Source organism: Streptomyces sp. NPDC093598, from assembly GCF_044764825.1.
Classification (GTDB): domain Bacteria; phylum Actinomycetota; class Actinomycetes; order Streptomycetales; family Streptomycetaceae; genus Streptomyces.
The window spans coordinates 1-113,492 of the sequence record NZ_JBIWIV010000006.1; the positions used below are offsets into that span (position 1 = coordinate 1).

98 protein-coding genes, 1 tRNA gene, 1 pseudogene and 1 riboswitch are annotated in these 113,492 nt (G+C 71.6%); of the genes and pseudogenes, 37 read left to right on the forward strand and 63 right to left on the reverse strand.

All coding sequences use genetic code 11. The features are described 5' to 3' along the window. Positions 1–340 precede the first annotated feature (340 nt). Positions 341–1,348 (reverse strand): stage II sporulation protein M, encoded by a 1,008-nt coding sequence (locus tag ACIRDU_RS20025; RefSeq protein WP_403581264.1) that lies wholly within the window; start codon positions 1,346–1,348, stop codon positions 341–343. Positions 1,349–1,476: 128 nt separating this feature from the next. Between ACIRDU_RS20025 and ACIRDU_RS20030 the strand changes: the two genes are divergently transcribed. Further along, positions 1,477–2,442, forward strand: a complete 966-nt coding sequence (locus ACIRDU_RS20030) for an RDD family protein (RefSeq protein ID WP_403581266.1) — start codon at positions 1,477–1,479, stop codon at positions 2,440–2,442. 37 nt (positions 2,443–2,479) lie between these two features. On the opposite strand, the gene ACIRDU_RS20035 is transcribed toward ACIRDU_RS20030, so the two are convergent. From ACIRDU_RS20035 to ACIRDU_RS20075, 9 genes and pseudogenes are all read right to left on the reverse strand, one after another. Further along, positions 2,480–3,091, reverse strand: coding sequence for a hypothetical protein (locus ACIRDU_RS20035; RefSeq protein ID WP_403581267.1), 612 nt, complete (start codon positions 3,089–3,091; stop codon positions 2,480–2,482). Between the two features lie 132 nt (positions 3,092–3,223). After that, positions 3,224–4,678: an adenosylhomocysteinase gene (gene ahcY, locus ACIRDU_RS20040; RefSeq protein ID WP_403581268.1), complete on the reverse strand. Its 1,455-nt coding sequence runs from the start codon at positions 4,676–4,678 to the stop codon at positions 3,224–3,226. Positions 4,679–5,060: 382 nt separating this feature from the next. Beyond that, the gene (locus ACIRDU_RS20045) at positions 5,061–6,041 is read right to left on the reverse strand and encodes a cation diffusion facilitator family transporter (protein ID WP_403581270.1); all 981 of its coding nucleotides are present in this window, start codon (positions 6,039–6,041) and stop codon (positions 5,061–5,063) included. Between the two features lie 153 nt (positions 6,042–6,194). Next, positions 6,195–7,346 carry a mannose-6-phosphate isomerase, class I gene (gene manA / locus ACIRDU_RS20050; RefSeq protein ID WP_403581272.1) on the reverse strand — a complete coding sequence of 384 codons (1,152 nt, stop codon included), beginning with the start codon at positions 7,344–7,346 and terminating at the stop codon, positions 6,195–6,197. A gap of 56 nt (positions 7,347–7,402) precedes the next feature. Then, positions 7,403–8,530 carry an SIS domain-containing protein gene (locus tag ACIRDU_RS20055; RefSeq protein WP_403581273.1) on the reverse strand — a complete coding sequence of 376 codons (1,128 nt, stop codon included), beginning with the start codon at positions 8,528–8,530 and terminating at the stop codon, positions 7,403–7,405. A gap of 112 nt (positions 8,531–8,642) precedes the next feature. Beyond that, complete coding sequence (locus ACIRDU_RS20060) at positions 8,643–8,813, reverse strand: Trm112 family protein (RefSeq protein ID WP_403581274.1); 171 nt, start codon at positions 8,811–8,813, stop codon at positions 8,643–8,645. A 70-nt stretch (positions 8,814–8,883) separates the two neighbouring features. Then, the gene (locus ACIRDU_RS20065) at positions 8,884–10,248 is read right to left on the reverse strand and encodes a phosphomannomutase/phosphoglucomutase (RefSeq protein WP_403581276.1); all 1,365 of its coding nucleotides are present in this window, start codon (positions 10,246–10,248) and stop codon (positions 8,884–8,886) included. A 104-nt stretch (positions 10,249–10,352) separates the two neighbouring features. After that, positions 10,353–10,722, reverse strand: a pseudogene (locus tag ACIRDU_RS20070) (hypothetical protein); the annotation flags it as partial. 107 nt (positions 10,723–10,829) lie between these two features. Beyond that, positions 10,830–11,252, reverse strand: a complete 423-nt coding sequence (locus tag ACIRDU_RS20075; RefSeq protein ID WP_403581278.1) for a DUF3499 domain-containing protein — start codon at positions 11,250–11,252, stop codon at positions 10,830–10,832. 294 nt (positions 11,253–11,546) lie between these two features. On the opposite strand from ACIRDU_RS20075, the gene ACIRDU_RS20080 reads away from it, so the two are divergent. Next, on the forward strand, positions 11,547–12,002 hold the full coding sequence (locus ACIRDU_RS20080; RefSeq protein ID WP_403581280.1) for a metallopeptidase family protein: 456 nt from the start codon (positions 11,547–11,549) through the stop codon (positions 12,000–12,002). 20 nt (positions 12,003–12,022) lie between these two features. Here the strand turns inward: ACIRDU_RS20080 and ACIRDU_RS20085 are convergent, their stop codons facing one another. The 3 genes from ACIRDU_RS20085 to ACIRDU_RS20095 all read right to left on the reverse strand — a co-directional run bounded on the left by ACIRDU_RS20085 (position 12,023) and on the right by ACIRDU_RS20095 (position 17,704). Continuing rightward, positions 12,023–13,555 (reverse strand): DUF5719 family protein, encoded by a 1,533-nt coding sequence (locus ACIRDU_RS20085; protein ID WP_403581282.1) that lies wholly within the window; start codon positions 13,553–13,555, stop codon positions 12,023–12,025. Continuing rightward, entirely contained in the window at positions 13,552–17,226 is a 3,675-nt protein-coding gene (locus ACIRDU_RS20090) for a glycosyltransferase (protein ID WP_403581284.1), read from the reverse strand. The genes ACIRDU_RS20085 and ACIRDU_RS20090 overlap by 4 nt, the downstream gene beginning before the upstream one ends. 214 nt (positions 17,227–17,440) lie before the next feature. Next, positions 17,441–17,704, reverse strand: coding sequence for a WhiB family transcriptional regulator (locus ACIRDU_RS20095; protein ID WP_010034659.1), 264 nt, complete (start codon positions 17,702–17,704; stop codon positions 17,441–17,443). A gap of 658 nt (positions 17,705–18,362) precedes the next feature. On the opposite strand from ACIRDU_RS20095, the gene ACIRDU_RS20100 reads away from it, so the two are divergent. The 4 genes from ACIRDU_RS20100 to ACIRDU_RS20115 all read left to right on the forward strand — a co-directional run bounded on the left by ACIRDU_RS20100 (position 18,363) and on the right by ACIRDU_RS20115 (position 22,326). Beyond that, positions 18,363–18,869, forward strand: coding sequence for a cysteine dioxygenase (locus ACIRDU_RS20100; RefSeq protein WP_403581286.1), 507 nt, complete (start codon positions 18,363–18,365; stop codon positions 18,867–18,869). Between the two features lie 73 nt (positions 18,870–18,942). After that, entirely contained in the window at positions 18,943–19,902 is a 960-nt protein-coding gene (cofD, locus tag ACIRDU_RS20105) for a 2-phospho-L-lactate transferase (protein ID WP_403581287.1), read from the forward strand. Then, positions 19,899–21,230, forward strand: a complete 1,332-nt coding sequence (locus ACIRDU_RS20110; protein WP_403581289.1) for a coenzyme F420-0:L-glutamate ligase — start codon at positions 19,899–19,901, stop codon at positions 21,228–21,230. The genes cofD and ACIRDU_RS20110 overlap by 4 nt, the downstream gene beginning before the upstream one ends. Before the next feature lie 61 nt (positions 21,231–21,291). Beyond that, a complete protein-coding gene (locus tag ACIRDU_RS20115; RefSeq protein ID WP_403581291.1) occupies positions 21,292–22,326 on the forward strand; it encodes a DNA-3-methyladenine glycosylase family protein in 1,035 nt (344 codons plus the stop codon). A gap of 391 nt (positions 22,327–22,717) precedes the next feature. Here ACIRDU_RS20115 and ACIRDU_RS20120 read toward each other — a convergent pair whose 3' ends face one another. Next, positions 22,718–23,800, reverse strand: a complete 1,083-nt coding sequence (locus ACIRDU_RS20120) for a sugar phosphate nucleotidyltransferase (RefSeq protein WP_403581292.1) — start codon at positions 23,798–23,800, stop codon at positions 22,718–22,720. Positions 23,801–23,931: 131 nt separating this feature from the next. After that, positions 23,932–25,344 (reverse strand): N-acetylmuramoyl-L-alanine amidase, encoded by a 1,413-nt coding sequence (locus tag ACIRDU_RS20125; RefSeq protein ID WP_403581294.1) that lies wholly within the window; start codon positions 25,342–25,344, stop codon positions 23,932–23,934. Positions 25,345–25,492: 148 nt separating this feature from the next. On the opposite strand from ACIRDU_RS20125, the gene ACIRDU_RS20130 reads away from it, so the two are divergent. The 5 genes from ACIRDU_RS20130 (at position 25,493) to ACIRDU_RS20150 (ending at position 33,472) form a co-directional block, all read left to right on the forward strand. Further along, positions 25,493–26,266 carry a TIGR03089 family protein gene (locus ACIRDU_RS20130; RefSeq protein WP_403581295.1) on the forward strand — a complete coding sequence of 258 codons (774 nt, stop codon included), beginning with the start codon at positions 25,493–25,495 and terminating at the stop codon, positions 26,264–26,266. A 115-nt stretch (positions 26,267–26,381) separates the two neighbouring features. Further along, positions 26,382–27,596, forward strand: a complete 1,215-nt coding sequence (locus tag ACIRDU_RS20135) for an LCP family protein (protein WP_403581296.1) — start codon at positions 26,382–26,384, stop codon at positions 27,594–27,596. Between the two features lie 240 nt (positions 27,597–27,836). After that, entirely contained in the window at positions 27,837–29,597 is a 1,761-nt protein-coding gene (locus ACIRDU_RS20140) for an LCP family protein (RefSeq protein ID WP_403581298.1), read from the forward strand. Between the two features lie 233 nt (positions 29,598–29,830). Beyond that, entirely contained in the window at positions 29,831–31,585 is a 1,755-nt protein-coding gene (locus ACIRDU_RS20145; RefSeq protein WP_403581299.1) for an LCP family protein, read from the forward strand. Between the two features lie 228 nt (positions 31,586–31,813). Then, positions 31,814–33,472, forward strand: coding sequence for an LCP family protein (locus ACIRDU_RS20150; RefSeq protein ID WP_403581300.1), 1,659 nt, complete (start codon positions 31,814–31,816; stop codon positions 33,470–33,472). Positions 33,473–33,545: 73 nt separating this feature from the next. Here ACIRDU_RS20150 and ACIRDU_RS20155 read toward each other — a convergent pair whose 3' ends face one another. From ACIRDU_RS20155 to ACIRDU_RS20165, 3 genes are read right to left on the reverse strand one after another with little or no spacing between them, the layout of a single operon-like run. After that, positions 33,546–34,823 carry an ABC transporter permease gene (locus ACIRDU_RS20155; RefSeq protein ID WP_403581302.1) on the reverse strand — a complete coding sequence of 426 codons (1,278 nt, stop codon included), beginning with the start codon at positions 34,821–34,823 and terminating at the stop codon, positions 33,546–33,548. Then, positions 34,823–35,518, reverse strand: coding sequence for an ABC transporter ATP-binding protein (locus ACIRDU_RS20160; RefSeq protein ID WP_403581304.1), 696 nt, complete (start codon positions 35,516–35,518; stop codon positions 34,823–34,825). The genes ACIRDU_RS20155 and ACIRDU_RS20160 overlap by 1 nt, the downstream gene beginning before the upstream one ends. Beyond that, entirely contained in the window at positions 35,515–36,885 is a 1,371-nt protein-coding gene (locus tag ACIRDU_RS20165) for a peptidoglycan-binding protein (protein ID WP_403581305.1), read from the reverse strand. Before ACIRDU_RS20165 ends, ACIRDU_RS20160 begins: the two co-directional genes overlap by 4 nt. Positions 36,886–37,162: 277 nt before the next feature. Here ACIRDU_RS20165 and ACIRDU_RS20170 point away from each other — a divergent pair, with 277 nt between their 5' ends. From ACIRDU_RS20170 to ACIRDU_RS20185, 4 genes are read left to right on the forward strand one after another with little or no spacing between them, the layout of a single operon-like run. Then, a complete protein-coding gene (locus ACIRDU_RS20170; protein ID WP_403581307.1) occupies positions 37,163–37,564 on the forward strand; it encodes a hypothetical protein in 402 nt (133 codons plus the stop codon). A 15-nt stretch (positions 37,565–37,579) separates the two neighbouring features. After that, complete coding sequence (locus tag ACIRDU_RS20175; RefSeq protein ID WP_403581309.1) at positions 37,580–38,533, forward strand: hypothetical protein; 954 nt, start codon at positions 37,580–37,582, stop codon at positions 38,531–38,533. 17 nt (positions 38,534–38,550) lie between these two features. Next, positions 38,551–39,432, forward strand: coding sequence for a hypothetical protein (locus ACIRDU_RS20180; RefSeq protein ID WP_403581311.1), 882 nt, complete (start codon positions 38,551–38,553; stop codon positions 39,430–39,432). Between the two features lie 49 nt (positions 39,433–39,481). Then, a complete protein-coding gene (locus ACIRDU_RS20185; RefSeq protein WP_403581313.1) occupies positions 39,482–39,901 on the forward strand; it encodes a hypothetical protein in 420 nt (139 codons plus the stop codon). Between the two features lie 86 nt (positions 39,902–39,987). Here ACIRDU_RS20185 and ACIRDU_RS20190 read toward each other — a convergent pair whose 3' ends face one another. After that, positions 39,988–41,025 carry a glycosyltransferase family 2 protein gene (locus tag ACIRDU_RS20190; RefSeq protein WP_403581314.1) on the reverse strand — a complete coding sequence of 346 codons (1,038 nt, stop codon included), beginning with the start codon at positions 41,023–41,025 and terminating at the stop codon, positions 39,988–39,990. Between the two features lie 127 nt (positions 41,026–41,152). Between ACIRDU_RS20190 and ACIRDU_RS20195 the strand changes: the two genes are divergently transcribed. Continuing rightward, positions 41,153–42,634, forward strand: a complete 1,482-nt coding sequence (locus tag ACIRDU_RS20195) for an LCP family protein (protein ID WP_403581315.1) — start codon at positions 41,153–41,155, stop codon at positions 42,632–42,634. Positions 42,635–42,728: 94 nt separating this feature from the next. Here the strand turns inward: ACIRDU_RS20195 and ACIRDU_RS20200 are convergent, their stop codons facing one another. Then, the gene (locus tag ACIRDU_RS20200) at positions 42,729–43,313 is read right to left on the reverse strand and encodes an acyl-CoA thioesterase (RefSeq protein ID WP_403581316.1); all 585 of its coding nucleotides are present in this window, start codon (positions 43,311–43,313) and stop codon (positions 42,729–42,731) included. 92 nt (positions 43,314–43,405) lie between these two features. Here ACIRDU_RS20200 and ACIRDU_RS20205 point away from each other — a divergent pair, with 92 nt between their 5' ends. Then, positions 43,406–44,707, forward strand: coding sequence for an LCP family protein (locus tag ACIRDU_RS20205; protein WP_403581318.1), 1,302 nt, complete (start codon positions 43,406–43,408; stop codon positions 44,705–44,707). A 73-nt stretch (positions 44,708–44,780) separates the two neighbouring features. On the opposite strand, the gene ACIRDU_RS20210 is transcribed toward ACIRDU_RS20205, so the two are convergent. Then, the gene (locus ACIRDU_RS20210; protein ID WP_403581319.1) at positions 44,781–45,146 is read right to left on the reverse strand and encodes a four-helix bundle copper-binding protein; all 366 of its coding nucleotides are present in this window, start codon (positions 45,144–45,146) and stop codon (positions 44,781–44,783) included. 258 nt (positions 45,147–45,404) lie between these two features. On the opposite strand from ACIRDU_RS20210, the gene ACIRDU_RS20215 reads away from it, so the two are divergent. Then, positions 45,405–46,598: a phosphatidylserine/phosphatidylglycerophosphate/cardiolipin synthase family protein gene (locus ACIRDU_RS20215; protein ID WP_403581749.1), complete on the forward strand. Its 1,194-nt coding sequence runs from the start codon at positions 45,405–45,407 to the stop codon at positions 46,596–46,598. Between the two features lie 40 nt (positions 46,599–46,638). On the opposite strand, the gene ACIRDU_RS20220 is transcribed toward ACIRDU_RS20215, so the two are convergent. Next, on the reverse strand, positions 46,639–47,805 hold the full coding sequence (locus ACIRDU_RS20220) for an acyl-CoA dehydrogenase (protein ID WP_403581320.1): 1,167 nt from the start codon (positions 47,803–47,805) through the stop codon (positions 46,639–46,641). A gap of 178 nt (positions 47,806–47,983) precedes the next feature. On the opposite strand from ACIRDU_RS20220, the gene ACIRDU_RS20225 reads away from it, so the two are divergent. After that, positions 47,984–49,327 (forward strand): UDP-glucose dehydrogenase family protein, encoded by a 1,344-nt coding sequence (locus tag ACIRDU_RS20225; protein WP_403581321.1) that lies wholly within the window; start codon positions 47,984–47,986, stop codon positions 49,325–49,327. Positions 49,328–49,431: 104 nt separating this feature from the next. Here the strand turns inward: ACIRDU_RS20225 and ACIRDU_RS20230 are convergent, their stop codons facing one another. After that, entirely contained in the window at positions 49,432–49,938 is a 507-nt protein-coding gene (locus tag ACIRDU_RS20230; RefSeq protein WP_403581323.1) for a CGNR zinc finger domain-containing protein, read from the reverse strand. 116 nt (positions 49,939–50,054) lie between these two features. On the opposite strand from ACIRDU_RS20230, the gene ACIRDU_RS20235 reads away from it, so the two are divergent. Both ACIRDU_RS20235 and ACIRDU_RS20240 read left to right on the forward strand, forming a co-directional pair. Then, a complete protein-coding gene (locus ACIRDU_RS20235; protein ID WP_403581325.1) occupies positions 50,055–50,426 on the forward strand; it encodes a VOC family protein in 372 nt (123 codons plus the stop codon). Positions 50,427–50,440: 14 nt separating this feature from the next. Then, on the forward strand, positions 50,441–50,833 hold the full coding sequence (locus tag ACIRDU_RS20240; protein ID WP_403581326.1) for a VOC family protein: 393 nt from the start codon (positions 50,441–50,443) through the stop codon (positions 50,831–50,833). Positions 50,834–50,855: 22 nt separating this feature from the next. Here the strand turns inward: ACIRDU_RS20240 and ACIRDU_RS20245 are convergent, their stop codons facing one another. The 4 genes from ACIRDU_RS20245 to ACIRDU_RS20260 form a co-directional block, all read right to left on the reverse strand. Next, positions 50,856–51,992 carry a dipeptidase gene (locus ACIRDU_RS20245; protein ID WP_403581327.1) on the reverse strand — a complete coding sequence of 379 codons (1,137 nt, stop codon included), beginning with the start codon at positions 51,990–51,992 and terminating at the stop codon, positions 50,856–50,858. Positions 51,993–52,181: 189 nt separating this feature from the next. After that, positions 52,182–53,369, reverse strand: coding sequence for a dipeptidase (locus tag ACIRDU_RS20250; RefSeq protein ID WP_403581329.1), 1,188 nt, complete (start codon positions 53,367–53,369; stop codon positions 52,182–52,184). A gap of 5 nt (positions 53,370–53,374) precedes the next feature. Then, the gene (purE, locus tag ACIRDU_RS20255; RefSeq protein WP_403581331.1) at positions 53,375–53,902 is read right to left on the reverse strand and encodes a 5-(carboxyamino)imidazole ribonucleotide mutase; all 528 of its coding nucleotides are present in this window, start codon (positions 53,900–53,902) and stop codon (positions 53,375–53,377) included. After that, complete coding sequence (locus tag ACIRDU_RS20260) at positions 53,899–55,038, reverse strand: 5-(carboxyamino)imidazole ribonucleotide synthase (protein WP_403581333.1); 1,140 nt, start codon at positions 55,036–55,038, stop codon at positions 53,899–53,901. Before ACIRDU_RS20260 ends, purE begins: the two co-directional genes overlap by 4 nt. Before the next feature lie 163 nt (positions 55,039–55,201). Between ACIRDU_RS20260 and ACIRDU_RS20265 the strand changes: the two genes are divergently transcribed. Next, a complete protein-coding gene (locus tag ACIRDU_RS20265; protein ID WP_403581335.1) occupies positions 55,202–55,708 on the forward strand; it encodes a GtrA family protein in 507 nt (168 codons plus the stop codon). Positions 55,709–56,018: 310 nt separating this feature from the next. Here ACIRDU_RS20265 and ACIRDU_RS20270 read toward each other — a convergent pair whose 3' ends face one another. Together ACIRDU_RS20270 and ACIRDU_RS20275 are read right to left on the reverse strand one after the other, a co-directional pair. After that, positions 56,019–57,296: an ATP-binding protein gene (locus ACIRDU_RS20270; protein ID WP_403581337.1), complete on the reverse strand. Its 1,278-nt coding sequence runs from the start codon at positions 57,294–57,296 to the stop codon at positions 56,019–56,021. A 28-nt stretch (positions 57,297–57,324) separates the two neighbouring features. Further along, positions 57,325–58,002: a response regulator transcription factor gene (locus tag ACIRDU_RS20275; RefSeq protein ID WP_403581338.1), complete on the reverse strand. Its 678-nt coding sequence runs from the start codon at positions 58,000–58,002 to the stop codon at positions 57,325–57,327. Between the two features lie 514 nt (positions 58,003–58,516). Here ACIRDU_RS20275 and ACIRDU_RS20280 point away from each other — a divergent pair. Continuing rightward, positions 58,517–60,022: an oligopeptide:H+ symporter gene (locus ACIRDU_RS20280; RefSeq protein ID WP_403581339.1), complete on the forward strand. Its 1,506-nt coding sequence runs from the start codon at positions 58,517–58,519 to the stop codon at positions 60,020–60,022. A 58-nt stretch (positions 60,023–60,080) separates the two neighbouring features. Here ACIRDU_RS20280 and ACIRDU_RS20285 read toward each other — a convergent pair whose 3' ends face one another. The 4 genes from ACIRDU_RS20285 to ACIRDU_RS20300 form a co-directional block, all read right to left on the reverse strand. Further along, positions 60,081–61,091 carry a hypothetical protein gene (locus ACIRDU_RS20285; RefSeq protein ID WP_403581341.1) on the reverse strand — a complete coding sequence of 337 codons (1,011 nt, stop codon included), beginning with the start codon at positions 61,089–61,091 and terminating at the stop codon, positions 60,081–60,083. Positions 61,092–61,149: 58 nt separating this feature from the next. After that, a complete protein-coding gene (locus tag ACIRDU_RS20290; protein ID WP_403581343.1) occupies positions 61,150–61,851 on the reverse strand; it encodes an LPXTG cell wall anchor domain-containing protein in 702 nt (233 codons plus the stop codon). 289 nt (positions 61,852–62,140) lie between these two features. After that, positions 62,141–62,692 (reverse strand): ATP-binding protein, encoded by a 552-nt coding sequence (locus ACIRDU_RS20295; protein ID WP_403581345.1) that lies wholly within the window; start codon positions 62,690–62,692, stop codon positions 62,141–62,143. Positions 62,693–62,935: 243 nt separating this feature from the next. Then, positions 62,936–63,313, reverse strand: coding sequence for an STAS domain-containing protein (locus ACIRDU_RS20300; RefSeq protein WP_031102780.1), 378 nt, complete (start codon positions 63,311–63,313; stop codon positions 62,936–62,938). A gap of 239 nt (positions 63,314–63,552) precedes the next feature. On the opposite strand from ACIRDU_RS20300, the gene ACIRDU_RS20305 reads away from it, so the two are divergent. After that, the gene (locus tag ACIRDU_RS20305; protein ID WP_403581346.1) at positions 63,553–64,479 is read left to right on the forward strand and encodes an RNA polymerase sigma factor SigF; all 927 of its coding nucleotides are present in this window, start codon (positions 63,553–63,555) and stop codon (positions 64,477–64,479) included. Between the two features lie 213 nt (positions 64,480–64,692). Here ACIRDU_RS20305 and hutI read toward each other — a convergent pair whose 3' ends face one another. Genes hutI through hutU form a run of 4 tightly spaced genes read right to left on the reverse strand, consistent with a single transcriptional unit; the run spans position 64,693 to position 70,206 of the window. Further along, entirely contained in the window at positions 64,693–65,988 is a 1,296-nt protein-coding gene (hutI, locus tag ACIRDU_RS20310; RefSeq protein ID WP_403581348.1) for an imidazolonepropionase, read from the reverse strand. Beyond that, complete coding sequence (locus tag ACIRDU_RS20315) at positions 65,985–67,337, reverse strand: formimidoylglutamate deiminase (RefSeq protein ID WP_403581350.1); 1,353 nt, start codon at positions 67,335–67,337, stop codon at positions 65,985–65,987. The genes hutI and ACIRDU_RS20315 overlap by 4 nt, the downstream gene beginning before the upstream one ends. Further along, positions 67,328–68,545: an allantoate amidohydrolase gene (locus ACIRDU_RS20320; RefSeq protein ID WP_403581352.1), complete on the reverse strand. Its 1,218-nt coding sequence runs from the start codon at positions 68,543–68,545 to the stop codon at positions 67,328–67,330. Before ACIRDU_RS20320 ends, ACIRDU_RS20315 begins: the two co-directional genes overlap by 10 nt. Then, complete coding sequence (gene hutU, locus ACIRDU_RS20325; protein ID WP_403581353.1) at positions 68,542–70,206, reverse strand: urocanate hydratase; 1,665 nt, start codon at positions 70,204–70,206, stop codon at positions 68,542–68,544. Before hutU ends, ACIRDU_RS20320 begins: the two co-directional genes overlap by 4 nt. A 129-nt stretch (positions 70,207–70,335) precedes the next feature. Here hutU and ACIRDU_RS20330 point away from each other — a divergent pair, with 129 nt between their 5' ends. Further along, on the forward strand, positions 70,336–71,709 hold the full coding sequence (locus ACIRDU_RS20330) for a diaminopimelate decarboxylase (RefSeq protein WP_403581355.1): 1,374 nt from the start codon (positions 70,336–70,338) through the stop codon (positions 71,707–71,709). A gap of 87 nt (positions 71,710–71,796) precedes the next feature. Here ACIRDU_RS20330 and ACIRDU_RS20335 read toward each other — a convergent pair whose 3' ends face one another. Next, on the reverse strand, positions 71,797–72,381 hold the full coding sequence (locus tag ACIRDU_RS20335) for a hypothetical protein (RefSeq protein WP_403581356.1): 585 nt from the start codon (positions 72,379–72,381) through the stop codon (positions 71,797–71,799). A gap of 90 nt (positions 72,382–72,471) precedes the next feature. Further along, positions 72,472–73,314, reverse strand: coding sequence for a MurR/RpiR family transcriptional regulator (locus tag ACIRDU_RS20340; protein ID WP_403581357.1), 843 nt, complete (start codon positions 73,312–73,314; stop codon positions 72,472–72,474). 174 nt (positions 73,315–73,488) lie between these two features. Here ACIRDU_RS20340 and ACIRDU_RS20345 point away from each other — a divergent pair, with 174 nt between their 5' ends. Further along, the gene (locus ACIRDU_RS20345) at positions 73,489–73,914 is read left to right on the forward strand and encodes a hypothetical protein (protein WP_403581750.1); all 426 of its coding nucleotides are present in this window, start codon (positions 73,489–73,491) and stop codon (positions 73,912–73,914) included. An 11-nt stretch (positions 73,915–73,925) separates the two neighbouring features. Here the strand turns inward: ACIRDU_RS20345 and ACIRDU_RS20350 are convergent, their stop codons facing one another. Further along, entirely contained in the window at positions 73,926–74,687 is a 762-nt protein-coding gene (locus tag ACIRDU_RS20350; protein WP_403581359.1) for an SDR family oxidoreductase, read from the reverse strand. Between the two features lie 145 nt (positions 74,688–74,832). On the opposite strand from ACIRDU_RS20350, the gene ACIRDU_RS20355 reads away from it, so the two are divergent. Further along, positions 74,833–75,684, forward strand: coding sequence for a helix-turn-helix transcriptional regulator (locus tag ACIRDU_RS20355; protein WP_403581361.1), 852 nt, complete (start codon positions 74,833–74,835; stop codon positions 75,682–75,684). A 337-nt stretch (positions 75,685–76,021) separates the two neighbouring features. Here ACIRDU_RS20355 and ACIRDU_RS20360 read toward each other — a convergent pair whose 3' ends face one another. After that, a complete protein-coding gene (locus tag ACIRDU_RS20360) occupies positions 76,022–77,410 on the reverse strand; it encodes a cystathionine beta-synthase (RefSeq protein ID WP_403581363.1) in 1,389 nt (462 codons plus the stop codon). A gap of 156 nt (positions 77,411–77,566) precedes the next feature. On the opposite strand from ACIRDU_RS20360, the gene ACIRDU_RS20365 reads away from it, so the two are divergent. From ACIRDU_RS20365 to ACIRDU_RS20375, 3 genes are all read left to right on the forward strand, one after another. Continuing rightward, positions 77,567–78,592 (forward strand): SGNH/GDSL hydrolase family protein, encoded by a 1,026-nt coding sequence (locus ACIRDU_RS20365; RefSeq protein WP_403581364.1) that lies wholly within the window; start codon positions 77,567–77,569, stop codon positions 78,590–78,592. A 126-nt stretch (positions 78,593–78,718) separates the two neighbouring features. Next, positions 78,719–79,936 (forward strand): acetyl-CoA C-acetyltransferase, encoded by a 1,218-nt coding sequence (locus ACIRDU_RS20370; protein WP_403581366.1) that lies wholly within the window; start codon positions 78,719–78,721, stop codon positions 79,934–79,936. A gap of 273 nt (positions 79,937–80,209) precedes the next feature. After that, complete coding sequence (locus tag ACIRDU_RS20375) at positions 80,210–80,992, forward strand: hypothetical protein (RefSeq protein WP_403581368.1); 783 nt, start codon at positions 80,210–80,212, stop codon at positions 80,990–80,992. A gap of 108 nt (positions 80,993–81,100) precedes the next feature. On the opposite strand, the gene ACIRDU_RS20380 is transcribed toward ACIRDU_RS20375, so the two are convergent. After that, positions 81,101–81,406, reverse strand: coding sequence for a hypothetical protein (locus ACIRDU_RS20380; protein WP_403581370.1), 306 nt, complete (start codon positions 81,404–81,406; stop codon positions 81,101–81,103). Between the two features lie 101 nt (positions 81,407–81,507). On the opposite strand from ACIRDU_RS20380, the gene ACIRDU_RS20385 reads away from it, so the two are divergent. Beyond that, positions 81,508–81,738, forward strand: coding sequence for a DUF4287 domain-containing protein (locus ACIRDU_RS20385; protein WP_403581372.1), 231 nt, complete (start codon positions 81,508–81,510; stop codon positions 81,736–81,738). 74 nt (positions 81,739–81,812) lie between these two features. Here ACIRDU_RS20385 and ACIRDU_RS20390 read toward each other — a convergent pair whose 3' ends face one another. The 3 genes from ACIRDU_RS20390 to ACIRDU_RS20400 all read right to left on the reverse strand — a co-directional run bounded on the left by ACIRDU_RS20390 (position 81,813) and on the right by ACIRDU_RS20400 (position 84,273). Then, positions 81,813–82,721 (reverse strand): Bax inhibitor-1/YccA family protein, encoded by a 909-nt coding sequence (locus tag ACIRDU_RS20390; protein ID WP_403581374.1) that lies wholly within the window; start codon positions 82,719–82,721, stop codon positions 81,813–81,815. Between the two features lie 158 nt (positions 82,722–82,879). Continuing rightward, positions 82,880–84,055: a 4-hydroxybenzoate 3-monooxygenase gene (locus ACIRDU_RS20395; RefSeq protein WP_403581376.1), complete on the reverse strand. Its 1,176-nt coding sequence runs from the start codon at positions 84,053–84,055 to the stop codon at positions 82,880–82,882. Between the two features lie 131 nt (positions 84,056–84,186). After that, positions 84,187–84,273: transfer RNA gene (locus ACIRDU_RS20400), tRNA-Leu, on the reverse strand. Between the two features lie 417 nt (positions 84,274–84,690). Between ACIRDU_RS20400 and ACIRDU_RS20405 the strand changes: the two genes are divergently transcribed. Together ACIRDU_RS20405 and ACIRDU_RS20410 are read left to right on the forward strand one after the other, a co-directional pair. Next, positions 84,691–85,461, forward strand: a complete 771-nt coding sequence (locus ACIRDU_RS20405; RefSeq protein ID WP_403581378.1) for an ABC transporter ATP-binding protein — start codon at positions 84,691–84,693, stop codon at positions 85,459–85,461. A gap of 38 nt (positions 85,462–85,499) precedes the next feature. Next, a complete protein-coding gene (locus tag ACIRDU_RS20410; RefSeq protein ID WP_403581379.1) occupies positions 85,500–88,028 on the forward strand; it encodes an ABC transporter permease in 2,529 nt (842 codons plus the stop codon). Between the two features lie 53 nt (positions 88,029–88,081). Here the strand turns inward: ACIRDU_RS20410 and ACIRDU_RS20415 are convergent, their stop codons facing one another. The 16 genes from ACIRDU_RS20415 to ACIRDU_RS20490 all read right to left on the reverse strand — a co-directional run bounded on the left by ACIRDU_RS20415 (position 88,082) and on the right by ACIRDU_RS20490 (position 106,152). Then, positions 88,082–89,374, reverse strand: coding sequence for a class I SAM-dependent methyltransferase (locus ACIRDU_RS20415; protein ID WP_403581380.1), 1,293 nt, complete (start codon positions 89,372–89,374; stop codon positions 88,082–88,084). A 208-nt stretch (positions 89,375–89,582) separates the two neighbouring features. Beyond that, positions 89,583–90,971: an NAD(P)/FAD-dependent oxidoreductase gene (locus tag ACIRDU_RS20420; RefSeq protein ID WP_403581381.1), complete on the reverse strand. Its 1,389-nt coding sequence runs from the start codon at positions 90,969–90,971 to the stop codon at positions 89,583–89,585. A gap of 431 nt (positions 90,972–91,402) precedes the next feature. Further along, positions 91,403–92,344, reverse strand: coding sequence for an exopolyphosphatase (locus tag ACIRDU_RS20425; protein ID WP_403581382.1), 942 nt, complete (start codon positions 92,342–92,344; stop codon positions 91,403–91,405). After that, positions 92,341–92,871, reverse strand: coding sequence for a DUF501 domain-containing protein (locus ACIRDU_RS20430; RefSeq protein ID WP_403581384.1), 531 nt, complete (start codon positions 92,869–92,871; stop codon positions 92,341–92,343). The genes ACIRDU_RS20425 and ACIRDU_RS20430 overlap by 4 nt, the downstream gene beginning before the upstream one ends. 47 nt (positions 92,872–92,918) lie before the next feature. Continuing rightward, positions 92,919–93,395, reverse strand: a complete 477-nt coding sequence (locus ACIRDU_RS20435) for a septum formation initiator family protein (protein ID WP_403581386.1) — start codon at positions 93,393–93,395, stop codon at positions 92,919–92,921. 101 nt (positions 93,396–93,496) lie between these two features. Then, positions 93,497–94,777, reverse strand: coding sequence for a phosphopyruvate hydratase (eno, locus tag ACIRDU_RS20440; RefSeq protein WP_128092713.1), 1,281 nt, complete (start codon positions 94,775–94,777; stop codon positions 93,497–93,499). A 280-nt stretch (positions 94,778–95,057) separates the two neighbouring features. After that, positions 95,058–95,762 carry a transglycosylase family protein gene (locus ACIRDU_RS20445; protein ID WP_403581388.1) on the reverse strand — a complete coding sequence of 235 codons (705 nt, stop codon included), beginning with the start codon at positions 95,760–95,762 and terminating at the stop codon, positions 95,058–95,060. Positions 95,763–95,766: 4 nt separating this feature from the next. After that, positions 95,767–95,933: riboswitch (cyclic di-AMP (ydaO/yuaA leader) on the reverse strand. A gap of 228 nt (positions 95,934–96,161) precedes the next feature. After that, complete coding sequence (locus tag ACIRDU_RS20450; RefSeq protein WP_403581391.1) at positions 96,162–97,139, reverse strand: transglycosylase family protein; 978 nt, start codon at positions 97,137–97,139, stop codon at positions 96,162–96,164. 124 nt (positions 97,140–97,263) lie between these two features. Next, positions 97,264–98,547, reverse strand: a complete 1,284-nt coding sequence (locus ACIRDU_RS20455) for a cytochrome P450 (RefSeq protein WP_403581393.1) — start codon at positions 98,545–98,547, stop codon at positions 97,264–97,266. 259 nt (positions 98,548–98,806) lie between these two features. After that, positions 98,807–99,826 carry a nucleoside triphosphate pyrophosphohydrolase gene (locus ACIRDU_RS20460; protein WP_403581395.1) on the reverse strand — a complete coding sequence of 340 codons (1,020 nt, stop codon included), beginning with the start codon at positions 99,824–99,826 and terminating at the stop codon, positions 98,807–98,809. 69 nt (positions 99,827–99,895) lie between these two features. Further along, entirely contained in the window at positions 99,896–100,543 is a 648-nt protein-coding gene (locus ACIRDU_RS20465) for a SurA N-terminal domain-containing protein (RefSeq protein ID WP_403581396.1), read from the reverse strand. A 190-nt stretch (positions 100,544–100,733) separates the two neighbouring features. After that, entirely contained in the window at positions 100,734–102,230 is a 1,497-nt protein-coding gene (locus ACIRDU_RS20470) for a protein kinase (protein ID WP_403581752.1), read from the reverse strand. Positions 102,231–102,268: 38 nt separating this feature from the next. Beyond that, the gene (locus ACIRDU_RS20475) at positions 102,269–102,910 is read right to left on the reverse strand and encodes a hypothetical protein (RefSeq protein ID WP_403581398.1); all 642 of its coding nucleotides are present in this window, start codon (positions 102,908–102,910) and stop codon (positions 102,269–102,271) included. A gap of 185 nt (positions 102,911–103,095) precedes the next feature. Beyond that, complete coding sequence (locus tag ACIRDU_RS20480) at positions 103,096–103,839, reverse strand: N-acetyltransferase (RefSeq protein ID WP_403581400.1); 744 nt, start codon at positions 103,837–103,839, stop codon at positions 103,096–103,098. Positions 103,840–103,879: 40 nt separating this feature from the next. Beyond that, positions 103,880–105,250 carry an MFS transporter gene (locus ACIRDU_RS20485; RefSeq protein ID WP_403581402.1) on the reverse strand — a complete coding sequence of 457 codons (1,371 nt, stop codon included), beginning with the start codon at positions 105,248–105,250 and terminating at the stop codon, positions 103,880–103,882. A gap of 125 nt (positions 105,251–105,375) precedes the next feature. Further along, the gene (locus ACIRDU_RS20490) at positions 105,376–106,152 is read right to left on the reverse strand and encodes an HNH endonuclease family protein (RefSeq protein ID WP_403581404.1); all 777 of its coding nucleotides are present in this window, start codon (positions 106,150–106,152) and stop codon (positions 105,376–105,378) included. A 161-nt stretch (positions 106,153–106,313) separates the two neighbouring features. On the opposite strand from ACIRDU_RS20490, the gene ACIRDU_RS20495 reads away from it, so the two are divergent. Continuing rightward, the gene (locus tag ACIRDU_RS20495) at positions 106,314–106,499 is read left to right on the forward strand and encodes an antitoxin (protein WP_403581406.1); all 186 of its coding nucleotides are present in this window, start codon (positions 106,314–106,316) and stop codon (positions 106,497–106,499) included. Positions 106,500–106,586: 87 nt separating this feature from the next. On the opposite strand, the gene ACIRDU_RS20500 is transcribed toward ACIRDU_RS20495, so the two are convergent. Then, complete coding sequence (locus tag ACIRDU_RS20500; protein ID WP_403581754.1) at positions 106,587–107,423, reverse strand: hypothetical protein; 837 nt, start codon at positions 107,421–107,423, stop codon at positions 106,587–106,589. 212 nt (positions 107,424–107,635) lie between these two features. Between ACIRDU_RS20500 and ACIRDU_RS20505 the strand changes: the two genes are divergently transcribed. From ACIRDU_RS20505 to ACIRDU_RS20515, 3 genes are all read left to right on the forward strand, one after another. Next, positions 107,636–108,238: a TetR/AcrR family transcriptional regulator gene (locus ACIRDU_RS20505; RefSeq protein ID WP_403581408.1), complete on the forward strand. Its 603-nt coding sequence runs from the start codon at positions 107,636–107,638 to the stop codon at positions 108,236–108,238. Positions 108,239–108,327: 89 nt separating this feature from the next. After that, the gene (locus ACIRDU_RS20510) at positions 108,328–109,113 is read left to right on the forward strand and encodes an SDR family NAD(P)-dependent oxidoreductase (protein ID WP_403581409.1); all 786 of its coding nucleotides are present in this window, start codon (positions 108,328–108,330) and stop codon (positions 109,111–109,113) included. Positions 109,114–109,139: 26 nt separating this feature from the next. After that, on the forward strand, positions 109,140–109,511 hold the full coding sequence (locus ACIRDU_RS20515; protein WP_403581756.1) for a MerR family transcriptional regulator: 372 nt from the start codon (positions 109,140–109,142) through the stop codon (positions 109,509–109,511). Positions 109,512–109,534: 23 nt separating this feature from the next. Here the strand turns inward: ACIRDU_RS20515 and mfd are convergent, their stop codons facing one another. Further along, positions 109,535–113,068 (reverse strand): transcription-repair coupling factor, encoded by a 3,534-nt coding sequence (gene mfd, locus ACIRDU_RS20520; RefSeq protein ID WP_403581411.1) that lies wholly within the window; start codon positions 113,066–113,068, stop codon positions 109,535–109,537. Between the last annotated feature and the right edge of the window lie 424 nt (positions 113,069–113,492).

Below are 113,492 nucleotides of genomic sequence, written 5' to 3' on the forward strand. Positions count from 1 at the left end.
TGCGTTTCCGACTCTATCAGATCTTTTCTCGACCCGATTTCCTCGGTGCTTTCCAGGTTTCCGCTTTCGCGTTTCCCTTTCCGGCGGTTCCGACTTTATCAGAAGATTCGGGCCGGACTGACCGGCCGCTCATTTCCGATTCATCGGGAGTGGCTTCAATGAAATCAGCGTTTCAAGAAGCAGACAGATGTTCACTGTGGCCGGTCTGGGACTAGAGCCCATCTCCAGGCAACTGTTCTAATCTACCTCCCCGCACTCGCCGTGTCAACGGCTCCTGTGGGGCGAAGAGGAGACTAGCAGCTGAACGGAGGTGGTCGCACATCCGGCGGTCACGGAACGATCAGGCGGCTGTGGGGACGGTCGCGCTGCGTTCCGCCGCCTCGACGTCGCCGGTCTCTCCCGCCCGGGCGGCACGGCCACCCAGGACGTAGACGTAGGCCAGGAAGGCCACTTCCGCGGCGACCCCGATGCTGATGCGGGCCCAGGTGGGGAGTCCGGACGGGGTGACGAAGCCTTCGATGGCGCCGGAGACGAACAGGACGAGGGCGAGGCCTATGGCCATGCCTATGGCGGCTCGGCCCTCTTCCGCGAGAGCTGTGCGTCGCGTGCGGGGGCCGGGGTCGATGAGGGTCCAGCCCAGGCGCAGGCCGGTGCCTGCCGCGACGAAGACGGCGGTCAGTTCGAGGAGGCCGTGCGGGAGGACCAGGCCGAGGAACGTGTCGAGGCGGCCGGCCGAGGACATCAGCCCGACGCCGATGCCGAGGTTGAGCATGTTCTGGAAGAGGATCCAGATGACCGGGAGTCCCAGGAAGACTCCCAGGATCAGGCACAGGGCGGCGGCCCAGGCATTGTTCGTCCAGACCTGGGCGGCGAAGCTGGCGGCCGGGTGGCTGGAGTAGTACGTCTCGTATTGGCCGCCGGGGCGGGTGAGCTCGCGAAGTTCGCCTGGGGCCGCGATCGAGGCCTGTACATCGGGGTGGGTGCCGATCCACCAGCCGAGGAGAGCCGCGACGACCGTGGACAGGAGCGCCGTGGGTACCCACCAGTGCCGTGACTTGTAGACGGCGGCGGGGAAGCCGTGGGCGAGGAAGCGGGTGACGTCGCGCCAGGAGGCGCGTCGGGTGCCTGTCACGGCACTACGCGCGCGTGCCACGAGCTGACTGAGCCGGCCGGTCAGCTGTGGGTCGGGAGCGCTGGACTGGATCAGGGAGAGGTGCGTCGCGGTGCGCTGGTAGAGGGCGACGAGTTCGTCGGCTTCGGCTCCGTTGAGACGGCGCTGGCGACGGAGCAGGGCTTCGAGGCGGTCCCACTCCGCTCGGTGGGCGGAGACGAAGACGTCGAGGTCCATCGGTGTGCCTGCTCCTCGGCTGGTCGTCGGCAGCTCGTCGTGGATCAGCTTGTCGTACTACGGTGCGATGCGCCCTCAGCTTGGCAGACTGGCCCTGTCGGGGGCAGGGCAGGGGAAGGACGGCGGGCGTGAGTGAGCTGGTGACGGGCGAGGCTGTGGCGTTGGAGCTGCGCCCCGCGAGACTGCCCAGCAGGGCGCTGGCCGTGCTGCTCGATCTGGTGGCGGCCATGGCGGTCTACGTCGCGGTGACCATCGCGCTGGTCGTTTCCACGGCCTCTCTCGACGAGGCGGCGCAGACGGCGCTGTCGATCGCGGCGTTCGTTCTCGTGTTGGTGGGCGGGCCGATCGCGGTGGAGACGCTCAGTCACGGGCGTTCGCTCGGGAAAATGGCGTGCGGGCTGCGTGTGGTGCGGGACGACGGGGGTCCGATCCGGTTCCGGCATGCGCTGGTGAGGGGCTTGATCGGTGTGATCGAGATCCTCATGACCTTCGGGACCGTCGCCTGCATCGCGTCGTTCGTGTCGGCGCGTGGGCGGCGGCTGGGTGATGTGTTCGCGGGGACCCTTGTCGTGCGGGAGCGGATCCCGGTCGCCCGGACCGGTTTCGTGCCGCCTCCGCCGCCCTGGCTGTCGGGGCGGTTCTCGGGGCTCGATCTGTCCGCGGTGCCCGACGGGTTGTGGCTCGCCGTCCGGCAGTATCTGACGCGCATGCAGCAGCTGGATCCGCAGGTGGGCTGGTCGATGGCGGAGCGGCTGGCGTCGGATCTGGCGGAGCGTACGGGGGCTCCGGTGCCGCAGGGTGTGCCGCCGGCGGCGTATCTGGCGGCGGTCGTGCAGGAACGGCAGGCGCGGGAGGCCCGGCGGGCTTTCGGGAGCGATGCGGCCCGGTCGGCCACGTCCGCCGCGGCTCCGGTGACGAGCGGCCCGGTGGATACGGGCGAGGCACCGGCTGCGCCCCGACCGGCGGTGCACAGGCAGCCGGAGCCCCGCCCGCAGGAGGCTGCCTCCGAGCCGTCCGGCGGGGAACGTCCCGCGAAGTCACCTGAGGTTTCGGCGAGCGAGCGGCCCAGCACCGGGTTCGCGCCGCCGGCGTAGGTGCGGGTGCTGCCTGCCGCTCAGGGCGGTTGCCTGCTCAGGGGAACACCGAAGGCGGCGATTCCAGGTCTTCGAGCTCGATGCCGGGCGCCGCGAGCACCACGTCGCCGGCGAGGTGCACGGTGTGCTGCTCGCCCGTGTCCAGGGCTGTGACCTGGTATTCGTCCACGGTCAGGGGGCCGTTGTCAGTGGCGTGTGCTTCGCTTCTCAGCAAGGTCCAGGACTGGTCCACGGTGCGGGGGGCCAGGACCGGGTCCGTGAAGGCGACAAGGCGTACGCGGGTGGCCGCGGAGGGGGTGAGGCGCAGGAGACGGGCGGTGGCGACGAGGAATGCCGGGGACGTGCCGGTGAAGGCGTGGGCGCGCACATTGCCTTCGGTGGCCTCGGTTCCGGTGGGGTCGGTGCGGACCCAGGTGACGCCGTCGAGGGCGGCGCCTCGGACCTGCCAGGCGGCGGCGTGGAGTTCGAGGCGGATGGGACGGCCGAGTTCGTCGAGGGTGAGGTCGACGGAGCCGTGGTGACCGCCCGAGGGGGTGGTGAGCTGGGAGACGTAGCGCCAGCCGGAGGGGCCGGGGGCGCACTGGAAGTGCTCTTCTGCGAGGGGGGTGTGATCGTGCGGATCGTGATGCGAATAGCGGCCGCGGGGCATGGGGGTCCTGGGTCTTGACGGGCGGGCCGGTCGCCGGCCGGTCGAACGGGGCAGGCCCCCGGCACGGGGGTGCGGGGGCCTGCCTCGGAGATCTGACCGGCAGCGAACTGGCCGGCAGCGGTGCCGCTCGGCTCAGTAGCGGTAGTGGTCCGGCTTGAACGGGCCCTCGACCTGGACGCCGATGTACTCGGCCTGCTCGGGGCGCAGCGTCGTCAGCTTCACGCCGAGCGCGTCGAGGTGGAGGCGGGCGACCTTCTCGTCGAGGTGCTTGGGCAGCACGTAGACGCCGGTCGGGTACTCGTCGGGCTTGGTGAACAGCTCGATCTGGGCCAGGGTCTGGTCCGCGAAGGAGTTGGACATCACGAACGACGGGTGGCCGGTGGCGTTGCCCAGGTTCAGCAGGCGGCCCTCGGACAGGATGATGATCACCTTGCCGTCGGGGAAGGTCCAGGTGTGGACCTGCGGCTTGACCTCGTCCTTGACGATGCCGGGGATCTTGGCGAGGCCGGCCATGTCGATCTCGTTGTCGAAGTGGCCGATGTTGCCGACGATGGCCTGGTGCTTCATCTTGGCCATGTCCGAGGCCATGATGATGTCCTTGTTGCCGGTCGTGGTGATGAAGATGTCGGCCTTGTCGACGACCTCGTCGAGGGTCGTGACCTGGAAGCCGTCCATCGCGGCCTGGAGGGCGCAGATCGGGTCGATCTCGGTGACGATCACGCGGGCGCCCTGTCCGCGCAGGGACTCCGCGCAGCCCTTGCCCACGTCGCCGTAACCGAAGACGACCGCGGTCTTGCCGCCGATGAGGACGTCGGTGGCGCGGTTGATGCCGTCGATGAGCGAGTGGCGGCAGCCGTACTTGTTGTCGAACTTCGACTTGGTGACGGCGTCGTTGACGTTGATCGCCGGGAACAGGAGGGTGCCGTCGCGCTGCATCTCGTACAGGCGGTGGACGCCGGTCGTGGTCTCCTCGGTGACGCCGCGGATCTCGGAGGCCAGCTGGGTCCACTTCTGCGAGCCGTCCGTGATGGTGCGGTTCAGCAGTTCGAGGATGACGCGGTGCTCGTCGGACTCGGCGGTGTCGGGCGAGGGGACCTTGCCGTCCTTCTCGTACTCGACGCCCTTGTGGACGAGGAGGGTGGCGTCGCCGCCGTCGTCCAGGATCATGTTGGGGCCGCCGGTGGGGCTGTCCGGCCAGGTCAGCGCCTGCTCGGTGCACCACCAGTACTCGTCCAGGGTCTCGCCCTTCCAGGCGAAGACCGGGACGCCCTGGGGGTTGTCGACGGTGCCGTTCGGGCCGACGGCGATGGCGGCGGCCGCGTGGTCCTGGGTGGAGAAGATGTTGCAGGAGGCCCAGCGGACCTGCGCGCCGAGGGCGACCAGGGTCTCGATGAGCACGGCGGTCTGGACGGTCATGTGCAGGGAGCCGGTGACGCGGGCGCCGGCGAGGGGCTGCGCCTCGGCGTATTCCTTGCGGATCGCCATCAGGCCCGGCATCTCGTGCTCGGCGAGGGTGATCTCCTTGCGGCCGAACTCGGCCAGGGAGAGGTCGGCGACCTTGAAGTCCTGTCGGTGGTCGACAGTCATTACGAGCTGCTCCTCGGGGTTGGGTCGAGGTGGGTACGGCTGGTCTGCGCGGCGGCGGACACAGGGTGCCCGAAAGAGGACACAGGCATGCCCGCGTGCGCGCAGCGCAGTCCGTCGGAGGCCCTCTCTCCCTCGGCCGGTCCGCGAGGGGACCGCCCGACCGCCATCAGCAGCGACGTCTGGCTCCGTCCCAAGCTACACCGGGCGCGGGTGCGATCCCCAGTCCGCCGGAAAACACATGGAGCCGATCATGTGACGGATCGGGGGACGCGGCAGGCGGCCGGGAGCGGCCGGAGACGGGCGGGGTGGTGGACGGCCGGGGAAGCCGGACGGGGCCCGCCGAGTGGTTCGGCGGGCCCCGTGGGCCGGAGAGAGGAAGGTGTCAGTGGTCGGTGGGGTGAGGGGCCGGTCCACCCGGGGAGGCCTCGCGGTCGGGGCCCTTGGCGGCTTCCTTCTCGCTGTAGATGTCCGGCTCGAGGTAGATCACGCGCGCGATCGGCACGGCGTCGCGGATGCGGGCCTCGGCGGCGTCGATGGCGGCGGCGATCTCAGTCGCCGTGTCGTCGTGCCGGACGGCGATCTTGGCGGCGACGAGGAGCTCCTCGGGGCCGATGTGGAGCGTGCGCATGTGGATGATGCGGGTGACCGTGTCGCCGTCGACGACGGCGGCCTCGATCTTCTGGGTCTCCTCGACCCCCGCGGACTCACCGAGCAGCAGCGACTTGGTCTCGGCTGCGAGGATCAGGGCGATCAGGATGAGCAGGACGCCGATGCAGAGGGTGCCGATGCCGTCCCAGACGCTGTCGCCGGTGAGCAGGGCGAGGCCGACGCCGCCGAGCGCGAGGATCAGGCCGACGAGGGCGCCGAGGTCCTCCAGGAGGACGACCGGGAGCTCGGGAGCCTTGGCGTGGCGGACGAACTCCTTCCAGGAGCGGTGGCCGCGCAGGACGTTGGACTCCTTGATGGCCGTGCGGAAGGAGAACGTCTCGGCGATGATCGCGAAGACCAGGACGCCGACCGGCCAGTACCAGTTCGTCAGTTCGTGCGGGTGCTTGATCTTCTCGTAGCCCTCGTAGAGGGCGAACATGCCGCCGACCGAGAAGAGGACGATGGAGACGAGGAAGGCGTAGATGTAGCGCTCGCGGCCGTAGCCGAAGGGGTGTTGCGGGGTCGCCTCGCGCTTCGCCTTCTTGCCGCCGAGCAGGAGCAGTGCCTGGTTGCCGGAGTCGGCGAGCGAGTGGACGGACTCGGCGAGCATCGACGACGAGTTGCTGAAGATGAACGCCACGAACTTCGCTACCGCGATCGCGAGGTTCGCGGCCAGTGCCGCCACGATCGCCTTGGTGCCGCCTGACGCGCTCATATGTCCGCGTTGTCCCTTCGTACGCCGTTCCAGGGCCCGGGGCGACGCGTTGGTGCGGCACCCGTGACTTTGCCCGTGCTTGACGGTGGGCCATTGTTGCAGCCCGCCGCCCCAGCGGTGAGTCAGGTCACCAGCACGGGGCCGTCGAAACGGTCAGGCGACGACGGTGGCCCGGAAAAGCGTTCCCGTTCCGGACACTTCGGCCTTTTCGCCGGCCGGGACGAAGACGGACGCACCGGGGGTCAGGTCATGTTCGCCGGCCCGGACGGTGCCGGCCGTGCAGAGCAGGATCTGCGGGGTCGGGCGGGTGAGGTCGTGGGCGGCGCCCGCCGCGGGGAGGACGTAGCGGGAGAGGCGGAACTCGTCGATCGGGGTTTCGTAGACCTCTTCGCCGTCCGGGGAGGCCTCGGGGCGCAGGACGCCGGGGTCGCCGGGGCGGAAGCGGACGATGCGCAGGAGTTCGGGGACGTCGACGTGCTTGGGGGTCAGGCCGCAGCGCAGGACGTTGTCGGAGTTGGCCATGATCTCCACGCCGAGGCCCTCGAGGTAGGCGTGCGGGACGCCGGCGCCGAGGTAGAGGGCCTCGCCGGGCTGGAGCCGGACGTGGTTCAGCAGCATCGCGGCGATGACGCCGGGGTCACCCGGGTAGTGGTGGGCGATGTCGGCGTAGGGGGCGTAGGCGCCGCCGAGGCGGGTGCAGGCGGTCGCCGCCTCCGCGACCGTGCGGGACATCTCGTCGGGGTCGGCGGTCAGGATCGCCGTGAGGACCTCGCGCAGGGCGGCGTCCTCGGGGTGGGCGTGCAGCAGGTCGACGTAGGGCTTGAGGGAGTCGACGCCGAGGTCGTCGAGGAGGGCCGCGGCCTCCAGCGGGTCGCGGAAGCCGCACAGGCCGTCGAACTCGGTGAGGGCGCAGATCAGTTCTGGCTTGTAGTTGGCGTCCTTGTAGTTGCGGTGCGGGGCGTCGACGGGGATGCCGCGGCGCTCCTCGTCCGCGTAGCCCTCTTGCGCCTGCGTGAGGTCGGGGTGGACCTGGAGGGAGAGCGGGGCGCCCGCGGCGAGGATCTTGAGGAGGAAGGGCAGCCGGGGGCCGAACTTGGCGACGGCGCCGGGCCCGAGTTCCCTCTCGGGGTCGGCGTCGACGACCTCGACGAGCGTGCCCCGGTGGGTGCGCGAGGGTGCGCCCGGGTGGGCGCCCATCCACATCTCCGCCTGCGGCTCGCCGGTCGGTTCGACGCCGAGGAGCTGCGGTATGGCGGTCGGGGAACCCCAGGCGTAGGGGCGGATGGTGTTGTCGAGGCGGTCCATGGGGGTTCTCTCTGCGTGTGCGGGGGTGCGGGCGCGTCAGGGTGTCCCGGGCAAGATCAAGCCCTCGAAGCGAGCGCCAGGTAAACCGCGGCGAAATCCGTGATGGCGATCAGCTCCGCGAGGGTCTCCAGTTCGCCGCCCGCCTCCGGTTCCAGCTCGCTGATCGGTGTGTCGTGGCTGAGGGCGAGGTCGCGGGCGCCGGGGGCGGCGGTGAGGCCGCCGATGGGGCGGTCGCGCAGCAGCACCACGCGCGCGTGCAGGGCGGGTGGTTCCTCGACCCGGTCGCGGAAGAAGTCGTCGGGGTCGGCGCTGGCGGCCAGCGGGCCGGCGAGCAGGGCGCTGTGGGCGGCGAGGGCCTCGGGGAGTTCGGCGACGACCGCGGGGGTGCCGGACAGTTCGGCGAGGGCGGCGGCGAAGCGGCGGCCCGCGGGGCCGGCCGAGGTGCCCTCGGTCCAGACGATCGGGAGGGCGTCGGCGAGCTCGGCCGCCAGGGTCTTGGCGGCGTTGCTGTACGTGGCGATGGCCGGGCCGCAGCGTTCGGCCACGCGGTCGAGGCGGTCGGCGACCTTGCCGAGGGCGTCCGGCGGGGCGGCGAGCACACCCGTGCGGTCGAGGAGCGCGAGCAGCGGGGTGAGCAGGGCCCACAGGACGCCGGGGGCGGACGCGGCGAGAGGCTCGTCCTGGTCGTACGGGGCGGTCGCCATGGGCACGAACAGGCCGTGCGAGCCCTGGACGGCGTCGGCGAGCGGGGTACCGGCGGGGGCTACGGCCACGACGGAGCAGCCCCGGCGGTAGGCCTGCTCGGCGAGCAGGGACAGGCCGGGTTCGGTGCCGTCCGGGGTGGTGATCAGAAGGAGGTCGACGGAGCCGACCCAGCCGGGCAGTTCCCAGCGCAGGGCGCCGGCGGCCGGGGCTACGCCGGAGGGGGCCAGGCGGGTGACCGGACTGCCGGCGCCGGCGAGTGTGCCGATGAGGTCGGCGGCGTGGGTGGCGGCGGCACCCGGGCCGGCGATGAGGACGGCGCGGGGGCGGCCGTCCGGCTTGAGGTCGCCCACGCCCGCCTCGGCGGCGTGGCGGGCGGCTGTGCGGACGCGGGCGCCGGCTTCTGCGGCGCCGCGGAGCAGCCCGCGGTGGTCGGCCTCGGCGAGGCCCTCCGGGGAGTCGAGCAGCGATTCGTCGAGCATGGGCGGCAGCTTCCCATCGCCGGGGTCCGATATGAGGGTGTCCTGGATCGTGCCCGTTGTGCCGTGGGCTATGTGCACCGGAGTGCTGTGAGGGTGCATGCGCCCCCGCCGGTCACGCGGGGCGGCGGGCCTCGTCGACGAGAAGGACGGGGATGCCGTCGCGGACGGGGTAGGCCAGGCCGCAGCTGGTGTCGGTGCAGATCAGCTCGCTGTCCTGCTCCGTGAGGGGGGCGTGGCAGGCCGGGCAGGCGAGGATCTCGAGGAGGCCGGATTCGAGGGGCATAGGGGTTTCCTTCGAGGTGCGGGCGCTTGGGGTCGTGCCTGGTCAGGTTACCGCCGGTGGGGGCGGCTCCTCAGCCCCTGATGATCCCCAGCACCTCGTCCCGCACCCTGGCCATCGTCTCGGCGTCCCTCGCCTCCGCGTTCAGGCGCAGCAGGGGTTCCGTGTTGGACGGGCGCACGTTGAACCACCAGTCGGTGGCGGAGACCGTGAGGCCGTCGAGCTCGTCGAGGGTGATGCCCTCGCGGGCCCCGTACGCGGAGCGGATGGCGGCGAGGCTGGCCTGCTGGTCGGCGACCGTGGAGTTGATCTCCCCGGAGCCGGCGTAGCGGTCGTACTGGGCGACGAGGGAGGTCAGGGGGCCGTCCTGGCCGCCGAGGGCCGCCAGGACGTGGAGGGCGGCCAGCATGCCCGTGTCGGCGTTCCAGAAGTCGCGGAAGTAGTAGTGCGCGGAGTGCTCGCCGCCGAAGATCGCGCCGGTGCGGGCCATCTCGGCCTTGATGAAGGAGTGGCCCACGCGGGTGCGGACCGGGCTGCCGCCGTTCTCCTCGACGACCTCGGGGACGGACCAGGAGGTGATCAGGTTGTGGATGATCGTGCCCTTGCCGCCGTGCCGGGCCAGTTCGCGGGAGGCGACCAGGGCGGTGATCGCCGACGGGGAGACCGGCTCGCCGCGCTCGTCGACGACGAAGCAGCGGTCGGCGTCGCCGTCGAAGGCGAGGCCCAGGTCGGCGCCCTCCTCGCGGACCCGCTTCTGCAGGTCGACCAGGTTGGCCGGATCGAGGGGGTTGGCCTCGTGGTTGGGGAAGGTGCCGTCGAGCTCGAAGTACATCGGCACCAGGGTGAGGGGCAGGCCGGCGAAGACCTCGGGGACCGTGTGCCCGCCCATGCCGTTGCCCGCGTCGACGACGACCTTCAGGGGGCGGATGGAGGTCAGGTCGACCAGGGAGCGCAGGTGTGCCGCGTAGTCCGACAACGTGTCGCGGCCGGTGATCGTGCCCGCCTGCGCGGCCGGCTCCGGGGCACCCGACTCGCTCCAGCGCTCGACCAGTTCGCGGATCTCCGCGAGGCCGGTGTCCTGGCCGACCGGGGCGGCGCCCGTGCGGCACATCTTGATGCCGTTGTACTGAGCCGGGTTGTGGGAGGCGGTGAACATGGCGCCCGGCAGGTTCAGCGCGCCCGAGGCGTAGTACAGCTGGTCCGTCGAGCACAGGCCGATCTCCGTCACGTCCGCGCCCAGCGCGGCCGCCCCGCGCGCGAAGGCACGCGACAGGCCCGGTGAGGAGGGACGCATGTCGTGACCGGTCGCGATGGCGCTCGCGCCGGTGACCCGCACGAAGGCCGCCCCGAAGAGCTCGGCCAGGGACTCGTCCCACTGGTCGGGGACGACCCCGCGTACGTCGTACGCCTTGACGACCTGCGACAGATCAGCAGCCACGCCCAGCCTCTTCCTGGAAAGTCCTATAGGTCGGTCCAAACTACCCGCACCCGCTGACAGTCCGCCGTGCGGTCGCCGAGTGGACTCACAGCCGTAACCTCAGGTCAGGGCAGCGTCCGGTCCAGGACGGGTGTGCTCTGGCCGACCACGATCAGGCACATCACCAGCAGCAGGCCCAGGCTCCACGGCAGCACCCTGCGCAGCAAGTCGCCCTCACGGCCCGCCGGTCCGAGGGGCCGGCTGAAAACCTCGCCGGCGACCGGTTCGCCGTCGGGCCCTGCGACGTCCGTCTGCGCGGCAGAGAGGATCACGACGATCAGCGCGCAGGGGGCGTACGCGCGCAGGACCTCGCGGGGCGGGTCCTCCCAGGGCGGCGCCGAGACCGGCGAGTTGGGCGGAGACGTAGTGGGAGGCGGTGAACCGGGCGACGGCGAAGGCGACTCCGCACGCCAGGGCGGGAACCCAGGTCTCGCGCGGGCAACGTCACGCGAAAGCGATCTCCCATGACCTCAACGGAATGGTCATGTCCGCGCCAAGGCGGCGTCTACGGGCGTGTGTGGGGAGAAACCGAGGGAGGGCGGTCAGTTCTCGGGCGAGCGCAGGACTCGCAGGTGCCCGCGGCGCGCGACCTCCATCGGGTCGGCTCCGCGGCCTCCGCCACCGGCCCCTGCCGCCCGCTCCTGCGGACGGGCCGCCTCGCGCACGGCGTTCGCAAGCGCTTCCAGGTCGTCGCCACTGGGGCGGGCCGGAGCCGAACCGTCGAGGAGCCGCACGACCTCCCAGCCGCGCGGGGCTGTGAGGCGCTCGGAGTGCTCGGCGCACAGGTCGTAGCAGTGGGGTTCGGCGTAGGTGGCGAGCGGGCCGAGGACCGCGGTCGAGTCGGCGTAGACGTACGTCAGCGTCGCGACGGCGGGACGGCCGCAAGCGGTGCGCGAACAGCGACGTACAGGGCTCACGACGTTGGACGGTACCGCACTCTTGAGCGGGCCGCGACGACTCTCCACCAGGTCACCCCACCGTGTCGTGCTGTGAAACGCCCCACACCCCCCTTCAGGTACACCTTGCTGACCTGCCAGGACGGCGCCACCCGAGGTGCCGGACGGTCCCACCAGCGGTCGAGAGTCACCACAAAACCCTCAATTGCCGTGAGGTCGCCGGTCTCGGCGGGATACGGATTTGAGCCCAACCTTGGCTTGAACGGTCATGTAACGACATGCCCTGCGCGTCGGCCGGAAGCCGTCCGTGCCGCCGTGCGGTGCCGGGCACAGGCACGCGGCGGGGACTACCCTTCACCAGTGATGGACAAGCCCGTAACGCCCCGTGCCGCCGCCCTCGGGCCCCGCCGCCGTGATCGCCACGGACGGGGCATGCGCGGCCCCATCGCACCGCCGCAGGTGCCGCTCGCCGCGAGCCGCGCGGACGTGTTCGCCGATCTGGTGCAGGACTCCGTGGAGCGCCTGGAGCGACGCTGGCCGCAGCTCGCGGACATCGATTTCCTGGTCTTGGAGGTGCCCCGGCTCGACGGGCCCGGCCAGGCCTGGAACGACGAGGCGGTCCCGCTCGGCGGCACGATCAGCGCGCGCGAGGGCCGCCCCGCGCGTGTGGTCGTCTACCGGCGGCCGGTCGAGATCCGCACCAAGGGGCGCGACGAGCGGGCGGCGCTGGTGCACGAGGTCGTCGTGGAGCAGGTCGCCGAGCTGCTCGGGCTGACGCCGGAGACGGTGGATCCGCGGTACGGCGAGGACCAGGGCTGAGACGGACGCCGGCCGTAGTCCTACTTCTGGAGCACCGACAGGTCCTCGTCCGCCTCCGGTACGGCCACCGTCCCCCGGTCGTCCGGCAGTGTCTGCACGGTGAAGGCGGGGACGCCGCCCTCGCTCGCCGCCAGGGTGCGGGCCCCGTAGACCGGGCCGCCTGAGACCGGCTCGACCGTGAGCGCGTAGGTGCCCTTCAGGCCGCCGGGGACCGGGGGCTCGATGTCCTGGGTCGTGCCGGCCTTGATCGTGTACGTCTTCGACACCGGTGTGCCGCCCTCGCTGCCGGCCGAGGCGGTGACCTTGACCGTGGCGGCGGCGCCGGGGGCCGTCAGGGACAGGGTGCTGCCCTTGCCGCTGTTGTCCGCGGACGTCGCGCGCGTGCCGACGGGGCGGGTGGCCGGGATGAACGCCGTCTCCTGCTTGTCGCCCTTGCCCCGGACGACCCGCAGGGCCGCCACGACCGGCACGGACCGGTCCGTCGGGGTCAGCACCAGGGAGCCCGCCTCGCCGCGGGTGACGTCGCCCAGGTCGACGGCGGTCGTCATGCCGCCCTTGACGTGCACCGTCTCGTGACCGGCCGGGGTGATCAGTCCGGAGGGGGAGGCGAGACGCACCTTCAGGTCCGCGTCGGTGTCGCCGGGGGTGAAGGCGACCAGGCGCACGGAGGTGGCGTCCTTGGGGATGCCGGGCAGGACCAGGCTGCCCGACGGGTCGGTGGAGGCGGCCAGCCAGTCGCCGCCGAGCTTGTCGTCCAGGGCCTGCACGGCGGCGCCGACGCGTCCGCTGCGGACGTTGACGTGCACGGTGAGGTTCGTCTGCCGCTCGTCGCTGAGGGTGGACAGCAGGACCGGCTCGCTGGAGTGCGGCTGGACGGTGATGCCCTCCCCCACCGCGGACTTCAGGGCGCCGTCCTTGCCGTAGAGCTCGATGTCGACCACGGCGGCCGAGTCGTCGGGGTTCGTCAGGTGGACATAGTCGGTGCGATCGGCGTCCGTGCTGGCGCCGGGGAACCAGAAGTCGGTGTCCGGAGCGGTGCAGTTGACGCCCTGGAGGCCGCGTCCGGTGCCCGCGGCGACCTCGGTCGTCTCCTGGACGGTCCAGCCGGGCGCGAACCTGCCGTCCGCGGTCCCGACGAGAGCGGGCGCGTCGCCGCCGGAGCTGTCGCCCGTGACCGGCTTGCCGGGCTCCTCGGGAGTCAGCACGGGTTTCGCGGGCTTGTCCTTGCCGGACTTCCCGTCGTCCTTGCCCTTGCCTTCGTCCTGGCCGCCGGCCGAGGGGTCCGCCGACTCCTCGGTGGCCGCCCGGAGTTCGGCCTTGCCACCGCTCCCGGTGCCCTTCGTGACGGGCGTGAAGGAGGTGTAGGACGTCTCGGCGAGGTCGGACGTGCTGGGCGCCGGGCACAACAGGCTCGTGCGCTCCACGGGCAGCTGGGCGGCCGCCTTGGCGGCGGTGTCCGTGCCCGGGGCGTCCGGCTGGGACAGCACGGCGAAGCCGGTGACGGCGGCGAGCGCGGTCGTGCCGGCGATCAGGGACAGGGTGGTGCGGTTCACTGCTGGCTCCCGTCGGGACGCTCACTGCCCGTGCCGTGGGGGTGGTGCTGCTGCGCCGGGTCGTACGGCGTGCCGTAGCCCTGCTGGTAGGCCTGGTCGTAGCCCTGCTGGTCGTACGGCGCGGCCGGGGTCTGGCCCTGGCCGCCGTACGCGTACGGGTCGTACTGGCCGCCCTGGTACGGGTCCGCCTGGTACTGCTGCCCGTAGGCGTCCGCCGGATACGGGGCGTTTCGGTACTGGTCGCCGTAGCCCGCGTACTCGCCGCCCTGGTAGCCGGCGTTGTCCCACTCACCGTAGTTCTGCTGCTGCGGCACTGCCGCCGGCGGCTGCTCCGGCTGTGGGGGCGGGAACTCCTCGGGTACGGCAGCCCCTTCGGCCTCGGCCTCCGCCTCCGCCTGGGCGCGCAGGCGGCGGGCGCGGCGGCCCTCGCCGGCGACGGCCTCGGCGGGGACGGCCGGCTCCTCGGGCAGGTCGTCGTCGATGTCGCGGCGCCGGCCGGGCAGGGCGAGCACCAAGAGGACGACGGCGAGGAGGCCCTGGGCCCACAGCCAGGCCGTGTGGCCGATCGGGTCGTCGTAGGTGACGTCCAGCCTGCCGCCGGCGGCGGGGAGTTCGAAGCCCTGGGCCCAGCCGTCGACCGTGGTGCGGGTCAGCGGCTCGCCGTCGAGCGTGGCGGACCAGCCGTCCGAGGCGGAGTCGGCGAGACGCAGCACGCGCCCACCCGCGCCGGCCGGGATCGTGGTGTGGATGTCGACGGGTCCGGCGGCGACGGGCTGCGGGGTGCCGGCGGATCCGGAGGCGGGTACGAGGGTGGCGCGCGCGACCTCGCGGTTGACGCGCCACAGGGCGCCGCCGTCCTGCTGGCTGAGCCGGGTCAGGCCGGGTGTGGCGTCCAGGACGCGGGTGACCTCGCGGGGCGCGCCCTGGTGGACGAGGACGTAGCGCACGGCGAAGCCGCCGAGCTGGTCGGCCTGGTCGGCGCCGGAACCGGCGACCAGGTTGGCGACGACCTTGTCGAGCCTGCTGTTCTCGCCGTCGGCGGCGGCGATCTCACCGTCCCCGAGGCGGGCACCCGAACCACGGACCAGCATGTAGCCGACGTGGGCCGCGGAGTCGCTGTCGAGGACGAGGGTGCGGGCCTGGTCGCGGGTGCCGCTCTCCTCGGCGACGAACGCGGGGACCTGGGTCGGGTCGCGCCGCTCCAGAGGGCCGTCGGCGCCGCGGATCATCCAGCCGGCGGCGATGAGCAGCGGGCCGGCGGCCGAGGCGAAGGCGATCAGCACGGCGACCGGCTGGCGCCAGCCGAAGCTCTGCTCGGCCACACGCGCGCGTGCCCCGTCGGCGCCGAGCGCGGCGGCCGCCAGGAGGGCGATGCCGTAGACGAGGGTCGCCGGGCCGGCCCAGGTGGAGCTGTTGGACAGGACCGCGAAGACGAAGCCGACCAGGGCGACCGCCCAGGCCGTCCAGATGCCCGACTGGCGTTCCGAGCGCACCAGGGCGGCGAGGGCGGCCAGCACGATGCCGATGAGCATGAGGCCACTGACGGTGCCGGGGCCGCCCGGGCTGGCGCCGAGCAGGTCGAGGGCGGAGGCGGCCGAGGGGCCGTACTCGAGGCCCGCTTCCCGGAGGAAGCCGAACGGGAGCAGCGTCAACGACCAGGGTGCGAGCAGCAGCAGGGGGGTGCCGAGCTGGGCGAGGAACCGCAGCCCGTAGGCCGTGATGTCGCCCCGCCGCAGCACCAGCAGCCCGACGCCTAGGAGCAGCGCGATGGGCCACACGATCGGCGTGAAGGCGGTGGTGACGGTCAGCAGCAGCGCGTACGCCCAGGTGGCGCGCCAGCTGCCGCGGGCGCCGGAGGAGCGCGTGAGACCGCCGGCCGCGATGCCCGCGCGGGCGATGAGCGGCAGCAGCGCGGCCAGGACGGCGGTGCCGATGCGGCCGCCGGCGAGGGCGCCGGTGGCGGCGGGCAGGAAGGCGTAGACGACGGCCGCCCAGGCGCGCAGCAGCCGGGACTCGACGAGCGGGCGGGAGGCGAAGTAGGCGGTGACACCGGCCAGCGGCACCGAGCAGACGAGCAGGACCGTGACGGCGAGGCCGGTCGAGCCGAACAGCAGGGACGCCAGCATCGCCACGAGCGCGATGTACGGCGGCACGGACGAGGTGCCGCCGGCGCCGACCGGGTGCCAGGCGTCCAGGTAGCGCGCCCACAGCTCGGAGGAGTCGGCCGGGGCGGGCAGCAGGGCGCCGCCCGCGAGGGCGCCACCGCCGAGGAGCTGGCGGCAGGCGACCAGGGAGACGAGCAGCAGGACCAGGAAGAGCACCGGGCCCGGCTTGCGCGCGATGCGCTTGAGCCGGGCGAACTGCTCGATCTCCAGGAAGTCGGCGTCGTCACCGCCGGGGCCCGACTCGACGGCGCCGCCGTGCCGTCCCGCTCCGGCAACGACCTCCGGGTCGGAGCGGCCGACGAGACTGCTCGCGACCTGCTCGACGGTGACGCGGACGGTCGCGCCGGGCGGCGGGAACAGCGCCCGCAGCTCGCCCTTGTCAATCCGGGGGGCGCCTCTGCCGCGCCGCCCGGCGAGGATCCGCTCGGGCCTGAGCAGGGTGCCCAGCAGGCCGCGAATCTCGTCGACGGCCTGTCCGGGGACCTTGCCGACGAGGTAGGCCACGGTGCGCAGCAGGGTGCCGAGCACGATCCGCAGCATCACCCAGGGGAGCACGGCCGTACGCGAGTTGACGAGCAGGGTGTAGACGGCGCCCGCCTTGTCGACCTTGTGCGGGGAGGCCGCCGTACGGCCCACGCAGTCGACCGTGCGGCGCTCGCGGCTGGACGCCTCGGCGTGCCGGACGACCGCCTCGGGGGCGACCAGGACGCGGTAGCCGGCCGCGTGGGCGCGCCAGCACAGGTCGACGTCGTCGCGCATGAGGGGCAGATGGCGGTCGAATCCGCCGAGCTGCTCGAAGACGTCGCGGCGGACGAGCATGCCGGCGGTGGACACCGACAGCACGGTCCGGACGTGGTCGTGCTGGCCCTGGTCCTGCTCGCGGCGGTCCAGGCCGGTCCAGCGGCGGCCGGAGTTGGCGATGGAGACGCCGACCTCCAGCAGCTGCCGCCGGTCGTACCAGCCGCGGAGCTTGGGGCCCACGACGGCGACGTCGTCGCGGCCCAGCTCGTACTCGTTGTCCACGACCCGCAGCAGCTGGGCCAGGGCGTCCGGGTCCGGGGCGCAGTCGTCGTGCAGCAGCCACAGCCACTGCACCGGCTCGCCGTGCGGCAGCTCGGGCAGGTCGTAGGCGTCGTCGCGCCATGAGCGCGTGACGGGGTCCCAGCCGCTGGGGCGCTTCAGGTACGGCAGCTCGTCCGGGGTGAGGACCGGGGCGGTGCGGCCGCACTCCTCGACGGCCTGGCCGAAGCCGGTGCGGCGGGCGAGGTGCAGCACGCGGTCGGCGCCGAGCGCGTCGGTGACCAGCTGCGCGGAGGCGTCCGAGCTGCCGGTGTCGGCCCCCATCGCGTACTGGACGGGCCGCTCCTGGCCGAGCAGTCCGGCGAGCGCGTCGGGCAGCCAGCGGGCGCCGTCGTGGGAGACGAGGACCGCGGTCACCACATGACGCGGGAACTCAGGTGTGGCAGCGCTGTCGTGAGGAGCTGCCGAGTGGCTGTGCACGGACATCGAGGTACGGGCCCCGGTTCGGTGGACTGCGGTGGACGCCTGCGCCCGGTGGGGGCGGCGGGGCGTCTCGGACGAGCGACCACACTATCGGCTGCGCGGCAAGGCGGCCCGCAGCCTGTGGACAACCCACCGGCGACGGGCCGTCAGACAGGTCCGTGCGTAAGAGTCGAGACGTGCGTACGTAAGAGGCCGTCAAGAACCCCTCGCCCGCCGGTCAGACTGCGGCCTTCTTCAGCCGGCGGCGCTCCCGCTCGGACAGACCGCCCCAGATGCCGAATCGCTCGTCGTTGGCGAGGGCGTACTCGAGGCACTCGGAGCGGACCTCACAGGCGAGGCAGACCTTCTTGGCCTCCCTGGTCGAGCCGCCCTTCTCGGGGAAGAAGGACTCGGGGTCGGTCTGGGCGCACAGCGCGCGCTCCTGCCAGCCGAGCTCCTCGTCCGCGTCGTCGACCAGCAGTTGCTGCACCGTCTCGGTCATGTGCGCCCCTCGTCTGTCTTTCGCGTCCCCGTGATCTAGCCGTTACCGATTCCGGCTGAACGACACGAGTGAAATTACAAGTGTGCTGCTCCGGGCGAGTCAAGCCGAGATCTGCTATTGAGCCCCTTATTCACTCTGCGGAACCAAGCCCATGCGGAAAGTGTTCAAATCACCATAAAACCTGACACACAGACGGAGCCCGCGAGGGCTCACGTCTTCCGCCGGACCCCTCGCAGACCTCTATGGACAAGGACGCCCAGGAGTTCGATCTCGTTCCGACACGCACGTCGAAGCGGAACGGATCACAGTCGGATCACGACTACGCAACGGGGTTTGTGCGCCCGGTTGGACGCCATGTGTCCCGGGCGGGCCATGAACAAACCTTTCATCTGAGCGATCGACCGGATGAGGTGAACCACATCCCACATACCGGGTGTCGAGTTGACAGTGAAGGTGTGAACCGGTGTCCTTGTGGGCATGCTCGCGAACTTGGCACTCACCTCGACCCGCACCGCCGGGTCCCACGGTGCTGCCCGCGCTCGCTGTAGCTGTTGCTGTCCCAGCTGTTGAGCCACACCCGCTCCAGCTGAAGGCCGAGCCACCCATCTCTCGGCTGCCGTTCCCTCTGACCTTCTTTCACTGAGGAACCACGCACCCCATGAACAGCGACAGCGACCTCCAGATCGCGGGCGACATCCTCGAAGTCACCCACCTCCTCCAGACCCCGCGCGAGCACCCGGCCACCGTCGCCGAGTTCGTCGGACTGGCCCGTTCCCTCGCCGAGGACCGCTCCCAGTGGGAGCACCTCGTCCGCTACGACGCCACGAGCCGCTGGTATCACCGGCTGCGTACGGGCCCGGGCTACGAGGTGTGGCTGCTGTCCTGGGTGCCCGGGCAGGGCAGCGGACTGCACGACCACGGCCGCTCCTCCGGTGTGCTGACCGTGCTGGCGGGCACGCTGACCGAGCGCACGGAGCGGGGCACGCGCGCGTTGCGGGCGGGCGCGCAGCGCGTGTTCGCGCCGGGGTACGTGCACGAGGTGGTGAACGACGCACTGGAGCCGGCGGTGAGCCTGCACGTCTACTACCCGGGCCTCACCGAGATGCCGATGCACACGGCCCCGCACTGCGAGGCCCCGAGCGTGCCGGGTGCACTGACCGCCTGACCGGTTGCCGCAGCCGCTGACCGCTTGTCCTAGGCGCTGACCGCTTGTCGTAGGCGCCTGCAAGACTGGCCCCATGCGCATTGTGGTTCTGGCAGGCGGCATCGGTGGTGCCCGGTTCCTGCGTGGTCTGAAGCGGGCCGTCCCGGACGCGGACATCACGGTCATCGGCAACACCGGGGACGACATCCACCTCTTCGGGCTGAAGGTCTGCCCGGACCTCGACACGGTGATGTACACGCTCGGCGGCGGCATCAACGAGGAGCAGGGCTGGGGTCGCGCCGACGAGACCTTCCACCTGAAGGAGGAGCTCGCGGCGTACGGCGTCGGGCCGGAGTGGTTCGGCCTCGGCGACCGGGACTTCGCCACGCACATCGTGCGGACCCAGATGATCGGCGCCGGGTACCCGCTGAGCGCGGTGACGGAGGCGCTGTGCGACCGCTGGAAGCCGGGCGTGCGGCTGATCCCCATGTCCGACGACCGCGTCGAGACCCATGTGGCCGTCGAGATCGACGGCGAGACCAAGGCGATCCACTTCCAGGAGTACTGGGTGCGGCTGCGCGCCTCGGTGCCCGCCCGGGCGGTCGTGCCGGTGGGCGCCGACCAGGCGAAGCCCGCGCCGGGCGTCCTGGAGGCCATCGCCGAGGCCGACGTGATCCTCTTCCCGCCGTCCAACCCGGTCGTCTCGATCGGCACCATCCTCGCCGTGCCCGGCATCCGGGAGGCGATCGCCGACGCCGGGGTGCCGGTCGTCGGCCTCTCCCCCATCGTCGGTGACGCGCCCGTGCGGGGCATGGCCGACAAGGTGCTCGCCGCCGTGGGCGTCGAGTCGACCGCGACGGCGGTGGCCGAGCACTACGGCTCGGGCCTGCTGGACGGCTGGCTCGTCGACTCGGTGGACGCCGGAGCGGTGGAGCGGGTCGAGGCGGCCGGGATCCGCTGCCGGGCCGTACCGCTGATGATGAGCGACACCGACGCGACCGCGCGCATGGCCCAGGAGGCACTGGCACTGGCCGAGGAGGTGCGGGGGGCGTGAGCGCCGAGGTCACCGACGAGGAGCGGGGCGCCGACGGGTACCGGGTGTGGGCCGTGGGCGGGATACCGGAGGTCACGGCCGGGGACGACCTGGCCAAGCTGATCGCGGCCGCCGAGCCCGGGCTGGCGGACGGGGACGTGCTGCTCGTCACCTCGAAGATCGTCTCCAAGGCCGAGGGCCGGATCGTCCGGGCCGCCGACCGGGAGGCCGCGATCGAAGCGGAGACCGTGCGGGTGGTGGCCCGCCGCGGCAGCCTGCGGATCGTCGAGAACCGGCAGGGACTGGTCATGGCCGCGGCCGGGGTCGACGCGTCCAACACCCCGTCCGGGACGGTGCTGTTGCTGCCGGAGGACCCGGACGCCTCCGCCCGCGCCATCCGCGACGGGCTGCGGGACGCCCTCGGCGTCGACGTCGGGGTCGTCGTGACCGACACGTTCGGGCGCCCCTGGCGCGCGGGGCTCACGGACGTCGCGATCGGCGCCGCCGGGGTGCGCGTGCTCGACGATCTGCGCGGTGGCACGGACGCGTACGGCAATCCGCTCAGCGCCACCGTCGTCGCCACCGCCGACGAACTGGCCGCCGCGGGCGACCTGGTCAAGGGCAAGGCCGCGGGGCTGCCCGTCGCCGTGGTGCGCGGGCTCGCCCACATGGTGGCGGAGGGCGACGACGGCGAGGGAGCGCGGGCCATGGTCCGCGGCGCACGCGACGACATGTTCCGCCTCGGCACCTCCGAGGCGGTCCGGCTGGCCGTGACCCAGCGGCGCACGGTCCGGGCCTTCACGGACGAACCCGTCGACACCGGTGCCGTACGGCGGGCCGTGGCCGCTGCCGTGACGGCGCCGGCGCCGCACCACACGACGCCGTGGCGGTTCGTGCTGCTGGAGTCGCGGGAGTCGCGGACGCGGCTGCTCGACGCCATGCGGGACGCGTGGGTCGCCGATCTGCGGCGGGACGGCAAGACGGAGGAATCCGTCGCCAAGCGGGTCCGGCGCGGGGACGTGCTGCGCAACGCGCCCTACCTCGTCGTCCCCTGCCTGGTCATGGACGGTTCGCACACGTACGGCGACATGCGGCGGGACGGTGCCGAGCGGGAGATGTTCGTGGTCGCCGCGGGTGCCGGCGTGCAGAACTTCCTGGTCGCGCTGGCCGGGGAGCGGCTGGGCTCGGCGTGGGTGTCGTCGACGATGTTCTGCCGGGACGTCGTGCGCGAGGTGCTGGGGCTGCCGGCGGACTGGGACCCGATGGGGGCGGTGGCGGTCGGGCATCCCGCGGAGGAACCGCGGCCGCGGCCCGAGCGGGACGCGGGGGCGTTCATCGAGGTGCGGTGACAGGTGCCGGGCGGCGCCTACGCTCGTAGGGCTGCTCCAACGGATCCCGGGGACTTCATTCATGGCAGGACGGTTCGCTCAGCGGCCCACGCTCCCTCACAGCCCGAGAGGCGTGGGAGGTACCCCCATGCCGGTGCGCGGTGGGCATGTCGCCGTGCCCCCGGGGATGCCACGGCAGGCGACGGGGCCGGGGCGGGTGCGCGAGTGGGTGCCGGACGGGCCGCTGGATCTCGGCCTGGTGCTCGGGCCGCTGCGGCGCGGGCCCGGGGATCCGACGTTCCGGGCGATGCCGGACGGGTCGGTGTGGCGGACCAGTCTCACTCCGGCCGGACCCGGGACGCTGAGGGTGTGCGCGTACGGCGGTGGGGTGCGCGGGCAGGCCTGGGGGCCGGGGGCCGAATGGCTGCTGGAGCGGTTGCCGGAGCTGCTCGGGGCCGCGGACGATCCGTCGGCGTTCGTGCCGCGGCACCGGCTGCTGGCGTCGGCCCGGCATCGGCGGCCGGGGTTGCGGCTGACGCGGAGCGGGCTGGTGCTGGAGTCGTTGATTCCGTCGATCCTGGAGCAGAAGGTCACGACCGACGAGGCGTATCGGGCGTGGCGGTTGCTGGTGCGCAAGTTCGGGGAGCCGGCGCCGGGGCCCGCGCCCGGGCGGATGTATGTGATGCCGGCGCCTCGGACGTGGGCGCTGATTCCGTCGTGGGAGTGGCACCGGGCCGGGGTCGACAACAAGCGGGCGTCGACGATTCTGCGTGCGGTGCGGGTTGCTGCGCGGCTGGAGCAGGCGGTGGGGATGGAGCCCGCGGCGGCTCGGGCGCGGCTGGAGGTGGTGCCGGGCATCGGGCCGTGGACCTCTGCGGAGACGGTGCAGCGCAGTCATGGTGCCGCGGACGAGGTGACGGTGGGGGATCTGCATCTGCCCGGGATCGTGGGGTGGGCGCTGGCCGGGGACCGGGATGCGGATGATGCGGTGATGCTGGAGCTGCTGGAGCCGTATGCGGGGCAGCGGCATCGGGCGGCTCGGCTCATTCTGCTGAGCGGGCGGGTGCCGGCGCGGAGGGCGCCGAAGATGCCTCGGTGGGACATCGGGCAGTTGTGAGCTCTGGGCTTGGGGTGCTCGGCGTTGGTGCGCACGCATGGTCGCGGTCGAGGTGCTGGGGGCGTGTGGGTGCGCAGCCCGGCGCGACGAGGTGCCACTGCGCCCGCCCTCCCTCAAGCGCTCGGCTTCGCTCGAACAGGGGGAGCCCCATCGCCCTAGCGGCACGCATGCCCGCAGCCAGCGGGCCGGGGCGCTGCAGCGAAGCGGGGCAGAGCCGAGCGGGACAGGGCGCCCGTGGCCGAGCAGGGGCAGGGCGCGCCCACGGCCGGGCGGGGCGGAGCGACCGCGCCGGAGCGGAACAGGGTGGGTCCCCGCAGCCGAGCAGGACAGGGCCCCCGCAGCCGAGCAGGGGCAGGGTCCCCGTGGCTGGGTGGCCCCGCCCCTGTGCGGTCTACTGGTCCGAGGAGAAGCGGACCGCTCCTGCCGGTATGCGGGCGTCGCACCATATGCGGGCGCCCTCCAGGAGTTCGTTGTCGGGGCCGATCACCGCGCCGTCGCCGATGACCGTGCCCGTGAGGACCGAGCGTTGGCCGACGCGGGCCCGGGTGCCGATCAGCGAGTCGGTGATGACCGCGCCCGGCTCGATGACCGCTCCCGGGAGGATCGTGCTGCCGAAGATCCGCGCGCCCTCCGCGACGAAGGCGCCCTCGCCCACGACCGTGCCGCCCGACAGCTTCGCGTCCGAGGCGACCTGAGCCGTGGGCAGGACCAGGCGGTCGCCGCAGCGGCCGGGGACGGCGGGCGACGGGGCCCGGCCGAGGACGAGGTCCGCCGAGCCCCGGACGAAGGCGGCCGGTGTGCCCAGGTCCAGCCAGTACGTCGAGTCGACCATTCCCTGGAGGTGCGCGCCGGCCGAGAGGAGACCGGGGAAGGTCTCCCGTTCCACCGACACCGGCCTGCCCAGCGGGATCGAGTCGATGACCGAGCGGCGGAAGACGTACGCCCCCGCGTTGATCTGGTCGGTGACGATCTCCTCGGGGGTCTGCGGCTTCTCCAGGAACGCCAGGACCCTGCCCGTGTCGTCCGTGGGGACCAGGCCGTAGGCGCGCGGGTCCGTGACCTTGGTGAGGTGCAGGGAGACGTCCGCGCCCGTCGTCTCGTGGGTGTCCACCAGGGCCCGGATGTCCAGGCCCGTCAGGATGTCGCCGTTGAAGATCAGGACCGGGTCGTCGGGACCGGAGTGCAGCCGGGAGGCCACGTTGCGGATCGCGCCGCCCGTGCCGAGCGGCTCCTCCTCCGTGACGTACTCGATGTGCAGCCCGAGCGCGGCGCCGTCACCGAAGTACGGCTCGAAGACCTCGGCCAGATAGGACGTGGCCAGGACTATGTGCTCGACGCCCGCCGCTCTCGCTCTCGCCAGCTGGTGCGTGAGGAAGGGCACCCCGGCCGCCGGGACCATGGGCTTGGGCGTGTGCACCGTGAGCGGGCGCAGCCGGGTGCCCTTGCCGCCGACCAGGAGGATCGCTTCTGTCACGTGTCGTCTCTGCTTCCTGCCGGGACCGGCCGAACTGTCTTTCGGCCGGTCAGTGTATGCAGACCGTTCCGTGGCGCCTTCGCTGGCCGTGCGGCATTCCCTTCCTGCCCCCGACGGCGGTGAACGTCTCCTCAGCGGCCCTGGTAGCGGGCCGCCTTGGAGCGGGCGGAGCCGAGCTTGCCGTAGAGCTTGCGTCCCGGGCACGCGGTCTTGAAGCCGTCCCGGTGCCCCGAGATCACGTTCAGTCGTACCTTCTTGCCCTTGCGGTAGAGATTGCCGCCAGCCGACTTCAGGTAGGTCTTTCCCTTCGGATTCACCCCGTACAGCCCCAGCTTCCACGCGGACAGCCGGGCGATGGCCTTGACCGCGGCTTTCGACGGCTTCGTCGTGCCGTACGACCCGAGGACGGCGATCCCCATGCTGTTGCTGTTGAAACCAAGCGTGTGGGCGCCGAGGACCGGTTTCGCCACGCCCCCGGCGCGGCCCTCGTAGATCTTTCCGCACTTGTCGATGAGGAAGTTGTAGCCGATGTCCCGCCAGCCCATGCTCTTGACGTGGTAGCGGTAGATACTGCGGACGAGTGAGGGGACCTGCGAACAGCGGTACTTGTTGCCGCTGGCCGTGTGGTGCACGAAGGCCGCCCGGACCTTCTTCGTGTACCGGAAGCCGCTCTCCCGCAATCCCTCGTTCGCGCCCCAGCCGCGCCGCGTGACGATCGCCGGGCGCGGGCCGACGTACGGCTTCGCCTGCTTCTGCTGCTGCTCCGTCAGCTCGCCGGCGTTGAGGGTGAGGAACTCCTGCCCGGTCTCCGCGCGGCTGAGCGCGGTGATCTCGGTGGCGCCGAGGGGGGCGAGTCCGGCGTTGGCGGCGGAGGCGTCGGTGAGAGCGGAGGCCCCGGAGTGCGGGCCGGAGGTGCGGGGGCCCTCCGGGGCGGTGCCGGAGGGCGGGGCCTGATCCTCGCCGGGGTCGATGAGTTCGAGGCGGAGGCCGGAGGGCAGCGGGGGCGCGGCGGCCAGGTTGCGGGCGTCCGAGGTGCTCCCGGCGGAGTTCGTCGCCGCACGGCCGGACTCGGAGCGGACCCTCAGTTCCACGCCGTCGGAGTCGCCCACCCACAGCGCGGCCGTGGCACCGCGGACGCGGCCCGAGGCTCTCTCGGGGGTGTCCGGGTCGGCGGCGTGTTCGCCGTTGTGGGTCTCCACGTCCTGCCAGCCCGACCAGGTGCCGGTGGCGGCGGCGCGGGTGCGGACCCGGACGCGGCCGTGCAGTTCGGCGTCGGGGTCGTCCCAGACGACGCCGAGGAGGGAGAAGTGGCGTACGGCACGGCGGGGCAGGCCCTGCTCGGTCGAGGGGGCGGAGGGGGTGACGCGGTCGGGGGTGAGAGGTTCGAGGGGGAGGGACTGGGTGCTGCCGTACGCCGCCGCCGGCGTGGCGGCTTCCGTGGCCGGCACCGGTCTCGCCGTCGCTGCGAGGGCGGGCGGGGTGAGGGGAAGGGCCAGAGCGGCCGCACAGGTGACACCGATCGAGGAAGCAAGGAATCCACGCATGCCCCTGATCTTGGACATAGTCATACAAGTCTGTCTATTTGGGATGTGACGGGCCGTCGGTCAGGTTCGGCCGAACCGGTGGCGGATTCGCTGCGGACGGTGGCCGGGCCGTTGGGTGGAGCGTCGTGCGCCGCGTACGCTTGCGCGGGTGAACGCCACCGATCGCACCCCCGCCGACCTGCTGGGTTCCGCGCTCGCCGCGGATCCGGGACGCCCCCTGGTGACCTTCTACGACGACGCCACGGGCGAACGGGTCGAACTGTCCGTGGCCACCTTCGCCAATTGGGTGGCCAAGACCGCGAACCTCCTCCAGGACGAGTTGTCCGTCGAGCCCGGGGACCGGGTGGCGCTGCTGTTGCCCGCGCACTGGCAGACGGCGGTGTGGCTGCTGGCATGCGCGTCGGTGGGGGTCGTCGCGGACATGTCCGGGGACGCCCGGGCCGCTGACGTGGTGGTGAGCGGACCGGACCGGCTGGAGGAGGCGCGGGCCTGCTCCGGGGCACGGATCGCGATGGCCCTGCGGCCGCTCGGAGGGCGGTTCCCGCAGGCTCCCGAGGGCTTCGTGGACTACGCGGTGGAAGTGCCGGGGCAGGGGGACCGGTTCGTGCCGTACGCACCCGTGGATCCGGAGGGGCCCGCGCTGATCGTGGCCGGGCGGGAGTTCAGCGGGGCCGAGGTGGTGGAGCGCGCCCGGGCCGAGGCGACCGCGCTGGGGCTGATCGGGCCCGGGTCGCGAATCCTGTCGGGGCTGCCGTACGACACGTGGGAAGGGCTGAACGCGGGGTTGTACGGGCCGTTGGCCACCGGGGGCTCCGTGGTGCTGTGCCGGCATCTGGAGCAGGCCGGGGACGGGGTGCTGGACAAGCGGGTGGAGAGCGAGCGGGTCACGACGATCGCCCGCGGCGCAGCGGACACCCCCTGACCGCGGCCCTCCCTCGTTCGGCTCATCCCCACCCGCCCCTCGCCCGCCATCCGCGCGATGGTCGTAGGAGCGGTGCGCGCGGGGCGTTCCCGCGTCAGGAGGGGTGGTTGCTGCCGTGGGCTACAGGGTCGGTCCGAGCGCGGGGGCGTCCGCCGGCGGGCCGGGGCCGGTCCGGCGGCGCCGACGGCGGTGGGTGCGGATCACGGCGTTCGGGGTCACGGCCCTCCTCGTGACGGCCGGCGGCGTCGGCTGGGCCGTCTACGCGAAGCTCAGCGGGAACATCACGCCCGACGAGGCGGCCGCCGCCGAGCTCGCGCGCTACGACAAGGAGCGGCCCACCGCGCTGGTCAAGGACGCGCGGAACATCCTGCTGATCGGGTCGGACTCGCGGGAGGGGACCGGCAACGCCCGTTACGGGCGGGACTCCGGCACCGAGCGGTCCGACACCACGATCCTGCTGCACCTGTCCGCGGGCCGGGACAGCGCCACCGCCGTCTCCCTCCCCCGGGACCTGATGGTGGACCTGCCGGGCTGCCGGCGCCCGGACGGGTCCCGCAGCGCGCCACGGTTCGCGATGTTCAACCAGGCCTTCCAGGTGGGCGGTTCGGCCTGCACCATCCGGACGGTCGAGAAACTGACCGACATCCGCGTCGACCACCACGTCGTCGTCGACTTCCACGGCTTCAAGGAGATGGTCGACGCGGTCGACGGCGTCGAGGTGTGCCTGCGGGAGCCGATCGACGACCGGGCCGCCAAGCTGCGGCTGCCCGCCGGGCGCGTGACACTCGACGGCGAGCAGGCCCTCGGCTACGTCCGCGCCCGCAAGTCCCTCGGCGACGGCAGCGACACCGAGCGGATGGAACGGCAGCAACGATTCCTCGGGGCGCTGGTCAACAAGGTGCGCAGCAATGACGTCCTGCTGAATCCGGTGAAGCTGTATCCCGTGCTGGACGCCGCCACGTCGTCCCTGACCACCGACCCGGATCTGGCGAGCTTGCGTGGTTTGTACGAACTCGTGCGCGGACTGCGCGACATCCCCATGGAACAAGTGCAATTCCTGACCGTCCCCCGGGAGTCGTATGCGTACGACGCCAATCGCGACCAACTCATGGAGCCCGCGGCGAAAAGGCTGTTCGAGCGGCTGCGTACGGACACACCGGTGGTCGTCGAGGGGAACGGCCCGCCTGGTCACGCCCCGCCCGGGGCCGCCGATTCGCGTGACGGGTCGTACGGGGATGCGTATCCGGACCCTCACCGCGAGAGGACCGTCACCGTTTCTCCTCCACCGACGTTTCGGGGGAACACGGCAGCCGAGGACACCTGTGAGTAAAGCGGGCACCAAGGCCCCTCCAAGGCATGGGACTCTTCACCCAGGAAATGGGCGAATTGCCCAGGTGTAGGGGCGTGGAATGGGTCACCGTCGTCGCTCGGCGCCGAAAGGGGCGGTTAGTGTGAGCGATCCGGTGCGCCCGGCTCTGAGGGACGGTCCCGAGGTCGCGCACTGTGTGACCGAGACCGAGCGCCTTGGAGGGGAAGGCGCCGCGTGCCCCGACGGAGGAATCAGGCAACCGTGGACGCGCAAGGCCGTGGGCGGGCGGACGACATCGACCCCGCAGACCAGTGGGTGCTCAATCCGAACACCGGCGAATACGAACTGCGACTGGGTTCTTCCGCACCGCAGCCGGGCGTCCCCGGGCCTCGCAGGCCACGGCCCTCCGAGGCGGGCCCGCGGGCGCGCGGCCGTACGGAGGCGCCCGGCCGTACGGAGGCGCCCGGCCGGTCGCGGCCCGAGGCGCCCGGGCGTGCGGTGCCGCCGCCGCGCAGGCGGCGCGGGGCGCCGGAGGAGCCGCTGGCGGGGCGGCGCGGTCGGCGCCCGGCGAAGAAGGCCTCCAAGGGCAGGAAGGTCCTGCTGTGGACCGGCGGCACGATGGCGTTCGCGCTGGTCGCCGGTGCGGGCGCCGCGTACTTCTACATCGAGCACCTGAACGGCAACATCGCGTCGGTCTCCGACGACGGCGCGAGCACCGGTGGCTTCCAGAAGGACAGGGCGATCAACATCCTGCTGATCGGCACCGACAAGCGCACCGGCAAGGGCAACGACAAGTACGGCGACGCGGGCAGTGTCGGGCACGCCGACACCACGATCCTGCTGCACGTCTCCAAGGACCGTTCGAACGCGACCGCGCTGAGCATCCCGCGTGACCTGATCGTCGACGTGCCGGACTGCCCGACGACGCAGGAGGACGGCACGCAGAAGATCATCCCCGGCACGCGGCAGGTCCGCTTCAACACGAGCCTCGGCCAGGACGGCCGTACGCCCAGCTGCACGATGCGGACCGTGACCGAGCTGACCGGGGTCAAGCCGGACAACTTCATGGTCGCGGACTTCAACGCGGTCAAGACGCTGACCAGCGCGGTCGGCGGGGTCGAGGTCTGCGTGGGCAAGGACCTCGACGACCCGGACTCGCACCTCAAGCTGTCCAAGGGCACGCACACCATCGAGGGCGAGCAGGCGCTGGCGTTCGTGCGCACCCGGCACGCCGTCGGTTTCGGCGGGGACCTGAGCCGGATCGGGCTTCAGCAGCAGTTCCTGAGCGCGCTGATGCGCAAGCTGAAGTCCAACGACACCCTCACCAGCCCGTCGAAGATGCTCGACCTGGCCGAGGCGGGCACCAAGGCGCTGACCGTCGACTCGCAGCTGGACAGCATCGGCAAGCTGAAGGACCTCGGTCTGGAGCTGGGCAAGCTCAACACCAAGAACCTGACGTTCACCACCATCCCGGTGATCGACAACCCGGCGGAGAAGGTCAAGGCCACCGTCGTGCTCAACGAGTCGACGGCCCCGCAGGTCTTCGACATGATCAGGAACGATGTCTCCTTCACCGCCGTCAAGGAGCGGAAGAAGAAGGAGGCCGCCGCGGTCGCCGCCCGGCTCGAGGGCACCAAGGCCCCGGCCTCCGACGTGCGGGTGCGGATCCTCAACGGCGGTGCCGTCGCCGGCAGCGCCCAGGAGACGCTCAGCTGGCTGCAGAACGAGGAGGGCGTGACCAAGTCCGAGAACGCCGGCAACGCGCCCGCCTCACTGGCGAAGACCACCCTCGAGTACGCGCCCGACCAGGCCGGCGAGGCCCGCCGCCTCGCGGACATCATGGGTCTGTCCGGGGCCGCGCTGAAGCCGGGCGAGAGCGTGACCAACTCCCAGGGGCTGCCCGCGATGACGCTGACCCTCGGCAAGGACTTCAAGGGAGCGGGGGTCTCCCTCACCACGCCCACAAAGGCACCGGAGGGGGTGCAGAAGTCCACCGCCGACAAGGTGGAGTGCGCCAAGTGACGGGGAATTCCTTGGCGTTCACGGAACTTCCTTCAAACAAATGGGCGGGATTGCCCAGTTGTGAGAACGTGGAATTTGTCACCCACGTCGCTTGACGCCGAAGTGTGCGGATAGTGTGTGCGATCCAGTGCTCTCACCCATGAGGTCCGTCCTGGGGGCGTGCACTGCTTGACCAGCACCGTGCGCCTTCCGGGGGAGGGCGCCGCGTGGCCCGACGGAGGAATCAGGCAACCGTGGACGCGCAAGGCCGTGGGCGGGCGGACGACATCGACCCCGCAGACCAGTGGGTACTCAACCCGGACACCGGCGAATACGAACTGCGACTGGCCCCTTCCGCAGCGCAGTCGTCCGTTCCCGGGCCTCGTGGTTCCGGTGGCCGTGGCCGGACCGGAACGGACGGCGCGGCACGGGCCCGCCAGTCCGCCCCCACCCGGCGTTCCGGGGCGGCGGCACCCGGCGGTGAGGCCGCCTCCCCGCGCAGACGCACCAACGCCCCGGCCGAGCCGGCCGCCGGGCGGCGCGGACGCCGTCCGGTGCAGAAGAAGGCGAAGGGCAAGAAGGTCCTGATGTGGACCGGCGGCTCCCTTGCCTTCGTGCTCGTCGGGACGAGCGCGGCCGCGTACCTCTACTACGAGCACCTCAACGGCAACATCACGTCCGTCTCCGACGACGGCGCCGGCACCGGCGGGTTCAGCAAGGACCGGGCGATCAACATCCTGCTGGTCGGCACCGACAAGCGCACCGGCAAGGGCAACGAGGGCTACGGCGACAAGGACAGCGCCGGGCACGCCGACACCACGCTGGTGCTGCACGTCTCCAAGGACCGTACGAACGCCACCGTGCTGAGCATCCCGCGCGACCTGATCACCGACATCCCCGACTGCCCGACCACGCAGGAGGACGGCTCGGAGAAGGTCATCCCGGGCAAGCAGCGCACCCGCTTCAACAACAGCCTGGGGCAGGAGGACCGGACGCCGAGCTGCACCATGCGTACGATCACCGAGCTCACCGGGCTGAAGATGGACCACTTCATGGTGGCCGACTTCAACGCGGTCAAGACGCTGACCAGCGCGGTGGGCGGAGTCGACGTCTGTCTGGCCAAGGACATCAAGGACCCCGACTCCAAGCTCGACCTGCCCAAGGGCGAGCACACCATCGAGGGCGAGGAGGCGCTGGCCTTCGTGCGCACGCGGCACTCCGTGGGCTTCGGCGGTGACCTCAGCCGGATCGAGCTGCAACAGCAGTTCCTGGGCTCGATGCTGCGCAAGCTGAAGTCCAACGACACCCTCACCAACCCCGCGAAGATGATCAAGCTGGCGGAAGCGGGCACCAAGGCCCTGACCGTCGACTCGCAGATCAGCACGATCAAGAAGCTGGCCGATCTCGGGGCGGAACTGGGCAAGTTCGACGCCAAGAACCTCACCTTCGCCACCGTGCCCGTCGTCGACAACCCCGCGGAGAAGGTCAAGGCCACGGTGGTCCTGAAGGAGCCGCAGGCCCAGCAGCTGTTCGCGATGGTCCGGGACGACGTGTCGCTGACCGACGTGAAGCAGCAGAAGAAGAAGGAGAAGGCCGAAGAGGCCGCACGGCTGAAGGGCACCAAGGCCCCGGCCTCCGAGGTCCGGGTACGGATCCTCAACGGCGGTGCCGTCGCCGGCAGCGCCCAGGAGACGCTCAGCTGGCTCCAGGTCCAGGAGGGTGTGACCAAGTCCGAGAACGCGGGCAACGCGGAGCAGCCGCTGGCGAAGACCACGCTCGAGTACGGGCCCGACCAGGCGGACCAGGCACGCCGGCTCGCCGAGATCATGGGTCTGTCCGGGGCCGCGCTGAAGCCGGGCGAGAGCGTCACCAACTCCCAGGGGGTGCCCGCGATGACGCTGACCCTGGGCAAGGACTTCGAGGGGGCGGGCGTGCCCCTGACGACTCCGGCGAAGGTGCCGGACGACGTGCAGAAGGCCACGGCCGACAAGGTCGAGTGCGCGAAGTGACCTGACCGTCCCTTCCTGCGTCTATCAGGTGGACGGAACATGCCCGGACGAATCGACCGGGTGTACATCCGACCGGGCATGTCAGTGGTCCAACCAGGGAGCGGGGACGACCGTGCTCCGGCGGAGCACCGGGGAAACCCGTGGTCCGGACGGACACGGGTCGCCCGTGATCCGAACACGACGCGGGGCGGACCCGTGGGTCGGCCGTAGGGGTGGGGAGGCAGGGGTATGGCGCAGAGCGACGTGCGCGGAGGCGGCACCCGGCGCGAGTCGGGCGGCCTGGCCCAGGACGAGCGTCCGGGGACGGCGGCGTCCGCCGCGGGCGGGGGTGAGGGGGGCAGAGGCGGCCACGGCCGACGGCGTGGCCGGCGGCGCGGCGGCGGCCGCCGGATACTGCGCTGGTCCGCGATCGTGCTGTCGCTGCTGATACTCGGGACGGCCGGCGCCGGATACCTCTACTACCGCCATCTCAACGGCAACATCGACAAGGGCAAACGCAACAGCGGCGACTCCGACGTCAAGAAGACCGGGCCCAACGCGGCCGGCCAGACCCCGCTCAACATCCTGCTGATCGGTTCCGACAGCCGGAACTCGGCGGAGAACGTCAAGCTCGGCGGCAGCAAGGACAACGTCGGCAGCAAGCCCTTGGCGGACGTGCAGATGCTCCTGCACGTCTCGGCGGACCGCGAGAGCGCGTCCGTGGTGAGCATCCCGCGGGACACCCGGGTGGACATCCCGAAGTGCGTCGACCCCGACACCGGGGAGACCTACCCGGCCAAGAACACGATCATCAACGAGACGCTCCAGCGCGGCGGTCCGGGCTGCACCCTCGCCACCTGGCAGAACCTGACCGGCGTGTACATCGACCACTGGATGATGGTCGACTTCGCCGGGGTGGTGGACATGGCGGACGCCATCGGCGGCGTCCCGGTCTGCGTCAACCAGAACGTGTGGGACCGGCCGCTGCCCCGGCAGCGCGGCGGCTCCGGACTGAAGCTGAAGGCCGGCACGCACAAGGTGCAGGGCAAGCAGGCGCTGCAGTGGCTGCGCACGCGCCACGCCTGGGGCAGCGACCCGCTGCGCGCCAAGGCGCAGCACATGTACATGAACGCGATGATCCGGACGCTGAAGCAGCAGAACGTCTTCACCGACACCGGCCGTCTGATGGGCCTGGCCGAGTCGGGCACGAAGGCGCTGAAGGTGTCCGAGGAGATCGGCACGGTCAAGGAACTGTACGACCTGGGCATGCAGCTGAAGTCGGTCCCGACGAACCGCATCACGATGACGACGATGCCGTGGATCGAGGACCCCTTGGACCGCAACCACCTCGTGCCCAAGCCCGAGGACGCCGACAAGATGTGGGCGATGCTCCGCGACGACGTCTCCTTCGACAAGGCCGGGAAGGCGCGCGCGGCCGGGGCCTCGGGCCCGTCCCCGGCGTCGGTGAAGGCCACGGGGCCCGCCGCCGCGCCGGCCGCGGGGCTGTCGGTCTCCGTCGTCAACGGGACGGCGAGCGATGAGCTGGCCGCCGTTCCGCAGCGGGCCGCCGCGATCGTGGCGGCGCTTCAGCAGGAGGGCTTCACGCAGGCCGTCGCCTCCGGCCGGCAGGATCCGCATGCCCGGACCCAGGTGACGTACCCGAAGAGCACGGGGGAGCAGGGCCGGGCCAACGCGCTGTCGGTGGCGAAGGCGGTCGGCATCCCGAGCAGCCAGGTGCGGGCCACGGACGACGTCACCACCACGCTGACCATCGGCAGCGACTGGCGGGAGGGCACGACCTACCCGAAGCAGAAGGCTCCCGAGGCGGGCGACCTGCCCGACTCCGCGGACGCGCTGACCGCCGACAAGCAGGAGTGCATGGACGTGTACAAGCCCTACCAGTGGTGAGCACGGGCACGGCATGAGAGCGGGGCCCGCCGTCCGGGAGGACGGCGGGCCCCGTTTCGTATCCGGTGGCGGGTCAGCGGCGCAGCGCCTCGGCCGGCTGGATGCGGCTGGCGCGCCAGGCCGGGTAGAGCCCGGCGAGCACGCCGGTGGCCAGGCCGACCAGGGGGGCGGTGACGACCGTCGCGGGATGGATGACGGGCGTCCACTCGCGGTGGACGGCCATGACGACGACGGTCACCGTGCCGAGGCTCGTGCCGACCAGGCCGCCGAGTGCGCCGAGCGCGCCCGATTCGGCGAGGAACTGGACCGTGATGTGCCGCCCGCGGGCGCCGAGCGCGCGGCGCAGGCCGATCTCCCCGGTGCGCTCCAGCACGGCGACGAGCGTGGTGTTGGCGATGCCGACCGCCCCGATGACCAGGCAGATCCCGGCCAGCAGCATGAAGAGCTGGTTCAGGTCGGACGTGACGCTGCCGCGCAGGGTCTTCGGGTCGGGCGGCGGTACGACCTTGAAGTGGTCGGGGTGGGCCGGGTCGAGGGCGAGTGCCGCCTCGGAGGCGATCTGCCGGGCGGCACCGAGGTCGGTGGAGATGAGCATCTTGGCCCGCTCGCCGCTCTGCGGTCCGCCCCAGATCTTTTCGGCGGTGGTCCGCGGCACCACGACCGACAGCAGCAGGTCGGCCTTGCGCTGCACGTCGTCGACGATGCCGATGACGGTGAAGGCCCGGTCGCCGACGAAGACGGCCGGGGCGGTCTCCAGGGTGGAGATGCCCAGCCGGGAGGCGAGGCCCGCGCCGATCACGGCGACGTTCTCCCCGTGCCGGTCGTGGTAGGCGTCGAAGGTCCGGCCCTGCGCCAGGCTCGGCTCGGCCGCCGCGAGGACCCCGGGCGAAGCGGCGACGACCTGGGCCTCCTCCCCCGTCGCGCCGGCCGACGCGGGCGCGGCGCCGACGGTGGTGCCCGGCCCGAGCCGGACGGGCCAGTACACCCCGGCCTCGCGGACGCCGCCCAGCGCCTCGATGCGGCGGTCCGCGTCCGCCGGGAAGGCGTTGGCGAGGAACTCGGGCTGGTCACCGCCGGTGTCCTCGACGGTCACCTCGGTGGCGGTCAGTTCGTTGAAGCGGGAGTCGATCTGCGAGGACGTGGTCGCCGTCAGCCCGAGGACCGCGACGAACGTGCCGACGCCGAGCACCGTGCCGAGCGCCGTCAGGGCGGAGCGGGCCGGCCGCTGGAGGATGCCGGCGACGGACTCCGCCACCAGGTCCCGCGGGCTGAACCGGGAGCGCTCACCCCCGGGTGAGCGCCGCGCGGCCTTCCCGAGGCCCGGCACCCGGAGCTTTGCGAGGTTCGGCATCAGACTCCCACCTGCTCCGTCAGCACCCCGTCCCGGATGGCGACGGTCCGCCGGCCGCGCGCGGCGACGTCCGGGGCGTGCGTGATCACGACGAGGGTGATGCCGTCCGCGTGCAGTTCGTCGAGGAGGGCGAGGACCGACTCCGCCGTCTGCGTGTCGAGGTTGCCCGTCGGTTCGTCGCACAGCAGCAGCGACGGCCGGGCGACCAGGGCCCGGGCGATGGCGACGCGCTGGCGCTCGCCGCCGGACAGCCGGGTGGGCAGGGCGTCGGTGCGGTGGCCGAGGCCCACCCGGTGCAGGGCCTCGCGGGCGCGTTCCCTGCGCCCGCGGCGGGCGCCGCCGTTGTAGACCATGGCCAGTTCGACGTTCTCCAGCGCGGAGCGGTGCGGCAGCAGGTGGAAGCTCTGGAACACGAACCCGATGCGCCGCCCGCGCAGTCCGGTGCGCTCGGCGTCGGCGAGGGGCCCGGTGTCGATGCCGTCGAGGAGGTACCGGCCCTCGGTGGGGGCGTCCAGCAGCCCCGCGATGTTGAGGAACGTCGACTTGCCGGATCCGGACGGGCCCACGACCGTGACGTAGTCGCCCTGCTGCACGGTCAGGTCGCAGGCTTTGAGAGCCGGTACGGGCGGGGGCCCGGGGTACGTCAGCCCCACTCCGCGGAACTCGATGACCGGCGGCGCGCCGGCCGTGCTCACTTGGCGGTCCCGTCGCCCGCCGCGGGCCGGACACCCACGACGACCTTGTCGCCGGCCGCGAGCCGGGCGCCGCCCACCGGGGTCACCGCGGTGTAGCCGTCGCCGGAGGTGCCGGGCCGTACCTCGACCCGCCGCCGCTCGCCGGAGGCGTCCAGCACGGTGACGGTGGTGCGCGCGTCGGCGCCGGCGGACAGTGCGGAGACCGGGACGACGAGCACCTTGCCGTCGGAGGAGCCGGCCTCGACGGTGAGCCGTACGTCCTGGCCGGCCAGGCGGGCCGGCAGGGCGGCGTCGGGCTTGACGGTGATCGCGTAGCCCTGTCCGGCGGGTGCCGCGGCGGCCGCGGTGCCGTCGCCGTCCGCCTCGGGGACGGTGGGTGTGTCGGCGACCGTGCCGACGGTGCCGGTGAGTTCCTGGCCGTAGACCTCGGAGAGCACCTTGACCTTCTGGCCGGGGCGGACGAGGTCCTTCTCCTGGGCGCCGAGGAAGCCGGTGACGACGAGCCGGCCGGCGGAGACGGTGGCGAGCTTCTCGCCGGCGGCCGTGCCGACCTTGGCGGTCATGCTGTCGACGCGGGCCGGGAAGCCGGAGAGGAAGACGACCTCGGAGGCGGGCACCATCGGGCCCGACACGGCCTCGGCCTCGGCCAGTGCGGCCTTCGCCTCGGTGAGGTCCTCGCGGGCGTAGCGGATCTCGTCGGCGTCGGCCTTGTCGCCGAGCAGTCCGTCGAGGGCGCGCTGGGCGCTCTTCACCTCGTCGCGGGCCCCTTCCAGCGGGTCGGCGCCGTCCTTGCCGCCGCCGGCGGTGACGGGTTCGTAGCCGATGGCGGCGTACAGCGCGGCGACGGCCTGCTTGGTGCCGGGGCCGTAGGTGCCGGGGGCGTCGGCGCCGGTGCCGTGGCCGAGATCGCGCAGCGCCTTCTGCAGCTGGCGTACGTCGTCGCCGCGGGAGCCGGGCTTGAGGTCGCGGTAGACGGGGAGTTCGCCGCGCAGGGCGAAGACCGGGCGGCCGGAGACCTCGACGAGTACGCGGCCGCCGCGGAAGGTCTGGCCGGAGCGCACCATGACCTTGGTGACGACGGGCCGGGCGACGTCCTCGGCGGCGGTGCCTGCGGGGGCGATGTCCACCGTCTGGGAGGCGGAGACCGTGCCCCGGGTGACGACCGTGTCGGCGAGGACGCGGTGCTCGACGGGCGCGGTGAGGACGTCGGGGGCGGGTGGCCGGGCCTCGGCCGCGGCCTGCGCCGGCGACTTGACGTAGGCCGACGTCCACAGTGCGGCACCGACGAGCACGACCGATCCCACGGCCAGCGCGGTCAGCGACCGCCTGCGCCGGGTCAGGCCGGAGCTCTCCCCCTGCTTCGACAACTGACACTCCCCCAGCAGCGGACGATGTGCGCCGGATCGGCGTCTTCACACCGCCTGGCCTGCACCTTCACATCGTCATGGTCACGCCGAGATGACCATTTCCTGTCGGTAAAAGTCAAGTTAGTTGTTCCCAAAGTCACTTGACGACCGATTATTTACGGCCATGGTGATCGTTTTTGAGTCACATGCGTCACCCGCCTTGCACTTCGGTGCACACCTCATGCAAGGATCCTGCGCCGTTGGTCACACAACCCTCACAGGAAACGGGGAGAATCCGATGAGAGGTCGTTCCTTCTTCGCCGCGGCGGCGATCGCGCTCGGCACGCTCGCGATGAGCTCGGCACCGGCCCAGGCCGGCTACAACGACGGCCGCTGTGACAGCGGTGAGCTGTGCATGTACTACCACTCGACCCAGTACGGCGCGTCGTCCTACGTCGACTACTACGACGAGGAGCCGAGCCACCACGACGACGTGTTCCGTTCCACCGGTGCGGGCAAGGGCCAGGTCGTCGGCAACAACGCGTCGTCCGCGAAGTGCGAAGGCACCCGCTACAACTACGCGATCTTCTTCAACTCCAACTTCAACGGGCAGCGGCACAACCACACCTGCGACGGTGTGCGCCGCAACACCCCGGGCTGGCTGCAGAACAACAACGCCTCCAGCTACGAGCCCTTCTAGGACGCGGACGATCCCATGCCGCGCAGTACCACCGCACGACGGCTCGGGGCGGCGCTCGTGTGCGCCGCCCTCGGGCTGACCGCCTGCTCCTCGGGCTCCGGGGACGACGACACGCCGGGCTCCCGCTCCAGTGCGGCCCCGCCGGTCGACTTCAAGAACCCTCCGGAGGTCAGCGCCACGCCGAGCATGGCCGCCTCGGTCAATCTCGAACTGCCGCTGGAGGCGTACGCCTGGACCGACGCCGAGCTGCGCACCAAGCGGCAGGGCGAGGACCTGCTCGCCGCCGCGTGCATGCGCGACTTCGGCTTCGACCTGGAACCCCGGCCGCCCTACCGGGGCGACAAGGCCCTGCGTGACGCCAACCGGTACGGGGCGTCCGACCCGGACAAGGCTTCCCGCTTCGGCTACCACCTGGACCCCGCCGCCCGCGGACCCAGGCCACCGAGGGAGAACTACTCCGGCGCCGAGTCGCTCGTGCTGTTCGGCCCGAAGGAGGGGCAGCCCGCCCAGGCGAAGCAGAACGGCAAGGCCATCCCCAAGGGGGGTTGCTGGGGCAAATCCCTGCGCGACCTCGCCTCCAAGGGGCCCAAGGTCCACCCGGACCAAGAGGAGTTCGCCGACCAGCTCGCCGGCTTCACCTACCAGGAGTCCCAGAAGGACTCCCGGGTGAAGAAGGCGTTCAACGCCTGGTCCGCCTGTATGAAGAAGCGGGGCTACTCCTACTCCTCCCCGATGGCCGCCGTCGAGGACAAGCGGTTCACCAAGTCGGCCGCCGCCTCGGCCGAGGAGATCCGCGTCGCCCAAGCCGATGTCGCCTGCAAACGCGAGAACAATGTGATCGGCGTCTGGTACGCCGTCGAGGTCGCGTACCAGGAGCGGGCCATCGAGAAGAACGAGCAGTTGCTGAACACGCTGAAGGAACGCAAGAGCTCCATCCTGAAGGCCGCGGCCGCCGCCGGGGCCCGCTGACCCGACGGGACCCACACATGCGGCTCGCCCGTGCCGGTCTGGTCCTCCTCGTCGCCGCCGTCGTCACGTCGTGCGCGTCCCCGGAACCCTCCGGGCACGCCCGCCCGACGGGCGCAGCGGCGAGCGGGGACGCCACCGCCGGTCCGCCCCGGATCACCCTTCCACTCGACCCGTACCAGGTGTCCGACGAGGACTTCGGCACCGTCTCGCGCGCCCTCGCGGAACTCACCGACCGGTGCATGCGACGCCAGGGCCTCACCTACGAGGCACCGGCACCGCAGGACACCGCCGCCACGTCCCCCACGGGACACGAGCGCCGGTACGGCATCACCGTGCTGGAGTCGGCCCGCCGGCACGGCTACCACCTGGCCGGCGCACCCGCCCAGGAGCCGAAGCAGCCCAAGCGCTCCAAGGCCTACCAACGTGCCCTGACCGGTACGGGCGAACCGCTGGGCGGCCCGGGCGAGTTCGACGACGGCTGCACCGGCGAGGCACACCGGAAGCTGGAGTCCGGGATCGACATGGAGGCCGTCGACCTCCCCCAGTGGTACAAGCGCGACTCCTTCCAGCGCTCCCTGGACGACCCCCGGGTCAAGGCCGCCTTCGGCGCCTGGTCCCGGTGCATGGCCGAGGCGGGCCACCGCTTCGCCACCCCGCTGGACCCGCCCGCCGACCCCGGCGTCATGGGCCGGACGGTGACGGAGCACGAGCAGTCGGTGGCCGTCGCCGACATCACCTGCAAGCAGCGCACGGGGCTGGTGGGCGCGTGGCAGCAGGTGGAGAGCGCGCTCCAGCGGAGCACCGTCACCTCTCGCGCCGCACAGCTGAGGAAGGCACGCGCGGAGGCCGCGAGGCTCGTCGCGCGCGCCGACAGGATCCTCGCGGCCGACGGCGGATGACCGCCGGGACCAGCCGCGAGTACGCACTCACGAAAACGAGGGACCTCACATGAACCGATGGGCCACGCTCGCCACCGCCGGTGCCGCGGCGCTCACCTCCGTGCTCGGCTTCTCGGGCACCGCGTCCGCCGCCAACGGCGTGTGCTCCGTCCAGGAGACGTGCTTCTACTTCAACTCCAACACCTCGGGCTCGATGATCGACTACGAGGGCGACCAGTACACCCACCACGACGACTACTTCATCACCTCGGGCAACGGCCAGAACCAGGTCGTCGGCAACAACGCCGCGTCCCTGTTCTGCAACATGGGGCCGCTGTTCACCTGTCAGACCTACTTCAACTCCGGCTACTCCGGCGACTCGTTCAAGACGCTCGGCGGCAAGCGCGTCAACCTGCCGTCCTGGCTGAAGAACAACAACGCCTCCAGCGAGTCCTACTACTCCGGCGGCTGCAGCGGCCCGGGCTGCTGATCACCGCGCACACCGGCGTCCGCGTACACCATGGGCCCCCTCCCCGGACGGGAAGGGGGCCCATGGCCACGTCAGGTCAGGTCAGGTCAGCTCGCGGCGGCGTCCGCGCGCACCGCGGGGCGCCGGGAGGCGATGACCTTCCTCGCCAGCGCCCGCGGGCTGGTCAGGAAGCCCCAGCCCCACGACATGTGCATCGTGGCCAGCGCCACGGGGATCTGCAGCCGGGCCTTCAGCGGCAGGCCCTTGCCCGCCGGAACCGAGCCGAGCAGGATCGCCGCGAGATAGCCGCCGGGCACCACGAAGCCCCACGGCGTCAGCAGGGCGCCCACCACGATCCCGGCCCCGATCGCGCACACGGCGGTCGGCGGGGCGAGGTAGCGCAGGTTGATCGAGCCCTCGTGGAAGCGGGCGACCACGTGCCGCCAGCGGCCGTAGTCCTTGTACTGCTTGGCGAGCGCCTTCACGCTGGGCCGCGGCCGGTACGACACCTTGAGTTCGGGCGAGAACCAGACCAGCCCGCCGGCCTCACGGATGCGGAAGTTCAGTTCCCAGTCCTGGGCGCGGATGAACTCCACGTTGTAGCCGCCCTGCTGTTCCAGCGCCTCGCGCCGGAACACACCGAGATAGACGGTATCGGCCGGACCCGCCTGCCCGCCGGTGTGGAAGGCGGCGTTGCCGACCCCTATCTTCGAGGTCATCGCGGCGGCGACCGCGTGCTCCCAGTCGTTCTCGCCCTCGGCGTGCATGATGCCGCCGACGTTCTGCGCGCCGGTCTCCTCCAGGAGCCGGACGGCGGTCGCGATGTAGTTCGGCGAGAGCATGCCGTGCCCGTCGACGCGGACGACGATCGGGTGCCGGGAGGCGTTGATCGCCGCGTTCAGCGCCGCGGGCGTACGGCCGGTGGGATTGGGGACGGTGTGTACGCGCGGGTCGTCGGCCACGAGCTCGGCGGCGATCTCGTCCGTGCGGTCCGTGGACGGACCGAGGGCGATCACGACCTCCATCTCGCCGGCGTACTCCTGCGCGAGGATCGCTTGGACTGCTCCCCGCAGATGCCGTTCCTCGTTGAGGACGGGCATGATCACGGAAACGGCGGGGAGCCGCACGTCGGGATTGGCGTTCATAGGGGGCTCACGTTACCGCGAACGGGGGACACCGGTGCGCGCCGCCGGGGCGGTACCGCGGGCCGCAGATCGTATCGGCCTACGGTGTCACGGATCCCACGTACGGCCGTCGTCCGGAGGTGTCCTCATGCCCACGCCGCCGCGGTCCCCTCGGTCCACCGCCGCACCCCAGCGCCGCCCGCAGCCCCCCTCCCCCCGCCGCGCTCCGCGCCGGCCCGCCCCGCCCGCGCGCAGGCCGCGCTGGGGCGTGCGGGCCGTCACCACCCTGTCCGTGGTGGTGCTCGCCTCCGCCGGTATCGGCCACGCGGTGATGACCAGCCTCGACGCGGACATCGCCCGGGTCGACCCCTTCAAGGACATGAAGAACCGGCCGCAGGCGGGCCACGGCATGAACGTCCTGCTGGTGGGCACCGACGGCCGGGAGCAGATCAGCGAGGCGGAGCGCCGCAGGTACCGGCTGGGCGGCGCCCCCTGCCACTGCACCGACACGATGATGATCGTGCACATCTCCGAGGACCGGGAACGGGCGAGCGTGGTGAGCCTGCCGCGTGACTCGTACGCGGTGACGCCCCCGCACACCGACCGTACGAGCGGCGAGCGGCACCACGGGCACCCCATCAAGCTGAACGCGGCGTACGCCGAGGGCGGGCCGCAGCTGACGGTGCGCACGGTCGAGAACATGACGAAGGTGAAGATCGACCACTACCTGGAGGTCGACTTCACCAGCTTCATGAAGACGGTGGACGTGGTCGGGGGCGTGCAGATCTGCACCGCCGCTCCCCTGAGGGACAGCTACACCGGCCTGAACCTGCCGGCGGGCCGGCACACGCTCGCGGGCGGGCAGGCGCTCCAGTTCGTCCGCGCCCGCCATGTCGACGGGGCCTCCGACCTGAGCCGCATGAAGCGGCAGCAGCGCTTCATGGCGGCACTCGTGACACGGCTCACCTCGTCCGGGGTCCTCCTCAACCCGATGAAGTTCCGGGACGTGACGCGGGCGGTACTCGGCTCGGTGCGGGCCGACAAGGGCTTCGGCACCGACGAGATGCTGGACCTGGGCCGCGCCATGCGGAACTTCTCGCCCTCCTCCTCCGAGTTCACGACCGTCCCGATCGGGCGGATGGCGTACGCGGTGAAGGGCGTCGGCTCCACGCTGAAGTGGGACCCGGTGAAGTCGGAACGCCTCTTCCGCGCCCTGCGCAAGGACCAGCCGCTGTCGGTGCAACGGCCGCCCGGTGCGGCCCGGGTGGTCCCGGTCGCGCCGCAGCAGATCCGCGTCCAGGTGGAGAACGGCACCCGCACACCGGGCCTGGGCCGCCGGGTGGACGCGGCCCTGGCGTCGACGGGCTTCCGCACGACACGCGCCCCCGTGAACGCCGCCACCCGCGACGTGAAGCGCACGGTCGTCGCCTACGACCCCCGCTGGGACCGCTCGGCCAAGTCCCTCGCGGCCGCCCTGCCGGGCAGCGAGCTGCGGGTGGTCCAGGGCCTGGGCCCGACCCTGAAGGTGATCGCGGGCACCGACTTCGCACGCGTTCACAAGGTGCGGGCCGAGGAGACGGGGCAGGGCGAGTCCGGGGTGGTACGGGGCGACGAGGTGGCGTGCGGCTAGGGGGTGTCCGCAAAGTCGCGTCGTTCGCCCGGAGGGCGGGCCGCGGGGCAGGCAGGACTTCGCGGACACCCCCTAGCAGTTCGGCCGGCCCGGGTCAGTCCTCGAATCCCTCCGCCGCCCGCTTCTCCCGGAGGTCCATGATCGCCCGGCGGCGTGCCAGGCGGTGGGTGCGGCGGATCTGGGCCTCCTGGTAGCGGCGCTTGTCGCGCTCGGTCTCCGGGAGGACCGGGGGGACCCGGCGGGGCTTGCCGTCGGCGTCGACCGCGGCGAAGACGAGGTAGGCGGAGCCGACCTGCGTGGGCGGGGCGGACTCGTTCCAGCGTTCGGCCAGGACCCGGACACCGACTTCCATGGAGGTGCGGCCGGTCCAGTTGACCTGGGCCTTGACGTGAACGAGGTCACCGACGCGGACCGGCTCCAGGAACGCCATCTCGTCCATGGAGGCGGTGACGGCCGGTCCGCCGGAGTGCCGTCCGGCCACGGCTCCCGCCGCGTCGTCGACCAGCTTCATGATCACCCCGCCGTGCACCGTCCCCAGAAGGTTCGTGTCGTTGTGGGTCATGATGTGGCTGAGGGTGGTGCGGGACGCCGAAGTCGGCTTGCCCGGGATTTCCGGACTGCCGGTTTCCGCAGCTGGGGCCTGGTCTGTCATGGCCCCCACCTTATGCCGAGGCGGCATGAGGGGGATTTGTGTCAGCTTCGCCACAGCCGTGCTCTGATTTTCCGACGACTCTTGTATGGCGTACTACCCGGACCTGCACACTGGGGCGCATGAATGATTGGCCCGAGGGATTCCCCGCCGACAACCGCGGCAGCCGCTACGGACGCGGCAGCTCGAGCGCACAGCCCGAGAGCGCCCGTGTCATGCGGCAGGTCCGCCGCGGTCCGGCGGCATCACCCGGGCAGGCGGGATACGGCGGCGCCCCGCCGTACGGCGGGGGAGTACCGCAGCAGCCCTCCTACGTCGACGGCGGCGGCCACGGCCCCGGCGACGGCTACGACAGCGGCTACAACACCGGCCAGGTCTACGGCTCCCCCGGGGGCAGAGGCCCCGGCGGTCCGGGCGACGGCCTGTACGAGCCGCGTCCCGCGCCGAACTGGCGCCGCCGGATCAAGGTGACGGCCATCACGGTGGTGACGCTGCTGGTCGTGACGAGCGTCGGCACGTACTTCTGGGCCGACTCCAAGCTCAACCGCGACGTCGACCTGTCGAAGGTCATCGACCGTCCCGAGGCGGGCGAGGGCACGAACTACCTGATCGTCGGCTCCGACAGCCGCAAGGGCATGTCGGCCGAGGAGAAGAAGAAGCTGCACACCGGGTCCGCCGAGGGCAAGCGCACGGACTCGATGATGATCCTGCACACCGGCGGCGGCGCCCCGACCCTGATCTCGCTGCCACGCGACTCGAACGTCACGATCCCGTCGTTCAAGGGCTCCGACTCCGGCAAGCTCTACCCGGCCACGGGCCGCCAGACGAAGCTGAACGCGGCCTACTCCGAGGACGGCCCGGAGCTGCTGGTGCGCACGGTGGAGGCCAACACGGGCCTGCACATCGACCACTACGTGGAGATCGGCTTCGCCGGCTTCGCGAACATCGTGGACGCGGTCGGCGGGGTCGAGATGGACATCCCGCAGGACATCAAGGACACCAAGTCCGGCGCGGACCTCAAGAAGGGCAGGCAGACCCTCAACGGCGAGCAGGCCCTCGCCTTCGTCCGCACCCGCTACGCCCTCAAGGGTTCCGACCTGGACCGGACGAAGAACCAGCAGAAGTTCCTCTCGGCCCTGGCCAACCAGGTAGCCACTCCGGGCACGGTCCTCAACCCCTTCAAGCTGTACCCGACCATGAGCGCCGGCCTGGACACCCTCGTGGTCGACAAGGACATGAGCCTGTTCGACCTGGCGTCCATGTTCTGGGCGATGAAGGGCGTCAGCGGCGGCGAGGGCAAGTCGATGAACATGCCGATCGCCGGCAGCACCCCCAACGGCAACCTCCAGTGGGACACCGCGAAGGTGAAGACGCTGGTGAACCAGCTGAAGAACGACGAGACGGTCACCGTCTCGGGCAACTGAGCGCGGCACAGCGCGGCGGGTCAGGAAGGAAGGGGGCACCCGAGCGGGTGCCCCCTTCGCCGTGCGGCGGTGCTCACATCGTGGCGGCGGACATCGACCGGCACGTGTCGGCGCAGCGGCGACACGCCTCCGCGCACCGCATCATCTGGGCGTCGTCCGGCATGGACATACACGCCTCGGCGCACATGTCACAGGCCCGGGCGCACATCGCGCACATCTCGGCCATGAGGGGCGAGCGGCGCATCATCATGTCGGCGCACATACGCGTCATCTCGGCGCAGTCCATGACGGCTCGCATGATCTGCATCTGGGCCTGGCCGCCCATCTGCAGGCAGGAGCTCATGGTCTCCTCGCAGACGCTGTGGCAGGTCATGCAGGCCTGGACGCAGTCCTGCATCTCCTTGCTCAGCGGGGTCGTGGTGGCGGGCTGCTGGGTCATGACGTCCTCCCGGGGGCGGCGGGAGCCGCGGATCGGCGCCCGCTCCTTTCGTCCTACGCCTGTGGCCCCATGAGCACCACAGGTAGGACCCGCCCGCGTGCGGCCTCCTCTCCTGTGAGGCACGACTCACCGCGTTCTGCGTGAATCCTCGGGCAGCGGCAAAAAGGTTCTGCAGGCGCGCCGGAGGCCCGGCGCCGCCGGGCCGGGGGCGGCGAGCGAACCATGCAGCAGGGGGGAGACCCACACATGACGCAGCAGATGTACGACGAACGGCGGGCGCCGGAGACGAGAGGGCCGGAGGGGCAGAAGCAGCGGCTGCGCAGGCGGCTGGAGCGGCTGATCGGCATCGCCGCGACCGAGGGCAACGAGCTCGTGCCGCTGCGCAACGGCGACGAGATCTTCCCCGCGATGCTGGCCGCCATCCGCGCCGCCGAGCACACCGTCGACATGATGACGTTCGTGTACTGGCGCGGCGAGGTCGCCCACGAGTTCGCCGCCGCCCTGGCCGAGCGGGCCCGTGCGGGGGTCCGGGTGCGGCTGCTGCTGGACGGCTTCGGGGCCAAGGAGATAGAGCGGGACCTGCTGGACGCCATGGACGAGGCCGGCGTCCAGGTGGCCTGGTTCCGCAGACCCACGCGCCTGTCGCCGATGCGGCAGAACCACCGCTGCCACCGCAAGGTGCTGGTCACCGACGAGCACACGGCCTTCACCGGAGGCGTGGGGATCGCGCAGGAGTGGTGCGGTGCCGCCCGGAACCCGGACGAGTGGCGCGACACCCACGTACAGGTCCGCGGCCCCGCCGTGGACGGCATCGCCGCGGCCTTCGCCCAGAACTGGGCCGAGTGCCACGACGACCTCTACGACGACCACGACCGCTTCACCGCCCAGGAACAGCCGGGACGGGCCACGGTCCAGGTCGTGCGGGGCTCGGCCTCCTTCGGCTGGCAGGACATGCAGACGGTCCTGCGGGTCCTGATCACCTCGGCACAGGAGCGCCTGCGGGTGGCCACGGCCTACTTCGCCCCCGACACCTACTTCATCGACCTCCTGGCCGCGGCGGCGCGCCGCGGGGTCCGGGTCGAGATCCTGCTGCCCGGCCCGCACACCGACCAGCGGGCGTGTCTGCTGGCCGGGCGGCAGCACTACCAGACGCTCGTCGACGCCGGCGTGGACGTGCGGGAGTACCAGCCGACCATGCTCCACACGAAGATCGTCACGGTGGACGGGGTGTGCTCCCTCATCGGCTCGACCAACTTCAACCGCCGCTCCATGGAGCACGACGAGGAGGTCGTCCTGGCCGTCCTCGACGAGGACTTCACCGCGGCGCTGGACGCCGACTTCGACGCCGACCGGAAGCGGAGCGAACCGATCGACCCCACCCGCTGGAAGCGGCGCCCCCTGCCGATGCGCCTCGCTGAGGCTGCGGTCACCCCGATCCGCCGCTTCCTGTGAGAACTCCGGGGACCGGAGCTTCCCGGCCCCCGGAGAGCGGCTACGGCAGGTTGCGCGCCATGACGATGCGCTGGACCTGGTTCGTGCCCTCGTAGATCTGTGTGATCTTGGCGTCGCGCATCATGCGCTCCACCGGGTAGTCGCGCGTGTAGCCGTACCCGCCGAGGAGCTGGACGGCGTCCGTCGTGACCTCCATCGCCACGTCCGAGGCGAAGCACTTGGCCGCGGCGCCCAGGTAGGTGAGGTCGGCGTCGACGCGCTGGGAGGCGGCGGCGGCCTGGTAGGTCAGGGCGCGGGCGGCCGAGATCTTCATGGCCATGTCTGCGAGCATGAACTGGATGCCCTGGAAGTCGGCGATCGGCTTGCCGAACTGCTTGCGCTCCTGGACGTAGCCCTTGGCGTAGTCGAGGGCGCCCTGGGCGATGCCGAGGGCCTGGGCGGCGATGGTGATGCGGGTGTGGTCGAGGGTCTTCATCGCCGTGGCGAAGCCGGTGCCCTCCTCGCCGATCATGCGGTCGGCGGGGATGCGGACGTTGTCGAGGTAGACCTCGCGGGTCGGGGAGCCCTTGATGCCGAGCTTCTTCTCGGGGGCGCCGAAGGAGACGCCCTCGTCGGACTTCTCGACGACGAAGGCGGAGATGCCCTTGGAGCGCTTGGCCGGGTCGGTGACGGCCATCACCGTGTAGTACTCGGACTCGCCGGCGTTGGTGATCCAGCGCTTCACGCCGTTGAGGACCCAGTGGTCGCCGTCGCGGACGGCCTTGGTCTTCATGCCGGCGGCGTCGGAACCGGCGTCCGGCTCGGAGAGGCAGTAGGAGAACATGCCGTCGCCCTTGGCGAGCGGGGTCATGTACCGCTTCTTCAGGTCCTCGGAGCCGGAGAGGATCACCGGCAGCGAGCCCAGCTTGTTCACGGCCGGGATGAGGGAGGAGGAGGCGCAGACCCGGGCGACCTCCTCGATCACTATGACGGTGGCCAGCGCGTCCGCGCCGGAGCCGCCGTACTCCTCGGGTACGTGCACGGCGTGCAGGTCGTTCGCCACCAGCGCCTGGAGGGCCTCGCGCGGGAACCGGGCCTCCTCGTCCACCGCGGCGGCGTGCGGCGCGATCTTCGCCTCGGCCAGCGAGCGGACGGCGTCACGGAGCATGTCGTGCTCCTCGGACGGGCGGTACAGGTCGAAGTCAGCCGATCCGGCCAAGGTCTTCACGCTCCAAAACGCTGCGATGCTGACGCTAACTACCGTTAAGTAATCAAAAGTTTATGGGGTCGCCCACCGGAGTGATACGTGAGCTAGGCGACAAGGGAGAAGTTGCCCGGTGAAGCGCGCCGCCATGCCCCGGCTATGCTCGGGCGCGCACCACATGCCGTAGACCCCTGGAGCACCCATGGCCCTGAAGATCACCGTGATCGGCACCGGTTATCTCGGCGCGACACACGCGGCGGCCATGGCCGAGCTGGGCTTCGAGGTGCTCGCCCTCGACGTCGTGCGCGAGAAGATCGAGAAGCTGGAGCGGGCCGAGGCCCCGATGTACGAGCCGGGCCTCGAGGAGTTGCTGCGCCAGCACGTCGCCGGCATCGAGGGTTCCAGCGGCCGGCTGCGCTTCACCCAGGACTGGGCCGAGATCGGCGCGTTCGGCGATGTGCACTTCGTCTGCGTGAACACCCCGCAGCGGCACGGCGAGTACGCCTGCGACATGAGCTACGTCGACTCCGCGATCGCCTCCCTCGCGCCGCATCTGCACGGTCCGGCGCTGGTCGTCGGCAAGTCGACCGTGCCCGTGGGGTCCGCGGACCGCCTCGCCACCTACCTGGCCGCGCACGCGCCCGCCGGGGAGGACGCCGAGCTGGCCTGGAACCCGGAATTCCTGCGCGAGGGCTTCGCCGTGGACGACACACTGCACCCCGACCGCCTCGTGGTGGGCGTGCGCAGCGAGCGAGCCGAGAAGCTGCTGCGGGAGGTCTACGCCACGCCGATCGCCGAGGGCTCGCCGTTCGTGGTCACGGACTTCCCGACCTCGGAGCTGGTGAAGACCTCCGCGAACTCCTTCCTCGCCACGAAGATCTCGTTCATCAACGCCATGGCGGAGGTGTGCGAGGCCGCGGGCGGTGACGTCGCGAAGCTGGCGGAGGCCATCGGCTACGACGACCGGATCGGGAAGAAGTTCCTGCGGGCCGGGATCGGCTTCGGCGGCGGGTGTCTGCCGAAGGACATCCGGGCGTTCATGGCGCGCGCCGGTGAGCTGGGCGCGGACCAGGCGCTGACGTTCCTGCGGGAGATCGACTCGATCAACATGCGCCAGCGCGGGCAGATGGTGGAGCTGGCCCGGCAGGCGCTGGGCGGCGGGCCGTTCCTGGGCAAGCGGGTGGCGGTGCTGGGCGCGACCTTCAAGCCCGACTCGGACGACGTGCGGGACTCCCCCGCGCTCAACGTGGCGGGGCAGATCCACCTCCAGGGCGGCCAGGTCACGGTCTACGACCCGAAGGGCATGGACAACGCCCGCGGCGTGTTCCCGACGCTCGGCTACGCCGACTCGGCGCTGGACGCCGTGCGCGGCGCCGACATCGTGCTGCATCTGACGGAGTGGCGGGAGTTCCGCGAGCTGGACACCGAGGCGCTCGGCGAGGTCGCGGCGGCGCGGGTGATCCTGGACGGCCGCAACGCCCTCGACCCGGAGCGCTGGCGCAAGGCCGGCTGGACGTACCGGGCGATGGGGCGTCCGAAGGCCTGAGCGCGCGCGAACGCGGAGACAGGTGACGCCGGTTCGGCCGAGGCTCAGTCGGCCGAACCGGCGTCTTCGTGCATTCTGCACCACCCGGCCGTGAGGCGGGCCCCCTATCCCTCCTTGGCCCGGTAGCGGCGCATCTTCGCGCGGGCCCCGCAGACCTGCATGGAGCACCAGCGGCCGCGGCCGGCCGGGCTGCGGTCGTAGTAGGCCCAGTGGCAGTCGGCGGCCTCGCAGGCCTTGAGGCGGGTCCAGGTGCCGGCGACCAGGGCTTCGGCGACGGCGGCGGCCACGCGCGCGTGCAGGGAACGGTCGCCGGCGGGGGTCAGGGCGGCCGAGCCGTCCGCCGTGTCGACCGTGACGAGCAGCGGGGCGTCGGCCAGGAGGTCGCCGAGGGGGGTGACCTCGCGGTGCGGCGGGTGGCCGGCGTGGGCGAGCAGGGTCGCGCGCAGGGACTCGCGCAGGGTGCGGGCCCGGTCCGTCTCGTCCACGGTGATGCCGAGGCGCGCCCGGCCCTCGGGTGTGTCCAGCGCGTCGGCGCCGGACTCGATGTCCAGCGTGTTCACCAGGGCCTCGACCAGGGTCAGGCCGCCGGGCGCGGGCGATCTCTCCGTCATGGCTGGACCGTACCTCTCGCGATTCCCCTTGCGAGGTTACCGTCAATGGGGGAGCATGCAGTAACGGTTACTGGTTGCCCGCCTTTGTGGGTAACGGAGAATTCGAGGAGGAAGTCATGGCTCTCGCCAAGCTGGGTGTCGTCGTCCTGGACTGTCCCGACCCGCGAGCACTGGCCGGTTTCTACGCCGAGGTGCTCGGCGGCACGCCGACGGTGGAGACGGACGGGGAGGACGAGTGGGTCGACCTGAAGGTGCCGGGCGGCACACCACTGGCCTTCCAGGCGTCCCCCGGGTACGTGCCGCCGAAGTGGCCGTCCCCCGACGGCTCGCAGCAGTTCCACCTCGACCTCGTGGTGGACGACCTGGACGCGGCCGAGAAGGGCGTGCTCGCGCTCGGCGCGAAGCCGCTGGACGCGGAGGACCGGGAGCGGACCTTCCGGGTTTACGCCGATCCGGCCGGGCACCCGTTCTGCCTCTGCGCCTGCTGACACCCGGAGGTCTCATGCCCGCCGTGGCTCGCTTCCGTTCCGTGGTCGTCGACTGCCCCGACCCGCGCGAGCTGGCCCGCTTCTACGCGCAGGTCGGCGGTGGTACGCCGGAGGACGACGACCCCGAATGGGTGGTGCTGCGCGTCCCCGGCGGTCCCCGCCTCGCCTTCCAGCGCTCCCCCGGCCACACGGCGCCGGAGTGGCCGCGGGCCGACCGCAACGCCCAGCAGTTCCACCTCGACTTCGACGCGGGGTCCACCTGGGACGAGATCGACGCGGCCGAGGAGCGGGTGCTGGCGCTGGGCGCGCGGGTGCTGGACAAGGAGGACGACGAGAAGAAGGACTTCCGCGTCTACGCCGACCCGGCGGGGCATCCGTTCTGCCTGTGCCGGATCGAGCGCGGCTGATCCGGCCCGTTCGGCGGGCCCGCTACCCGTCCAGCTCCGAGATCGTCGCCGTCGACGGCTCCCGGCGGTGCTGGGCGGCGCGGGCCGTGAAGTCGGCACCCCGCAGGACGCGTTGGACGTTGCCCCAGGTCAGCAGGGCCACATCGGTCTCCTCCCAGCCGCGGCGCAGCAGTTCGGCGATCAGCCGCGGATAGCAGGAGGTGTCGCCGAGTTCCTGCGGGTGGGCGGCTCCGGAGTCGTAGGTGCCGGACAGTCCGACACAGTGCGCTCCGGCCACGGCGCGGATGTGGTCGAGATGGTCGGCGACATCGCGGACGGTCGGACCGGTCTGCTCGGCGGTCAGCGGCACCAGGCACAGCCCCTCGGCCGCGCCCAGCTCCGCCAGCAGGTCGTCGGGGAGGTTGGCCGGGTGGGGGCGGATGGCACGGGCGGCGGAGCGGCTGCACAGCACGGGCGCCCGGGACAGGCTCAGGACACGGCGGACGGTCTGGACGGAGGCGCCGGAGAGATCCACGATCACGCCGAGCCGGTTCATCTCCCGCACGACCTCCTCGCCGAACCGGGTCAGCCCCGCGTCGCTCGCCCAGGACACCCCGGTCAGGGTCAGTACGCGCAGGCCGAGCAGGTGCAGCTGACGCAGGATGCCGAGCGAGTCACCCAGGGCCGGGGCTCCGGCGGGGCCGAGGAGCACGGCGACGCGGCCGCAGTTGCGGGCGTCCGCGACCTGTCCGGCCGTGGAGGCCGGCCGCAGGCCCTCCTCGCAGGTCCGGACGACGGTCTTCGCCAGGTCCAGCTGCTCCAGCGTGGCGCCGACGGCCCGGTCGCCGTCGATGCCCTCGGGCAGGTGCAGCGACCAGAACAGCGCGCCCACATGGCCGCTGCGCAGCCGGGGCACGTCCGTGTCCACGGTGCTCTCGCCGTCCTCCAGGTCGTACCAGGACAGGCGCTTGAGCGCCCAGGGCAGTCCGTTGTAGCCGTCGGCGACGGGGTACGCGGCGAGGATGGCGTGGGCCCGGGTCATGGGCGCGTCGTCCGGGTCGGAGACGGGCTCGTAGGACTCCGCCGAGCCGAGGCCCTCGTCGGGGTACGGGCCGGCCGGCTCGTCGATCTCGCCGGCGGCCGCGACGGTGGGGCGCAGGTCGTCCTGGAGGTCTGCCATGGCGGCTCCGTACGGTCGTTCCTGAGGTACGGTCACCGTCGCACGGAGCGGGGAGCGGTTCCTGGTGGGCGGGGCGTTCGGAGTACGGCGCCGGCTTCGCGCGCAGGTGCCCTCAGCGCAGCCGGGCCGCCTCGTTGACCTCGTTGCGGGGTGTCCCGGGAGCGGACCCGGCCACCCCGCCCTCGACGCTCAGTCTGCGGACCCGTCCAGCGACTCGATCGTGGCGTTGGACGGCGGCCGGATCGCCTGGAGCCCCCGGGCCACGCCCTCCGCCGCGTCCAGGACCCGGACCGCGTTCTTCCAGGTCAGCTTGGCCAGATCGGCCTTGGACCAGCCGCGGTCGAGCAGTTCCGCGAGGAGGTTCGGGTAACCGGAGACATCGGCGAGGCCGTCGGGGGTGAAGGCCGTGCCGTCGTAGTCGCCGCCGATGCCGAGGTGGTCGATGCCGGCCGCCTCGCGCATGTGGTCCAGGTGGTCGGCGACCGTCGACACCGTGGCGACCGGCCGCGGGTGGCGCTCCTCGAAGGCGCGGTGGACCTTCATGGCCGGCGCGGTGGTGTCGAGGGGGTGGAAGCCGTGGACGCGCATGTTCTCGTCGGCCGCGGCCGTCCAGTCCACGGCCGCCTGGAGCACGAACTTCGGCACGAACGTCACCATCGCGACACCGCCGTTGGCGGGCAGCCGCTCCAGGACGTCGTCCGGGATGTTGCGCGGGTGGTCGCACACCGCGCGGGCGGAGGAGTGGGAGAAGATCACCGGGGCGGAGCTCGCGTCGAGCGCGTCCCGCATGGTCGTCGCGGCCACGTGGGAGAGGTCGACGAGCATGCCGAGCCGGTTCATCTCCCGGACGACCTCACGGCCGAACGCGGTGAGGCCACCGGCCTTCGGCTCGTCGGTCGCGGAGTCCGCCCAGTCGACGTTGTCGTTGTGGGTGAGCGTGAGGTAGCGCACGCCCAGCCCGTACAGGCCGCGCAGGGTACCCAGGGAGTTGGCGATGGAGTGGCCGCCCTCCGCGCCCATGAGCGAGGCGATACGGCCCTCCCCGCGCGCGGCCTCCATGTCGGCGGCGGTCAGCGCGGGGCGCAGGTCCCCGGGGTGGCGGGTCAGCAACTGCCGTACGCAGTCGATCTGTTCGAGCGTGTCCGCGACCGGGGCGGGCGAGTCCGTGCGGACGTACACCGACCAGTACTGCGCGCCGACCCCGCCCGCGCGCAGCCGGGGGATGTCGGTGTGCAGGTGGGCGCTCTGGTCGGCGGCGATGTCCCGGGCGTCGAGGTCGTAGCGGACCTGTGCGCGCAGTGCCCAGGGCAGGTCGTTGTGGCCGTCGACGACCGGGAACTCTCGCAGGAGTTCCCGGACCGCCTCCTGGGAGGGCATCGTCGTCACTTCCCCGCGCCGAAGCCGAAGCCGCCCGCGCCTTCGACCTTGGAGCGCAGGCGCTTGCCCTTCTCGGTGGCCTGGTCGTTGAGCTCCTGCTGGAACTCGCGCATCCGGCCGCGCAGGTCCTCGTCGTGCGCGGCGAGGATGCGGGCCGCGAGGAGGCCGGCGTTGCGGGCACCGGCGACGGAGACCGTCGCGACCGGGACACCGGCCGGCATCTGCACGATGGACAGGAGGCTGTCCATGCCGTCGAGGTACTTCAGCGGCACGGGCACACCGATGACCGGCAGCGGGGTCACGGAGGCCAGCATGCCGGGCAGGTGGGCGGCGCCGCCCGCGCCGGCGATGATCACCTTGAGCCCGCGGGCGTCGGCCTGCTCGCCGTAGGCGACCATCTCGCGCGGCATGCGGTGCGCGGAGACGACGTCGACCTCGTAGGCGATCTCGAACTCGTCGAGGGCCTTGGCGGCGGCCTCCATGACGGGCCAGTCGGAGTCCGACCCCATGACGATGCCAACAACAGGGCTCATTCGGTGATGGTGCCTCTCAGGTAGCCGGCAGCGTGACGGGCGCGCTCCAGCACGTCGTCCAGGTCGTCGCCGTAGGTGTTGACGTGACCGACCTTGCGGCCGGGCTTCACGTCCTTGCCGTACATGTGGATCTTGAGCTGGGGGTCGCGGGCCATGCAGTGCAGGTACGCGGAGTACATGTCCGGGTAGTCGCCGCCGAGGACGTTGACCATGACCGTCCACTCGGCGCGCGGACGCGGGTCACCGAGGGGCAGGTCCAGGACGGCTCGCACATGGTTGGCGAACTGGCTGGTGACGGCGCCGTCCATCGACCAGTGGCCGGAGTTGTGCGGGCGCATCGCGAGCTCGTTGACGAGGATGCGGCCGTCGCGGGTCTGGAACAGCTCGACGGCGAGGTGGCCGACGACACCGAGTTCCTTGGCGATGTTCAGCGCCATCCCGGAGGCCTCCAGCGCGAGGGCCTCGTCGAGGTCGGGCGCCGGGGCGATGACCGTGTCGCAGACGCCGTTGACCTGGCGGGACTCCACGACCGGGTAGGCGACCGCCTGGCCGTGCGGGGAGCGTACGACGTTGGCGGCGAGCTCGCGGAGGAAGTCGACCTTCTCCTCGGCGAGCACGGGGACACCGGCCTTGAACGGGTCGGCGGCCTCCTCGACGGAGTCGACGACCCACACGCCCTTGCCGTCGTAGCCACCGCGGACGGTCTTGAGGACGACCGGGAAGCCGTCGCCCTCGGCGGCGAAGGCCGCCACGTCCTGCGGGTCGCTCACGAGCCGGTGCCGTGGGCACGGCACACCGATCGCGTCGAGCTTCGCGCGCATCACGCCCTTGTCCTGGGCGTGCACGAGCGCGTCGGGGCCGGGGCGGACGGGGATGCCGTCCGCCTCCAGGGCCCTGAGGTGCTCGGTGGGCACGTGTTCGTGATCGAAGGTGATCACATCGCACCCCCGGGCGAACTCGCGCAGCGTGTCGAGGTCGCGATAGTCGCCGACGACGACATCGCTCACGACCTGCGCAGCGGAGTCCTGCGGGGTGTCACTGAGGAGCTTGAACCTGATGCCCAGCGGGATGCCCGCCTCGTGTGTCATACGAGCGAGCTGACCACCGCCGACCATGCCGACTACCGGGAATGTCACTCCCCCAGGGTATCGGCCGCGCCGGAGTGGCCGGTTTCCTGCCCCTCCCCGGTCCTGCCCGGACCATCTCCGGCCGTCCACCGGCGTCCGCAGGAAGATCGCGTGGGAGGGTGGTTAGCATGGCTGGATTGACGCCGATGAACGGACGGGGGCCTGCACGACCATGGGACATGGTGCCTCGCGGCTCCGACGGCTCGTTCGCGAAGTCGCCAAATTCGGCGCGGTGGGCGGTGCCGGGGTGCTGGTCAACCTCGTCGTCTTCAACCTGGTGCGGCACACCACCGACCTCCAGGTGGTGCGTGCGAGCGTCATCGCGACCGTTGTCGCGATCATCTTCAACTACGTCGGCTTCCGCTACTTCACGTACCGCGACCGTGACAAGAGCCGCCGCACGCGTGAGATGACCCTGTTCCTGCTGTTCAGCGCGATCGGCCTGGTCATCGAGAACGGCGTCCTGTACACGGCCACGTACGGCTTCGGATGGGACACCCCGCTCCAGAACAACGTCTTCAAGTTCCTGGGCATCGGCATCGCGACCCTGTTCCGCTTCTGGTCCTACCGCTCGTGGGTCTTCCGCGCGCTCCCCGCCCGGGAGACGGCGGCGGCGCCGGGCCCGGTCCTGCACGACGAGCCGCCCGGTCCCCCGAAGCCGAAGCAGCAGGTGCCGTAGCCCTGCGGGCGTGGCCGGGGCCCGCTGGGCCGCGGAGATGGACGGGCTGCCGGACATTGCGCACAGCCGTGAGCCCACTCGACGGCCACGCCGTGCGCCCGCCCCGTCGACAGCCCTCACACGACCCCGGCGGCATGGCCGCCGAGCACCGAACCACCGGACGGCCCCGCGGGCCACGCTTGCCTGCGGCCCGGCCATGAGGACGCTCCCGCAGGACCCGCCCGGGGCGCCCCGTCGGACGGGGGGCTCGTCGACGGCGCCGGGCCTCGCGCGTCCGCACGGGCACGGGCACGGTGCTCGGCGATGCGGCCTAGCGGACCATCGGCTCCCCGTCCTCGTCCAGGGGCTTGGGCAGGGGGGTGCGGGACAGGAACAGGCCGAAGACCGGGGGTTTGGTCTGGAGCATTTCCAGGCGGCCGCCATCGGCCTCCGCCAGGTCGCGGGCCACCGCCAGGCCGATGCCCGTGGAGTTGCGGCCGCTGATCGCCCGTTCGAAGATCCGGGCGCCGAGATCGGCGGGGACGCCGGGGCCCTCGTCCGTGACCTCGATGACCGCCTGGTTGCCGGTGACACGGGTGCGCAGCGCCACCGTGCCGCCCCCGTGCATGAGGGAGTTCTCGATCAGCGCGGCCAGGACCTGCGCGACCGCGCCGGGCGTGCCCACCGCCCGCAGATGCCGTTTGCCGGAGCTGACGATCGCCCGCCCCGCGCTGCGGTACGCCGGCCGCCACTCGGCGAGCTGCTGCTGGATGACCTCGTCGAGGTCGAAGGAGACGGCTGAGCCGGTGCGCGGATCGCGGGAGTTCGTCAGCAGCCGCTCCACGACGTCCGTCAGCCGCTCGACCTGCGTCAGCGCGATCGTCGCCTCCTCCTTCACCGTGTCCGGGTCGTCGGTGAGGGTGATCTCCTCCAGCCGCATCGACAGCGCCGTGAGCGGCGTGCGCAGCTGGTGGGAGGCGTCCGCGGCCAGCCGGCGTTCGGCGGTCAGCATGCGGGCGATGCGCTCGGCGGAGCCGTCCAGCACGTCGGCCACCCGGTCCAGCTCGGGCACCCCGTACCGCTTGTGCCGGGGCCGCGGATCGCCCGAGCCGAGCCGCTCGGCCGTCTCCGCGAGGTCGGTCAGCGGCGACGCCAGCCGGTTCGCCTGGCGCACCGCCAGCAGCACCGCGGCCACCACCGCGAGCAGCGCCACCAGCGCGATGATCAGCAGTGTCCGGCCGACCTCACGGGTCACCGACGAGCGCGGCTCCTGGACGGTGACCGTCTCGCCTTCCTCGCCGGGCGCGGTCGCGCTGATGACGTCACCGGCCGGCTTGGTGCCGACCTCGATGGGCGACTCCCCGGGGATCCGGATCACCGCGTAGTAGCGATCCTGCGTGACCTGTTCGCGCAGGACCTCCGCGTCGACCTGCTGGGCGACGAAGAGGCGGCTGTCGACGATGCTGGCCAGCCGCACCGCCTCGGACTCCACCCGCTCCTGGGCGCTGTTGCTGATCGTCCGGGTCTCGACGATGACGAGGGAGACGCCGAAGACGGCGATCACGACGAGCACCACGGCGAGCGTGGACTGGATCAGTCGGCGACGCATGTCCTGTTACCCGAGCCCGCCTCGCGGCTCAGCTCTTCTCGAAACGGAAACCCACACCGCGCACGGTGGCGATGAAGCGGGGGTTGGCCGCGTCGTCGCCGAGCTTCTTGCGCAGCCAGGAGATGTGCATGTCGAGGGTCTTGGTCGACGACCACCAGGTCGTGTCCCAGACCTCCCGCATCAGCTGGTCGCGGGTGACGACCCGGCCCGCGTCGCGCACGAGCACCCGCAGCAGGTCGAACTCCTTCGCGGTGAGCTGGAGCTCCTCCTCGCCCATCCAGGCGCGGTGCGACTCGACGTCGATGCGCACGCCGTGCGTGGCGGGCGGCTGCTGCGGCTCGGCGGCGCCGCGCCGGAGCAGGGCCCGCACCCGGGCGAGCAGCTCGGCGAGCCGGAACGGCTTGGTGACGTAGTCGTCGGCGCCCGCGTCGAGCCCGACGACGGTGTCCACCTCGTCGGCGCGGGCGGTCAGGATGAGGATCGGGATGGCGTGGCCTTCGCCACGCAGGCGGCGGGCCACCTCCAGACCGTCCATGCCGGGCAGACCGAGGTCGAGCACGACCAGGTCGACGCCGCCCTGCAGTCCGGCGTCGAGAGCGGTGGGTCCGTCCTCGCGGACCTCGACCTCGTAGCCCTCCCGGCGCAGAGCGCGGGCCAGCGGCTCCGAGATGGACGCGTCGTCCTCGGCGAGCAGTACACGGGTCATGAGGTGATGGTAGACCTGCGACGCCCTGAGCTGGGGTGTGACCGGAATCCTCGATTCTTACCGTGGGCATACCCGGTTCTTACGTTCCGGGGGTATGCGCACGAACCTGCGCCTGTGGGGTGCGATCCTGTTAAGGACCTTGGAAACGGGCGCGCGGTTCCCCCGCCACCTGTGATCCGTGTCTCAAGTCCTTCCATATGCGGCGGTGTCCTGCCGTATGGTGAATCAACGCCTGTAGCACCATGGCGACCTTCGGAGGCCATTTGCCCTGGAGGTCTCTTTTGTGTGCGGGCCGGTTCCCGCCGGCCCCCAACGTGAAACGACCTGTGGCCGGGCCCCTCGTGCGGCGACGCGCGTAGAGGCGTGGATCCCGGTGGCGACCGCCCACCGCTCCGTGACCCGGAGCGGACCCCCGTAGGCGTCGGGCGGACGGCCGTGCCCACCGGTGCCGGCAGCCCCCCACCGGGCGCACCACCGCTGCCGCGGGGCGCGTCCCGAGCAGCAAGGAACGACCATGGCGTCCAGCCTGACGAAGGACTCGGCCCGACCGGGCATCCCCGGTGCCGAGAAGACCTTCTTCGGCCACCCCCGCGGACTGGCCACTCTGTTCATGACCGAGATGTGGGAGCGTTTCTCCTACTACGGCATGAGGGCCCTGCTCCCGCTGTACCTGGTGGCCCCGGGTGGCCTGCACCTGAGCGCGGGCACGGCGACGGCGATCTACGCCGTGTACCTGTCGCTGGTGTACCTGCTCACCCTGCCCGGCGGCTGGTTCGCCGACCGTGTGCTCGGCCCCCGCAAGACGGTCGCCGTCGCGGGCGTGGTCATCATGCTCGGCCACCTGTGCCTGGCGCTGCCCGCGGCCGCGAGCTTCTATGTCGGCCTGGGCCTCGTCGCCATCGGTTCCGGTCTGCTGAAGGCCAACATCTCCACGATGGTCGGCCACCTCTACGACGGCCCGGAGGACCCGCGCCGCGACGGTGGCTTCACCGTCTTCTACATCGGCATCAACCTCGGCGCCTTCATCGCGCCGCTGGTCATCGGCACCGTCGGTGAGAACGTCGACTGGCACCTGGGCTTCGCGCTGGCCGCGCTCGGCATGGCGCTGGGCCTGGTGCAGTTCCTGCTCGGCAGCCGCCACCTGGACGCGAAGAGCAGCGCGGTCCCGACCCCGCTGTCGCCCGCCGAGAAGGCGTCCACCTTGCGCAAGGGCCTGATCTGGCTGGCCGTGGCCGTGGTCTTCTACGGCCTCGTCGGCGGCACCGGTCACTTCACCCTGAACTGGGCGCTGATCCCGCTCACCCTGCTCGGCCTGATCGTGCCGATCCTGGTCATCTCCCGCATCCTGCGCGACAAGGACCTGGACTCCGGCGAGCGCTCGAAGGTGTCGGCGTACATCTGGTTCTTCGTCGCCGCCGCCGTCTTCTGGATGATCTACGACCAGGGCGGCTCGACCCTGTCGCTCTTCGCCAGCGACAAGGCCGACAACACCCTCTTCGGCTGGGAGTTCCCGGTCTCCTGGTACCAGTCGGTCAACCCGGTCCTGATCATGGCGCTGGCGCCGGTCTTCGCCTGGCTGTGGCTGTGGCTGAACCGGCGCGGCAAGGAGCCGAGCACCATCGTGAAGTTCGCCTCCGGTCTGGTGATGGTGGGTGCGTCCTTCTTCCTCTTCCTCGCCCCGCTGTCGATCGCCGAGGGCGGTCACAAGGCCGCGGCGATGTGGCTGGTCGCGATCTACTTCGTGCAGACCGTGGGTGAGCTGACGCTGTCGCCGGTGGGTCTGTCCGTGACGACGAAGATGGCGCCGGCGAAGTACGCCTCCCAGATGATGGGCGTCTGGTTCCTCGCGGTCACCGCGGGCGACTCCGTCACCGCACTGCTGTCCAACCCGGCCGTCGGCGGGGTCAACCTCGACAGGACGGGCTTCGTAGCGCTGGAGGCGGCGCTGGCCGTGGTCGCCGGCTTCGCGGTGTACATGTACCGCAAGAAGGTCAAGGCCATGATGGGCGACGTCCACTGACGCCGGCCCCCGGACCCTGGAGTCGGGCCGTCGCACCCCCGGGTGCGGCGGCCCTTCTTCATGGACTTCCCGGCCCCGGACGGTCGGCGTCCGGGGCGACCCAGGGTGGGGCCGGGGCCCGGCGGGAGGCGGCCGGGGCCGGGCGGGGCGCGGGCAGCCGCAGGCGGCGGGCCGGGCGGGCCGCATGGCCGGGACGGCGTGGCCGTACGTGGTCGATCACGGCCAGGCCCGCCCGGAACAGCGCCGCCGGTACGACCAGGAGGACCAGGACCCAGAACAGGGTCACGCCCCAGGGGCGGCCCACCCCCCAGGGGTGTTCGGCGAGCACCCTGCCGCCGTACTTCAGCGACACGGTGTAGTCGCCGTGCTCCCCGGCCCCGAGCTCCACGGGCAGCTCGATACGGGCCTTCCCACCGGGCCGGATCGTGCCGCGCCACCGCTGGTCCTGCCACTCGGGGGCGAACACGCCGTGCGAGGTGCCGACCTGGAAGACCGGGTTCTTCACGGGGGACGTCCCGACGTTGCCGACGGTGACCACGAGGGTCCGGGAGGGCGGGGAACCGAACCAGGTGAGCAGGCCGCCGGAGCCGCGCAACCGGGTGTCCGCGAGCAGGGACAGCCGTCCGTCGGCCGCTTCGGCGGGCAGCGGCTCGACCGCGTGCCCGGCGACCTGGAGGGCCGCGTCGGCCTCGGCCCCGGGCCCGGTCACGGTCGCCACATGCACCACGCAGGGGCACGGCACGGGCGGCTCCACGACCGGCAGTGCACGGCGGAAGCGCCCGTCGGCGTCGGTGGTGACGGCCCGGCCGTCGGCGTTGGCACAGGAGTTGGTACCGCCGGTCACGCCCCGCTGCGGCTCGGCCTGCCCGCACACCAGCAGCGTCAGCAGAGCACGCGGCCGCCAGCCGCTGCCGCTGACGGCGACCGAACCGCCCGTTCCCGCCTGGGACTTGGACAGCTCGACGACGGGACGGTCCACCGCCCCGACGGGCCCGGCACCCGCCAGGACCAGCAGCAGAGCGAACAGAACCGGCAGTGACCCATACGTGAGACGGACGGCGGGCGGCATCGGCGGCTCCAGCGATCGTACGCTCGGCGGTGCACCTGCCAGGAGGGGTACGCGGCGGTCAACGGCCCGCCCTTGCCCCCTGGTGACGCCGAGTCAGCCACAGGGCACCCGCCGCTCCGGCGAGCAGGACCGTGCCGCCGAGGGTGCCCAGGGCGACGGCCGAGTCCTCGGGCCCGGTCTGCGGAAGCCCGGCGCCGGTACCGGAACCGGAACCGGATCCCCGGGCGGAGCCGGTGGTGCCGCCGCCGCTCGCGGCCGTGACATCGAGGGTGAGGGACGGACCCGGGTCGTTCGTCGGAGTGCACGTGGTGGTCGTACCGAGCGCCTTGATGGTGAGCACACCCGCCGTGAAGGTGACCTCGCCGCTCTTCTTCGGCCTGTACGTGCCGCTCAGGTCGTTGATCCTGATCGGCGTGTTGGCCGGGACGGCGGCGTCGTTGGCGGGGCCGGTCACCGAGAGGGTGCCGCTGTCGGCGCCGCCCAGGGCGATGGTGGCGCTCGGCGTCATCGCGCCCTTGCCCAGTTCGACCGGGCTGGAGGAGACGCCCTTCTGCCAGGACATGGTGATCCGGTAGCCACTGCCGCTCTTGACGCCCTTGATGTCGATGGGCGAGACGGCACTCTTGTCGCCGATCGGCGTCTTGCACTGGTAGTCGACGTCGACGACCTCGGCCCGGGCGACGGGGGCGGCCATCCACACCACCGAGCCGGCCAGGGCCGCGGCGGACGCGAGCGCGGCGGTTCGTTTCCGGTACGACACGGTGCCGCTCCCCTTCCTGTTCCTGACGGCGTATCAGATTGGGCCGTCAAGGTACGCCCGGGGCCTTGAGGAAGGAAGACACAATGCGCGCCGGATCTGCGGCGGGACGGTCACCTGTTCGGACGCACCGCGGGGTGCCCGCGCCCGCCGGGAAGTCGACAGATACACCCAAGGACGGACAGGCACGCACAGAATCAGGCAGGTGTGCCGAAATCATGCTGGACAGCAAGATTCAGGCCGAGTTTGCCCGAAATCGGGCAAACTCGGGATCAGAAGGGTGCGCCTGAGATCAGGCGGGTGCGCCCAGTTCCGCCCACACCGTCTTGCCGGAGACCCCCTGCGTGCGGACGACACCCCAGTCCAGGCACAGGCGCTGGACGATGAACATGCCATGGCCGCCCGGGCGCCCCGCCCGGTGCGGGGTGCGGGGTGCGGGCTGGCCGGTCCCCCGGTCGGCGACCTCGACACGGATCACCTTGTTGTCGCAGGTGATCCGCAGCTGATCCGGCCCCTCGGCGTGCAGGCAGGCATTGGTGACCAGCTCGGAGACGACCAGCAGCACATCCTCGGCGGCGGCCCGCTGATCGGCGGAGGCGGCCGGCAGCCAGCCCCACGCGTGCAGCGCCTGACGGGTGAAGTCGCGAGCCAGCGGCACCACGCCGCTCTCGCCCTCGAAGCTCAGCCGGCGTACCTGCCGGCCCCCCGGCGACGCCGCCCCGGACGGCGTGCCCACACCCTCGCCGGACGCGCCGGCCGCCGCTACGCCACCCTCGGACGCCCCGGAAGCGCCGCTGGGCTCCGGCCCGCGGTCGCCCGGCGAGTAAGGCCGGGTGGTGCTCATCAGCGCTTCACCTCACCGATTCACCAGATCACAATTCAAGAAGTTCACTACACCGTCAGTCACGCAACGCACGGCACCCTGGTTTCGCGGCACCCCCGCCACCTCGGTGACCGACAGGTTCAGGATGTCTCCTGCCCTGGCGGACCGGCGGAACACCCATGTATTCCGCACGAAAGTCGGGACAGGCCTGGGAGACCGGTCACAGGGGGATGGCCGAGGGACCGCGCACCGACGCACCGCCGGTCAGCCCGACTCGTCGGCCAGGGCCGCCTCGAGCGAGTCATGGACGCTGAAGACCGCATCCGCGCCCGTGATCTCGAACACGCGCGCCACCACCGGCTGCATACCGGCGAGCGATACACCGCCACCGGCGGCCTCCGCCTTCAGCCGCGCCCCGAGGAGCACGTTGAGCCCCGTGGAGTCACAGAACTCCAGGCGCGCGCAATCGATGACCAGGCGCTTGAATCCCTTGGCGAGGCAGTCCTCGAGTGGCTCACGCAACAGATCGGCGGTGTGGTGATCCAACTCACCCGCCGGGGTCACGACGGCACTAGAGCCCTCTTCCCGCACCTCCACCAGAAGCCGGCCAGACTGTGCGCTGCCGACCGTCCCGCGGTCCATGCCGTCTCTCTCTCCCGACGTCGAGGCTGGTTGCTGACGCCCTCGAACACTACGCCTTCCCAGCATGCTTCGACACCCGAACAACTGCACACAAACGGACATATGGCCACAGAACGCACTTGCGGTGGGCTTGGGAAAGCGGGTAGGCCTAGTAAGGACACGTACCCGACACGGCCGGCTTTGGAGGCGCCGCACACCGCAGTGCACCTAACGGCTCCGGCAGCCATATGCCGAGAACGATGGAGGACATCATGTCACCCCGGCTCGACGCATCGCGTACCCAGAAAGCGACGTCGACACCCTCTCCGGAACATCTGGATCCCATCGAGCAGGACGAGATGCTCGTCACACCGGGCGGCCCTCTCGCCGGACTTCCGGACATCCCCCCGTACGAGGAAGTCGACGCGGTCGACGCACGGGCCCTGTCCAAGACCCTCTTCGAGCGTCTGGAGACGCTGGAGGAAGGGACCCACGAGTACTCGTACGTCCGCAACACGCTCGTCGAACTGAACCTCGCGCTGGTCAAGTTCGCCGCCTCCCGGTTCCGCTCCCGCAGCGAGCCGATGGAGGACATCATCCAGGTCGGCACCATCGGCCTGATCAAGGCGATCGACCGCTTCGAGCTGTCCCGCGGTGTGGAGTTCCCCACGTTCGCGATGCCGACCATCATCGGCGAGATCAAGCGCTTCTTCCGCGACACCTCGTGGTCCGTACGCGTCCCGCGGCGGCTCCAGGAGCTGCGGCTCGACCTGGCCAAGGCCGGTGACGAACTGGCTCAGAAGCTCGACCGCGCCCCCACGGTGGCCGAGCTGGCCGAGCGCCTCGGCCTCTCCAACGACGAGGTCGTCGAGGGCATGGCCGCGTCGAACGCCTACACCGCCTCCTCGCTGGACGCCCAGCCGGAGGAGGACGACTCCGAGGGCGCACTCGCGGACCGCATCGGCTACGAGGACCACGGGCTCGAAGGCATCGAGTACGTCGAGTCGTTGAAGCCGCTGATCGCCGAACTCCCGCCGCGCGACCGGAAGATCCTGTCCCTGCGCTTCGTCGCGGGCATGACCCAGTCGGAGATCGGCGAAGAGCTCGGCATCTCGCAGATGCACGTCTCGCGTCTGCTGTCGCGGACGCTGGTGCGGCTGCGCAAGGGGCTCACCGTCGAGGAGTGATCCTCGACCCGGGTGAACGTGTCCTACGGGGGCGGGCCGCACGGCCCGCCCCCGGGCGCGTGGCACCGGCGGTCTCCCGGAGGTTGCGGGGCCTGTCAGAAGTCGAGGAACAGCGCGACCGTCGGGAGAAGCGGGGCCGTCAGGCTCAGCAGCCAGTAGGTGCGCGGAGCGAGTGCCGTCCCGCGCCGCAGCGGCATGTCGCCGAGCCGGTGATCACACCACCCGCTGTCCGCGCCGCCACACCCCGCTGACCAGCGGGACGCCGGGGCGGTAGGCCAGGTGGACGTGGCTCGGGGCGTCGAGGAGCGTCAGGTCGGCGTACGCGCCCGGGGTGAGGCGGCCGATGTCGGTGCGCCGCAGGGCCGCCGCGCCGCCCGCCGTGGCCGACCACACCGCCTCGTCGGGCGTCATCCCCATGTCCCGTACGGCCAGCGCGACGCAGAACGGGACGGACGAGGTGAAGGACGAGCCGGGGTTGCAGTCCGTGGACAGCGCGACCGTGACACCGGCGTCCAGCAGCCGCCGGGCGTCCGGCCATGCGGCCCGTGTGGAGAACTCGGCGCCGGGCAGCAGCGTCGCGACCGTACGGCTGTTCGCCAGGGCGTCCACGTCCGCGTCCGTGAGGTGGGTGCAGTGGTCGGCGCTGGCCGCGTCGAGCTCGACCGCGAGCTGCACGCCGGGGCCGTAGGAGAGCTGGTTGGCGTGGATGCGGGGGTGCAGGCCCCTGGCCTTGCCGGCGGTGAGGATCGCGCGGGCCTGGTCGCCGTCGAAGGCGCCCTTCTCGCAGAAGACGTCGATCCAGCGGGCGTGCGGGGCGCAGGCTTCGAGCATCTCGCCGGTGACCAGGGCGACGTAGCCGGCCGGGTCCTCGGCGTAGTCCGGCGACACGATGTGGGCGCCGAGGTAGGTGACCTCGTCGGTGTGGGCGGCGGCGATGCGCAGGGCCCGGGCCTCGTCCTCGACGGTCAGGCCGTAGCCGGACTTGGTCTCGAAGGTGGTGGTGCCCTGGCGGAGCGCCTCGTGGAGGTACCGGGTGAGGTTGGCCTCGAGTTCCTGGTCGCTCGCCGCCCGGGTGGCCTCGACGGTGGTGCGGATGCCGCCCGCGCTGTACGGCCTCCCGGACATCCGGGCGTTGAACTCCTGCGTCCGGTCGCCCGCGAAGACCAGGTGGGAGTGGGAGTCGACGAACCCGGGGAGGACGGCCCGGCCGCCCGCGTCGACCCGATTGTCAGTGGCGGGTGCTTTGCTGTGATCACCGGTCCACGCGATGCGGTCGCCTTCGATGACGACGGCCGCGTCCTGGATCAGTCCGAGGGGGGAAGCGTCACCGAGGGAGGGGTCGTTGGTGACCAGGCTGGCGATGTTCGTGATGAGCGTGCTTGCGGTGCTCGCGGAGTGGGCGGGGCTGACGGTCGTCGCGTTGCTCATGGCGTCCTTGGTGGCCTGGTCGGCGGTGGGGTCGGGTTCGGGAGCGGAGGCGGGCCGCGCCGGCGGGCGCCCCGGGGTCATCCGTGCAGGGCTTCCACGGCGTCCGCGAGGGCTCGCGGCACATCCGGTACGAGGCAGTGAGCCCCGTCCCGCACGACGTGCCGCCCTCCCACGACCGTATGCGACACGTCTGCTGCCGACGCGGCGAATACGGCCGTCTCGGCCCCGAGCCGCGGAAGCGGCCCTGCCGTCCTGACCGAGTCGAGCGCGAGCGTGGTGAAGTCGGCGAGTGCGCCGGGCTCCAGGGTGCCCGCCTCGTCCCAGCCGAGGGCCGCGTGGCCGTCGGCCGAGGCCGCCCGCAGGAGCGCCGCCGCCGTCCAGTGACCTCGCGTGCGGGTACGCAGCCGCTCGTTCAGCTCCAGGGCCCGCGCCTCTTCGAGCAGGTCGATCACCGCGTGGCTGTCGGAGCCGAGACTGAGCGGCGAGCCGGCCTGCTGGAGGGCGACGGCGGGTCCGATGCCGTCGGCGAGGTCCCGCTCGGTGGTCGGGCACATGCAGGTGCCGGTGCCGCTGCCGCCGAGGAGGGCGATGTCCTCGTCGGTGAGGTGGGTGTTGTGGACGCCGGTGGTGCGCGGCCCGAGCACTCCGTGATCGGCGAGCAGCCGCGTCGGGGTGCGGCCGTGGGCCTCCCGGCAGGCGTCGTTCTCCGCCGTCTGCTCCGACAGGTGCACATGGAGCGGGGCCCGCCGCTCCCCGGCCCACCGCGCCACGGTCGCCAGCTGATCGGCGGGCACGGCCCGTACGGAGTGGATCGCCGCTCCGATCCGTGCGTGATCCCGTTCCTTGAGAACTGAACAGCGTTCGGCCCAGGTGTCCGCCGTGCCGTCGGAGAAGCGGAGCTGGGGCTCGGTGGGCGGCTGCCCGAAGCCGGACGAGAGGTAGGCGGTGTCGAGGAGGGTGATGCGGATCCCGGCTTCGGCGGCGGCCGCGATGAGGGCCTCGCCCATGGCGTTGGGATCGGCGTAGGGGGTGCCGCCGGGGGCGTGGTGGACGTAGTGGAACTCGCCGACCGCCGTGATGCCGGCCAGGGCCATCTCGGCGTACACGGCGCGGGCGAGGGCGTGGTAGCTGTCCGGGGTGAGCCGGGCGGCCGTGGCGTACATGACCTCGCGCCAGGTCCAGAAGGTTCCGGAGCCGACCTGGACGGTGCCGCGCAGGGCGCGGTGGAAGGCGTGGCTGTGGGCGTTGGCCAGGCCGGGGAGGGTGAGCCCGCGCAGGACCTCGGCGCCGGGGGGCGGGCCGGGGGTGCCGGTGCGGACGGCTGCGATACGGCCGTCCGCGACCTCGACGGCGACGCCCGGCTCGACGTGGGTGCCGAGCCAGGCGTGCTCCAGCCAGTACGTCCGGGGGGCTGCTGTCGTCACCTGCACGCCAGTCCTTCCAGTACGTCGGCGAGTGCGAGTACCCCGGCCACGCAGTCGTCCTCGCTCGCGGACTCGGCCGGGGAGTGGGAGACGCCGGTGGGGTTGCGCACGAACAGCATGGCGGTCGGGATGCTCCCGGAGAGGATCCCGGCGTCGTGTCCCGCGCCGGTGCCGAGGACGGGGACCGTGAGGTCGGTGCCGGTGCCGAGGATGCGGGCGAGTTCGTCGCGCAGGGCGTGGTCGAACTCGACGACGGGGGTGAAGGACTCGCGGACGATGTCGAGGTCGACGCCGTGCGCGTCCGCGTACTGCCGGGCCGCCTTCTCGATGCCGCCGACCACGGTGTCGAGGCTCATCTGGTCCTCGGCGCGGGAGTCGAGCCAGCCGCGCACGAGGGAGGGGATGGCGTTGACGCCGTTGGGCTCGACGGTGATCTTGCCGAAGGTGGCGACGGCTCCGGCGAGTTCGGCTTCGCGCCGGGCGGCGAGGACGGTCTCGGCGTAGGACAGCATGGGGTCGTGCCGGTCGGCGAGCCGGGTGGTGCCGGCGTGGTTGGCCTCGCCCCGGAAGTCGAACCGCCACCGGCCGTGAGGCCAGATGGCGCTGGCGATGCCGACCCGGTCGCCGGACAGGTCGAGGGCCCGGCCCTGCTCGACGTGCAGTTCGACGAAGGCGCCGATGCGGGCGAGCCGTTCGGGGTCCGGCCCGATCGCCTCCGGGTCGTAGCCGGCGGCCTCCATGGCCCGGGGCAGGGTGGTCCCGTCCCCGTCGGTCAGCCTGTGGGCGTCGTCCACGGTGAGCTGCCCCGCCGTGAGCCGGGAGCCGACACAGGCGAGTCCGAACCGGGCGCCCTCCTCGTCGCCGAAGTTGACGATGGCGAGGGGCTTGGTGAGCTCCGCTCCCCTGCTGCGCAGCTCGTCGAGCGCCGCGAAGGACGAGACGACGCCCAGGGGCCCGTCGAAGGCGCCCCCGTCCGGGACGGAGTCGAGGTGGGACCCGGTGACGACGGCGTCGCCCCGGGCGGGGTCGCCGAGCCAGGCCCACTGGTTGCCGTTGCGGTCGGTCTCGTAGGTCAGTCCGCGTGTCTCGGCCTGCTCCTTGAACCAGGCCCGGCAGTCGAGGTCGGCGCCGGTCCAGGCGAAGCGGCGGTAGCCGCCGGAGGCGGGGCTGCGGCCGATCGGCAGCAGCTCCGCCCACATGCTGTGGAAGGTCACGCCTGGTCACCCTCGCGCATGGGAACCCGCACACCGCGCTCGCCGGCGACGGACTCGGCGATGTCGTACCCGGCGTCGACATGCCGGATGACGCCCATGCCGGGGTCGTTCGTGAGCACCCGGCGGATCTTCTCGCCCGCGAGCGCCGTCCCGTCGGCCACCGTCACCTGCCCGGCGTGGATCGACCGCCCCATGCCGACGCCGCCCCCGTGGTGGATCGACACCCAGGACGCGCCGGACGCCACGTTCACCATGGCGTTGAGCAGCGGCCAGTCGGCGATCGCGTCGGACCCGTCGAGCATGGCCTCGGTCTCCCGGTAGGGAGAAGCGACGGAACCGCAGTCGAGGTGGTCGCGGCCGATGACGACCGGCGCGGCGAGCTCGCCGCTCGCGACCATGTCGTTGAACCGCTCACCGGCCTTGTCCCGCTCGCCGTAGCCGAGCCAGCAGATGCGGGCGGGCAGGCCCTGGAAGTGGACGCGTTCGCCGGCCATCTTGATCCAGCGGGCGAGGGACTCGTTCTCCGGGAAGAGGTCGAGGATCGCCTTGTCGGTCTTGGCGATGTCGGAGGCCTCGCCGGACAGGGCGGCCCAGCGGAAGGGGCCCTTGCCCTCGCAGAACAGCGGGCGAATGTAGGCGGGGACGAAGCCGGGGAAGGCGAAGGCCCGGTCGTATCCGGCGAGTTGGGCCTCACCGCGGATGGAGTTGCCGTAGTCGAAGACCTCGGCGCCGGCGTCCATGAAGCCGACCATGGCCTCCACGTGCCGGGCCATGGACTCGCGGGCCCGGGTGGTGAAGCCGGCCGGGTCCTTCGCGGCGGCGTCGGCCATGTCCTCGAAGGCGGTGCCCAGCGGCAGGTAGGCGAGCGGGTCGTGGGCCGAGGTCTGGTCGGTCACGATGTCGATGGGGGCGCCCATGGCGAGGAGCTGCGGGAGCAGCTCGGCCGCGTTGCCGAGGACGCCGATGGAGAGGGGGCGGCGGGCGTCGCGTGCTTCGGTCGCCAGCTTCAGCGCGTGGTCCAGGCTGTCGGCCTTCACGTCGAGGTACCGGTGCTCGATGCGCCGCTCGATCGCACGCGGGTCGCAGTCGATGCAGATCGCCACACCGTCGTTCATCGTCACGGCGAGCGGCTGGGCACCGCCCATGCCGCCGAGACCGGCGGTCAGGGTGATGGTGCCGGCCAGCGACCCGCCGAACTTCTTGGCGGCTACGGCGGCGAAGGTCTCGTAGGTGCCCTGGAGGATGCCCTGGGTGCCGATGTAGATCCAGGAGCCGGCGGTCATCTGCCCGTACATGGTCAGGCCGAGCTGTTCGAGGCGGCGGAACTCCTCCCAGTTGGCCCAGTCGCCGACGAGGTTGGAGTTGGCGATGAGGACGCGCGGGGCCCACTCGTGGGTCTGCATGACGCCGACGGGCCGGCCGGACTGGACCAGCATGGTCTCGTCCTGCTTCAGCCCCTGGAGCGTGCGCACCATCGCGTCGAAGGAGCGCCAGTCGCGCGCCGCCTTGCCGGTGCCGCCGTAGACGACGAGCTTGTCGGGGTGCTCGGCGACCTCCGGGTCGAGGTTGTTCTGCAGCATCCGCAGGGCGGCTTCCTGCTGCCATCCCAGGGCGCTCGGTTCCGTGCCGCGCGGTGCTCGGACGGGGCGGGGTCCTGACATGGTCTGCCTCCTGGTGGGGGGATCCCGGCGGAATGTTGCTGCTTCTATTCACATCCTGACCTCATGAATAGGACTAGTCAATACGTCGGGGGGTCGGCGCGGCGAAGCCGTGGATGTTTGGCTGGACGCATGGGCGCACACATCGAGGCGGAAGAAGCGGACGGCACCGGGGCCGGGCGGGCGGCCCGGCGGGACGAGGCGGTGCGGGCCGCCGTGGAGCAGGGGCTGCTCGGCCCGGACAGCCCCATCGTCGGGCTGCTGGACGTCACCGGCATCCGGGAGTCGGCGGCGGAACTGCGGGCGGCGTTCGACGCGGTGGTGGCACCGGGGACGCCCGTGCTGCACGCCTTCGCGGTGAAGGCGACCCCGCTGGTGCCGGTCCTGCGGCTGCTGCGCGAGGAGGGCATCGGCGCGGAGGTCGCGAGCCCGGGTGAGCTGGCCCTGGCCGGGGCGGCGGGCATGCCTCCGGAGAAGACGGTGCTCGACTCCCCCGCCAAGACACCGGCCGAGCTGCGCGAGGCGCTGTCCATGGGCATCGCCGTCAACGCCGACAATCCGCAGGAGCTGGCCCGCATCGACGCCCTGATGCAGGCGACGGCCAGCCGCTCTCCCCTCGGGATCCGGGTGAATCCGCAGGTCGGCGGGGGGTCCATCGAGGCGTTGTCCACGGCGACGGCCACCTCGAAGTTCGGGGTGGCGCTGCGCGACGAGGGGGCCCGGGAGTGGGTCGTCCAGGCGTATCTGGACCGGCCGTGGCTCACCCGGCTGCACGCGCACACCGGGTCCCAGGGCATCCCGCTCGCCCTGATGGCGCGGGGCGTGGCGGAGACGTACACGCTGGCGGAGGAGATCAACCGGCGGGCCGGGCGGCGGCAGGTCGACACGCTCGACATCGGCGGCGGCCTGCCGGTGAACTTCGCGTCGGACGCGACGACGCCGACGTACGCGCAGTACGCACGGCTGCTGGCCGAGGAGGTGCCGGGGCTGTTCGACGGACGGTACGGGCTGGTCACCGAGTTCGGGCGGTCACTGCTGGCGAAGCACGGGACGGTGGTGGCGCGGGTCGAGTACGCGAAGGTGTCCGGCGGCCGGGCGGTGGCGGTCACGCATGCCGGGGTGCAGGTGGCCGCGCGGACGGTCTACGCGCCGGGCAGCTGGCCGTTGCGGATCGCCGCCTACGACGCGAAGGGGCGGCCCAAGGACGGGCCGATGGTGGTGCAGGACGTGGCGGGGCCGGCCTGTTTCGCGGGGGACCTGCTGGCCGAGGGGCGGTCCTTGCCGCTGCTGGAGCAGGGGGATCATGCGGCGGCGCTGGACACCGGGGCGTATTACTTCGCGCATCACTACGGGTACAACTCGCTGGTGCGGCCCGGGGTCTACGGGTTCGGGCCGGGTGGACGCTTCGCGGTGGTGCGCAAGGCGCAGACCGTGGAGGAGGTGGTCGCCGAGTCCGGTGGGGCGCAGGTGGATGCGCTGACGCGGCCGCCGTTCGGCCTTGCGTAGTCCGCGCACCGCGGGTGCGTCGTGGCTGGTCGCGCCCACGCGGCGGAGCCGCACATCGATACAGCCGCGCGCCCCTGAAGTGGGCGCTCACGCCGGCGTCGGTGATTTCCTCCGCGACCCGCCCGGGGCCGCGTCCCCCGCCGCGATGCCCGTGCTGCGGTACGCCTTCACCCGCTTGCCGGCCGGGTGGGCCGCTCCCCCGCGCAGCCAGTCCACGCGGACCCACAGCAACGCCTCGCCGTCCCGTTCCCGGCGGCCCAGCCAGGCCGACTTGAGCCACAGGCCCGCGCCGCAACCGGCCAGGAGCATGCCCCCGGCCGCCGGGGCCGCGAAGGCGCTCCCGAGGGCGGCGAGGAAGGCGAGGAGGAGCCACCAGCGGTGGACCCGGCGCCAGTTGCGTACCGTGACCGCGCGGTCCTGGAGCACGTCGCGCTTGCCCGCGCGGGACGCGAAGGCGGCCAGGGCCTTGTAGTGCTTGCGACGGCCGTATGCCACGGCGGCCGTCGCCAGGACGAAGAGGGCCGCTCCGGTCAGAACACCGATGCGGCGTCCCGTCAGGCCCGGGGCGAGCAGGCCGATGCCCGCCGCGACAACGCCCAGCCACCACAGCGGGGCCGCCCCCGCCCGTACGACGACGGCCACCCGGGCCAGCCCCTGTCCTCCGCGTGTCACGTCCAGCCTCCGTCCGGTCTCCGAAGTTTCGGGGAGACGTACGGTAGCGACGCATCGTGAGACGAGTCTGAGAAGCGCCGCGCGTGGCCGTCAGTCGACGAACAGGCCCCGCGCCGCCGCCTTCGTGTCGAACTCCTCCAGGCGGGACTGGGCCTGGGGCAGGTCGTCGCACATGGCCTCCAGCAGCACCCGGCCGAGCAGCATCGGCGCACAGGCCGTGTCGAAGGCGAGGCCGGTGCCGACGGCGGCGGGCAGCAGCAGGTCGGACACCTTGGCGACGGGTGCGAAGGCGGAGTCGGCGACCGTGACGACGGTCAGCCCGGCCTCCTTGGCGTAGGCCAGGGTGTCGACGACCTCGCGGGGATGCCGGGGCAGCGCGAAACAGAGCAGGGCGGTGGCGCCGGCCCGGACGGCGGCGTCGATGCGGTCCTGGAGCATCGTGCCGCCCTCGCCGAGCAGCCGTACGTCGGGGTGGACCTTGGCGGCGAAGTAGGCGAAGCCGTGCGCCTGGGCCGCCGCGGCCCGCAGCCCGAGGACGAGGAGCGGGCGGGAGCCGGCGAGGAGTCGTCCCGCGCGCTGCACGGGACCGGGGTCGGCCAGTGCCTCGGCCAAGTGCCGCAGATTCTCGATCTCGGCCTCGACGGCCTGCTGGTACTCGTTGTGAGCCCCGGCCTCCGCCGCGGGTTCGGCGGGGGCGACCTCACGCAGATGGCGGCGCAGCGCGGGATAGCCGTCGAAGCCGAGGGCGACGGCGAAGCGGGTCACGGACGGCTGGCTGACCCCGGCCAGCTCGGCGAGCTCCACACTCGACAGGAACGGCACGTCGGCGGCGCGCCGCACCATGCTGTGCGCGATGCGCCGCTGGGTCGGCGTCAGCCGGTGACCCTCGAAGAGCGCCTGCAGCCGCGCGGCAGGGCTGTCGGTCACGCTCATGACGTGCTCCCCCTCGCCTATTCAGTAGCTGAGGATTCTGCATGAGCATATGCAGAGCGGCAAGCCGAACGGAGGACGGCCAGGGTGCCACGACCGGAAACCCCCTGCGGAACACGGGGGCTAACCCCAGTGCGGCCGGTGCCGCCCCTTTCTACCGTGGACGGCATGACGGGAATGGACGCGCGGGACACCGACCTGAAGAAGGAACTCGACGCCACCCTGCACGCGCGCAGGGATCTGGGCGAGGAGTACGAGTCGGCGCTGGTCGACTCGTTCCTGGAGAAGGTCGACCAGCGGATCGACGGCGCGGTGGAGCGCCGGGTGCGCCGGCAGCTCGCCGAGCAGCAGATGCAGACGGCCCGGGACTCCCGGTCGCCGAGGGCCACGGATTCCTGGGGCGAGCGGTTCGGCTTCGGGATCGTCTCCCTGGTCCTCGCGGTGCCGCTGTCCGCGATCGGCGGGGGCGTGGCCCATCTGCCCGGGCTGCTCGTCGCCTGGGCGGGCATCGTCGGCGTCAACGTCGTGCAGGCGGCCCGCACCAACCCGAACCTGTTCGGCCGCCGCCGCAAGTCCTCCCAGGACAGTGACTGGGAGGACTGAGTCCTCGCCTCTCACACCTGACGGGTCGGCAGCGCGACGATCTGCCGCAGATTGACCCGCCGCGGCCGGCTCGTCACATAGGCGACCAGGTCGGCGAGCTCCTCGGCGGACAGCGCGCCCACGGCGTCCAGCATGCCCTCCACCTGCCGGGACAGTTCCGCGTCGGAGATGTGCGTGCGCAGCTCGCTCTCGACGAACCCGGGCTCGATGTTGGTGACCCGGACGTCCCGCGGACCGAACTCCCCGCGCAGGGTCTCCGACAGGTAGGTGACGGCCGCCTTGGTCGCGCCGTACACCGCGTAGTTCGGGAAGCCGACGTGCGCGGCGATGGACGAGATGTTCACGATGTCGGCCGTACGGCCGTCCGCGGCGGCGCTCACCAGGTCGGCGGTGAAGGCGCCGATGATCCTCAGCACCCCGGCGACGTTGGTGTCGAGCATCCGCTGCCACTCGTCGGCGCGCCGGGCGTCGACGGGGTGGGGCAGCATGACGCCCGCGCAGTTCACGACCAGGTCGACGGTCCCGTACTCCTCGTGGACGCGGTCGGCGGCGGCCGCCACGGACTCCTCGTCGGTGACGTCCGCGACGACGGCCAGGGCCTGCCCGCCGTCGGCCCGGATCTTCGCGGCGACGGCTGTCAGCCGTTCCGCACGCCGGGCCAGCAGCGCCACCCGGGCGCCGCGGGCGGCCAGCAGTACGGCGACGGCCTCGCCGATCCCGCTCGCGGCTCCGGTGACGACGGCGGTGCGGCCGGCCAGGTTGTCGTACGACATGAGCTACCCCCTCGGTGGCGGCCGGGGCGTCTCCCCGGCCTCGGTCACCACCCTCGGCGGCTTCGGCCGCCCTACCCAGGGCCGTGTTCATCCTGGGTCTGCCGGTACCAGGCTCGCCGATGCCGGGCGGCCTAGGCTCGGGCCCATGGACGGAGAACTGGGAGACTTCCTGCGCTCGCGCCGCGCCCGGATCCGGCCGCAGGAGGTGGGGCTGCCGTCGTACGGCCGCCGCCGCGTTCCCGGTCTGCGCCGTGAGGAGGTGGCGCAGCTGGCCGGGGTGAGCGTCGACTACTACGTCCGTCTGGAGCAGGGCAGGGGCCCGGGGGGTCCGTCCCGGACGAAGTCCGGGGGTGTCTCGGACGCCGTGCTGGACGCGATCGCGCGGGTGCTGCGGCTGGACGGGGCCGAGCGGGAGTACCTGCGGGCGGTGGCCCGGCCGCGCCGGCAAGGAGGGCAGGGGCCGTCCGCGTCCCGGGTGCGCCCTGGTGTCCAGCTGCTCCTGGACGGCATGGACCGCAACCCCGCCTACGTCCTGGACCACCGCATGGAGGTCCTCGCCTGGAACGCCCTCGCCGACGCCGTGCTCGGCTTCGGCGGCCCGGGCGACCTCAGTCTGCCGCGCCGTCTCTTCCTCGACCCCGCCTCGCGCGAGCTCTATCCCGACTGGGCCGAGGTCACCGCCCAGACGGTCGCGCACCTGCGCCTGCAGGCGGGCCATCATCCCGGCGACCCCGCCACCGGAGAACTCGTCGCCGAACTCACCCGGGCCAGCGAGGAGTTCCGGCACTTGTGGGCCGACCATCTGGTCAGGCCCTGCGACCACGGCGTGAAGCTCCTCCGGCACCCGGTCGCGGGCCTGCTGACCCTCCCCTACGAGACCCTGACGATCCCGGCGGCCCCGGACCAGACGATCGTGGCCTACACACCCGAGCCGGGTTCGGAGACGGCGGAGCGCCTGGCGCTGCTGGGGAGCTGGGCGACGAGCCGTACGGGCTGACGTGTCGTGAGTGAGATGCGCGGGGACCGCCGCACCCCCGTGGACGGGGGGCGGGACGACGGCGGTCCCCGCGGGGACGCGGGCCCGGCCGGGCCGGGCTTCGCGTCCGTGGCGTCCGTGGAGGTCCGGGAGCCGCTCCGGAGGTCCTGTGACGCCGCTGGGCGCCGGCCCGGGCGGGGAGCCGCTCCCACCCTTGCCGACATCCACCAATGTGCAGGACGCGTGTTAAGCGGGTGCTGCGCGAACGTGACACCCGCGTACCGGTTCCGCGAAGTCCGCGAAGATCACGGACCCGCAAGTTCACCCGGTACACGGGCAGTTCACCGGGCGTTGACCGTCACTTCCCCGTGCGGGCGAGGAAGGACAGCAGGTCCTGCCGGCTGACCACACCGGTCGGCTTGCCCTCGACGAGGACGATCGCCGCGTCCGCCTTGCCCAGCACGGCCATCAGGTCGGCGACGGGCTCGCCGGAGCCGACCTGGGGCAGCGGGCCGGACATGTGCTTCTCCAGCGGGTCGTCGAGCGAGGCGCTCTTGCTGAACAGCGCGTCCAGCAGCTCGCGTTCCACGACCGAACCGACGACCTCGGCGGCCATCACGTCGGGGTGGCCGGCGCCCGGCTTGACGACCGGCATCTGCGAGACGCCGTACTCGCGCAGCACCTCGATGGCCTGGCCGACCGTCTCCTCCGGGTGCATGTGGACGAGGGAGGGCATGCGGTCGCCCTCCTTGTCGTTGAGGACGTCGCCGACACGGGCGCTGGGGCCCGCGTCCTCCAGGAAGCCGTAGTCGGCCATCCACTCGTCGTTGAAGATCTTGCTGAGGTAGCCGCGGCCGCTGTCCGGCAGCAGGACCACCACGACGTCGTCCGGCCCGAGCCGCTCGGCGACCTCCAGCGCGGCCACGACGGCCATGCCGCAGGAGCCGCCGACCAGCAGCCCCTCCTCCTTGGCGAGGCGGCGGGTCATCTGGAAGGAGTCCTTGTCGGACACGGCGACGATCTCGTCCGCGACGGTCCGGTCGTAGGCGGTCGGCCAGAAGTCCTCACCGACGCCCTCGACGAGGTAGGGACGGCCGGAGCCGCCGGAGTACACGGAGCCCTCGGGGTCCGCGCCGACGACCTTCACCGAGCCGTCGCTGATCTCCTTCAGATAGCGGCCGGTCCCGGAGATGGTGCCGCCGGTGCCCACGCCCGCCACGAAGTGGGTGATCTTCCCCTCCGTCTGCTCCCACAGCTCGGGGCCGGTGGAGTGGTAGTGGGAGAGCGGGTTGTGGGGGTTGGAGTACTGGTCGGGCTTCCAGGCTCCGGGCGTCTCACGGACCAGCCGGTCGGAGACGTTGTAGTACGAGTCCGGGTGCTCGGGGTCGACGGCGGTCGGGCACACCACGACCTCGGCTCCGTACGCGCGCAGCACGTTGATCTTGTCGGTGCTCACCTTGTCGGGGCACACGAAGATGCACTTGTACCCCTTCTGCTGGGCGACGATGGCGAGCCCGACCCCGGTGTTGCCGCTGGTCGGCTCGACGATCGTGCCGCCGGGCTTGAGCGCGCCGCTCTCCTCCGCCGCCTCGATCATGCGCAGGGCGATGCGGTCCTTCACCGAGCCGCCGGGGTTGAAGTACTCCACCTTGGCCAGGACGGTCGCCCTGATGCCCTTGGTCACGCTGTTGAGCTTCACCAGCGGGGTGTTGCCGACGAGGCTGATCATCGAGTCGTGGAACTGCACCGTTGTCTCCGGATGCCGCAGAAGTGGTCTGAGTGGTGCCGCCAGCCTATGACCTCGCGGTGGTCCGTGACGGTCGTTCACTCCCTGTTGAGATTGGACGACGGGCTGTACGGGGCAAGCACTGGGTGTACGGGTTCGAGGAGGTGGCGGCGACGCATGACGAGCATGTCGAGGGCGAGGGTGGCCCGGCGGATCGCGGCCGGCGCGGCGTACGGCGGCGGCGGGATCGGTCTGGCCGGAGCGGCCACCGTGGGACTGGTGCTGGCCGAGGTGCAGCTGGCGCGGCGCCGGGTGGGCAACGGCACGTCACCGCACGTGCCGCACGCGGACGGGCTGTACGGCCGTACGTACGCCGGTCCGGCCGAGGCGCCGCTGAGGCTGACGATGCTGGGCGACTCGACGGCCGCCGGCCAGGGCGTGCACCGGGGCGGGCAGACCCCTGGCGCGCTGCTGGCGTCGGGGCTCGCCGCGCTGGCGGAGCGCCCTGTGGAGCTGCGCACGGTGGCGACCCCCGGGGCCTGTTCGGACGACCTGGACCGCCAGGTGGCCTTGGTGCTGGCCGATCCCGGCCCGGTGCCCGACATCTGCGTGATCATGGTCGGCGCGAACGACGTGACCCACCGCATGCCCCCGACCCGCTCGGTCCGCCACCTGTCCTCGGCGGTCCGCCGGCTGCGCACCGCCGGTGCGGAGGTCGTGGTCGGCACCTGCCCCGACCTCGGCACGATCGAGCCGGTCCGCCAGCCCTTGCGCTGGCTGGCCCGGCGGGCCTCGCGCCAGCTGGCCGCCGCCCAGACGATCGGCGTCGTCGAACAGGGCGGCCGTACCGTGTCGCTGGGTGATCTGCTGGGTCCCGAGTTCGCCGCGAACCCCCGCGAGCTGTTCGGCCCGGACAGCTACCACCCCTCGGCCGAGGGCTACGCGACGGCGGCGATGGCGGTCCTGCCGTCCGTGTGCGCCTCCCTGGGCCTGTGGCCCGCCGAGGAGGAGCGCCCGGACGCCTCCCGCCGCGAGGGCTTCCTGCCGGTGGCGCGGGCGGCGGCGGAGGCCGCCTCGGAGGCGGGCACGGAGGTCGCGGCGGCGATGCCGAGCGGGCCGCGCGGCCCGTGGGCCCTGCTGAAGCGCCGGCGGCGCAGGCGGGTACCCGAGACGGAGCCGGCCCCCGCGACTCCCTCGAGCTGAGGCCGGAAAAGCAAGCGCTTGGAAACTGCGGTCAGGGTCACACCGCGACACCCGTGACCCAGCCCATACGTACGGGTAACTTCCCAGTCAGCCCGCCAGACCACCCGGTACGTCAATGGAGCCGTGATGCCCGAAGCCGTGATCGTCTCAGCCGCCCGCTCCCCCATCGGCCGCGCCGTCAAGGGCTCCCTCAAGGACCTGCGCCCGGACGACCTGGCCGCCACGATCGTCCAGGCCGCCCTGGCCAAGGTCCCCGAGCTGGACCCGAAGGACATCGACGACCTGATGCTCGGCTGCGGCCTGCCCGGCGGCGAGCAGGGCCACAACCTCGGCCGGATCGTCGCCGTGCAGATGGGCATGGACCACCTGCCCGGCTGCACCGTCACCCGGTACTGCTCCTCGTCCCTGCAGACCTCCCGCATGGCCCTGCACGCCATCAAGGCCGGCGAGGGCGACGTCTTCATCTCGGCCGGCGTGGAGACGGTCTCGCGGTACGCGTACGGCAGCTCGGACATGCCCGGCACGCACAACCCGCTCTTCGCCGACGCCGAGGCCCGGACCGTCGCCACCGCCCAGTCCGAGGGCTCGACCTGGCACGACCCGCGCGAGGACGGCCTGCTGCCCGACCCGTACATCGCGATGGGCCAGACCGCCGAGAACCTGGCCCGCGCCAAGGGCGTCACCCGCCAGGACATGGACGAGTTCGGCGTCCGCTCGCAGAACCTCGCCGAAGAGGCCATCAAGAACGGCTTCTGGGAGCGCGAGATCACCCCCGTCACGCTTCCCGACGGCACGGTCGTGTCCAAGGACGACGGCCCCCGCGCCGGCGTCACCCTGGAGGGCGTGCAGGGCCTCAAGCCGGTCTTCCGCCCCGACGGCATGGTCACCGCCGGCAACTGCTGCCCGCTGAACGACGGGGCCGCCGCCCTCGTGATCATGTCCGACACCAAGGCCCGCGAGCTCGGCCTCACGCCGCTCGCCCGGATCGTGTCGACCGGCGTCTCCGGCCTCTCGCCCGAGATCATGGGCCTCGGCCCGGTGGAGGCCAGCAAGCAGGCCCTGCGGCGGGCCGGGCTGACCATCGACGACATCGACCTGGTCGAGATCAACGAGGCGTTCGCCGCCCAGGTGATCCCCTCCTACCGCGACCTGGGCATCCCGCTGGAGAAGCTGAACGTCAACGGCGGTGCCATCGCCGTCGGCCACCCCTTCGGCATGACCGGCGCCCGGATCACCACCACGCTCATCAACTCCCTCCAGTTCCACGACAAGCAGTTCGGCCTGGAGACGATGTGCGTCGGCGGCGGCCAGGGCATGGCCATGGTCATCGAGCGCCTCAGCTGAGCGGCGCACCGTAGCCGCCATAGCACCCGCTGTGAGCCCCCGGCCCAGAACCCTGAAAACACCAGGGTTCTGGGCTGTTTTGTGATCCAATCTCCCCCAGGATGTGACCTATCTCCCTCCGCCAAGGGAGAACCGCAGGTCACAGCAGCCACACCCCCTCCTCCGACACCGAAGCCCTGTCCGTTTCGTGATGTTACGCACTGACAGCTGGTTAGTCCGCCCTTCAAGCTGATGTAGGAAGTCGGGGGTCGACTTTGAACCGGGAGTACGTCAGTGAGCGCCATGCCGATCGCGTTGCTGGTCACCACGGCCGCCACGGGCGCCGTGGGCGTCGCCGTCCTGCGCACCGTCCTTCAGCTGCGCCGACAGGTCGCGGCCCTGCACACCGCGCTGGCCGAGAGCCGCGCCGCCACCACCCGTGCGCTGCTGCCCGCCGCCCGTACCACTGCCGACACCGATGAGATACGTGCCGCGGTGGCGGCTGCGCTCGCCGAGGAGAGGGAGCGGGAGCTCGCCGAGGCGCGGGCGTTCTGGGCCGCCCAGGAGGCCCGTGACGCCGCCGACGCGCCCTCTCTGCTGGGTCTGCCCGACACCGATCTGTTCCTGCCCCGTCAGGCCGATTTCGCGGGTCTGGAGCCGGTGTCCGAGCCCGGCGCGGACGCCGAGGAGCCGGCCGGAGAGTCCCCGGAGCTGGCCGCGGCCCGCCGCCGCCACCCCTCCCACCCGGACTTCGTGCCGACGCAGTCGCCGGTCGTCAACGACCACGAGCGCACCGTCGCCACCCTGGAGGAGCTGGCCTCCTCCCGCGTCGAGCTGACGGACGTCCGCCCCGGCCCGCTGGGCACCCTGGACGTCTACGTCTTCGCCGACGGCACGACCCTGTGCATGACGCCGGGCCACCGCGAGACGGCAGAGCACCTCGCCGCGGCCCTGCGCGCCGGCCGCACCCCGGTCCTGCTGGGCGGCTCCGGCATCTCGGGCGCCTACACCCTCACGTTCGAGTGCGGCGAGGAGAACGTCTACATCCTGGCGGACCGGGTCATCGCGTCCCTTTAGGGAAGCGCCCCGCAGTGGAGCGCCCCGTCAGGGGCGGGGCTGTATCGATATGCGGCTCCGCCGCGCGGGCGCGAGCCACCGGCCACGACCCGCACCCGCGAACGAAGCTCAGACACCCGCCCGCTTCTGCGCTTCTTCCACCAGCCGCACCGCCTCATCGACGTCGGCGTCACCAGGAATCACCACCGCCAGATCATTCCCGGCAACGGTGATCTGATCTGCCGCTGCAAACATCCCCGCATCCGGCATCTCCCGAGGCTCCACGCCCTCGAGGACCTGCGCCCTGCGGGCCAACTCCCTGGCCAGCTCCAGAGCCTCAGCGGCAGCGCCTCGCTGCAACCTGCTCTGGGGCGCGGCCCTCAAACGATCGGCGAAGTGCTCCACCGCACGGGTCAGAGGCGTCGTATCAACCACGCCGCGAGCGTACGCGTCGCACCGGGACTGTTGCCAACGGGCGAACACTCAGGCACGGTGACCTGAAGGACCGGCTTACATCCCAGCGTCCGGAGGCGCCGATGTCCCAAGTCTTCTCCGAAGAGACCCATCGCAACATGCTCGCCCGCATCCCCCACTGCACCGGTCGTGAGATCTCCGACTGGTTGCGCACCGTCGAAGAAGGCCCCTCGCTCTTCCGCTTCGAGGAAAAGGTCAGCTGGCTCCGGCACGAACACAACCTTGCGTACGGCCACGCCAAGGCGATCATCCATGAGTACGACCTGAGGAGGGCCGCGCGCAAACTCCTCTAGACGCGCGCACCGTCCCGTAGACGTCGAAGGGCCCCGGCCGGAGCCGGGGCCCTTCGCGCTACGACCGTCGGAAACTAGTCGTTGCTGTTGAGGATCGAGATGAGCCTCAGGAACTCCAGGTAGATCCACACCAGCGTCAGCGTGAGGCCGAAGGCCGCGAGCCAGGCCTCCTCGCGCGGGGCGCCGTAGGCGACGCCGTCCTCGACCTGCTTGAAGTCCAGGGCGAGGAAGCACGCGCCGAGGATGATGCCGATGATGCCGAAGACGACACCGAGGGCACCACTGCGGAAGCCGAGCCCGTCACCGCCGCCGAACACCGCGAACAGCAGGTTCACGGTCATCAGCAGGATGAAGCCGAGCGCGGCCGCCATCACGAAGCCGTAGAAGCGGCGGTTGACGCGGATCCAGCCGGCCTTGTAGGCGATCAGCACGCCTGCGAAGACCGCCATGGTGCCGATCACGGCCTGCATGGCCGCGCCGTCGGCGATGCGGTTGTCGACGATGTTGGACACGACGCCGAGGAAGACACCCTCGAACGCGGCGTACGCCAGGATCAGCGCGGGCGAGGCCTTGCGCTTGAAGGACTGCACGAACGCCAGGACCATGCCGATCAGCGCGGCGCCGATACCGATGCCGTAGCTACGGCTGATGTTGGCGTCGTCGATCGGCAGCAGGGCCCAGGAGAGCGCCGCGGTGAGGATGAGCACGCCGAGCGTGCTCGCCGTGCGCAGGACGACGTCGTCGATGGTCATCCGGCCGGTGGCGGCCGGGGCCTGCGGCGGCGCGCCGTACTGCAGGTCCTGCTGGGCGTAAGGGTTCTGCGCGTAAGGGTTCTGCGCGTACTGGTCGCCCGTCGGCTGTGCGTACGGGTTGCCCTGGGTGGCGACAGCGGGGCCCCCGGCCTGCGGCGCGGTGTTGAAGCCCGCGTAGCCGTTGTCGCGGCTGAACCCCCGTCGCGAGAAGACCGGGTTTCTGCTCCTCATTTCACTCCTCCATGGCCACCAGGCGTGGCCTTGGCTCAAGAGTAATAGGTAGGCAAAGGAATGACCCTACTGCTTGGGGAGGATCTTTCCCTCGTCGTGCTGCGCAACACGCTACGTGGCTTCGTGATTCCCCTCACCGGAGGGGGTCATTCACGGGCTCACCCGAAGGGGAAGCCCGTGTACGCCTCCGCCAGGTCCGTCTCGGCCGCGCGGGAGGTCGCGATCCGCTCCAGCCGGGCGAGCTGGAGCCGGTCCTCGAAGGGCGTCGCGCCGGGGGCGCGGTGCAGGAGGGTCGTCATGTCGTAGGAGAACCGCTCGGCCTGCCAGACCCGGCGCAGGCAGGTCGCGGAGTAGGCGTCGAGCAGCCCCGGGGAGCCGGTCTCCCGCTGGTGGGCGAGGGCCCGCGCGAAGGTCACGACGTCGCCGACGGCGAGGTTCAGGCCCTTGGCCCCGGTCGGCGGGACGATGTGCGCCGCGTCACCGGCGAGGAAGAGGCGTCCGTGGCGCATGGGCTCGTGGACGTAGGAGCGCATGGGCGTGACCGATTTCTGGGTGATGGGGCCGCGCGCCAGGCGCCAGTCGTCGGCGGTCTCGAAGCGGCGCTCCAGCTCGTCCCAGATCTGCTCGTCGTCCCACTTCCCGGCGTCGGTGCCGTCGGGAACCTGGAGGTAGAGGCGGGAGACGGACGGGGAGCGCATGGACAGGAGCGCGAAACCGCGGTCGTGGCGGGCGTAGACGAGCTCGTCGTGCGAGGGCGGCACGTCGGCGAGGATGCCGAGCCAGCCGAAGGGGTACGTCCGTTCGAAGACCTGGGTGAGTCCGGCCGGGATCGCCTTGCGGGCCACCCCCCAGAAGCCGTCGCAGCCGACGACGTACGCGCACTCCAGGACGTCCTCGCGGCCCTCGTACCGGAAGCGGACGCGCGGGGCGTCGGTGTGCGCGTCCTCCACGGCCAGCGCCTCCGCCTCGAAGAGCAGCGGGCCGCCTTCCTGGAGCTGGAGGGCGATGAGGTCCTTGCAGACCTCGGTCTGGGCGTAGACCGTCACGGACCGGCCACCGGTGAGGGCGGGGAAGTCGACGCGGTGGCGTCTGCGGTCGAAGCGCAGTTCGATGCCGTCATGGCGCAGCCCCTCGCGGTCCATGCGCTCGCCCGCGCCGGCCGCGCGCAGCACGTCCGCCGTGCCCTGCTCCAGGATCCCGGCGCGCTGCCGCCGTTCGACGTAGGAGCGGTCGCGACTCTCCAGGACGACCGCGTCGATGCCGGCGTTGTGCAGCAGCCGGGCGAGGAGGAGGCCGGCGGGGCCCGCTCCGATGATGCCGACGGTGGTGCGCATCGGGCGACCCCTTCTCTCCGCGTTCGCCAGGTGAAGTTTCTTTCACCACGTTTCTGCGAAGTCTCCGACGGCATGCGGTCGCTGTCAACGGGCGCGCCGTGAACTCTTCAATGGACGACGCAGGGATCGGATGGTGCCCGGAGCCGGACTCGAACCGGCACGCCCGCGAAGGGGCAGCGAGGTTTAAGCTCGCCGTGTCTGCATTCCACCATCCGGGCAGGCCGTGGGCTCCGCATCGAGGTTCCGAGACTATCGGGACGCGTCCCCCGAACAGCGGATGCATGGACCGATGTTGTCTTATTTTATTGACGCCTGAGGGTGCATCAGCACACGGAACACGCCATCCGCACTTGCCAATAGCCTTGCGTGCGACGGTCGGCCCCGTATGCGGAATGACGGAATTTCACCGCCTGAACGAGGGCGCTCCGCCTGTTCTCGACACCCGGAGGCATCGGTTCCCTCCACCGGGACCCCTCAGGGACGTTCGTCATCCCCAGGTATGACACTGCCCCACGCGGTAAGACCGCAGTCGGCCTTCGGAACCAGAACAACGGGTGACTACACGGCGCCGTGGGACCCGGACGATGGAACACGTCCTTCCCCCGTACACAGCCGTCCGACAGGAGAGCCATCCCGTGACCACCGCTTCCCTCACCGACCGGGCCATCACCGCGGCCGCGCGCGCCACGGATCTGTCGAAGATCTACGGGCAGGGTGAGACCCAGGTGGTCGCCCTGGACCGGGTCTCCGTCGACTTCCGGCAGGCCGAATTCACCGCGATCATGGGCCCCTCCGGCTCCGGCAAGTCCACCCTGATGCACTGCGTGGCCGGCCTCGACTCCTTCTCCTCCGGGTCGGTGCGCATCGGCGACACCGAGCTCGGCTCGCTGAAGGACAAGCAGCTGACCAGGCTGCGCCGGGACAAGATCGGCTTCATCTTCCAGGCGTTCAACCTGCTGCCGACCCTGACCGCCCTGGAGAACATCACCCTTCCGATGGACATCGCGGGGCGCAAGCCGGACAAGGAGTGGCTGGACTCCGTCATCCGGATGATCGGCCTGGCGGACCGGCTCGGCCACCGGCCGTCCCAGCTGTCCGGCGGTCAGCAGCAACGCGTCGCCGTGGCCAGGGCGCTGGCCTCCCGGCCCGAGATCATCTTCGGTGACGAGCCCACCGGAAACCTCGACTCGCGCTCCGGCGCCGAGGTGCTGGGCTTCCTGCGCAACTCCGTGCGCGAGCTGGGCCAGACGGTGGTGATGGTGACGCACGACCCGGTGGCCGCGGCCTACGCGGACCGGGTGATCTTCCTGGCGGACGGCCGGATCGTCGACGAGATGCACGGGCCGACGGCCGACTCCGTGCTCGACCGCATGAAGGCGTTCGACGCCAAGGGCCGCACCAGCTGATCCCCCGTCAGGACCGACAGGACTGAGAAGAAGAACCCATGTTCCGTACCGCCTTGCGCAACGTGCTCGCGCACAAGGCCCGGCTCCTGATGACCGTGCTCGCCGTGATGCTCGGCGTGGCCTTCGTGTCGGGGACCCTGGTCTTCACCAACACCATCTCCGACGCGTACCAGAAGAGTTCCGCCAAGGGCTTCGACCAGGTCGACGTCGCCATGACCGCCGACTACAAGGATGCCGAGGGCGACCGGGTCGGCAAACTCCACGAACTGAACCAGGCCGTGCTCGACAAGAGCGAGCGGGTGCCCGGGGCCGCGTCCGCCATCGGGGTCGTACAGAACTTCACCGCCATCGCCGACAAGGACGGCAAGCTGATCGGCGAGGGCTTCCAGTCGCAGGGCGGCAACTACTGGGGCACCAAGGACCCGCGTTACCCGCTGGTCAGCGGACACGCCCCCAAGGGCCGAGGCGAGATCCTCATCGACTCGCAGACGGCGAAGCGCGCCGGCTACAAGGTCGGCGACACCGTACGGATGTCCGTCGACGGGCCGGTCCTGACCCCGAGGATCACCGGCATCTTCACCACCGACGACGGCAACGTCGCGGCCGGCGGCAGTCTCACCCTGTTCGACACGGCGACCGCCCAGAAGCTGCTGGGCAAGCCGGGCGTGTACGACCAGATCGACGTCAAGGCCAAGCCGGGCGTCACACAGGCCGCGCTGAAGGCGCAGCTGGACAAGGCGCTGCCCGAGGGCACCGTCTCCACCACCACCGGCAAGCAACTCGCCGACGACCAGGCGCAGATGATCTCCCAATCGATGAGCGGCATGCAGACGGCCCTGCTGGTCTTCGCCGGCATCGCCCTGTTCGTCGGCACGTTCATCATCGCCAACACCTTCACCATGCTGGTCGCCCAGCGCACCAAGGAGCTGGCCCTGATGCGCGCGGTCGGCGCCTCGCGCCGGCAGGTGACGCGGTCGGTGCTGATCGAGGCGTTCGTGGTCGGCGCGGTCGCCGCCGTGACCGGGCTGATCGCGGGCATCGGCATCGGGGCCGGACTGCGCTCCCTGATGGGCACGTTCGACGCGACCGTGCCCGACGGGCCGCTGGTCGTCACGCCCGGGACGATCGTCGCCGCGCTCGCGGTCGGCATCCTGGTGACCATGCTGGCGGCGTGGCTGCCGGGCCGCCGGGCCGCGAAGATCCCGCCGGTGGCGGCCATGAGCAGCGTGCACGCCAAGGCCACGACCAAGTCGCTGGTGCTGCGCAACACGCTGGGCGCGCTGGTCTCGGCCGCGGGCATCGCGGTGGTCCTGGTGGCCACGACCATGGACGGTTCGGACGGCCAGATGCCGATGGGCTTCGGCGCGGTGCTGCTGATCATCGGCGTGTTCATCCTGACCCCGCTGCTGTCCCGCCCGCTGATCGCCGCCGCCGCGCCGGTGCTGCGCACCTTCGGCATCTCCGGCAAGCTGGCCCGGCAGAACTCGGTGCGCAACCCGCGCCGTACGGCCGCCACCGCCTCCGCGCTGATGATCGGCCTGACCCTGATCACCGGCATGACGGTGATGGCGGGCAGCCTTCAGCAGGCCATCGAGAAGATGGCGTCGGCGTCGATCAAGGCCGACTACGTGGTGTCCATGGCGAACGGCAACCCGCTGTCGCCGGACGTCGAGAAGAAGCTGAAGCAGGCCGGTGACGTCACCGCCACCAGCCCGATGCTCAACGCCGAGTCCCGCATCGACGGCAAGACCGAGTACCTGACCGGCGTCAACGGCGCCGCGATCGGCGACCTGGCCGGTCCGAAGGTCGACGAAGGCTCCTTCAAGGTCGGCGGCAGCGACGTCGTCGTGGACAGCGAGACGGCCAAGTCCTACGGCTGGAAGGCCGGTTCCGCCTTCACCGTCTCCTTCGGGGACGGCAAGAAGCAGAAGCTCACGGTCGCCGGGACGTACGAGAGCAACGACTTCCTGCGCGGCATCCTGCTCGACGAGAAGACCCTCGCCCCGCACGAGTCGGACCCGTACAACATGAAGGTCATGGTGAAGACCGCGGGCGGCACGTCCGGCGCGGTGCAGGACAAGCTGGAGAAGGCCCTCGGCACCAACCCGGCGATCAAGGTCCAGTCCAAGGACGACATCTCCAACGAGATCGCGCAGATGTTCACCCTGATGCTGAACATGGTCTACGGCCTGCTCGCCATGGCGGTGATCGTGGCGGTCCTCGGTGTCATCAACACCCTGGCCATGTCGGTCTTCGAACGCTCGCAGGAGATCGGCATGCTCCGCGCGATCGGCCTGGACCGCAAGGGCATCAAGCGGATGGTCCGTCTGGAGTCGCTGGTGATCTCCCTGTTCGGGGCGGTGCTGGGCCTCGGCCTGGGCGTGTTCTTCGGCTGGGCGGCCGGTGAGCTGCTGGCCTCGAAGATGGCGACGTACGAACTGGTCCTGCCGTGGGCGCGGATGGGCGTCTTCTTGCTGCTGGCCGCGACGGTGGGCGTCCTCGCGGCGCTGTGGCCGGCCCGGCGAGCGGCACGGCTGAACATGCTGGAGGCCATCAAGGCGGAGTAGCGAACAGGCGAGGGGCCTCTCACCCACGGCGGGTGAGGGGCCCTTCGTCGTTCTCAGTTCCAGGTGCGGGCGCGCAGCGGCATGCCCGACGTCCCGGGTTCGGGGGTGCGGACGGCCAGGACCTGGTTGACGCCGATGCGGTTGCGTTCGAAGGCCAGGGCGGAGGCCGCCATGTACAGGCGCCAGACCCGGGCGCGGCCGGGGCCGGCCAGCTGCACGGCGCGCTGCCAGTCGGCCTCCAGGCGGGCGACCCAATGGCGCAGGGTGAGGGCGTAGTGCTCGCGGATCACCTCGACGTCGCGCACCTCGAACCCGGCTCGCTCCAGCTGGGTCACGGTGCTGCCGATCGGCTGGAGCTCGCCGTCGGGGAAGACGTAGGCGTCGATGAACGCGTCGACGCTGTACGTCGTCTCGTCCCCCTGCGGACGGCGGGCGATCTGGTGGTTCAGGAGCCGTCCGCCCGGCTTGAGCAGGCCGTACAGGTCGGCGGCGTACTCCCGGTACTGCTCCGCGCCCACGTGTTCGGCCATGCCGATGGAGGAGATCGCGTCGTAGGGCCCGTCGCGGACGTCGCGGTAGTCCTGGACGCGGATCTCGACCTTGTCGGTGAGGCCCTCGTCGGCGACGCGCTTGCGGGCGTAGGCGGCCTGCTCCTGGGAGAGCGTGACGCCGACGACGCTCACGCCGTGCTCGCGGGCGGCGTGGATGGCCATCGAGCCCCAGCCGCAGCCGACGTCGAGCAGCCGCTGACCGGGTCTCAGGCCGAGCTTGCGGCAGACGAGTTCGAGCTTGTCGTGCTGGGCCTGTTCGAGGGTGCTGTCCGGGGCGGGCCAGTAGGCGCAGGAGTACACCATGGACGGGCCGAGGACGATTTCGTAGAAGTCGTTGCCGACGTCGTAGTGGTGGCTGATGGCGCGTCGGTCGCTGTGCTTGGTGTGCAGGTGGCGGCGGGGGCTGCGGGCCTCCTCGCGGGGCGGGGCCGGCGGCAGCGGGGTCCCGGCGAGCTTGACCAGTCCGCGGACGGCGGCACGGACCTCGGGGTCGCGCAGGGCCTGGGTGAGGGTGCGGGCGTCCTCGCCGCGCTCCCAGATGAGACCGGCCAGCAGATCGAGGGTCGCGTAGAGGTCCCCCTCGATGTCGAGATCGCCCGCCACCCAGGCCCGGGCCAGGCCCAGTTCGCCGGGCTTCCACAGCAGGCGGCGCAGCGCCCGGCGGTTGCGTACGACCAGGGTCGGCGCGCCCGGCGGGCCCGCCTGCGATCCGTCCCAGGCGCGGATGCGCACCGGGAGCGGTGCTCCCAGCAACTGTGTGAAGAGGCCCTGCAGCCGCTGCGCGGCGTCTGCCATGGTGTACACCTCCGATAGGGGTATCCCCTGCTCGAGCGAAGTCGAGAGCTTGGGGAAGGGGAATCCCGGAATGTCCGACACCACGTAAACATCTGCGGGGCCTCGGCGCAGTCCCCGGCACGCGTCATGTCTGCGCAAAACACGCCGAAGGGCCCCCCGCACCACGGATGGCGGGAGGCCCTTCGTCAGGCGGATGACCGACCGGAGGTCAGGAGGCCTTGGCCTTCTCCTCGGTCTTCTCCTTCGGCGCGGCGGCGACCGGGGCCGGCTTGGCGGCCTCGTAGAACTCCTCGCGCGGCGTCTCGATGGCGCCGAGCGAGACGACCTCGCGCTTGAGGAACATGCCGAGGGTCCAGTCGGCGAAGACGCGGATCTTGCGGTTCCAGGTCGGCATGGCCAGGCCGTGGTAGCCACGGTGCATGTACCAGGCGAGGCGGCCCTTGAGCTTGATCTTCATCTTGCCCATGACGATCATCGCGACGCCCTTGTGGAGGCCGAGACCGGCCACCGCGCCCTTGTTGGCGTGGGCGTAGTCCTTCTGCGGGAAGCCCCGCATGCCGGACACCACGTTGTCGCCGAGGACCCGCGCCTGGCGCAGCGCGTGCTGGGCGTTAGGCGGGCACCATGCGTTCTCGTTGCCCGCCTTGCGGCCGACGAGGTCCGGGACCTGGGCGTTGTCGCCGGCGGCCCAGATGTAGTCGGTGCCCTTGACCTGGAGGGTCGGCTCGCAGTCGACGTGACCGCGGGGGCCGAGGGGCAGGCCGTAGCGGGCGAGGGCCGGGTTGGGCTTGACGCCGGCGGTCCAGACGATGGTGTTGGAGTCGACCTCGAGGCCGTTCTTCAGCACCACGTGGCCGTCGACGCAGGAGTCCATGGAGGTGGACAGGTAGACCTCGACGCCGCGGCCCTCGAGGTGCTCCTTGCCGTACGTGCCGAGCTTGGGGCCGACCTCGGGGAGGATCTTGTCGGCGGCGTCGACCAGGATGAAGCGCATGTCCTCACGGGACACGTTCTTGTAGTACTTGGCCGCGTCCCGGGCCATGTCCTCGACCTCGCCGATGGTCTCCGCGCCGGCGAAGCCGCCGCCCACGAAGACGAAGGTGAGCGCCTTGCGGCGGATCTCCTCGTCGGTGGTGGAGTCGGCCTTGTCGAGCTGCTCGAGGACGTGGTTGCGCAGGCCGATGGCCTCCTCGATGCCCTTCATACCGATGCCCTGCTCGGCGAGGCCGGGGATCGGGAAGGTGCGGGAGACCGCGCCGAGCGCGATCACCAGGTAGTCGAAGGGCAGCTCGTAGGCCTCGCCGACCAGCGGGGAGACCGTGGCGACCTTGCGGTCCTGGTCGATGGTGGTGACCCGGCCGGTGAGGACCTCCGCCTTGGGCAGCACGCGTCGCAGCGGGACGACGACGTGGCGCGGGGAGATGTTGCCGGCGGCGGCTTCGGGGAGGAAGGGCTGGTAGGTCATGTACGACCGGGGGTCGACGACCGTGACGGTCGCCTCGCCGTAGCGCATCTTCTTCTGGATGCGCCGAGCTGCGTACAGGCCTACGTACCCACCGCCTACTACGAGGATCCTGGGACGCTCCGTGGTGCTCATGCCATCGAGTATCCACCCGTCTCAGGGGGGTGGCTCGTGCGCCCCTTCACAAGCTTGGGTGGGGTGTGTGCTATCCTCCGCGGCCCGCGTGATCCATGTCATGGTGACAACCGGGAGCGTTTGTGCACCCCGGACCGTTGTCAATGCCGCGTGAGCTGCCTCTCTGTACCCGAGGACCGTCCGTGAGGCCCTCCCGGAGTGCCGCTTCGAGCGCCCCCGCGGACACCTCCATACCATGCTTCTGAACATGTTCAAAGGCCTGTTCAGCCCCCGGACGGGTCAACGGGACCCCTCTGATCGCCCGCAAGGGCCGAATTCCTTGTGAAGAACTTCACGAACTTTTCCGACGGGCTGTCGCCGGGGGGTCGCCGGGGAGTCGTCCGAACCCCCCGGACACGCTCATTCGTGATCCATGCCTGCTCAGAAGCGGGCTACGCGACGGACCACGCGATGCCGTCGAGGATGTCGTGCTCGCTCACGACGACCTCCCGCGCGCCGATCCGCTCCATGATCGACAGGAGCACGAGGGCACCCGCCCCGATCACGTCGACCCGGCCCGGGTGCATGGAGGGCACGGCCGCGCGCTCGACGTGGGTGGAGCGCAGCAGCCACTCGGTGATCTCGCGGACCCGGTCGTGGGAGACGCGGGAGTGGTGGATGGCCTGCGAGTCGTACTCGGGCAGCTCCTGCGCGATCGCCGACACGGTCGTCACGGAGCCGGCGAGGCCGACCAGCGTGCGCGCCTCGCGCAGCGGGACCGTCTCCTCGGCGAGGTCGAGGGCGGCCTCGATGTCGGCCCGCATGGCCGCGATCTGCTCCTGCGAGGGCGGGTCGCTCACCACGCCGTCCCGGACGAGGTGCCGCTCGGTCATGCGGACGCAGCCGATGTCCACCGAGCGGGCCGCCCGGACCTGGTCGTCGCCCACGACGAACTCGGTCGAGCCGCCGCCGATGTCCACGACGAGGTAGGGCTTCGGGAGGTGGTCGCCCCCGGCCAGCTCCTTGGTGGCGCCGGTGAAGGAGAACCCGGCCTCCTGGTCCCCGGAGATCACCTCGGGCTCGACGCCCAGGATCTCCAGCACGCCGCGCGCGAACTCGTCCCGGTTCTCGGCGTCCCGGGAGGCGGAGGTCGCCACGAACCGCAGCCGCTCCGCCCCGTGCTCCTTGATGATCCCGGCGTACTCGCGGCACGCCGCGAAGGTCCGCTGGAGCGCCTCGGGGGCGAGTCGGCCGGTGCGGTCGACACCCTGCCCGAGCCGGACGATCGTCATCCGGCGGTCCAGGTCGACGAGCTCACCGGTGGTGGGGTCGGCGTCGGCGACCAGGAGCCGGATGGAGTTCGTACCGCAGTCCACGGCGGCGACACGGGTCATCGGACGTCCTCCTCGACGGCCGTCACACACGCGCCCTTGCGCCACCACTCCGGCAGCATGGCCAGAGCCTCGTCGCCCAGCGGGTTCACGCCCGGCCCGGCGGCCAGCGAGTGCGCCACCAGGACGTGCAGGCACTTCACCCGGTCCGGCATGCCACCCGCGCTCGGGAAGTTCTTCAGCTCCTCGATCTCGTCGCGTCGCCGGATGTAGTCCTCGTGCGCCGCCCGGTAGGCCGCCGCCAGCTCCGGGTCCGAGGAGAGCCGCTCGGTCATCTCCTTCATCACGCCGTTCGCCTCCAGCGTGCCGATCGCCGAATTCGCCTTCGGGCACGTCAGGTAGTACAGCGTCGGGAAGGGCGTGCCGTCGGGCAGGCGGGGGGCCGTCTCCACGACGTCGGGCTGTCCGCAGGGGCAGCGGTGCGCGATGGCCCGCAGGCCGCGCGGGGGCCGGCCGAGCTGCTGCTTGAAGGCCTCGACGTCCGCGTCGGTGGGCTCGGTGCGCGGGGTGGTCGGCGGGGGCGTTTCCATGACTGTCTTCAGGCTGTCTTTCTCTGATCGCCGGCTGGGAGGTCAGGTCACTGGCCGGAGGCGTCGGACTTGTCGACGCCGTCCCAGACGTTGGAGTACCAGGGGCGGTCGGCCGCCCCCAGGTCGGTGCGCGACTGCTTCGCCGCGTGCGGGTCGACGACGATGAAGCCCGTCTCCCCCGGCATGACGTAGTGCAACCGCTGCCGGATCTGCTGCTCGGCGTAGGCGTCGTCCTGCCAGCGCGCCTTCAGGTCGCGCAGCCGTTCGACGCGCTCGCGGGCCTGCTGCTGTTCGCGCTGGAGGTCGTCGATCTCGGCACGCTGCGAGACGTACTCCCGCATCGGGTAGGCCAGGGCCACGATCAGCGAGCACATCACCAGGGCGAGCAGCGCGGCCCGGCCGGTCAGCCGTGAGCGGCGGGCCTGTCGCCTGGTCTGGGATCGGTAGACCCGGGCCGCGGTCTGCTCGCCGAGCAACCGGATCCTGGTCGCGGTGGAGAACCGGTCCCGGTCCTTCACGGCCATCTGTCCGCCTCCCGCTCCACCGTCATACGCGCGTACGTCCCCGGACACGGTACGGGACCGAGTACGGGGACGTACGTACGACGCTGCTGATTACGGGCGGGTCAGCCCTTGAAGCGGGGGAACGCCGAACGGCCGGCGTACACCGCGGCGTCGTCGAGGATCTCCTCGATGCGCAGCAGCTGGTTGTACTTGGCGACGCGCTCGGAGCGGGCCGGGGCGCCGGTCTTGATCTGGCCGCAGTTGGTGGCGACGGCCAGGTCGGCGATGGTGACGTCCTCGGTCTCGCCGGAGCGGTGGGACATCATGCACTTGAAGCCGTTGCGCTGGGCCAGCTCGACGGCGTCCAGGGTCTCGGTGAGGGAACCGATCTGGTTGACCTTGACCAGCAGGGCGTTGGCCGCGCCCTCCTCGATGCCGCGGGCGAGGCGCTCGGGGTTGGTGACGAACAGGTCGTCGCCGACGAGCTGGACCTTGTCACCGAGCTTGGCGGTGATGGTCTTCCAGCCCTCCCAGTCGTCCTCGAACAGCGGGTCCTCGATGGAGACGAGCGGGTACGCGTCGACGAGCTCCGCGTAGTACTCGGTCATCTCGGCCGCCGAGCGCTCCTTGCCCTCGAAGGTGTAGACGCCGTCCTTGTAGAACTCGGAGGCGGCGACGTCGAGCGCCAGGGCGATCTGCTCGCCGGGGGTGTAGCCGGCCTCGTTGATCGCCTCGAGGATGAGGTCGAGGGCCTCGCGGTTGGAGCCGAGGTTCGGGGCGAAGCCGCCCTCGTCGCCGAGGCCGGTGGCCAGGCCCTTGCTCTTCAGGACCTTCTTCAGCGTGTGGTAGACCTCGGCGCCCCAGCGCAGGGCCTCGGAGAAGGACTCCGCGCCGATCGGGGCGATCATGAACTCCTGGATGTCCACGTTGGAGTCGGCGTGCGAGCCGCCGTTCAGGATGTTCATCATCGGCACCGGCAGCAGGTGCGCGTTCGGGCCGCCCAGATAGCGGAACAGCGGCAGGTCGCTGGCCTCGGAGGCGGCGTGGGCGACGGCGAGCGAGACGCCGAGGATGGCGTTGGCGCCGAGGGAGCCCTTGTTGTCGGTCGCGTCCAGGTCGAACATCGCCTGGTCGATCAGGCGCTGCTCGGTGGCGTCGTAACCGACCAGCTCCGGGCCGATCTGCTCGATGACCGCGAGGACGGCCTTCTCCACACCCTTGCCGAGGTAGCGGTTCGAGTCGCCGTCGCGGAGCTCGATGGCCTCGAAGGCGCCCGTGGAGGCGCCGGACGGGACGGCGGCACGACCCGTGCTGCCGTCGTCGAGGCCGACCTCGACCTCGACCGTGGGGTTGCCTCGGGAGTCCAGGATTTCCCGGGCTACGACGACGTCGATGGACGGCACGAGCATCTCCTTCTTGAAGTGACACGGTGACGCGGGCCGCGTGGACCCGGCGCGAGGTGCGGGCCTGTGGTGGCTCGCGACATGAGCCTAACCGGCTCCGGGCGATCGGCCACCGGGTCGCCCACCCCATGGACAGAACCGAGAGTAAATTGTTTCCGAACGGAACAAAGCCGGTTCGCGAAGTCCGGCAGAAAAAACCCCGCTCCGGTGCGTACGGGGGATGACGCACCGGAGCGGGGAGCCCGTGGACCCGGGCGGGCCGGGTGGGGCGGGCCGCTGCTTACTTCAGGTGCAGCTGCTGGCCCGGGTAGATGAGGTTGGCGTCCTCGACGATGTCCTTGTTCAGCTGGTACAGCTTCTCCCAGCCGCCCTTGACCTTCTCCTCCGCGGCGATCGAGCTGAGGGTGTCACCCTTGACGACCTTGTACTCGCCGTCACCCTTCTTGACCTTCTTGCCGGTCGGGGTGGTGACGGTCTTCTTGGCCGCCGGACGCTCCTCGGAGCGGGAGGCCGGCTGCTGCTGGGTCTGGCGGGTCTCGGTGCTCTGCTGGTTCTGCTGGCTCTGCTGCGAGGAGCTGCCGGAGTCGCTCGAGGAGCCGCCGCCGGTGTAGCCGGCGCTCGACAGGCCCTTGCCGCACACCGGCCAGGCACCCTTGCCCTGGCTCGCCAGGACCTTCTCGGCGATCTCGATCTGCTGGGCCTTGGTGGCCTGGTCGGCGGTGGAGGCGTACTTGGTGCCGCCGTAGCCGGACCAGGTGGAGGCGGAGAACTGCAGACCGCCGTAGTAGCCGTTGCCGGTGTTGATGGACCAGTTGCCGCCGGACTCGCACTGGGCGACGGCGTCCCACTCGGAGGCGGTGGCGGCGGAGGCGTTGCCGGCCGCCATCAGCGGGGCGGCGACGGCGGCGCCGGCGACACCGGCGACGGCGATGGCGCGGGTGGCCTTGGACGGACGGCGGTGCTTGCCCTTGCCGGAAAACAGCATGGATGGATCCCCTCACCGACGCCTGCGAGGTGAGCTGTCGGGTTCGGGCCGGTTGAGTTGCCCGGCCGCGTCCCTCCCGGGACACGGCTTCACCCCAAGCCCTTCCGGCGCAACTGTCCGGTCGGGCACCTACCTTGGGTCCCCCGCTCCTGCCTACGGCGCTTGACGCGACGACTGTTCCCGTACGGCCGCTGGCAGGATTCGGCGTTGCGGCAGCCGGGGCTCGCGGTGACGAGCGGTCACGACCGTAGACACGCGATCCCCGGAATTTCAAAGACGATCAGGGCTTCTGAGATCTATCTCTCACCGGTCTTATACGGGACATTCGGCGCGAAACGTGACGTGAACTCACCCGGTTTCGGGGCGACTTCGACCGCCGTTTCCGCACTGCCCGGACGACTACCTCTCGTCCGCTTCGACCCCTGTCGTGAGCGTCTGACCGGGGAGGATGAGGTTCGGGTCGGTACCGACCGTCTGCTCGTTCCCGTCGTAGAGAGAGTGCCATCCGCCGTCGAGGTCAAGGGAGTCGGCGATGGACCAGAGGCTGTCGCCGACACCCACGATGTAGGAGCCCTCGGACGCGGCACGGGAGGCGTCGTCGCCGCGCGAGGCGTGGCGGCCCGAGGATTCACCCTCGCGGCCGTGCGCGGGCGCGGAGCTCTCCTCGGCGCTGGGACCGCGGTGGCGGCCGGAGCCGGTGTCGGTCAGGGCCGAAGAGTCCTCGCCCTGGCGCGAGTTGCCGGACCCGTCACTTCCGGGGGTGGCGGAGGGGGAGCTGTCGGGGGTCTGGCCCTGCTCCTGCTTCTGCCCTCGCTCCAGAGAAGAGGAATCGGACGACTTGTCGGACTTGGCGGTTTCATCCTTCGAGTCCGACTGCACGTCAGGTGACGACGAAGCGCTCGAGGAAGGAGTCGATGAAGGGGACGGCTCGACGGAGTCGAGCAGACCGGGCGAGTCCACCTCGCCGGATGATTCGGACGAGTCGGACGAGTCCGACCCCTTGTCCTGCTGGAGGCCGGAGAGCAGTCCGCAGGTACGCCACGCGCCGACCCCCTGGTCGGCGAGGATTCTCTCGGCCACGGATATCTGCTGGGAGCGACTGGCCAGATCGGCGCTCGCGGCGTAGTCGAGACCGCCGTGGTTCTCCCAGTCCTCCTGGGACAACTGCAGGCCGCCGTAGTAGCCGTTGCCGCTGTTCTGGCTCCAGGCGCCGCCTGTCTCGCAGTCCGCGACCCGGTCCCAGGTCGTGCCGTCGGCCGCACTGGCACCGGAGGCCCCGAGGAGTGGGATCGCGATGGCGGAGCCGGTCACTCCGGCCGCCACGAGGAGAGCCGGAGCCTGGCGGGGGCGACGGTGCCGACCGTTCCCGGAGAGCATACGGAGACCTTTCGCGAGACAGCAGTGATCGGCGCGGCCGAAGAATCCCGGGCCGCGTTGAGGGGTGAACGTATCGGCAGACGATCACTTGTCACAAGTTCATGCCGCGTAGATCACGTGAAGATCACAACTCTGATGTTTCGTCACTTTCAACCGGTGCGAACTCCACCGGCAGGGTGCGCAGCCCGCGCATGATGAGGCCGCCGCGCCAGCGCAGCTCGGCCGGATCCGCCGCGAGCCGGAGGTCCGGGAGGCGGGTGAGGAGGGTGGCGAGCGCGGTCTGGCCCTCCAGGCGGGCGAGCGGCGCGCCGAGGCAGTAGTGGATGCCGTGGCCGTACCCGAGGTGCTGGTTGTCGCGGCGGGCGAGGTCCAGCACGTCCGGATCGGCGAACCGCTCCGGGTCCCGGTCCGCGGCGGCCAGGACGACGAGGACGGGGTCGCCGGCCTCGATCTCCTGCCCGCCGATGGTGAGCGGCTGCGTGGCGAAGCGCCAGGTGGCGAGTTCGACGGGGCCGTCGTAGCGGAGGAGTTCCTCGACGCCGGTCTCCAGGAGGCCGGTCTCCCCCGCCGCGAGGGACGCCTGGAGCCGTGCACGCTCCTCGGGGTGGGTGAGCAGCGCGTAGGTGCCGTTGCCGATCAGGTTCACGGTCGTCTCGAAACCGGCGAACAGCAGGATGAAGGCCATGGCCGCCGCCTCGTTCTCGGTGAGGTGCTCGCCGTGGTCGGAGGCGCGGATGAGACCGGAGATGAGGTCCTCGCCGGGGGCCGGCTCGGCGGGCAGCGCCTCCCGCTTGCGGTGGATGAGGTCGGCGAGGTAGCCGCGCATCTTCTTCACGGACCGCGCCACGCCGCCCCTGGGCCCGCCCTGGTGACGGATCATCATGCCCGCCCAGTCGCGGAAGTCGTCCTGGTCCTCGCGGGGGACACCGAGGAGGTCGCAGATGGCGTAGATGGGCAGCGGGAAGGCGAACTCGTGGATCAGGTCGGCGGACCCCTTGCGCGCGAACCCGTCGATGAGAGTGTCGGTGAGCTCCTGCACCCGCGGCGCGAACTCGGCGACCCGGCGGGGTGTGAACGCCTTGGACACGAGCCGCCGCAGCCGGGTGTGGTCCGGCGGGTCGATGTTCAGCAGATGCGTCATCAACTCGGCCTTGCGCTCCCCGGGGATCCCGGTCTTGCCCTTGGCGTGCGCCGGTTCGTCGTGATGTGCCGGATTCTTGGAGAGCCGGCTGTCGGCGAGCGTCTGCTTGGCGTCGGCGTAGCGCGTGACCAGCCAGGCCTCCACACCGCTGGGCAGCCGCGTCTTGTGGACGGGGCTGTGCTCGCGGAGCCAGGCGTAGGCGGGGTAGGGGTTGCTCGCGAACTCCCAGGAGAACAGCTCGGGCATGCCGGGCACGTCATGTTCCATGCCATGACCCTACGCAGCGCCTGCCCCGGCACCGGCCGCCGCTGTCAGAGGCCGTCCCTACTCTGATCGCGTCGAGATCTGGGAGGAGGGGGCTGGTACGTCAACTACCACACCGGCGCGGAGGCGTTCGTGGTGTTCGCCTGCAGGGTCTTCCGCGATCCGCGCCGGCAGGCGCAGGGGCGCCTGCCGGCGCAGGCGTACGCCCGCTCCCTCGGGATCCCCGAAGCGCAACTGGACTGGGAGGACCGACCCGCCGGACTCAGCCCTCCGCCTCCTTGATCGCGTCGCGGTACGCGCGGGCCGCCGCTCTCAGGGCCGCCTCCGGGTCGACGCCCTCCGACTCGGCGCGCACGGCCAGGGCCAGGAGCTCGTAGCCGATGCCCTCGACGGGTGGGAGGGGTATGTCCAGGTGCGCTGTGCGGGCGCGGGAGGCCAGCTTGGCGGCGAGGGCGAGGCCGGGCTGGCCGAGGGGGATGCCCTCGGTGATCGAGGTGCGCTGCTTCTCCACCGCCTTGGTGCGCAGCCAGTGCTCCTTGACCTCCTCGGGGGTCGTGGCCGTCGCGTCGCCGAAGACATGCGGATGGCGGTGGATCAGCTTGGCGACGAGGCCGCCGGCCACGTCGTCGATGGAGAAGGGCTCCGCCCCGTCTTCCGGGCGGCCTTCCTCGGCGATGCGGGCGTGGAAGACGACCTGGAGGAGGACGTCGCCGAGCTCCTCGCGCAGTTCGTCGCGGTCGCCCTCCTCGATCGCCTCGACGAGTTCGTACGCCTCCTCGATGCCGTACTTGGCCAGGCCCTTGTGGGTCTGCCGGGAGGACCAGGGGCACTCGACGCGGATGCGGTCCATGACCTGGACCAGGTCGAGCAGCCGGGCGCCCGGGAGGTCGTAGGAGGCGGGCAGCAGCTCCAGCTCGGGCATGGCGATGCGGCCGGTTCCGGCGAGGCGTGCCAGACCGTCCGTCAGGACCGGTTCGCCCTCACCCGTCGCCACCACGACCACCGTGCGGCCGCCGGCGCAGACGTCGACCAGCTCCTGGGCGGTCGGGGACGCCTCGTCGACCGGTATCCCCGCCTCGCGCAGATACGGCAGCTGCGGGTGCGTGCCGTCCGCGCACAGCACCAGGTCCGCCGCGTGCAGTGCCTGCCAGGCGGGCCAGGAGAGCAGGCCGGGGGCGACGCGGTGGCTGGTGGTGAGCAGGATGATGCGGCCGGGGGCGGCGGCCGCGTCGGGAGCGGTCCGCTCGGGGCCCGGGGTGGCTTCGGGGCTGTTGGCGTTCACGGTTCGAAGCTATCCCACGCCGCCGACAGCACCCGAAGTCGTCCACAGGGGCCGGGGATGCCAGGTGCCCTACATGCCCTGCTGCGTCTGTGCCGCCGTGACGTCCCGCACCCAGGGCGTCTTGGCGTCGGCGCGGCTGCTCTTTCGGACGTCCCAGGTGCCGTAGCGCGGGTTGAGGTCGACGTTCAGGTCCTTGGAGGCGTCGGAGAGGGCCTTCCAGAACTCGGGGCGGTCGGTGTTCGTGCCGAGCTTCTCGGCGAGCTTCTGGGCCTCCAGCTGGAGGCGGAGGTTCTCGTCGAGGCGCTGGGGCGGGATGCCGTACTGCTGGAGCCAGGTCGTCTCCAGCGCCTTGGCGCCACCGGCCTGCTGTTCCAGGCCGGATCGCATCTGCTGGACCTCCTTGCGGGAGACGCTCACTCCGGCGTCCTCGGCGGCGCGGTGCAGCACCCGGTCCAGGACCATGGTGTGCAGGGTGTCGCGGGTGAGGGTGCCGGTTCTCGCGATGGCCTGCTGGTACTGGGCCTCGTCCTGCACGGCCGCCCGCTGGGCCGCGCGTACCTCACCGACCCGCTCGTCCAGCTGGGAGACGGTGATCCGCTGGCCGCCCACCACGGCTGCCGCGCCGGGATGCGCGTCGTTCCCGCAGGCGGTGAGCAGGGGCGCCGCGGCGGCGATCGCGGCGGTGAGGAGGAGCGCGGTGCGACGGCGGCGGTGCAAGGAAACCTCCCGAGGAGATGCAACGACAGGTGCGGCGCGCAGCGCCTCCACCAGGGGTGGTGGTCGGGCGACGGGCGGGCGCACAAGGTCTTGCGATGATCGATGGTAGGCAGTGGCCAAGCTCTGGCCAACCCATTCGACCAACGATTCACCGCGACTTCCGGCATCGCCGCGCCCCCCGGGGCGGTCGTCAGCCGCGGACCTGCCCCAGCCACTGCAGCGTCCTGCGGATCTCCGCACCGAGCGGGTGCCCGGGGCCGTGGGTGCGCTCCACGTCGTGCAGCAGCCGGGCCAGGGTGTCGTGGGCGGCGCCGCGGTCGCCCAGGGCCAGCAGGAGATGCCCGATGCGGCGGCGGACGTCGTGCGCGAGCTCGGGGCCGCCTGCGGCGACGTACTGGTTCTCGTAGTACGGCAGCACCGCCCGGTACTCGGCGAGCGCCGCGGCCGGTTCGCCCAACTGTTCGAGGCACTGGGCGGCCTCGTACCGGAAGCGCAGGGCCTGCGGGTCGGCCTGGCCGGCCTCGGCGGCGCGTTCGTCGGCGAGCCGGCGCAGCTCGGGCAGGGCGCGGCGGTACTGGCCGTCGTCCAGGAGCGTCGCCGCGTACTGCTTGCGCAGGGTGCGGACGACCGGGGAGTGCGCGCCGTGCTGTTCGGCCGCTGCGGGCAGGATCGCCCCGAGGATGTCGACGGCCTGGGTGACGCGGCCCTCGCCGAGGAGCCGCTTGACCTCGTCGACGGCGCGGGCGATGTCCGTCTTCCCCGCTGCCTCGGTGACGGGTGCGGCGGGCGTGGGCCGGGGCGCGGGGGTGCGCGCACGATCCGGCCAGGGGGCGTGCGGGCGCAGGAACGGGCGGGTGGGATCGAGTGCCGCTCCGGTGGGCGTCCCGCGCGCGGGCAGGAGCAGTTCCAGGTGCTCGTAGACCTCCTGTGCGGAGGCGGGCCGGTGCTGCGGGTCCTTGGCGAGGAGGCGCAGCACGAGCGCTTCCAGGGCCTCGGGAATTTCGGGGCGGATACGGCGCACGGGCAGCGGGGGCTCGTACAGGTGCCGGTGCAGGACGCCGAGTGCGGTGGAGCCGGAGAAGGGCACGTCTGAGCTGAGCAGTTCGTGCAGGACCACGCCGAGTGCGTACAGGTCGGTGTACGGGCCGACCGCGCCGCCCATCGCCTGCTCCGGGGCCATGTAGGCGGGCGAGCCGATGGGGGTGCCGGTGTGGGTGAGGCGGGTGGTGTCCGCGTCCATGACGGAGGCGACGCCGAGGTCGAGGACGGTGACCGTGCCGTCCTGCTTCACCATGACGTTGCGCGGCTTGAGGTCGCGGTGGACGATCGGCACGGCGTGCACGGCGCTCAGCACGGCGCACAGCTGAGCGGCAACCGCGACCGCCCACTGCCAGGGGTACGGGTCGTGCTCGGCGAGGTGCCCGGCGAGGTCGGCGCCGTCGATGTACTGCATGACGAGGAACAGCTCCTCGCCCTCACTGCCCGCGTCGTGCACGGTGACCAGGCCCGGATGATCGACCTGCGCGGTCACCCGGCACTCGCGCACGAAACGGCGGCGCAGTTCCTCCGCGTCCTGGCCGGCCACCTTGTCGGGGCGCAGCAGCTTCACCGCCACGCGCCGGTCGAGCCGCTGGTCGTACGCCGTCCACACCTGGCCCATGCCGCCCTGCCCGAGGACGGTGGACAGTTCGTAGCGGCCGGCGACGACACGTCCTGCCGCCGCGGTCACCTTCCGCCCTCGTGATTGCCGTGGCCTTCGCCTTCGTGCCGGCGCAGGTAGTCGCTGAGCTCGTCGAGCTCGGCCCGGACCTGGTCGATGCGGGCGGGCGCGGGGTGCTGGGAGGACGGGGGCGGCTGTACCGGGCCCGGGACGTGAGGTGTGGCGTCGCGGGGCACGGGCGTGTGAGGCACGGGCGTGTGAGGCGCCGGGTGCTGCGGGACCGGCGTGGAGTTGGGGGCGTAGGGCGGCGCGGGGTGCGGATAGCCGTAGGGGGTGTGGGTGACGGTCGGTGCGTGGGGCGACGCGTAACCGGCGAGCTGCCGACGCTCACCGTGGTGGGCGATGTCCACGACGAGGAAGTAGATGGCGGCGGCGGCCCCGAGCAGAAGGATCAGGGCCAGGGCGATGTCGGTCCGGTTGTCGTCCTCCGGCAGCGCGCCGATCACCGCGAAGCCCGTGATGGACAGCGGCAGGCTCGCCCACGCCAACACCCAGTCGAGGGCCCGTCCGCGCAGGACGGCCACCCGGAACAGCGGTACGCAGGCCAGCACGCCGCACGTGAGGAAACCGGCGGCGGCGAACAGCACGCGCAGGGAGATGACCGTTGCCGCGCTGCGGGGAGGCGGCGCCGCGCCGTGGCCGTACATGACTGCTCCTGGACCGGTGTGGCCGATGGGGACGGACGTGCGAAGGACAGACCCTGTTGGGGAATCCGAGCGTATAGCCCGACACGGACAACCGGTCACGGGTTGTACCGAACCGTTGTCATGCTGATCACTTCGTGTGTACGGCCCGTCCCCGAGCCGGTCGCGACCCGACGGTCCGTCACGCCCTACAACGGGTGCCGCATCCACACGTTGGGTTCGACGTACACCGCATACCCGCGCTCCACTTCGCAGCGCACGGGCACCAGACCGCCCGGCACCTCGATGTCGCCCTCCGTGTCGAAGGGCAGGCCCGTCCAGCGGCGCCAGTCCGCGAGCGGTGCGGCCACCGTCATGGACGCCGGTGCCACCGAGTCGATGGTGGCGCCGGCCCGGGCGTGGACGCGCAGCCACGGGTCCTGGGGCAGGCCGTCGGGGCGGACGCGGCGGGCGTACTCCTCCATCGGCGTATGCGGTTCCAGGTGCTTGGCGTTGGGGCGGACGGGGGCGACGACCTCGCGGAAGCCGCGGGCCCGGGCGTTGTCGCGCATGGCCGAGAGCATCAGCGCGGACAGGCCGCGGCCTTGGGCGTGCGGGGTGATCGAGACCGAGATCGCGCTGACCGTGTCGGGGCGGACCCCGCGGCGCAGGTCGGAGAACGCCCACACCAGGACCGTGTCCCAGCCGTTCCCGGGCAGTCGGCCACGGCCCTCGGCATCCAGGGCGAAGGGCACGCTGTAGGCATTCGCGACGACCTCACCCTGCTCGTCCTCGGCGAACAGGACGTACTCCGGGAGTTCGGCGGCGATCCGGGGGAAGTGGGCGGCGCCCACGAGGTCCTGGATCGTGAACTCGGGCCAGCTGTCCGCCATCCCGACGACCCGCTCCAGCATGTCCGGGCGGTCGGCGAGGCTCGATATCTTCGACTGCATGCGATCACGGTAGGCATGAGGGCGCACGGCCGGAACCGAATTACGACGTGAGGGCACGGTCCGCCACTCGGGGAGTCCTGGCTCGGCGAGCGGCGATCACCATGACCACCGTGGACAACAGGGCGATGCCTGCGCCGACGTAGAGCGGTGAGGTGTAGCCGAGGCCCGCGGTGATGGCCAGGCCTCCGAGCCAGGCGCCGAGGGCGTTGCCGACGTTGGACGCGGACACGTTGGCGCTGGCGGCCAGTGCCGCTCCGTGCGCGTAGTCGGTGACACGCGTGATCATTCCGGGCACACTGGCGAATCCGGTCACGCCCATCACGAACACCAGGACGACCGAGGCGGTCGCGCTGCCGGCCAGCAGGCCGAACAGGGCCAGGGTGAGGGTGAGTCCCAACAGGGCGAGGACCAGGGCACGGTCACGGTCGCGGTCGGCCGCGCGCCCGCCGACCAGGTTCCCGACGACCAGTCCGACGCCGTACACCATCAGCAGCCAGGCGACGTCCGCCGGGGCGAAGCCGCTGACCTCGGTGAAGGTGTAGGCGATGTAGCTGAACGCGCCGAACATCCCGCCGTAGCTGAGCGCCGTGGCCGCCAGCGTCAGCCAGACCTGCCAGGACCGGAACGCCCGCAACTGCGACCGCAGGCCGCTGGGCGGCGCTGGGTCCGGCTCATCTGCCTCTGCGGCCGGCTGTGCCGGGTCGAATTCGGCCTCGCCCGTCCTTGTGGCCGACGGCGGCGGTAGGGGGTCCGCCGTCCCGTCGGCGCTCGTGGCCGACCGCGGCAGCACCGGATTCGCCCGGCCGGCCCCCGTGGCCGACCGGCCCGGTGCTGGATGCGTCCCTGTTGCAGGCCGGACTCGGCCCGCCCCCGCGGGCACCAACGCGGCGATTCCCGCCAGCGCGAGCACGCCGATCGCGGTGACCGCCCAGAACGCCGCCCTCCAGCCCCAGCGCTCGCCGACCAGCGCGCCGAACGGCACGCCCAGCACGTTCGCGACCGTCAGCCCGGCGAACATGATCGCCACGGCCTGGGACTTCTTCTCCGGCGCGACCAGACTGCGCGCGACCAGCGAGCCGATACCGAAGAACGAACCGTGGCACAGCGCCGCGACGATCCGCCCGAGCAGCATCACCGGGTAGTTCGGCGCGACGGCGGAGAGCAGGTTGCCGGCGACGAACAGGGCCACCAGCCCGAGCAGGACCTGCTTGCGGGGCAGCCGGGCCGTCGCCGCGGTCAGCGCGATCGCTCCCACCGCGACGCTCAGCGCGTACCCGGAGATCAGCCAGCCCGCGGCCGCCTCGGACACCGTGAAACTGGACGCCACCTGCGGCAGCAGCCCCGCGATGAGGAACTCGGTCAGACCGATACCGAAGCCGCCGAGCGCCAGCGCGACGAGTCCACTCGGCATCCGTCACTCTCCGATCGAGCCCCCGTCACTCGTCCAGTGACATCACCCGTCACCTCAGCACATCGAGTGGGAGTGGGAAAGTGCTTTCCGGCCGAGCGGCAGCCGCGCCGGCAGCCCGTGCCGTTTCAGCCGCCGCACTGCTCCAGCATCATCCGCTTGTCCGCCGCCGTGACGGGCAGCTCGTACTTCAGCGACACCTGGGCGAAGCGCACCGAGTAGGCGCAGCGGATCCGCTTGTTCGGGGGCAGCCAGGACGCCGGGCCGGAGTCTCCCTTCGAGCCGTTGGTCGGCCCGTCCACCGGGACGAGGTTGAGCGGGTCGTTGGCGATGGACTCCCGCTTGTCCTCCGTCCAGCGCGAAGCGCCCATCTGCCAGTCGTACGACAGCGGCATGACGTGGTCTATCTGGACTTTGATCGCATGGGACTTGGTCCACTCGATGACCTTCCCGGTGTACGGGTCGTGCAGCGTCAGCGAGGTGACGACGCAGTCGGACCCCGCCCGGAAGCGCAGGTCCTCCCCATCTCGTTTCAGGAGGTCGTTCCGCGTGTCGCAGCCGTTGCGGGAGAAGGGGACGTCGCGCGGTGCCGAGTCCATCCAGGCGTAGCCGAACTTGTCCCGTTCGTAGCCCGTCCTGGGGCCGCGTCCCTTCGTCATCACCTTCTCGATCAGGGCACGTGCCCTCTCCTTGTCCGCGCCGGACGTGATCGCCGCCAGCCCCGGCTTCGTGCCGTCCGGGTTGTCCAGCGGGTTCACGTTCCGCCCGTCACCGGCGGCCGGGACGCCGGAACCGGAGGGCCCGCCGCCGTCGGCGGGCGGGGCCAGGCCCTCGCATCCGGCCAGCGCCGAACCGGTGAACACCATCGCGACAGCCAGTGCCGCCCCGCCCCTCAGACGCGTCACCGCGCCCCTCCTCTGTTTGCCCGTTTCCGCTCCGGCACGGGCGGCCCGTGCCGGGTCCCACGGTAGCGAGGAAGAGGTTCAGACCACATGGGGCCTCAATGCGCATTCTTCGCATCTCGCGCGTATCGTCGGTCCTGAGTCACCTCCGGAGGGAGCTGTGCATGGGCATCTTCGACAAGTTCAAGAGCCAGGCGCGGAACAAGGGCAAGCGAGGCTCTGACACCGCAGAACAGCGGATCAACGAGAGGACCGGCGGCAAGTACGAGGACCAGGTCGACTCCGGCCAGCAGCGCGCCGAGGGCTCGCTGGGCATGGACCGCGACCGCAATCGGCCCGAACAGCAGTAAGGCCCACAACTCAAGGCCGTCCGCGGAGACCCAGACGCATCTCCTGCGGGCGGCTTCCTGCGTGCGGAGCTCCGCCGCCCTCTGCGGTCAGACCTTGCCTATGCCCAACGTCGTTTCCGAGGGCAGCAGGCCCGACGCGAGGACCGCGACCCAGAAGTCGCCCAGCAACTCGGCGAGCCGGTCGACGCGGGCCGGGCCGAGGGACTGCCAGGGCCCGGCGGCCAGGTGGTCGGTGTGCTGCTCCACGCGGTGACGAAGGGCGCGGCCCGCCTCCGTGGCGGTGCCGTGCTCGTCGATCAGACCCCTGGCGGCCAGGCGGTCGCGCGCGGCCGCCCACTCCTCGGGGCTCCAGCCACGGCTCTCGAAGCGTTCCACCGACGCGGCACCTATCGCCGCGAAGGAGACGAGCGACTCCACGGGATCCAGGCCCGCCACGAGCAGGGCCGCGAGGTGGCCGTCCCCTCGGTGCTCGCGCAGGATCGTCGCCGCGTGCCACAGCTGAAGGTGCGGCTCCTGCGGCCAGCCGAGCGCGGCGTTGCCCGCGGCCAGCGGACGGGCGGCCGTGTCCGCGGCCTCCGCCGCGCGCCGGGCGAGTGCGGCGGCTTCCACCAGCTCCGGGCTGCTCACCCGGTCACCGAACACGGCCCGGTAGGCCCTGTCGACAGCCCGCCCCCTCGCCTCGATCACCGCGGCGGGGCTCGCCACCCGCCACGCCGGCTCGACGTACTCGGCGACCATGCGCGGACTGAAGCTGTAGAAGGCCGAGGCCACCTGCTCCGGTCCGGCCTCGCCCAACGGAGCGGCGCGCCAGGGGAAGTAGCTCGGCCAGCGCTCCCCCGTGCCGTACCCGAGGGCGGCCGCCTCCTCGAATGCCTCCGGCGCGTAATACAGCACCGCGTGCAGAGGCTCCAGCAGATGCCACATCTGCCGTGCACGAACCGGCTGCACGCCGCCCTTTCGCACCCTGGCGCCCTCGTCGACCTCACCGAGCTGTTCCGGCATGGCGTACCTCCACTCGCGTCCACCCCCGTGGCCCGTGGTCCGGTCTCGTCCGGCCACGCGCAACTTGACACTGACAAGATTGCACGGATCGACGGCAACTTGTCAATGACAAGATTCGGCGTACGCTCCTGACCATGAGCTCCAGCAAGACCTCCGCGCACGACAAGGGCCCGGCCGACCGCCCGTACCACCACGGTGACCTGCGCCGCGCCATCCTCACCGCCGCTCTCGACGTCATCGCGGCGGACGGACCGTCCGCGCTGAGTCTGCGCGACCTCGCCCGTCGCGCCGGGGTCTCGCACGCCGCGCCCGCCCACCACTTCAAGGACCGCGCCGGGCTGCTCACGGCGATCGCCGCCGAGGGCTTCGGGCTGCTCGCGGCCGCGCTCAGGGAGACGGCGGACCTGAAGGAGGCGGGTGTGCGCTACGTACGTTTCGCGCGGGAGCATCCGGCGCACTTCCAGGTGATGTTCGCGCCCGAGCTGCTGCGCGACGGCGACCTGGAGCTGGCCACCGCCCGTGCCCTCGCCTCGGACGCCCTGCGCGACGCCGTCACCGCCGTGCCGCCGGAGGGCCGCGGCACCGACGCCCGGCTCGCCGGTGTCGCCGCCTGGTCCCTGGCCCACGGCTTCGCCACGCTGCTGCTCAGCCACAACCTCGACGGCCCGGTGGGCGACCGGGACCCCGAGGAGGTGTTCCGCGGGCTGGCGGACATGCTGTTCCGCCCCGCCGGGTAGTGGCGGCCGCCCCGCCGGGTAGTGGCTGCCGCGCGCCCGGGCACACGCGCTTGACCTTGCCACTGACGTCAACGTCCGAGGATCCCCGCATGGCATCCCCGCAACCACAGAACCAGCGAAAGACCTCCCCGGCGACCCGGCGGACCGTGGTGGTCACCGGCGCCGGTACCGGCATCGGCCGTGCCACCGCCCACGCGTTCGCCGACGAGGGCGCACACGTCGTGGCGGTGGGCCGCCGTGAGGCGCCCCTCGTCGAGACCGCTGCCTACGACACGTCCCTCATCAGCCCGCTCGTCGCCGACATCTCTGCCGCCGACGGCCCCGGGACGATCGTCCGTACGGCGCTCGACCGGCACGGCCGGATCGATGTCCTCGTGAACAACGCGGGGATCGTCGACGCGCAGTCCCTGCGCACGTACACCCGCGCGGCCGTCGAGCCGTTGCTCGCGACGAACCTCCTCGCTCCCGTCCTGCTCACCCAGGCCGCGCTGCCCGCGCTGGAGGACAGCCGCGGTGTGATCGTGAACGTGACGACGTCGGTCGACCGGCGCGGCTGGCCCGGCAACTCCTTGTACGCGGCCGGGAAGGCGGCTCTGGAAGTGCTCACCCGGAGCTGGGCGGTGGAGCTCGCGCCGTTCGGGATCCGCGTCGCCGCCGTCGCCCCGGGCGCGATCGACACACCGATCGGCGAACACGCCGGGCACACGCCCGAGCAGCAGGCCGCGATCCGCGCGTGGCAGCTCGCACACACGCCGCTCGGCCGGGTCGGCCGCCCGGGGGAGGTGGCTTGGGCGATCGCCCGGCTGGCCTCGCCGCAGGCCTCGTTCGTCACCGGCGTGGTCCTTCCGGTGGACGGCGGCGCGGTCGTCGCATGAGACTGGCGCGCATGGCAGCACCTCGTATGCGTATCGGTGAACTCGCCGAGGCGACCGGCACCACCCCGCGCGCCCTGCGCCACTACGAGCAGGCAGGGCTCATCGCCTCCGAGCGGGACGGGAACGGCTACCGCCTGTACGACGCCGGTGCGGCCGTCCGCGTCCGCAACATCCGCCAGCTGCTCGACGTCGGGCTGACGCTCGACGACGTACGGGTGTTCCTGCCCTGCCTGGACGGTGACGTCACGGCCGGACCCGCCTCCGAGAAGGGGCTCCGGGTCGCCGCCGACCGGCTCGCGGTGCTGGACGCGCGCATCGCCGCGCAGGTCACGGTCCGCGACCGGCTTGCTGCGGCACTGCGCGAGGCCACCGGTGCGCACATGCGACCGGTGGCCTGACGGACCTCAGCGGACCCGGGGTGTCAGGACCCCAGCACCGACGTCAGGAACTCTCCGACCCACGCCAGCAGTTCCCGCCCGACCAGCGGCTTGCCGCCCACCTTCGCGGTCTTCGGGCGCGGCACCAGCACCTGGTGCGTCGCCGGCTTGATGACGACCCCGGGGTACAGCCGCTTGACCCGCAGTTCCTGCGACTCGCGCAACTCCACCGGCGCGAACCGGATGTTGTTGCCCTGGAGCACGATCTCTCCGACGCCGCACGCGCGCGCGAACATCCGCAGGCCCGCGACGAGCAGCAGGTTCTCCACCGGCTCGGGCAGCTTGCCGTAGCGGTCGACGAGTTCCTCGCGGACCGCCTTGATGTCCTCCTCGGAGTTGGCGGAGGCGATGGCGCGGTACGCCTGGAGCCGGAGCCGCTCGCCCGGCGCGTAGTCGTGCGGGACGTGCGCGTCGACGGGCAGCTCGATCTTGACCTCGAGCGGCGGCTCCTCCTCGATCTCGCCGGTCTCCAGCTGGCGCCGGTAGTCGGCGACGGCCTCGCCGACCATCCGCACGTACAGGTCGAAGCCGACGCCCGCGATGTGTCCGGACTGCTCGCCGCCGAGGAGGTTGCCCGCGCCGCGGATCTCCAGGTCCTTCATGGCCACATACATGCCGGCGCCCATCTCCGTGTGCTGGGCGATGGTCGCGAGCCGCTCGTGCGCGGTCTCGGTCAGCGGCTTCTCCGGCGGGTAGAGGAAGTAGGCGTAACCGCGCTCGCGGCCACGGCCCACCCGGCCGCGCAGCTGGTGGAGCTGGCTGAGCCCGAAGTTGTCGCCGCGCTCCACGATCAGGGTGTTGGCGTTGGAGATGTCGATGCCGGACTCCACGATCGTCGTGGACACCAGCACGTCGAACTTCTTCTCCCAGAAGTCGACGACGACCTGCTCCAGCGCCGACTCCGACATCTGCCCGTGGGCGGTGGCGATGCGCGCCTCGGGGACGATCTCGCGCAGCCGGGCCGCGGCCCGGTCGATCGACTCGACGCGGTTGTGGATGTAGAAGACCTGGCCCTCGCGCAGCAGCTCACGGCGGATGGCGGCGCCGATCTGCTTCTCCTCGTAGGGGCCGACGAAGGTGAGCACCGGGTGGCGCTCCTCCGGCGGGGTGGTGATCGTGGACATCTCGCGGATGCCGGTGACCGCCATTTCCAGCGTCCTCGGGATCGGGGTCGCGGACATCGTCAGCACGTCGACGTTGGCGCGGAGCTTCTTCAACTGCTCCTTGTGCTCGACGCCGAAGCGCTGCTCCTCGTCGACGATGACCAGGCCCAGGTCCTTGAACTTGGTCTCGGACGAGAACAGCCGGTGCGTGCCGATCACGATGTCGACCGAGCCCTCGCGCAGGCCCTCCAGGGTCGCCTTGGCCTCGGTGTCGGTCTGGAAGCGGGACAGGGCCTTCACGCTCACCGGGAACTGCGCGTACCGCTCGCTGAACGTGCCGAAGTGCTGCTGCACCAGCAGGGTCGTGGGCACCAGGACGGCCACCTGCTTGCCGTCCTGGACGGCCTTGAAGGCGGCGCGGACCGCGATCTCGGTCTTGCCGTAGCCGACGTCGCCGCAGATCAGGCGGTCCATCGGGACCGTCTTCTCCATGTCCTCCTTGACCTCGGCGATGGTGGTGAGCTGGTCGGGCGTCTCCGCGTAGGGGAAGGCGTCCTCCAGCTCCCGCTGCCAGGGGGTGTCCGCGCCGAAGGCGTGCCCGGGGGCCGCCATGCGCGCGCTGTACAGCTTGATGAGGTCGGCCGCGATCTCCTTGACGGCCTTCTTCGCGCGGGCCTTCGTCTTCGTCCAGTCGGCGCCGCCGAGGCGGTGCAGGGTGGGGGCCTCGCCGCCGACGTACTTGGTGATCTGCTCCAGCTGGTCGGTGGGGATGTAGAGGCGGTCGCCGGGCTGGCCGCGCTTGGCGGGGGCGTACTCGACGACCAGGTACTCGCGGGTGGCGCCCTGCACGGTGCGCTGCACCATCTCGATGTAGCGGCCCACGCCGTGCTGCTCGTGGACGATGTAGTCGCCCGGCTCCAGGGTGAGCGGGTCGATGGTCTTGCGGCGGCGGGCCGGCATCCGGGCGCCCTCGCGGCCGGACGCCTTCTGACCCGACAGGTCCGTCTCGGTCAGGACGGCGATTCTGAGGGCCGCGTCGACGAAGCCGTGCTCGATCGAGCCGCACGCCACGTGCACGACGGACGGGGAGATCTCGGCGAGGTCGGAATCGAGGCGCGCCGCGATGCCCTCGCCGCCCAGCACCTCGACCGTACGGGCCGCGGGGCCGTGGCCCTCGGTGACGAACACCGCGCGCCAGCCGTCGGCGAGCCAGCCCTTGGTGTCGGCCAGGGCCTTGGCGGTGTCGCCGCGGTAGGTCTCAGGGGCGTGCATCCCCAGCTTGAGCGTGTCTTCGTCGAGCTCCTCGTCGGCGGCGAACGGCGACACCGACCACCACATCATGTCCAGCTCACGGGCCCGGTCCCGGACGTCCGCGATGGACCACAGGGAGGCCGCGCCCACGTCGATGGGCGCCTCGCCGCCACCGGCGGTGGCCGCCCAGGAGGCTTGCAGGAACTCCTGCGAGGTGGCGACCAGGTCCGACGCGCGCGTGCGGACCCGCTCCGGGTCGCACACCACGGCCATGGCGCCCTTGGGCAGCACGTCGAGCAGCAGCTCCATGTCGTCGACGAGGACCGGCGCGAGGGACTCCATGCCCTCGACGGCGATGCCCTCGGCGATCTTGCCGAGCAGTTCACCGAGCTCGGGGTGCTGTTCGGCCAGGGCACGCGCCCGCGTGCGCACGTCGTCGGTGAGCAGCAGCTCGCGGCACGGCGGCGCCCACAGGCCGTGCTCGGCGACTTCGAGGGAGCGCTGGTCGGCGACCTTGAAGTAGCGGATCTCCTCGACGTCGTCGCCCCAGAACTCGACGCGCAGGGGGTGCTCCTCGGTGGGCGGGAACACGTCGAGGATGCCGCCGCGCACGGCGAACTCGCCGCGCTTCTCGACGAGCTCCACGCGCGCGTAGGCGGCTGCCGCGAGGGCTTCGACGATCTCGTTGAGGTCCGTGGTCTGCCCGGTCCTCAGGGAGACCGGCTCCAGGTCGCCGAGGCCCTTGACCTGCGGCTGGAGCACGGACCGGACGGGCGCCACGACGACCGACACCGGGCCGGTCTCGGGGTCGTCGGGGCGGGGGTGGGCCAGGCGGCGCAGCACGGCCAGGCGGCGGCCGACGGTGTCGCTGCGGGGGCTGAGCCGCTCGTGCGGGAGCGTCTCCCAGGACGGGTACTCCACGACCCCCTCGGGCGGGAGCAGGGAGCGCAGGGCCGCGGCCAGGTCCTCCGCCTCGCGGCCCGTCGCCGTGACCGCCAGCACCGGGCGGCCCGTGTCACGGGCCAGGGCGGCGACCGCGAAGGGGCGGGCGGCCGGGGGGCCGACCAGGTCGACGTGCATGCGGTTGCCGTCGGCGGCCGCCCTGATCGCTTCCGCGAGGGCGGCGTCCTTGACTACGGCGTCGAGCAGACCGTGCAGGCTCATTGGGGCTTTTTCCGTCCAGAGGTGGGCAAGGCGACGGGCCCGACGCGCGCCGCGGGCCGGGGGGTCTCCAGCGTACGACGACGCACGCCCGCGCGGCGGGCCTGTGGATAACGCCCGTTCTCCACCGGGCCGGCTCCGGCGGCTCCGCCGCCCTGGGGTCACGCCCGGAACCCGCACCCCCTCCGCCGTGCGCGCCGTCGTGGGTGAGGCGGGCCCGGCGTGTGGCTCTTGAGCGGCGGACACCGGACCTGGGGGCCGAGGCGCCTGGGGCGAGGGACCCGAGCCGTGACCGGCCCGGCCGGGCAGCTGCCCACCCGGGTGCCGACCCGCGCCTGCCCACCCTGCTGCGACCGGCCCGGCGATCGACCGGCCCTGCGGCCGACCCGCCCGGCGATTGCCGCACCCCCTGCCAACGGCCCCCATG

Coding starts and splice junctions, on each gene's coding strand:
- ACIRDU_RS20025 (WP_403581264.1), bottom strand. CDS start 1,348: ATGGACCTCGACGTCTTCGTCTCCGCCCACCGAGCGGAGTGGGACCGC.
- ACIRDU_RS20035 (WP_403581267.1), bottom strand. CDS start 3,091: ATGCCCCGCGGCCGCTATTCGCATCACGATCCGCACGATCACACCCCC.
- ahcY (WP_403581268.1), bottom strand. CDS start 4,678: ATGACTGTCGACCACCGACAGGACTTCAAGGTCGCCGACCTCTCCCTG.
- ACIRDU_RS20045 (WP_403581270.1), bottom strand. CDS start 6,041: ATGAGCGCGTCAGGCGGCACCAAGGCGATCGTGGCGGCACTGGCCGCG.
- manA (WP_403581272.1), bottom strand. CDS start 7,346: ATGGACCGCCTCGACAACACCATCCGCCCCTACGCCTGGGGTTCCCCG.
- ACIRDU_RS20055 (WP_403581273.1), bottom strand. CDS start 8,530: ATGCTCGACGAATCGCTGCTCGACTCCCCGGAGGGCCTCGCCGAGGCC.
- ACIRDU_RS20060 (WP_403581274.1), bottom strand. CDS start 8,813: ATGCCCCTCGAATCCGGCCTCCTCGAGATCCTCGCCTGCCCGGCCTGC.
- ACIRDU_RS20080 (WP_403581280.1), top strand. CDS start 11,547: ATGGACAAGCCCGTAACGCCCCGTGCCGCCGCCCTCGGGCCCCGCCGC.
- ACIRDU_RS20090 (WP_403581284.1), bottom strand. CDS start 17,226: ATGTCCGTGCACAGCCACTCGGCAGCTCCTCACGACAGCGCTGCCACA.
- ACIRDU_RS20095 (WP_010034659.1), bottom strand. CDS start 17,704: ATGACCGAGACGGTGCAGCAACTGCTGGTCGACGACGCGGACGAGGAG.
- ACIRDU_RS20100 (WP_403581286.1), top strand. CDS start 18,363: ATGAACAGCGACAGCGACCTCCAGATCGCGGGCGACATCCTCGAAGTC.
- cofD (WP_403581287.1), top strand. CDS start 18,943: ATGCGCATTGTGGTTCTGGCAGGCGGCATCGGTGGTGCCCGGTTCCTG.
- ACIRDU_RS20115 (WP_403581291.1), top strand. CDS start 21,292: ATGGCAGGACGGTTCGCTCAGCGGCCCACGCTCCCTCACAGCCCGAGA.
- ACIRDU_RS20125 (WP_403581294.1), bottom strand. CDS start 25,344: ATGCGTGGATTCCTTGCTTCCTCGATCGGTGTCACCTGTGCGGCCGCT.
- ACIRDU_RS20150 (WP_403581300.1), top strand. CDS start 31,814: ATGGCGCAGAGCGACGTGCGCGGAGGCGGCACCCGGCGCGAGTCGGGC.
- ACIRDU_RS20155 (WP_403581302.1), bottom strand. CDS start 34,823: ATGCCGAACCTCGCAAAGCTCCGGGTGCCGGGCCTCGGGAAGGCCGCG.
- ACIRDU_RS20170 (WP_403581307.1), top strand. CDS start 37,163: ATGAGAGGTCGTTCCTTCTTCGCCGCGGCGGCGATCGCGCTCGGCACG.
- ACIRDU_RS20175 (WP_403581309.1), top strand. CDS start 37,580: ATGCCGCGCAGTACCACCGCACGACGGCTCGGGGCGGCGCTCGTGTGC.
- ACIRDU_RS20180 (WP_403581311.1), top strand. CDS start 38,551: ATGCGGCTCGCCCGTGCCGGTCTGGTCCTCCTCGTCGCCGCCGTCGTC.
- ACIRDU_RS20185 (WP_403581313.1), top strand. CDS start 39,482: ATGAACCGATGGGCCACGCTCGCCACCGCCGGTGCCGCGGCGCTCACC.
- ACIRDU_RS20190 (WP_403581314.1), bottom strand. CDS start 41,025: ATGAACGCCAATCCCGACGTGCGGCTCCCCGCCGTTTCCGTGATCATG.
- ACIRDU_RS20195 (WP_403581315.1), top strand. CDS start 41,153: ATGCCCACGCCGCCGCGGTCCCCTCGGTCCACCGCCGCACCCCAGCGC.
- ACIRDU_RS20200 (WP_403581316.1), bottom strand. CDS start 43,313: ATGCCGCCTCGGCATAAGGTGGGGGCCATGACAGACCAGGCCCCAGCT.
- ACIRDU_RS20205 (WP_403581318.1), top strand. CDS start 43,406: ATGAATGATTGGCCCGAGGGATTCCCCGCCGACAACCGCGGCAGCCGC.
- ACIRDU_RS20210 (WP_403581319.1), bottom strand. CDS start 45,146: ATGACCCAGCAGCCCGCCACCACGACCCCGCTGAGCAAGGAGATGCAG.
- ACIRDU_RS20215 (WP_403581749.1), top strand. CDS start 45,405: ATGTACGACGAACGGCGGGCGCCGGAGACGAGAGGGCCGGAGGGGCAG.
- ACIRDU_RS20225 (WP_403581321.1), top strand. CDS start 47,984: ATGGCCCTGAAGATCACCGTGATCGGCACCGGTTATCTCGGCGCGACA.
- ACIRDU_RS20230 (WP_403581323.1), bottom strand. CDS start 49,938: ATGACGGAGAGATCGCCCGCGCCCGGCGGCCTGACCCTGGTCGAGGCC.
- ACIRDU_RS20235 (WP_403581325.1), top strand. CDS start 50,055: ATGGCTCTCGCCAAGCTGGGTGTCGTCGTCCTGGACTGTCCCGACCCG.
- ACIRDU_RS20240 (WP_403581326.1), top strand. CDS start 50,441: ATGCCCGCCGTGGCTCGCTTCCGTTCCGTGGTCGTCGACTGCCCCGAC.
- ACIRDU_RS20245 (WP_403581327.1), bottom strand. CDS start 51,992: ATGGCAGACCTCCAGGACGACCTGCGCCCCACCGTCGCGGCCGCCGGC.
- ACIRDU_RS20250 (WP_403581329.1), bottom strand. CDS start 53,369: ATGCCCTCCCAGGAGGCGGTCCGGGAACTCCTGCGAGAGTTCCCGGTC.
- purE (WP_403581331.1), bottom strand. CDS start 53,902: ATGAGCCCTGTTGTTGGCATCGTCATGGGGTCGGACTCCGACTGGCCC.
- ACIRDU_RS20265 (WP_403581335.1), top strand. CDS start 55,202: ATGGGACATGGTGCCTCGCGGCTCCGACGGCTCGTTCGCGAAGTCGCC.
- ACIRDU_RS20270 (WP_403581337.1), bottom strand. CDS start 57,296: ATGCGTCGCCGACTGATCCAGTCCACGCTCGCCGTGGTGCTCGTCGTG.
- ACIRDU_RS20275 (WP_403581338.1), bottom strand. CDS start 58,002: ATGACCCGTGTACTGCTCGCCGAGGACGACGCGTCCATCTCGGAGCCG.
- ACIRDU_RS20280 (WP_403581339.1), top strand. CDS start 58,517: ATGGCGTCCAGCCTGACGAAGGACTCGGCCCGACCGGGCATCCCCGGT.
- ACIRDU_RS20285 (WP_403581341.1), bottom strand. CDS start 61,091: ATGCCGCCCGCCGTCCGTCTCACGTATGGGTCACTGCCGGTTCTGTTC.
- ACIRDU_RS20295 (WP_403581345.1), bottom strand. CDS start 62,692: ATGAGCACCACCCGGCCTTACTCGCCGGGCGACCGCGGGCCGGAGCCC.
- ACIRDU_RS20300 (WP_031102780.1), bottom strand. CDS start 63,313: ATGGACCGCGGGACGGTCGGCAGCGCACAGTCTGGCCGGCTTCTGGTG.
- ACIRDU_RS20305 (WP_403581346.1), top strand. CDS start 63,553: ATGGAGGACATCATGTCACCCCGGCTCGACGCATCGCGTACCCAGAAA.
- hutI (WP_403581348.1), bottom strand. CDS start 65,988: ATGACCCCGGGGCGCCCGCCGGCGCGGCCCGCCTCCGCTCCCGAACCC.
- hutU (WP_403581353.1), bottom strand. CDS start 70,206: ATGTCAGGACCCCGCCCCGTCCGAGCACCGCGCGGCACGGAACCGAGC.
- ACIRDU_RS20330 (WP_403581355.1), top strand. CDS start 70,336: ATGGGCGCACACATCGAGGCGGAAGAAGCGGACGGCACCGGGGCCGGG.
- ACIRDU_RS20340 (WP_403581357.1), bottom strand. CDS start 73,314: ATGAGCGTGACCGACAGCCCTGCCGCGCGGCTGCAGGCGCTCTTCGAG.
- ACIRDU_RS20345 (WP_403581750.1), top strand. CDS start 73,489: ATGGACGCGCGGGACACCGACCTGAAGAAGGAACTCGACGCCACCCTG.
- ACIRDU_RS20350 (WP_403581359.1), bottom strand. CDS start 74,687: ATGTCGTACGACAACCTGGCCGGCCGCACCGCCGTCGTCACCGGAGCC.
- ACIRDU_RS20355 (WP_403581361.1), top strand. CDS start 74,833: ATGGACGGAGAACTGGGAGACTTCCTGCGCTCGCGCCGCGCCCGGATC.
- ACIRDU_RS20365 (WP_403581364.1), top strand. CDS start 77,567: ATGACGAGCATGTCGAGGGCGAGGGTGGCCCGGCGGATCGCGGCCGGC.
- ACIRDU_RS20370 (WP_403581366.1), top strand. CDS start 78,719: ATGCCCGAAGCCGTGATCGTCTCAGCCGCCCGCTCCCCCATCGGCCGC.
- ACIRDU_RS20385 (WP_403581372.1), top strand. CDS start 81,508: ATGTCCCAAGTCTTCTCCGAAGAGACCCATCGCAACATGCTCGCCCGC.
- ACIRDU_RS20390 (WP_403581374.1), bottom strand. CDS start 82,721: ATGAGGAGCAGAAACCCGGTCTTCTCGCGACGGGGGTTCAGCCGCGAC.
- ACIRDU_RS20395 (WP_403581376.1), bottom strand. CDS start 84,055: ATGCGCACCACCGTCGGCATCATCGGAGCGGGCCCCGCCGGCCTCCTC.
- ACIRDU_RS20410 (WP_403581379.1), top strand. CDS start 85,500: ATGTTCCGTACCGCCTTGCGCAACGTGCTCGCGCACAAGGCCCGGCTC.
- ACIRDU_RS20415 (WP_403581380.1), bottom strand. CDS start 89,374: ATGGCAGACGCCGCGCAGCGGCTGCAGGGCCTCTTCACACAGTTGCTG.
- ACIRDU_RS20420 (WP_403581381.1), bottom strand. CDS start 90,971: ATGAGCACCACGGAGCGTCCCAGGATCCTCGTAGTAGGCGGTGGGTAC.
- ACIRDU_RS20425 (WP_403581382.1), bottom strand. CDS start 92,344: ATGACCCGTGTCGCCGCCGTGGACTGCGGTACGAACTCCATCCGGCTC.
- ACIRDU_RS20430 (WP_403581384.1), bottom strand. CDS start 92,871: ATGGAAACGCCCCCGCCGACCACCCCGCGCACCGAGCCCACCGACGCG.
- ACIRDU_RS20435 (WP_403581386.1), bottom strand. CDS start 93,395: ATGGCCGTGAAGGACCGGGACCGGTTCTCCACCGCGACCAGGATCCGG.
- ACIRDU_RS20445 (WP_403581388.1), bottom strand. CDS start 95,762: ATGCTGTTTTCCGGCAAGGGCAAGCACCGCCGTCCGTCCAAGGCCACC.
- ACIRDU_RS20450 (WP_403581391.1), bottom strand. CDS start 97,139: ATGCTCTCCGGGAACGGTCGGCACCGTCGCCCCCGCCAGGCTCCGGCT.
- ACIRDU_RS20455 (WP_403581393.1), bottom strand. CDS start 98,547: ATGGAACATGACGTGCCCGGCATGCCCGAGCTGTTCTCCTGGGAGTTC.
- ACIRDU_RS20475 (WP_403581398.1), bottom strand. CDS start 102,910: ATGTACGGCCACGGCGCGGCGCCGCCTCCCCGCAGCGCGGCAACGGTC.
- ACIRDU_RS20480 (WP_403581400.1), bottom strand. CDS start 103,839: ATGCAGTCGAAGATATCGAGCCTCGCCGACCGCCCGGACATGCTGGAG.
- ACIRDU_RS20485 (WP_403581402.1), bottom strand. CDS start 105,250: ATGCCGAGTGGACTCGTCGCGCTGGCGCTCGGCGGCTTCGGTATCGGT.
- ACIRDU_RS20495 (WP_403581406.1), top strand. CDS start 106,314: ATGGGCATCTTCGACAAGTTCAAGAGCCAGGCGCGGAACAAGGGCAAG.
- ACIRDU_RS20500 (WP_403581754.1), bottom strand. CDS start 107,423: ATGTGGCATCTGCTGGAGCCTCTGCACGCGGTGCTGTATTACGCGCCG.
- ACIRDU_RS20505 (WP_403581408.1), top strand. CDS start 107,636: ATGAGCTCCAGCAAGACCTCCGCGCACGACAAGGGCCCGGCCGACCGC.
- ACIRDU_RS20510 (WP_403581409.1), top strand. CDS start 108,328: ATGGCATCCCCGCAACCACAGAACCAGCGAAAGACCTCCCCGGCGACC.
- ACIRDU_RS20515 (WP_403581756.1), top strand. CDS start 109,140: ATGCGTATCGGTGAACTCGCCGAGGCGACCGGCACCACCCCGCGCGCC.
- mfd (WP_403581411.1), bottom strand. CDS start 113,068: ATGAGCCTGCACGGTCTGCTCGACGCCGTAGTCAAGGACGCCGCCCTC.